Here is a 115,343-nt window from a genome sequence, read left to right as displayed (position 1 = left end):
TGGTGAAAAATGGTGATGCGATCGCTGCTAATGGAGTTTTAGCAGAAACCAAATTAGCCAGTTTACACGGCGGTGTGGTGCGCTTGCCAGAAGCTACACCAGGTAAGAGTACCAGAGAAATTGAGATTATCACTGCTTCTGTGGTTTTAGACCAGGCAACAGTGACAGTCCAAAGTTCTCAAGGTCGTAATAACTACTTAGTATCTACTGGCAACAACCAGGTATTTAACCTCCGAGCTACACCAGGCACAAAAGTGCAAAATGGTCAAGTAGTAGCTGAGTTAATTGATGACCGCTATCGTACAACCACTGGTGGATTCCTGAAATTTGCTGGTGTCGAAGTCCAGAAAAAAGGTAAAGCCAAGCTGGGTTATGAAGTCGTGCAGGGCGGTACCTTGTTGTGGATTCCTGAAGAAAGCCACGAAGTTAATAAAGATATCTCCTTACTGTTGGTGGAAGACGGTCAGTTTGTGGAAGCTGGCACCGAAGTGGTGAAGGATATCTTCTGCCAAAACAGTGGTGTGGTAGAAGTGACCCAGAAAAACGACATCCTGCGGGAAGTTGTGGTGAAGCCAGGCGAACTGCTGATGGTGGACGATCCAGAATCAGTCATCGGGCGAGATAACACCTTCATCCAACCAGGTGAGGAATTCCAAGGTAATGTTGCCACGGAATTGCGTTATATCCAGTATGTGGAGACACCAGAAGGCCCTGCCCTGTTGAGTCGTCCAGTAGTCGAGTTTGCTGTACCAGATAATCCAGATGTGCCATCCACTACATCGGTAAGTCAACAAACCGGGCGATCTATTCAATTAAGAGCGGTGCAGAGACTACCTTACAAAGATTCAGAACGTGTCAAATCTGTTGAAGGTGTAGAACTACTGCGAACCCAGCTAGTGCTGGAAATTGAGCAAGAAGGGGAACAAGACCATAATGCTTCACCCCTGGCAGCAGATATTGAATTAGTAGAGGATACTGAAGACCCAGAAGTTCAACGTTTACAACTGGTAATTTTGGAATCCTTGGTAATTCGTCGAGACATTACCGCCGATGCCACCCAAGGTAGCACCCAGACCACACTTGAGGTATACGATGGGTTAACCATCGCCCCAGGTTCTGTAGTCGCACGTACCCAAATCTTGTGTAAAGAAGGTGGGGAAGTACGAGGTGTCCGCAAAGGAACCGAAAACGTGCGTCGCTGCTTAGTGTTGCGTGACGCTGACAGGCTCACCATTAATACTAGTACTCAGCCAAAGGTGAAAGTGGGTGACTTGCTAGTAGAAGGTACAGAACTTGCTCCTGGAGTTTTTGCTCCAGAATCAGGGCAAGTAGTGGATATCAAAAGTGCCGCTGCTGCATCTGGTGGGGAATCAGCTCTGAGTACTAAAAACTACGTTGTTACTACCCGTATCGGTCGCCCTTATCGAGTCAGCCCTGGTGCTGTGTTGCAGATAGAAGACGGCGATTTGGTACAACGGGGTGATAACTTGGTGTTGCTGGTGTTTGAACGCGCCAAAACCGGAGATATCATTCAAGGTTTGCCTCGGATTGAGGAACTACTTGAAGCTCGTAAACCGAAAGAAGCCTGTATTTTGTGTCGGCGGGGCGGAGAAGTTAAGGTAGTTTACGCTGAAAGTGGTGATGAAGCGATCGCTATTAAGGTCGTAGAATCAAATGGCGTGGTGACAGATTATCCTCTGGGCCCTGGACAAAACTTGATTGTGCCAGATGGATCAATAGTATTAGCGGGACAACCGTTAACTGATGGGCCATCTAATCCCCACGAAATTTTGGAAATCTTCTTTAGCCTTGGTTCCGAAGACGGAATCTATGCTTGTGCTAGCCTTGCCTTGCAGAAGGTACAGACATTCTTAGTGAATGAAGTGCAAATGGTGTATCAGTCTCAAGGGATTGATATTTCCGATAAGCACATTGAAGTAATTGTTCGCCAGATGACCAACAAGGTCAGGATTGATGATGGTGGTGACACCACCATGCTTCCCGGCGAATTGGTAGAACTGCGCCAAGTTGAGCAGGTGAACGAAGCTATGGCAATTACAGGCGGTGCGAGGGCACAGTATACCCCAGTATTGTTAGGTATCACCAAAGCATCGTTGAACACTGATAGCTTTATCTCCGCCGCATCATTCCAAGAGACAACACGGGTACTTACCGAAGCAGCTATCGAAGGCAAATCTGACTGGCTGCGCGGATTAAAGGAAAACGTGATTATCGGCCGATTGATTCCGGCTGGTACTGGATACAATACCTATGAAGAACCCGGTGCGATCGATGATTATGCTGCTGAGATTAGCAGTAGTGTCTTGGATGAAGTTGATGATCCTCTGGATATGGTCTTAGATGACCGCACAGCTCGTACCTATAATTTAGATTCTCCTACTCTTGGGGAATCTGGTTTTGGTAGCAGACGTGCAGAGAGGTCAGTTCTGGATGATGAAGATGAATTAATCGCCGATGAAGTCGTAGATGACGACGATTTCGAGGAAGAAGAGGAAGACGACGAGGATGATTTCGACGACGAATAGAGACTTGAAATTTCGCGTCTCTATTAAAATGTAAAAAGTAAAAAGGCAAAAGAAATTTTCTTTTGCCTTTTTATTTTGCTTTATAAAAACACATTTTTAAATCCTCAAAGTTCTGGTTTCTGGCTTTTAAGCTAGAGTCAGTCAATCACAGCGATTCAAAAGTAACATCCTCATAGAAATCTGCAACAGCACACCGAAAATCCACACTTGCCAGATGAATTATATCTTCTTTTTCATAAGGATAAAGTACCCATTGGCTCTCTGGGTTACGGCGAAAACACTCAACATTTAATCGAGTTTGACTTATAAGTACATATTCCTCAAGTGATTCCATCTGTCGGTAGTCAGCAAATTTATCACCTCGGTCAAAGGCTTCTGTTGTCGGAGATAGCACTTCTACAATTAAGCAGGGATAACACAGAAAGTTGTTAAAAGCTCTATCTCGTTGGTCACAACTTACCATCACATCGGGGTAGTAATAGATATTAATCGACTCAATATGTGCTTTAGTATCTGAGATATAAGCCTGACAACCACTCCCGCGCAAATGATTTCTTAGGATAGCAAACACATTTCCGCTAATAATTACATGGGTATTACTTGCTTCTGCCATTGCATAAACCTGTCCCTGTCTATATTCATGCTTCATAGGACTAGTTTCTTCTCCTTTGAGATAGTCTTCTGGAGAAATATAGCTAGAATTTGGAGTTGCAACCATCTGTAATGACCTTGTGTGATGTCTTATATCTAGTTTAAAAGAAGCTTGACGGCTAAATTATTGAGTCACAGTTGCCAGAAATTGCCAAGGTAATTGGTAATTAGAGAAAAGCTATACCAATTACCCATCATTTATTACCGACTTTGTGTCTGAGTTGACACTGTTAATACTTGCGGTGGTGTGGCATCTGGTGGATAGAGAAAGTCTACTTCTACTAAGGAGCGATCGCCAGCTTTCATATTTAATAAAACTAAGGGTTCCCCTGGTTGACCTCTCTTTTGTACTAAATGCACAAACTTAGTTTGCGGCTGATTTTGCTCATCTTTGTAACGTACCCGCACTGTCCCTCGGAAAAATACTTCACGGGCTGGTGTACTCAGAAAGCGTAACCCTGGTTTGACTAGCTGATTCTCCTTCAGTGGGGTTTGTATGGATACACTCACAGTTTGAGGACTTTGAGTATTGTTGTATAGCGGCAACTTGAGATTATATTGAATTCCATAGTTGCCATGAGCGCGATATGCGGTGTCAGGATAGCGCACCAGCATAGTAGCACTTTGTATTTGACCAGTTCCTAACATACCGCCATGTAGGGTACTCAGGGCGTAAGAAAACACTTGACCAGGCTGGGGAATAGTTAAATACCTAGCTTTAGGCTTATCTACTAATAAGGCTCTCCATCGTGAACCAGCAGCCACTCCAGCAACACGCCCATAAATTCTTGGTTTACCTGTTTCCTCTAAGGGAGTGGGTGCTTTATCCCGTGGCCCAGCTAAATCACCATTATTTAGTAAATTCTGCCACTCTTCTAAAGTAGGCGATCGCTCACTGCCATCAGGATTCACCCGTGCAAACATCGCTAGGCTAGCTGCATAGACAGTGCCATTACTTTGCAATCGGAGCAATGTTGACCGACCATTCAGAGGTGGTGTCAATCCCTGTACAGGAATTGGTAAATTTAGTAACATCCGACTTTGCTTTGCTGGAATCTCAATTTGGGCGGGGAAAATCTCTTGTCGTCGTCCCCGCAGCACATCAGACATGACGCGATCGCCTGGGCCAGCAAAAATTGTCCCTAAAGGATTTTCGCTAAAAGATGGTAATTGAATAAATGGTGCATCCGGTTGACTCAAATAACTCGCTGCCTGCCAAATATTCACCTTTACTGCTTCCGAACTAGGGTTATGCAAAATTATCCCTAAATAGAGCGATGTCTCCGACGGGCTACGCCTACGCAAATTCTCTGATGGTTCAGCTCTAGCAACGTGATGGGCAAAAATATCAAATCGTCCCCGAAAGGGAAAATTTAGATGCGCTGTTGGCACTTTTTTGCCATCTGGTGGAAAAGTGGAGAGTAAAATTCCTTCTTTCAACACCAATTCTGGACTATTACTGTTAAAAGTTGGCACTGTATCCAATTGACCTGGTAAAGGACGTACTTCTTGTGTTTGTACGACTTCTTCAGGTGGTTGTGTCGCAGGAGTTGATTGAGCAATTGGGAAAATTAGTAACAATGGCAACATATACTTAGATATTTCTTTCACCATACAGACATTAACAACTTGATGAAAGTGCCTGTTTGTTAATAATTAATACGAAATCTGCAATAACTCCCATCAAATTTTCTTGATTTAGAACCGGAATGTGGGTAAAAAGACAACGGCTTGTAAGTTGATTTTGGTCTAAGTATTCCAAGCCTAAATAGTAAAAACAAATTGACCGCAGTCGTGGCTAATCTGAATTGATGCTTCTTTCGCCACTAATTTTTCTATATCAACTTCTAATTTCTCCACAGCTAGTAAATGCTTCCACACTTAATTGTGTAAGGATTGCAGCCTGCTCACAACAGATAATGTCTTCAGGTTGAATTGCATTGATTTTTTCCATTACCTGAGTATTGGCAAGTTGGACATCTACGGGTAACTGGCGTAAAAAACTCAAGTCATCTGGTATCAGATCGAGTTTGGTAACTTCAAGTAATAAATCATCAGAAGAATTTTGACTGTTGATCTTTTAGGCAAATGTCAAAAGAAGTTAATAGAATTCTTTTCTTCATAACAAATATTATTTAGAATAGAAAAACCCTCCATTAATAAATTTACAAGGAGCAGGTAAATGCCAGTAATTGCGGTCGTAGACTACGAGATGGGAAATTTGCACTCAGTCTGTAAGGGGTTGGAAAAAGCTGGGGCAACTCCTAATGTTACTTATTCTCCAAAGGAATTAGAGCAGGCAGATGCAATAGTTCTGCCGGGAGTGGGAGCATTTGATCCAGCAGTACAACACCTGCGAGCGCGTGGTTTGGAACAACCTATTAAAGATGCGATCGCATCTGGTAAACCTTTTTTAGGAATTTGTTTAGGATTGCAAATTCTCTTTGAATCAAGTGCAGAAGGTACCCAACCAGGACTAGGAATTATCAAAGGAAAAGTGCGCCGATTTCGTCCAGAACCTGACATCACTATTCCTCACATGGGTTGGAATCAGCTGGAAATGACTCAGGCAAAAAGTATTTTGTGGGAGCATTTGCCGTCCGATCCTTGGGTATATTTTGTCCATTCTTACTATGTTGACCCAATAGACCCGCTAATCCGTGCAGCAACCATCACCCACGGTACTCAAACCGTCACAGCTGCGATCGCTCACGAAAATCTGATGGCAGTTCAATTTCACCCCGAAAAATCATCTAATATTGGATTGCAAATCTTGTCTAATTTTGTTGCTCAAGTCCGTGAAAAAATTCCTGCCTAATCTATTTTTGTCATTTGTTCTTTGTCCTTTGTCTAAAATTAATGACCAATGACTAATGACTAATGACCAATGACTAATAACCAATGAGCCTGAGAATTTACGGTAATCGCCAGCTAAAAACTTTACCAGGGAAAGAAACTAGACCTACCAGTGCGCGGGTAAGGGAGGCAGTCTTTAATATTTGGCAGGGAGAAATTGCAGGTTGTCGCTGGCTAGATTTGTGCGCCGGTACTGGTTCAATGGGCGCAGAAGCTTTGTGTAGAGGAGCTAGCCTAGCAGTGGGAATTGAACAATCAAGCCGAGCCTGTGCCACTATCCAACAAAATTGGCAGCAGGTAGCTAATGCCGACGAGCAAGAATTTCGGGTATTGCGGGGAGATATTACGCAGCAGTTAAAGACTTTATCAGGCAAGCAATTCGATAGAATTTACTTTGATCCACCTTATGCCAGTGGATTGTTCCAACCAGTATTAGAAGCGATCGCTCACTATCAACTTTTAGATCCTAGTGGCGAAATCGCAGTTGAACACGCCTCACAAGGTTGGACACCGCCAGAGATTCCCTCTTGGGAAATTTGCCGCGAGAAGGTTTACGGCAACACATCACTTACTTTCTACAGAATTGTGCAATGAGACGATAAGGGAGTGGAAAAGATAAGGGAGAGAGGGGAGAAAAATTGCTTCTTTGTCCTTCATAGTCCCCTTGTCTCCCCTACTCAGCACGGGCTAAACCCTAGCTATCCGCTAACAGCACAGGCTAAATGCCCCGCTACAGCTAATAAAACTCCCTCAACCGCCCAACTGATTGGGGCGCTTGTATTGCTTATAGGCAGCGTAAAACAGTCCGGCGAGGGTGACGAAAACTAGACCAAGGACAATACCTGATAGCAGGGGTTCAACCACTGGAAATCTCCTCTTTGTAATGATTAAATATTCGTTGCCTGTTTTTGATTTTACCAAATTTAGTATGAATCCTGCGTCCTATAGACTTTTTGAAGGGCAACTGCTCAGAAAAAAATAGTCTTCTGTGCTTGCAGACACGATCAAGAACTTTTAAGCTATGTGTAGGAAAAGAAAACTTTTTAGCACACCTAGACTTTCACCGCAAACCTTTTGGATAACCAGATTACCAAACCTGAAATTTTGATTCAGCGCATCGTTTTATTGACGCTGGCCATACTGCTATCAGTCCCTTTGGGCTTTTTTGGTGTTCAGTTGGTTCAAGCCTCCGATCCTTATGTCAAGAGTGTTTTATCTCTAACAGGAAACCCAGTTCAAGGACACGCGATCTTTCAAATTAACTGTGCTGGTTGTCATGGTTTGGAAGCAGACGGGCGAGTAGGGCCAAGTTTGCAGGCTGTTTCCAAGCATAAGTCTCAATATGGATTGATTCACCAGGTAATCAGTGGCGAAACCCCGCCAATGCCAAAATTCCAGCCTAGCACCCAAGAAATGGCCGATCTTTTGAGCTATTTAGAGTCGTTGTAAACGTTAAATTTTTCGGGTTGCGGGATACGTGTAGCAGATTTCAAGTTGGGTATTGTATACAAGCTAAGTTTCAAAGCCAGGAATAAAGCGTGTTTAACTTCCGTTAGCGTAGCCCATTCTGAATTATGACTCTTAAATTCTGTTGTAAATCCCTTATGGAAAAAGGCAATACATCAAAATGTTACCTTTTTCGATCTGAGAACTTACGCAAAACTACACGCGGCAGGGGCAATACCCTGCGGGTTCGCTGAAAGCGTTCTCGTAAGAGTAGCCGCTTCTCTACGAGACGCTCCGCGAATGCGTCTACATGAATTGCCCCTACCGGAGAATAAAGATTTGGACCAATACTTTTCGGGTTTTGGGGAAAAGGGGAAAGGGAAAGGGTTTGAATTTCCCTTTCCCCATTGCCCTTTAACCTTTCCCAGACCAAAAGAGAGATTATTGGGTTTAACCGAAAAGTATTGAGGTTTGGGCTATTTTTTACCTAAGTCCTGAATTTCTGGAAACTTGTAATAAATATTATTGATCTATATTTCCAGAAGCGATCGCATCTAATTTCTTAGGATCGAGTATGATAATCTTCCCACCACGACGATAGTCAATTACTGACTTGAGACTTTTAATTAACCGCACACATTCTTCGTAAGTAATCCCGCTACTGCGAGCCATGCGATAATAAGACAATTTGACTTTTAAACACTCGCCTTGTGGACTTAATTCAGTTCCAGATTCGGCAGCAAAATATTGAATTAATCTGGCAAGGCGAACAATAGCTCTTTCAGAAACTAATCCGTGTACTGTCTCATGCAATTGCTGAATCCGACTGTTAAACACCATCAGCATTCGTAATGCAATTTCAGGGTTTTGTCCAATCGCTTTTAATAAAGCATCTCTCTCTATAGTGAGAATTTCACAATCAGATTCAGCAGTTACGGTGGCTGGAGAAATTCCATTGCCTAATAAAGCAGGAGCCGCAAAAATTTCCCCAGTCGCTAAGGTGCGGAGAATCGTTTCTTTCCCCGTCATTGCTATTTTGGTAACTTGAATTGCTCCACTGGCAACAGCATAGAGTTTTGTTGGTAAAACATCACCCTCATGGAGAATAATCTCTCCTTTGCGATGGCGTTGCACCTGAGTGTAAGGTTGCAAATTTACTTTGTCTGCTGTTTCTAAACCTGCAAACACAATAATTTGCGAAAGTTGTTCCAGGGATGCCTGCATGATTAGCCTGATATCGCAAAGGCTGGACGATGATGAATCCAAGGGTTCGCCGCTTCTAATTGTGCTGCTAGGTTGATGAGGGTAGCTTCAGCCGCAGGTTTACCAATTAGTTGCACACTTATGGGTAAACCCTTACTATCAAAGCCTACAGGAATTGCGATCGCAGGTTGTCCAGTTGCATTCGCAGGTGGACAAGGGGCAATCCACTCAATAATATTTTGGAATGTCTCTTCTGGACTCAGCGAAGCCCATTCTCCAACGCGGATAGGTGAATGGAGATAAACTGGCAATACCAGCACATCCACGGTATCGAAAAAGGCTACAATCTGTCGTGCCACAATCTGCATTTGGGAAACTGCTTGGAGGTACTGGGCAACAGAACCTGTGCGTGCAAATAGCCAACGATTTAATGGTTGCATGGCTTCAACAGGAAGTCCTGACGCAGCTACCCCAGCTTGCCAAACGATTTGAAATGGTTCAACTAAACCGCTAAAATCTGGGGATTTCTGTTCAAGGTGGTGGCCGAGTTGTTCTAATAACTGGACTGTTTGACGGACACCTTGCTGACAGTTAGCATCAGCTTCTCCCAAAGGAGAAATATTAGTATCAAAGGCAATTCGCAAAGCACCCAATTTTGTCTGAGTAGCAGCGAGAAATGATGGCTCCGGATCTGGCAACCAGTAAGGATCGCCTGTGACATAGCCAGATATAGTATCCAATAGGGCAGCAGCATCAGCCACAGTCCGGGCGATGGGGCCGTTGACGGCAATTCCAGCGAGGCGTTCGCCTACAGGTGCTTTACTCACCCTACCCCTGGATGGTTTAAGTCCCACCAAACCACAACAAGCCGCAGGGCCACGAATTGAACCACCACCATCAGAACCTTGAGCGATCGCACACAATCCTGCTGCTACCGCCGCCGCCGCGCCACCACTGGAACCGCCTGGGGTGTATTCTAAATTCCACGGATTTCTCGCTGGAGGAAAACCCGTAGGCTCACTGTATGGTAATGAACCTAATTCAGAAGTGGCTGTTTTACCAAGAATAGTAAACCCAGCTTGCTTAATCCGTGTTACAACTCCATCATCATAGTTAGGGATATTGTTTAGTAATACTGGATTTCCATAAGTACAGGTAACATCAGCTACAGCGTTGAGGTCTTTAATGGAAATTGGCACACCAAAAAATGGTGGTAGTTCTGAGGTAGTTGTCAATAATTCTGTTTTGGCTTTGGCATCTGCGATCGCTAATTCTGCCGTCACCGTAAAATAACTTCCTAATTGGGGATTTAATTGCCCAATCCGTTCTAAATATATTTCTACCAACTCTAGAGGGGATACTTCCCGGCGACGAATTAATTGCGCCAACTCTAGTGCTGGGGTAAATGCTAAATCAACTTCATTCATAGGTTAGTGAATGGGTAATTTTGTCTTTTTCTGGGATTTTTAAACTGAAATTGTTACTTTACCAGGATTTACGGGAATTATACATTTTATAGATCCTAAGATTTATCACTCAACTAGGATGCTTAGATGTGTGGTTATGTTCTGACTCCAGCTATTTTAATTGTTTCGTATAAACTTTCGACAAATCCCTAAGAGGTATTTATGGCTAACCTAGAAATACTTGTTAGCGAATTGCCAACACTAATTCAGAATCTCAAACTGACTATTGGCGATTCTAATAAAATCATGGAACAAATTATCTCGATTAATAATGCTCAAGAACAACTACGAAATATTAAAAAATTAATTGCCCAGGAATTGAGATTGGAGAACGTCAAAAATTCTGCGATCGCTACACTTCCTCGAATAGGCACTGTAGCTAGTTTGTTTCTACCTAGTGTTGGATTAGTAGATCAAGCGATCGCAGACAAATTTGGACATTCAAAAACTAAAATTTCATTAACTGATTTACAATCCAAAATCGATGACTGGATAGAATGGGGTTATTTTTTGCAAGCAATAGCTGCTGATATTCTCAGTGATGATAGTTTAGTCAATCAACTAAATTCTGATATTAATCATCTCAGTTTATTTGCACAATTTCAGATAATTTTCGAAGATTTAAAAATTAACTTAGTCTTTGATAAGTCTCATATTTTAGAGGATCAAATCCAAAAAATTAATAATTACCAAAATGAATTATTACAATTAAGACAGAAGTTAAATTATGTTTTTGATACTATTAAAAATAGTCGTAGCTTATTAAATATTTTATTAGGAGTGTCTGCTTTTTGTGGGAAGTCTGGCTTTGCCTTAGAATGGTTAGATGATGACCACGAATTAATTATATCGAGTGGTAGTAAATTTCAAGAATTGACCGATATTCTTAATGATTGCGATCATCTCCAAGAACAAATTGCTGTTTTAATTATTCAGAGTGACACTTTAAGGGAACAGGCAGAAAAAGCCCTAAAAAAGATAGAAAAAGAAAATCATAATAAAGCAACTATTAGCCAGCATATACAAATATTACCAAATTTTTCGACACCCAAGATAGTACGTTCGGTTTTGATCATAGTCTCAAGTTTATTAGTCTTGGGTTTTGGTAGCTGGAAAATTAAAGAACAAAGTCTCCAATGGCAGCAGATGAATCTAAGTTTAACTCAAGAAGAAAATGCAAATGCTAAGTTTAAATCTGCTCAAAAATTCGGTATGGAGGCTGCTGCTCTAGTTCAAAAACCACCACATCCTCTAAAAGTCTGGCAACAAGCAGAAACTAAATGGCATCAGGCAATTATCTTATTAGATAGTATTCCTCATCAAACATCAGTTTATGACAGGGCAAAGAAGAAATTAGCTTACTATCAGATTAACTATAAATCTATCAGTCAAAGAATCTTAGTAGAAAAGCAAGCTTTAGCAAACTTAGAATCAGCCCAAAAACTAGCAATAGAAGCTAATTTATTTGTAAATAGTTCACCTCATTCGCTACTAGTTCGGCAACAAGCACAATACAAATGGGTGCAAGCAATTAATTTATTACAAGCTATTCCAGAGAGTACATCTGTCTCTGTACAAGCTAAAGAAATTCTTACTGTTTATAAAAATAATTATGCCGCTATTAGTCAAATATAGTAGTCCTAACTAAATGATTCGTGAAAAACTAGATACCGTAAGTTTTCACATATAAGATTGACTCATCTTTGCATCAATCTTATATGTGAGAACGAACCTAGCGTAAAAAATAAAGAGGCAAATTGTCATCTGGTGACACTTTCCCTCTCTTAACAACAGATAATTAAAACTAACAATTACACCTTAGAACGGTCAGTCAAAATCTCATAACCCGTGTCTGTAACTAACACTGTATGCTCAAACTGAGCCGACAAAGAATTATCCACAGTGACTGCTGTCCAACGGTCAGATAATGTCCGGGTGTGTCTAGAACCCGCATTTAAAATTGGCTCAATTGCCAGCGTCATCCCCGCACGGAGTTTAACATTTGGCATCTCGCGGGTACGGTAGTTGAATACTGAAGGTTCTTCGTGCAAGTTACGACCAACGCCGTGTCCAGTGAATTCTTCGACTATACTAAAGCCGTTCGCTTTCACATGGTCTTCAATTGCTCCAGCTAAGTCAAGTAGGTATACACCAGCCTTTACTTGTTCAATGCCCTTAAATAAAGCTTCTTCTGCTACGCGAATTAATTTAGCAGCTTCTTCTGTCACTTCACCGACAGCAATTGAAATGCAAGAATCACCATGAAAGCCTTGGTAATAAGCGCCAGTATCTACTTTTAATACATCTCCCACACGAATCACTTTTTTGGGGCTAGGAATGCCATGCACTGCTTCATTATTAATGCTGGAGCAGATAGAACCAGGAAAACCGTGATATCCTTTAAAACTCGGTGTTGCCCCCATTTCGCGGATGCGCTTTTCTGCGTGAGCATCCAAATCAGCCGTTGTCATTCCTGGCTTTACTAGCTCGGAAATTTCTTTTAAGACAGTTGCCACAATTGCCGATGATTGCCGCATGATTTCAATTTCACGCGGCGATTTAATTTCAATTCCTCGGCGTTGTTTTTTCGCAGGTGCAGGCTGAGTTGCTTGAGAAAGTAAGTTACTGAAAATGTTCATGGGAAATTAATAATTACTGTTGGCTTTGTCGATGAAGTATGAATGCTTTCTCTAGATTACTTGAGAAATAATATCTATAATTTAAGTTATTTCAATCCCTGATAAGGATTATTGCAGTTTAGTCACTAATGTATACAGAATAACATATTCACTTACTCCTGATATTTTAGACTTCAGACAAAATCGCCCTAACTTATTTTTCGCTCCCAACTAAACCTCATTTATGTTGAAACCTAGAGTTTTTTAAAAGATATATTTATGTAGGTTAGGTGGAGTGAAACGCAACCCAACATTACCACCAAAGTTTATGTTGGGTTATGCTATTGTTGCACCCAACCTACAAAACTACGGTTCTCAAGGTAGACGAGGTTTATACGATTTAGCTTAATTATCTTTAATTGAAACACTAGACGGCTATTAAATACTGAGTCGAACAATTTTTAGTTGTTGATGGCAATTTCTCCAGTCATGCCTGCTTCCGTATGTCCTGGTATTGAACAACGTAAGCCATAAGTTCCAGATTTTAAGGGCACAAATACCCATTCCGCCGCAGCACCCGGCTTGAGTTCCAGTTCGTGAATAGCTCCTTTAATTTCTACTTTGCCTGCTTGGACTTTTTGTGTCCAGATGCTATCGGCAAAGTCTTTAGCAGTAAAATAGTGCTTCAGTTGGCTGGGATTGGTAAGCCGAAGTTGATAGCGTTTGCCAGCCTCGAATTCCAGATGATTTGGCTCAAATTTGAGTTCGTTAGCCGAATTACCCAAGCTAATTGTAATTTCTGTAGCTGGTTGCTTAAGCAAATCACCAGACAAATTTGCCGCCATTACTGGAGTCGCAGTGATGAAATTTAAGCTTATTAACAACGTTAATATTACGTAGCTACGACGTAATATTTGCAGCCAATCAGTATTTGGAAAAGTCAGAGATGCAATTAAAATTTGGTATAAATGGTTGTAAATTTTCATTGGTAGTTCTCAAAAGGCAATGCTGATGAGCAGGAACAATTCATAGGTAGCGGGGAAAACCGCTTTACCTATTCTTTATTATCCATGCCCAGCGCCCATCTCTACCTAATGCTTTTCTCTGCTAACACAGATGGCCCAGCAGTAACAACTACGATTTGATCTGGGTGGAGTAATTCACGAGCTGCTTGATTAACTTGCTCAAAGGTGACTTTCTGAAGTTTGTCAGTAAAGGTATGCAATTCTACTTTATCTAGTCCATACACCTCATTCATCAGAATTCTATCTGTTAATTCTTCTGGGTTTGCCAGGGAAACGTTGTAGTTGCTGATGAGCGTGCGTTTAGCTGTTTCTACTTCTAGCGCAGTCACACCTTGTTGATGGATTTGCTGTAGTATTTGGCGAGTACTAGCGATCGCTTGACTAGTATCAGCTGGACTAGTTTGCATTTCTATCAAAAATGTGCCTGCATTCTTCCCGGCTTGGAAGTAGCTATAAATTCCATAGCTCAAACCTTGGCGATCGCGTACTTCTGCACCAAGTCTACTAGATAAAGTATCGCCTCCCAAAATCTGGTTCAATACTAAGGCTGCGTGAAACCGAGGATCGTAACGCTTAATACCTGTGTAACCCATATATGTCACTGCTTGGGCTTTGCCTGGTAAAACTGGGTTGACACTCACTATTTTCTCCGGCATTGATACCGGAGGATATTTTAATGTGGGTGCTTGGCCGCTAGCTTCCCAGTTACCAAACTCATTTTTAATGAGCGATCGCATTTTGTCTATATCAAAATCTCCCACCAGCGCTAACACTGTCGTATCTGGACGATAATGTTTAGCTTTGAAATCGATCACATCCTGGCGTTGAATCTGCTGTAAACTCTCCTCTGTGGGAAAAGTGTGTAAAGGATGTTTTTTCGGATAAATTGACTGCACAAATATTCTTCTGGCTACTTCTGCTGGCTCATCTAATTCCAGTTGCAGATCGGTTAAAGTTTGTTGGCGATGTAATTCCAATTCTTGTGCGGGAAAGGTACTATTTTTAACAACATCTGCCAATATTTCTAGAATTACTGGCAAATCCCCTGCTAAACTATCACCCTCGATATGTACACCTTCACGATGTACTTCAAAGTTGAGACTCGCCCCTCGTTCTGCCAATATTTTGGCAATAGTTAAGACATCTTTGCTCTTAGTACCATTTAGCAAATTATCTGCCACAAAAGCAGCTAATCCTGCTCGATCGTCTGGATCAAATTCTGTACCGGCTTGAATATAGCCGCTTAGAGTAACGGTGGGAGTACTATGATCGGGTAACAGTAATATCCGCAGCCCGTTAGTAAGTTTAAATTCCTGTGGTAGAACTTGGGCAATCGTATCTGTAGCTAAATCCACAGGCGGTAAGTATTTCACCACCTCAGAAGGAAGCACAGGCACGCCAGGAGAGAAATTTTCTGTCGTTTGGGCTGAGTCTGGTTTGTCGCCAACCCCTGTTATCTGCTTTTGAGTTGGTTCAAAAAAGCCTACTGTCCTGGCTTCTTTAGTAAGGTATTTGTTAATAACAGCGACAACATCCGTCGGCTTCACCAGACGAACGGCAGCCAAATAGCGGTCAGTGTAGCGATAATCACCACCAGTCGTCTCATCATTGCCCAATCGCATTGCTTGAGAGGTGATATCACGGTTACTCAAAATCACATCTGCTGTTAATTGGGTTTTGGCTCGTTCTACTTCCTCAGTTGTCACGCCTTTTTCTGCTACATTTGCGATCGCGCGACTCAACACTGAGTCAATTTTTTTCAAATCTTTTTTAGATCCAGCCGTCACCAAAACCTCATACCAGCCAGATTCTCGCAAACTGGTAACAGATGCTGTAACTTCACTAGCTAAACCTGATTCCACCAATGCCTGATAAAGTCTAGAATTGCGTCCTTCTGTAAAGATGTAATCCATCACATCCAACGCCGGCACATCTGGTTGATTTGCATCCGGTAGCGGATACACAACTTGTAACAGTCGCCCTGCTCCCGGTTCTCGCAACACTATAGGGGATGAAGAAGATGACGAAGAAATAACTCCTACCTCCTGCCTCCTGCCCCCTGCCCCCTCCCTCCTTGGTAGTTTGCCAAATACTTCTTTAATTGTTTCGAGAGTATTCGCGGTTTGAAAATCTCCAACAATCACTAAGACAGCATTATCAGGGCTGTAAAAATTACGGTAATATTTCTGTACTTGCTCAACTTCAAATTTCTCAACATCAGCTTTAGTGCCACCTACAGGCAACCCATAAGCATGATTAGGAAACACTGCCTGCATGACGGCGCGGTTGAGGCGATATTCTGGACTATTTTCGTAACCTTGCAACTCAGAAATTACTACTCGTTTTTCACTCGCTAGTTGTTCTGGCTCAATCTGGGAATTTTGCATTCTGTCTGCTTCCAGCACTAAGAGCGCTTTTAGCTTGTTACGCTCCACAGTACCGTAATATGCGGTTTGGTCATAGCTGGTAAAAGCATTGGAATCACTACCTAAAGCACTAAACAAACGGCCAAATTGAATCGGACGATTTTTCGTGCCTTTAAACATCAGGTGTTCCAACTGGTGGGCAATGCCATTCACCCCTGGTTCTTCGTTGCGTGAGCCAACCTTGTACCACACCTGCACCGTCACCACTGGCGCAGTATGCACTTCCTTTGTTAGGACAGTTAGACCATTTTCTAGCACTGTCTTATGGACGTTTTCTGTCAGTGTTGAGGGCATTATTCTTTTTGCTAGCAAGGTTGACTGGGATTTTTCTTTGTTAGATATGGCTGTATGTTGACTATTAGCAGGTCGATCGCTCAACAAAAAAACCGCTACTAGCCATAAGCTTAAAATTAATAACGGCAAGGAATATTTATAAAATCTAGACAATCCATACATGTACTTAGAAAATATATCTGTAAATTAATTTACATAATTATTTTGGTGAGTGACCAGAGTTTAATATGGCCAAAAAATCTGTTACCTCGGCAACAATACAGAAAAACAATATATTAGCAATAAAGGTAATAAAAAAGCTAAATTATGGCAGTTTTGCTAAAACCCGAATGAATTCCAGAGGTAAGCCATCAGTGTCGGCGATGAAAGCTACTTCGTAAATGCGATCGCCTATTTGCTGTTGTGTCGGTTCTAAAAGTACCTTTAACGGTTGTAATTCTTTGGTTTGACTCTCAGCAGCAAGCAATACACGTTTCTGTAAATTTGTCAACCAGCTAGGTAAATCTGGTGTAATCTCAGTTAAATCGAACGAGAGATGATAGTACCCGACATAATGCTCGTCAGCAAAGGCATCCGGGGCTGGCTTGGGTTCGGGAATTTGGATCAGTTCAATTCTGCCACCCAACCCTTCCATCCAGCAAGCTAGCGTGTAGCCTGTAGTAAAGCGTTCCGAAATTGTAAATCCTAAATGTTCGTAGAAAGCGATCGCTCGATGAATATTCGCAGTCCGAATAGAAGCGTGGTGCATATTAATCCTTAGTCCTTAGTCCTTAGTCATTTGTCTTTTGTTATTCACTAATGACAAATGACTAATGACTAATGACCATTATTCAAACAACCTGAAATAAGGGTAGCGTACAGGGACACCAGGCTCTTTTTCCAAGTCAAAATTAATCACTTCCCAACAGGGATCTTCTGAGGTATCGGGGCTAAACTCTACGGGTAAGCCGTATAGCCGAGCAGCGGTAACTTCTGGTTGTCCAGAACGCCAAGGTGTACTGCGTTCTAAATAGCCACTCATCAATTCCTGATAGCGGTGAGCAATAATCACTTTTGTGGCTCGATAACCTTGGGTATAGAGCTTATCTAATGCTTCGTGAATTTCAAACCGAATACCATCGGGATGAGTATGCTGCCTATACCATTCATTATTCCACCTCCGCCAATGACGGCCTGATTGCAAATGGATTAACTCTCCATTTTGAGGATTAGCTTCAAAAGCGCCATGACGCGGACACAAATAGGTATCTGTTAATGTCAGCGCCGGAATAGTCTGGCGACAATGAGGACACTGTATTTCCGGCCCAAACATCGGGTACTGAAAGCCTGGATTCATCATGAAGTGCGTACAAACATAATTTTGTCTTCACCAGCACTAGTGGATTGGATTATACACTTCGGCTCTACCACTTTGGGTTACTTGTTGACTGCTGCACAGACACAGAGTTGCGGCAGTAACATTGTTCACTAGTGTTTTCCTCAGCGTAGAGGCTTGACGCTGTGATATCCTGGTCGTGCAACCAGCCTCAAAGGTTGGAGTTTCTCCAGTGTTCCTTGGTACCATTATTCATATTCTATCGTGTCTACCGCTTCTTACTGGACATCTCCTGATTTTTCTCAAGCTGCCTTCATTGCAGCCAATGCTGTTGTTATGGGTTCGGTAAATATAGCAGCAGGGGTGAGCATTTGGTATGGAGCAGTAGTTAGAGCAGATGTAGAACGCATTGAAATTGGCGAATGCACAAATATTCAAGATGGTGCAATTCTACATGGCGATCCTGGTTTTCCGACAATTTTAGAAGATCATGTTACCGTAGGGCATCGCGCTGTGGTACATTCCGCTTACATTGAGCGTGGAAGTTTGATTGGCATTGGCGCGGTTATTTTAGACGGGGTACGAGTGGGTGCTGGTAGCATTATTGGTGCTGGCGCAGTCGTAACTAAAAATATACCGCCTTTGTCACTAGTTGTAGGTGTTCCAGGCAAAGTGTTACGACAATTAACGGAGGCTGAAGCCGCAGAACTAATTGAACACGCTAAACGTTACCAAAAGTTAGCTTTAGTTCATGCTGGTAAAGGTACAGACATTGGCTTTAGCAAGCCTTAGAGGGAAGAGGGCAGTGCAAGGGGGAGAATAAAAATTACCTCTTTCCCCTCTGATCCCTGCTCTCTTCCCCTATGCCTCTTGTACCCAATGCCCCATACTCAATTTTCAATAATTTAAACATTCTTTACATATATGTTGGGAAAAGTTACCCACTTCAGCTAAAAATAAAAATGAGGGCAGTTGACAAAACTTTAATTTCTACTTAAGAGAGGGGTTCTAGATATGGATATCGATTACCGTATAGCGATCGTTTTAGCACCAGTTGTCATTGCTGCTAGTTGGGCAGTGTTTAATATTGGCGCTGCGGCTTTAAGACAAATTCAAGGCTTTTTGGATCGCGAAGCCTAAATTCGGCTTAATATCATCACTTTTGAACCGTCTGTTTCTACTTACGGAGACAGTCGGTTTTATCACGATTAATGGTGCATTGGGTACAAGAGGCAGAGGGGAAGAGAGCAGGGAGCAGAGGGGAAAGTTACCCTTGCCCCCTTGCCCCCTTGCCCCCTTGCCCCCTTGCCCCCTTGCCCCCTTGCCCCCTTGCCCCCAGTCCTCCTTCCTTGGATATTGATTCTGTAATACAACCCCTTCAACGCTTTGGTGTCCATCTGGGACTCGATCGCATTGTCAACTTATTGGCAAATCTCGGCAATCCTCATCACCAAGTCCCGGTAATTCATGTTGCTGGCACTAATGGTAAAGGTTCCGTCTGTGCCTATCTTTCCTCGGTACTTACTGAGGCTGGTTATCGCACAGGACGCTACACTTCCCCCCATTTAGTCGATTGGACGGAACGTATTTGTTTGAATGAACAGCCAATTTCTTCTGAAGAACTGAGCCAATTATTAGAAAAAGTCCAAGCAGTTATTCAGGCTGGTGACGAGGAGATCCCCCCAACCCCCCTTCAAAAGGGGGGCTATGTTTCCCACTTGGAGGAGGATAGGGGGGATAAAACTTTTTCACAACAGTATGGGAACCCCACTCAGTTTGAAGTAATCACGGCGGCTGCTTGGTTATATTTTGCCCAGCAGCAAGTAGATGTGGCTGTGGTAGAAGTCGGACTAGGAGGGCGTTTAGATGCAACCAATGTCTGTTTGGAACCCATAGTTACTATCATCACTTCCATCAGCCGGGAACATTGGCAACAACTTGGCCCCACCGTCGCGGATATTGCTAGAGAAAAAGCAGGTATTCTCAAACCTGGATGTCCCGTCGTGGTTGGGCAATTGCCACCGGATGCAGAAGAAGTTGTGCGATCGCGTGCTTTAGAATTAAAATGTCCAATTTTTACGCCTCAACCTGCCCGTCAAATCGCTACAGGATGGGCAGAATATCAAACACTTCAAAATTCTCAATTAATTAAATATCCTTTGCCATTAGCGGGACAAATTCAATTAGCAAATTCAGCTTTGGCAATAGCAGCTTTAGAAATTCTCCAACAACAGGGTTGGCATATTTCTGAAGAATCCATAATTAAGGGGATGGCAAAAACTCAATGGCCAGGAAGGATGCAATGGACTACCTGGAACAACCACAAAATATTACTTGATGGGGCTCATAATACTGCCGCTGCCCAAGTTCTTCGTCAGTATGTTGATAGCTTAGACGCAGTTAATCCCAAGCCCATCATTTGGGTTATGGGAATGTTTGCCGATAAGGATCATGCTGATATTTTTGCCGCCCTACTGCGCCCCGGCGATCGCCTTTTTTTAGTACCAATACCAGTAGAATCCTGGCCAGGTAGAACTTCTGCCGATCTAGACTCCTTATCAAACCTAGCTTATAGCCTCTGTACCCAATTAAGCGATCGCCAAATCCATCCAGATTTATTCACAGCACTAGAAGCCGCAATCTCAACCACCACCACAGACAATTTAATCGTTTTATGTGGTTCCCTTTATCTAGTAGGCGATTTTTTAACAACCACCAATATAATTCGTAAATCATAATTACGAATTACGAATTACGAATTACGAATTACGAATTACGAATTTATCTATTGTTCCACTCTTGTGCCGCATCTTCTACGGCTTTATCTACAGTTTTTTGATCTAACATTGCTGCTTGTAAATTCTCATAAATTGCCTTTTGCAGTTTGTTAAAATCCTTCAAAGTAGGGGTTAATATTTCTGCTTGTTGCAGTTGTTTAGCAGTGATAACTCGCGCTTTTTCTACTGTAGAAGCATTAGCTGGAACATCTTTAAAGTAACTATCAGATAATGCTTTGATTGTAGAAGGTAGAACATTTGCAGCTTTCGCAAAAGCTAACTGATTTTCGTCATTGGTGACAAATAAAGCAAACTTCACAGCGCCATCTGGTTGTTTGCTATCACGGGGAATAACTATGTTCATCACCGCGACATTTTTCTTACCTGTGTCACCAGTGAGTTGAGGTGCTATTGCTGAAGCTTGGGCGATTTTCGGGGCATTATTAGCGATCGTTTTCAGAAACTCTGGCCCAGAAGCTAGAAACACAGTTTCTCCAGATTGATATAAATCGATCGCATGGCGATGTCCTTGCGTTAAAGCCTCTTTAGGCAGAAGCCCTTTTTTATACAAGTCTACCCAGTATTGAAACGCTGCCTTACCTTGTGCTGAATTAAACGCTGCTTTCCCCTCAGCATCTACTAGGGTGACTCCCATTTGCACGAAAGATTCCAGCACTTCACCGGAATCTTGCGGCACGAAAGTTACAAAAAAGGCATATTTGCCAGTCTTATCTTTAATTTGTTGTGCTGCTTGTGCTAATTCCGCGTAGGTTGCGGGTACCTTATTGATACCTGCCTGTTTTAATAAATCAGTGTTATAAATGGTTAACCTTGTGGTGAGATACCAGGGAAACCCAAAACTCTTGCCATTAAGCGTACTGGCTTTCCAGATATTCGGTAGATAGGAGGAACGTATATCGTTTGAGACTTTCGCATCTAAATCTAACCAGGCATTTCGACCCGCCAGTTGGGAAGCGAAACCCGGATTGAGGTTAACTACATCAGGTGGCGTTTTTGCTGAGACAGCTGTTAAAATTTTGTTCTCCATAGCTGCCCAAGGCACATCAACCCAGTTAATCTTTATACCTGGATTTTGTGATTCAAAATTTGCAATTAGGTTTTTGAAGTAGTCGGTAAATTGAGGTTGGAGTTGCATTGTCCAAAACTCAATAGTTGCCCCTCCTGAATTAGCTTGTTTTGTATTTGTACTAACATTACCTGTGCTGCAACTTACAATCCAACTGGTTAATAAGCCAAGCAGTGCCAAAGCAAGAAGTTGTTTAAATTTTCGCAATTGAATCATTTTCCCAGTATTTTTACGCTTGATCAGTGTGAAAAGCTTAGACAGAATTGTCGAGATTATAGGCTAAATAAATTACGTGTAGAGACGTAATATATTACGTTTCTATCCACAACAAATTTAAATTTTCAATTTAGCAGTCCATCGGGCACAACTGTGGTACAAAAATTCAATCGTCTGTTTGGCAAATCGAATAAAGGGGTCGGCATTGAACTTGCTCCCGAACGGGTAAATGTAGTTCAGCTACGCAAACAGCGTCAAGGCTTGAAACTAGAAACCTTTACATCGGTAGCAGTTCCAGAAGGCGTAGTTACCGATGGTCAAATCACCGATCCCGCAGCAATGGCGCAATTAATCCAGCAGGCGCTAGCTGAAAGCAAAATTAAAACTACTCGTGTTGCCACTGGTGTACCAGGGCGAGATTCCATCGTTCGGATTATACCTGTACCAACGGAGTTAGATGACAAAGAACTGCGAGAAATGGTGCTAAACCATGAAGCAGGTTTGTATTTACCCTATCCTCGTGAAGAAGCTGATGTAGATTATCAGAAACTTGACTACTTTGTAGATGAAGATGGCATTGAAAAAGTACATGTACTTCTAGTAGCCACTCGCAAGGAAATAACGGATACCTATATAAGTACATTCGAACAGGCAGGACTACAAATTGATGTTTTAGAAATTAACAGTTTTGCCCTGATTCGGACTATTCGTGAGCAACTGCGACAATTTGGGCCGCAAGAAGCAGCAGTCCTAGTTGATATAGAGTTCGACAGTACAGAAATCGCCATCATTGTTAACGGAGTACCGCAATTTTCGCGCACAGTGCCCATAGGCACTTATCAAATGCAAACTGCGTTAGCAAGGGCAATGAGCTTACCCACATCACGAGATATGGAACTGTTACACGGAATGATTATTCCCCCAACTCCCCTAGATGGTGGGAAAACCGGTGTTACCGAAATCGATCCTGGTATGGCAGCCATATTAAGAGTATTGGGAGAACTGACGGATGAACTGCGCCGTTCAATCGATTTTTACCTTAATCAAAGTGAAAATTTGGAGGTAGCGCAGATTTTATTAGCTGGGCCAGGAGGTGGACTCCAACAGCTAGATGAATTCTTTACCCAACGATTGAGCTTGCCAACTACCCAAATAGATCCAATTGGGTCTTTGTCGTTAGAAGTTGACACTGATAAATATCCACAGGTACAACGCTCTGGCTTGGCGATTGTACTTGGTTTAGGTATGCGGGAGGTGTAATACCGATTTTAGATTTTGGATTTTGGATTGTCTGTTTTGATAGTTACGCTGTTTGAGAATTCTCAAACCATAAATATTTGTTTCTAATTGGTGTGAGAAAATGTACAGTTTGGATGTTAATTTTCTTAAAGATCGCCCAGCATACCAGCAAAAGCCTGACAGAAAGGGAGGAATATCCCTAAGCTTCCCTACAGGTAATATGACACCAGTGTATGTGGGGGTTGCAGTAGGTATAGGTCTTCCAGCTTTATTGGGAGTTAGTTGGTGGTTGTTGCAAGGGAAGATTGTTGAATTAGATGCTCAGATAGCACAATTCGAACAGGAAAGCAAGAGATTAGATACTGAAATAGGAAATCTGAACAAAATCAAAGCCGAGACGAGTGCAGTTAAAGCGGAAACTCAAGCTTTAGTCACTGTATTTGACCAGATTCGACCTTGGTCAGCAATGCTGCAAGATTTGCGCGATCGCATCCCAACAGCAGTCCAAATCGAAACCATCAAGCAAACCCCACCTATTGCAGTAGTAGCAGGGCAGCCCCCAAACAATCCGGCCGGTGGATTAGAAATTACCGGCTTGGCTCGTTCTTTTAACGATGTCAATGATTTTTTATTGAGTTTACAACAGTCTCGGTTCTTGAAGTCCACAGAAAGCAGAATTGTGACGGCAGCATTAGTAGATGCTCCCTTACCACCAGGTGCAGCACAACCTTCTAGTGGTGTAATAATTAAGCCGCCCCAAGTAGTTAAATACACTATTCAATCGAGCATGAGCGATATTCCAGCTTCGGAATTAATCCGGGAGTTGGAAAAAAAAGGCACGGTGGGGTTAGTAACTCGAATTCGTAGTATGCAACAAACAGGAGTCATTCCAAAATGACGCTGAGTGATGATTTAAATTTTGCCGAACATGGTGGCGAATTCAATTCGGAAACGCCAGCCCACCCCGTGATATTTGGTATTGCCTTTACACCAAAAATCATTGGCATCTTGGTAGGGGTAATTGGTTTAGCGGGAGCAGGTTATATCTTGTTAAACCTGCTAATGCCAGCTTGGGAAAGCTATCAGCAGCAGCAAGCCAAAAGTTCTGAACTGCAAGCGCAAATTGAGCAAAAAAAAGCCAGTATCAAACAGATTGGCAAAATTAAAGAAGAGCTAGCGCAGGCAAAACAGCAAAAAGTTCAGGTTTTAGGTTTATTTGCTAACGAAAAAACCTTAGATACATTGCTGTTAGATTTGAACCGTTTGATTGAGTCTGGCAATACTCCAACTTCTATTAATGCAGTCAGAGCCAAACTGAAGAGATTCGTACCAGTTTCCCAAAAGCCAGAACCAATTACTGATGGTTCTTTAGGACTACTGGTTGACGGCAAGCTGCAACGCAGCACTATCAATGCCGAAGTTACAGGAACTTATGAGCAAACACAATCGATAATTCGTAACATTGAGCGATTACAGCCTTTGTTAATAGTTAAAGATTATCAAGCAAATTTGGCTCCAGTAGAGTCAAGATCCCCATTAGACAAAACATCAGTACAGGTTGGGCCAGCAGCGATTAACACATCATTCCAGTTACAGGTCTTGATGCCACTTAGTCCTGAAGAAATAGCCGCAGCAGCAGCTAAAGCTGCTCCGAAAAAGTAGTTTTTAATTAGTAGTTATGAATTGTGAATTGTGAGTTAGGAGTTATCATTCCTAACTATTCACTCATAACTTCTTACTTTTAACGAACTGCTCAATGTTTGTAAACAAGGTTTTATTAGGTGAGGAATGAACTGTGAAACAGCTTCACGGTAATAGTTTTATATTAGGTACTGGCGCTTTTGTATTTTTGGCAGCTCAACCAGTTTGGGCACAAATTAGTCAAGTTACTAATGTCCAGTTAAATCCAGTTAATGGTGGAATTAGTGTTGCTTTGAAAACTTCTTCAGGCTCGCGCCCCCAAGTTTTCACGACAAAAAGAGGTAAGGCTTTAGTTGCAGATATTATCAATACTCAATTACGATTACCACAAGGTAATAGTTTTCGTCAAGATAGCCCAGCACCAGGAATTGCATCTGTCGAGGTTAGCCAGCTTGATGCCAACAGCATTCGGGTAACGGTAACTGGCAGCAGCAACGTACCTAGCAGTCAACCCGTGGTGCGATCGCAAAATGGAATTACACTCAGCTTTAGTCCATCGGCAGGCACCATAGCATCAGCGCCAACGCCAACAGCGCCAACACCTACAGCACCGCCAGCTATAACTCCAGCCCAATCTGGTCAAAAACCAGATGTTCTCGTTCCCAACCCGGAAGTCACTATTGACGGACAACCTGCACAAGCCGCAGGGCCTGGCCAACCTCTAAGCCAGGCTCCACCTTTTTTACCCAGAGCCGTTGCTCCACCGGTAGGAGATATTGCTGTTTCCGCCACTGATGCTTCTCCTAGCACCATTGACTTAGGAACTCAGGAACGTGTACCCCGCCTAGTACTACGAGATGCGCCAGTACGTGAGGTTTTATCATTACTTGCCCGTGCTGCTAATTTGAACCTGGCTTATATCGGAGGTGAGCAAGGTGGTGGAGGTCAACAAGGTGCTGCTGCACAACCAAGCTCTCAAACCATCTCTCTAGATATAGAAAATGAGCCAGTGCAAGATGTGTTTAACTACGTCTTGCGCTTGAGTGGTTTAGAAGCTAATCGCAGTAATCGCACAGTTTTCGTGGGGCCTAAACTACCTAATTCAACCCGTGACATGGTTATGCGTAACCTGCGACTCAATCAGGTGACAGTGGGAGTCGCTCTGAACTTTTTGGTCGGCTTGGGGGCAGAAAGTGCTGTCAGCCGCGAACGACAAGTTACCAGTGTTAATGCCGTACCTGTGGGGGCTGGAGTTGCGCCTATCACTCAAACTCAGACGACGACGGAAACCCAAGTTCAACCTCTACGTGTTGATTACAAAGACTCTAGTCCATTACTTAGAGGTTTACAGGCATTAGGAGATGAGCGCACCAACTCCGTTACCTTAATAGGCCCTCCTAGACTCATTGCAATTGCAATGGCTCAACTAACTCAGCTTGATATTCGTCGTCGTCAAGTTGCAGTTAACGTCAAGATTATTGATGTTAACCTCAATAAAATCGATGACTTTAATACCAGCTTTTCCTTTGGTGTTGACAACACTTATTTTTCCAATAGTAACGGTTCAGCAAGTTTAAACTTTAATGGTTTAAGCTCTTTCCCCAGACGTTTTATTGCTAATTTGACGGCTCAGGTGCAAAATCGCAATGCCAAGATTTTGACTGACCCAACCTTAATTGTCCAAGAAGGTCAAACAGCTAATGTCAAGCTGACCCAAGAGGTAATAGGAAATATTAAGAACGAAATAACTCGTGGTAATGATATTGCTACACAAACAATTACTACCGAGAAAGCGGAGGTGGGATTAACTTTGGGTGTCAAAATTGAGCGGATTGATGACAATGGTTTTGTTTCTCTCTCTGTGGCACCTGTTATCAAAGCACCGCAGTCTTCAGAACAAATTGCTGTAGGAGACAGCAGCCAAACAATATTTCTAGTATCAGAACGCTCTCTAAATTCTGGTGTGGTTCGTCTGCGAGATGGTCAAACACTTATTCTTAGCGGCATCATTCAAGATGAAGACCGAACAACTGTTACCAAGATCCCTATTTTGGGAGATCTTCCACTGATTGGAGCATTATTTAGAAGAACAAATAAAGATAATCAGCGCAAAGAAGTGATTGTGTTGCTGACACCTCAGATTATGGATGACACAGAGAATTCTGCCTACGGCTATAACTATGCGCCCAGCCCAGAAGTGCGGCAAATCCTTGAACGTCGTGGGTTGAAGCTTCCTGGTAGGCAATAAAGATCATCAGTATGTAAGTCACCTCTGGCTCAAATCTTCGCACCTCTCCCTGCCTTGAACTAAAGTTCAACTCTGTCCCTCTCCGACTCGGAGAGGGACGGTTTTTCGTAGTAAAACCAGGGAGAGGTCTTTTGATTGGGCTAACTAGACAGACACTAGATAAAGTATTGAATTCGCTTAAACAGAAGAAACAATAATTAAAAAAACTGACATTTTTTAGTAGTGTAAAACAGCAAATAGGGTTGTGGCTATGTTGGTAGACCTCCAGCTTGAAAAATCTGTTCGGCTGTTAAATTAAATTCTGGTAAAGTAGGCGAGACGATGCGATTGCTGCCTCTAAATTGAGTAACTTGGTATTCACCATCGATTAATTGATAAATAGATATAGTAGGTTGTTTGGGGTTGCCAGTGAACTTTTTAGCGCCTAGACCGAGATAATCTACAACCCAGTATTCAGGAATTCCAATACCCTCATACTTACCCTGTTTGTGTAGTACTCATCATCCCAGTTTGTACGAACTATCTCAACTACCAAGGGAATTGATGCTGCAAGACTTACAGTTGATTCTTTTTTCCATAGCGGCTCATTGATCAAATTAGGGCGATTGAGTAATAGCACATCTGGGGAATAGGCAGATTCCGACTTAGTTGGTTTAACAAGCACAGTTTTGGGGATTGTATAAGGTAAATTTAATCGGTCAAATTCTACTGTTAGTTTTCTTGCTACAAAACTAACGACATCTTCATGGTCTCCCGATGGTTGTGCCATTTCAACAATCACGCCGTCATGTAATTCATATCTTCCACCTTCGGGCCGCCATGCTGCAAAATCTTCAAAAGTTACTAGTTTGGATATGGCTTGAGTCATAATTTATCGCCCCTAGTAGTCGTTTTGATCATACCGCTTCCTTACCTTGGCTCAATTCTGCAAAAAATAAAGAATCCCAAATTCCAAGGTACATGGAGACGGTAGAGATGTTTTTTACTGGAAGTCCCTAAAGGTTTTGTTAAGTGCCTGGTTTGTCGTACTCATCGGTCGAAGCAAGCTAGGCGTAACGGAGATACCAGAAGAAGTTATCGCAGCGATCGCTAACAAATATTAAGAAAGATGTGACTTATGGATAGCTTTGTAGGGGAGAGGCTTTAATTTTTCCCACCTTCCCTACTAAAGAAGCTTGCTAGATGGTTAAATTTCGTGTTGGATTTTCTAGATGACATGAAAAGTGAGCAAAATCCCCGACTTTTTAGAGAAATCAGGAACCTGAGCCTTCGATTTCCATAAAAATTGGTTAATCTCAGCAATAACTCTTCAACATCGGTAATTAATCCCAACAATCCTGACGATCTTCTACCTCCCTACTCCTTTGTTTTCTTGGCGATTGCGGTATTTACTAGGTATTTTTTCCTACTTTTGGGGTGGTTTTTAGTGAAACAAGTACCCTAAAATGACAAAAAATCCTGAAATCTATATAAATTAATGGTTTCATCTATCCACATCAGGCTACAACGCTTTAGAATGATTCATTGAAAAGTCGAGCCGATGGGATGTACAGCCGTTTTGAGTAAAAATACTCCCAAAGGATGATTTTTGTATTCCCGCTAACAAAGATTTTAATACAGATGTACCAGGGTGCATCCGTAAAGAATCTCAAGTAAACCTTCAGGAGTTTGATATGAACAAAGGTGAATTAGTTGATGCCGTAGCTGAAAAGGCTAGTGTTACCAAGAAACAAGCGGATGCAGTCTTAACTGCCGCTTTGGAAACGATTATTGAAGCGGTTTCCTCTGGTGATAAGGTGACATTGGTGGGATTTGGCTCATTTGAATCACGCGAACGTAAAGCCCGCGAAGGTCGCAACCCGAAAACAAATGAGAAAATGGAAATTCCCGCAACGAGAGTTCCTGCTTTCTCCGCAGGAAAACTGTTTAGAGAAAAGGTAGCACCCCCAAAAGCATAGGTTCTGTCTTCGGGAACCCTTTTTTAATGCGGCAACCTGCACACGGGGGAAATTTAGCCTGGGCAGCAGCACTGGCTGGCTGTCCCCCTGATGCTATTCTGGATTTCTCTGCTAGCATCAGCCCGTTGGGGCCTCCAAACAGCGCGATCGCTGCTATACTGTCCCAACTTGGTAATCTTAAGCACTATCCAGATCCAAACTATAGTGAACTGAGACTAGCTCTCAGTCACTTCCATCAACTTCCTCCTGAGTGGATTCTGCCGGGTAACGGCTCCGCAGAATTACTCACTTTAATAGGTAGGGAATTGGCTCAATTAGCCGCGACAACTTTAATCACTCCAGCCTTTGGTGACTATTACCGAACCTTGGCAGCGTATAACGCTAATGTGCTGGAGTCTCCCTTGTCATTAGTCACTGGTCATTGGTCATTATTCCTTGACAAAGGACAAAGGACAAATGACAAAGGACTATTGTTGAATAATCCCCACAACCCAACCGGTAAGATATTTTCACGGGACTCTATTTTGCCCTACCTGGAGCAATTTGCTTTGGTTGTGGTGGATGAAGCATTTATGGATTTTGTGCCGCCTAATGAGGAACAAAGCCTAATTCCGGTGGTGCAGGAATATGCAAATTTAGTAGTATTGCGATCGCTAACCAAATTTTACAGTCTCCCAGGATTGCGATTAGGATATGCGATCGCACACCCCGACTGCCTAGCTAAATGGCAGCTATGGCGTGACCCCTGGCCCGTAAACACTCTAGCGGCGGCGGCGGCAATTGCAGCCCTCCAAGATACAGAGTTTCAGCAGCAAACCTGGGCATGGCTACCACCTGCACGAAACCAACTCTTTCAAGGTTTGGCTGAAATACCGGGATTGCAACCCCAAGCAAGTGCTGCTAACTTTTTACTGGTTGAGTCTCAAGAGTCGACTTCGCAGTTACAGCACCAATTACTCAAGTATCACCAGATTTTAATCCGTGATTGCCTTAGTTTTAAAGAATTAGGCGATCGCTTTTTCCGGGTTGCTGTACGTGAAGAGTTCGATAACCAACGCTTATTAACAGCGCTAAACTCAGTGTTGAGTGGGGAGTAGGAAGTTGGGGAGCAGGGGGCAGGGGGCAGGGGGAGCAGGGGGAGCAGGGGAGGCAGGGGAAGCAGGGGAAGCAGAGGGAAGAAGAACTATTGATTCTTCTGCTATGCCCAATGACCAATGACCAATGACCAATTCCCCATTCCCCATTCCCCATTCCCCATTCCCCATTCCCCATTCCCCATTCCCCATGCCCAATGACAAATGACAATTGACTACGATGTTGTAATTATTGGCGGCAGTCTTGCTGGATACTACGCTGCTCTTGCTGCAACCCAACTACGTGCTACGGTTGCCTTGGTGGAACCTAAAGTAGAATATGGGTTTACTCATCACCATGCTCTTACCGAAATCGGTAAACTGGCGCAGAAGTTGAATGATGCCGCTAGTTTTGGTGTTCATACCACAAACACTGATATTTCAGAAGAATGCCACATATCTATGGCATGGCAAGAAGCAATGCTGTATGCTCAATGCGTCGCCGCAAATCTCAAAGAACAGCATTCTCCTGCCGTCCTAGCCGCGCTAGGGGTAGATGTCATTGTTGGCAGTGGTCAATTTCAATCTTCGCCCCAACTGGCTTTTGCCGTTAACAATCGCCTACTACACGCCCGTACTTATTTGCTAGCCAGTGGTTCGCGTCCAGAAATTCCAGAGATTGAGGGATTGCAAGGCACTGGCTATCTAACCCTTTCTAATATTTGGCAATCTTTACAGGGAGGAACATTACCCAAAAATTGGGTAATTATCGGTGGAACTCCCCAAAGCATTGAAATCGCTCAAACTTTAGCCCGATTTGGTTGCAGTGTGACGCTAGTAGTCAAGCATCCTTATGTTCTCTCCCATATTGACCCTGAAATAGCCATATTGCTTCAGGCACAGTTGGAAGTCGAAGGTGTGCGCGTCCTCACCGATAAACTAGTAACTCAGGTGAGGCTAATTGAGGATAAAAAGTGGATTCAAGCAGGAGATAAAGCCATTGAAACTGATGAAATTTTAGTGGCGACTGGACAACAGCCGAATATTGAATCCCTAAATTTGGCAACGGTAGGCGTGAAATGGCATCGGCGTAGTTTAGTAGTGAATGATAAACTACAAACCACTAACCACCGCATTTACGCTTGTGGTGATGTAATTGGTGGTTACGACTTTGCCAATATCGCTAATTATGAAGCAAAAATTGCCCTAAACAATGCACTCTTTTTCCCTAGATTACGAGTAAATTATCGCTCCATTCCTTGGGCAATGTTTTCTGTGCCGATGGTGGCGCAAGTGGGTTTGACAGAGGCACAGGCAAAACGTCTATTTAGTCGAGATGAAGTTTTAGTTTTGCGTCAATATTTTAAAACAGTGGCAGCAGCCCAACTTCGGGACGAAACCACTGGTATGTGTAAATTAATTGTGCTACGTAATGGCGAAATTTTGGGAGCTTCGATATTAGGGGCAGAAGCTGGAGAATTGATTAATTTGATTGCCTTAGCAATGTCCCAAAAAATTAAAGTCAAAGATTTAGCAAATCTATCTCCTGTCTATCCCAGTTTCTCAGAAATTTTGGAACAAGCTGCAAGAGAATGGAGTAGGCAGAAGTTAAATAGCGATATTGCTTGGCAAGAGTTTTTAGAAGGTTTCTTCCATTTCCGCCGCAATTGGAATTTATGAGTGCAAAGTGGCGCTGTCAAGGTGAGTTTTGTATTCATTACTAGCTCTGAACTCGGAAGTTGCACCTCTGAACTCGGAAGTTGAGCCTTTGAACACGGAAGTTGAGCCTCTGAACTCGGAAGTTGCACCTCTGAACTCGGAAGTTGCACCTTTGAACTCGGAAGTTGCACCTCTGAACTCGGAAGTTGAGCCTTTGAACTCGGAAGTTGAGCCTCTGAACTCGGAAGTTGCACCTTTGAACTCGGAAGTTGCACCTTTGAACATGGAAGTTGCACCTTTGAACACGGAATTTTGAAAATTCTAAGAGAACAGGTGAAGATTTTGTTTTATTACCCACACTACGCCAGCCGTGACTAAAGGCACACTGAGGTTATCTGTGCCGTGGGGTGAGACTGCCTCTACTAGGGTGGCGAAAGTAGCAGCTACCACCGCCGTCAACAATGCCAACCCTAAAGTTAAAGGTGTTCCTAGAGGACTCAGCAATGAACCAGGTAGCAGCAACAACACCAAGAAAATTACTACTGTACTCACCACAAACATTGCTGCCGAACCTTCCCAGGAACGCACTGAATTTCCTACTTGGTATTTATGCTGCCCGAAGCGTCTACCTATTAATGCTGCTAGTGCATCACCCCAGGTCATCGTCATTATCCCAGCAACAGCGATCGCAACGCTATCTACTGGCCCGTCTGGTCGCCACAGTAGCCCGAAAAGCAATGTCACTGAGAGAGCGAAATAAACTGTACCAGGTGAGCTATCCTGAGTATCCATTGCCCCGATGAATCGGTAGCGGTAGAACAGGTAGTTAAGTCCTATAAAAGTGGCAAAAGGTATAATTCCGATTTCCCAGTGATTAAACAATCGCAGGACACCGAAAACCCACATCCCGGCACCAATATGGATTATTTTGCGGGTCAAATCCGGCTTTACACCAAACAGCCTACGCAGTCCCTCGCCAATAACAAGTAGACTAATTGCGTAAATATAAGAAATTGCTAGCCCGATAAAGTCATTTGTCATTGGTCATTTGTCATTGGTCATTTGTCATTTGTCATGGGGAATGGATCATTGGGCATGGCAGAAGAATCAATAGTTCTTCTTCCCTTGCTCCCTCTGCTTCCCCTGCTCCCCGTGCCCCCTGTTCCCTCACTTGGTGCGATCGCTATTTCGTCTCAGATTCTTTTCTAGTAACGAAACGCTACCAATACCTTGAAGAATACCACGACCGATTAAACCTAAACCACGACCAATTATTTGGGTAAGGATAAATACTATACCACTACCTAAAAAAGATAATAGTGATTTTAAACGCGGTGTGATCGCATCACTAAATTCTAAAAGTAAAGTCACTATTAAAGGAATATTAGAAAGTTTTGCTAATTCCTGATTCCGAGGAGCATAAACTGAAGTTTTGGCAATACCACGAGGAGCAATGACAAATAGATCGTAGCGACTTTCAAAAACTGCTTTTGGCTCCTCTATATAATTAATTAGACGATACTTCCACGATAAATCATTTCTAAAACGTTCAATCTCTCTGGTGGAAATAAATTGTCTGCCATATAAATTTTCCTTCATAATTTCCACATCTGCTAAAGAATTTAACAGTGGTTGTACTACTCCATTCGCTACCTGAATCAACAAGTTCTCTAAAATCATCAATGCTTGGGACTTGGCTTCATTGCCTAATACAGGATATGACGTATTATCAATTCTCAATTCTGTTTGAAAAATTAAATAAGAATACAACTCAATAACTAGCGGAATCTTGTTGAGAATATCTCTTTGCACAACTTCTATATTTTGCAGCAAAAAATTAACAATTCCTATATTCTGATTTCCTATTTTGATTTGAGAAAATTTTCCAAAAAAATCTGTAATTGCTACTTCCCATAAATCGCGCAATAAGATATTTTTTACTTCATATAATTGATTCATGTCGAGTTGAGAAGCACGCAGTTCATCCAACTGCTCAGTCAATTTTTGCAGGATAAGATAAAGCAATTCCCGCTTTTTTTCTTCACGAAAGATGTCAATTTCTAAAGGTAAATCTGTGACATTTCGTAAAGGGAATTGAAGTTTAGTAACGCAAGATGCAAACAAGTTAAATTGTACTGTTCCCAGACTAAGTAAAGGCAAAACAGTTTGCCGTGGCTGAATGGCACTACTCAATGAAGGGGTAAAAGGTGGCTCATCAGCAATCGGAATATCTTCCTCTTGCCTTTCTTGTGATGAAATTAACAACCGATTTAGCAACCAACGAGCTGCTAGCAGTTCTCGCCTCTGTCCAGCTAAAACTGCCCGATCTAATATTGGTAATCCAGGAACTTGTAATTGTGCTGTGACTGCGGCTAGGGTAACGTCAATGTAAGTAATTCCTGACAAACGTAAATTATTTCGCTGTCTATAAAAAGGGAGTGGGGAGTGGGGAGAGACGCGATTAATCGCGTCTGTATAAGAGTTAGGAGTTGCGTTCGCTTCCGTATCTCGAAACCAATATTCACCACCATCTGCAACTTCTTGCATGGCAGCGACTAACTCAGGAAGTGGTGTACCCTTGGGGCAGTAGCCATTTACACCAATAGATTTGGCCGCTAATAGTAGTCCTTGTTCTTGTACAGAACTAAGAAGCAGAATTGGCAGGTTGGGATATAAGGCTTTGAGTTGCCGACAGAATTGTAAACCTAGCTGCTGGCTGGTGATGGAGCGACCATTACCGAATTCTAAAACGACCAAATTCACCTGTTTAGGGTCTTCTTGGGCAATTTCTGCTAAAATCTGCAAGGCAGTGGTATCAGTTTCTACTACTCCTGTTACTTCCAGGTTCGGAATTGCTTCCAAAGCTACCCGTAATCCCAAACGAAAAATTGGGTCTTGGTCGAATAACAATAATTTTAAAGGGCGATCGCTCATAGTCTACTCAATTACACAAGCACTGTTTTTTACCAATCAGAAAACAGCTTTGATACAAAACTTTGTCTCCACCTATTGTTACCTGTTTTCGCAAACTGAATAAATGGATCATAATTGCCATAAGCAGCCGTCACTGTGTAATTAAATGAACTTGAGTATTCGGCACTGGTTAGCAGAACGCTATATCGCAATCAATCAAATCAGAGGATTTTCGGCGGGGCAATTGGCAGGTATTGCCTACCGGATTGTTCAGGATATGGAAGTCAAAAGCCTCATGCCTTTTGATATCTGTACCTTGGTAGAGGTTTTAGAACTGCCTTTAGGGATTGTTTGGGAAGAAATCAGTCTGATTTCGCAGTTAACACAAAACCTGTTGCGTAGCCTCAGCCAGAAAAAACCGTTAAAACGTAACGAGGGCACATGGCTAGCGTTCCAAATTGCCTATCTCCAGGCTTTGCAAGCAATTCTAGAGCAGGAAGCAAGCCTAAAAAGACCGTGGTTAGATCGGGCAAGTATACCAATCCAAGCGCAAGTACTTAAACAAGACTTTGGTAAACTCATCCTCCAAGATTCGCAACTGCAAGGATTGTTGAAAACTCTCAGCCCAGGTAAATTAACTGATACACAAGCGGAACAAGCACTGTCTCTGATTGCAGATTCTTTACTGGTGCAACAAATAAATCATGCTGTCATCGCTTGGTTTGTTGCCAATGGTGCAGAAGAATATGAAGCTAAACTCTTAACACAGCGTTTAGTTCACTCACTTCCTGGTGACATACTCGTAGTGGTTACTGAAAATGCTGCTCCTTTAGCCCAACTGCAAAAGTTTTTCCGTTTGGGAATTTCATTAGCCCCCAGTTTTATCGCTCCAGAAGCTGGTTCTACAGTTGGTGAGAAAATTGACTTGCACCGAGAACATTACCGTGCAAGTTTGATTAAAAACCTCAGTATGCCTTTACTTATAGAATCCTTTACCCTCAAGGATATCTATGTGCCACAAAAAGGCTTACCAATAGAGGAAAGTATTTCTGATGTGGATAAAAAAGCTGTTAAGTCAGTTGATTTAAAAACATGGGCGCAGCAACAGTTAGCCGATCTAGAAACGATCGCTGTCATTGAGTCGGAACCTGGTTTTGGAAAAACCAGTTTTTGCCAACTTTGGGCAGCAGAGATAGCGCAAGAAGTTTACCCTATTTGGATGCCTATAGTAATTAGGTTAAAAGATGTAACTTATGGCAAGACTTTAATCGAAACTCTAAATTCTGCTTTTGATGTTAATCTTTCAACCTGGTTAGAGCAAGAAAATATTCCTTGTCTGTTGCTGCTGGATGGTTTGGATGAGCTGCCTCCTTCTGCTTATGGTGTAAGGGCAAAAGCAATTTTTGTTCAGCAACTACTGAACTTCCAATCTCAACATAGACACAAAATTGTATTAACGAGCCGCTCAACAACATTACAGGAAATCGCCCCAGAAATCCCCCTACCATTGAAGCGAATTATCATTCAACCGTTGGATGTGGACGAATTCAAGCAATGGTTTCAGCAGTGGGCAAAAGTACAATCGTTGGCGATCGCTCAAAATTTCTTTACATTCTTAAAACAGTCAGGTTTATTTGCCAGCCAATCAAGGTTTTCAGAATTATCTACCCTTGTTCGTCAACCCCTAATGTTGCATTTATTGGGGATTTTACACCGCGAAGGACTGCTAAATGATGAAGTATTACAACTAGCTGTTAATACCCCAAAGTCTTCTGTAGTATGGGAAATTTATCATCGCCTAAGTCGATGGTTGTTGGGCTATCCGCTAACTGGTGGGATTAAAACGATGCTGCTGCGCTCAGGATCGGCTCATATCCACCGGACTCCAGAAGCGATCGCTAATTTACTTGCTAATCGTCATCCCCAAGATTTACTCGATCAAATGCAAGCGATCGCTCTGAAAATTTTACACTCGCAACGTCATCAAATTAATTTGGCTGGTGAATTTAACACTCTACCAGGATTTTATTTTAAAATTCGGGACTTAGAAAGCTCAGAAAAAACTAGTTTAATTGAGTTTTCGCATATTAAGTTAGGAGAATTTCTTTGTGCTAAGGCTGTAACTGCTGAGTTGAAGTTATTAACTCAGTGCCAAAATGAGGCTTATGGTTCCCTCACTTTTGTAGTTGATTCTCCCAATAGCGTTGCCCAGCATATTTACAATTTACTCGGTTATGGGATAATGAGCCAGGAAATTGAAGAATTAGCGATCGCAATTTTACGCCGCGAACAAAAGCACAAGTTTTCTTTTGAAGTTTTGTTTCAACGTCTTTTGTCTTTCTGGCGTGCTTACTGTCAAGGCTATTGGTTAGACGAAGGGATCGCCCACAAAGCTTGGACTCATTTCCACGCACTACAAAACCCGGTGAATGTTGAGCAAGTCAATGCTGCGGTGGGATTGAATGTATTTTTATTGCTTTGTGCTTGCTATCGAGAAACCAAAATCCCTTTTTGGCCTTGTGGGAATCCGCTCAATTTAACAGAATTCAATCCAGAAGCTTTAAGTGCGCTAATTGCTAGAACAAGCGTTCTCCACAAAAGTGCCTTTGCAACCCGAATCAAGTCTCTGGCTGGACTCAATTTATCGGGAGCCTCTTTGTTGCAAGTAATGTTAACTGGGATAAATCTTGAGCAGACAAACTTATCCAATGCGGAGTTAATTGGGACTAATTTGGCTGGAGCCAATTTGCAACAGGCTAATCTGACAGGCGCAAACCTTCAACAAGCTAACCTTACAGACGTAAATCTCGAACAGGCAAACCTGACAGGCGCAAATCTTCAACAAGCTAACCTTACGGGAGCAAATCTTAATTCAGCCGATCTCACCAAAGCCTGTTTCTTTGATGCCATCCTTACTGAGGCTGGCAAAAAATTAGCTGCTGATAATGGTGCCTTTTTCTCTAAAGAGTCGTTTCAAAGACTGAAAAATTTGCGTTCATCGCAGCAACCCTTCTTAAACACTATCCAAGTTAAGCCAAACACAGATAAAAATTGGAATAAACCCCCTGCGAGCGGACTAATTGAAAGCTCCGAAGGTACAATTTTACCCGTAGGTTTCTATGATGATGATGTCGATGATGAAACAGTTTTTGGCAATAACTCTATTGAGGAATAGGGCTTTAGGTAAAACAGTTCTGAGTGCTGTTAGCAGTAGCGGGGCGTTTAGCCCATGCTGAGTGCTGAGTGAAGAGTTAGGAGTTACGAATTCTCGCCCTGCCTCCTCTGCTCCCCTGCTCCCCTGCTCCCCTGCCTCCCCTGCTCCCTACCCTTCTTCAGGGTTACGGTAGCCAACAAAGTTAATACTGTAGTCAGTAATTCGCACTCCTGTTTCTTCTTCAATTTTGCGGAGCAAATCTTCTGGTAGTTCCACATGAACATCAAGAATTTGATTTGTATCCACACAGTTAATATGACTGTGAGAGTCACTTATATTGCCATATAAACGCCCATCACAGCGCTCAATACATTCAATAATGCCTTGACTAGATAATGCTTCTAAATTTTGATAAACAGAGGTATGGCCGATCTCTTTACCTTCTTGATTCAAGCGATCATAAATCTCTCTAGCAGAAAGATGTTCATTTGCTTGCCAAAGTAATTCCAGAATAAAGCGACGCTGACGACTGACGCGCATACCCAGGATTTGACACCTATCTAGCGCATCTTCTAGAGAACGAATTGGTTTTGTTGAAATTGTTTGTTTTTGCATATTACAGCTTCTTAACTGTTGGGGGAATTTTCCCACTTCAATTTTTATTGGTTATTTAATATATGCAATAATATTGCACACCATTGTTCTACCTGTACTTATGTTTTGGCTTGTGATGCTGCGGAAGTAACAGGTGAGGATAAATAATGAAATGACCTATTTCTTGCTTGTTGATGGCTACTTTGTCAGACCTTAATCTAAAACAAACTCATTACAACTTTAACTTAAAATTGCTATAAATGTCCACTTTGGGGTAGGCATTGCCTTTCCTAAGTAGTGTGATGCTCATGGCATACTATGTAAATCTGATAAAGAGTAAGTATAAAATGCAAATTTAGAGAGAATTAGTATCACTAAATACTAATTGCTTAGTAAAAAAGACTTTGTGCTAGTAAGGGTGAATCTAGCGTCAATCCCTGAAAGCTGCTACTGTAGATTGTCGATCCTAAAGTTGAGCAAAAAGAAAGTGGCTGCTGAGTCAAAGACAATTGCGATCGCACTCAATAATGACTTCATTAACAATCTGGATCTGTCGCCTGCCTCAACGGTGATTGAACAAATGCTGCAAGATGGGGCCGCATCCCATGAACAGCAGCTACGCTTTGATATCAATTACGATCTCGAACCTGGCGATCCACGGGAACTCTCAGAAATTCCAGAAATACGGCTGTGGTTTGTGCGCCTAGATGCCAAATACCCCTGGTTAGCATTTTTACTAGATTGGAAAGCTGGAGAATTTGCTCGTTATGCCGCCATGCTAGTACCACACCAGTTCAGTTCCCAAGATGGCATTCAGTACAATCCCGAAGCCTTAGAAATATTTTTGATGCACAAAATCTTTGTTTTAGGTGATTGGCTCAAACAGCAGGATATACCCAGCCTCTCGCGGTTAAAGTCTATGGCTCAAATGCTGGGTTATGAATTAGATGATGCTTTTTTTGAGATATTTTGAGATATTTTAATAAAAATTCAGGAGTCAGGAGCCAGAATTCAGAACAGGGTTAAGCGACTGGTGGATAGCGTAGCATCTCATAGAGAACGTCTTGATTCTGACTTCTGTATTCTTCTTCAATACTGAAATAACCGCAAAATCTAGCTGTCACAACCAGGTTTTGCGGTCATTCAACAAACGCATGACTACATTTAGATATCCAATAGACTAATTGCAGAAGTTGGGACAAACTGCTGGTTTAACCACCCCAGATTTTCTCTAAAACTGCGTTTGGTGAAACATCCGCTGTTTTTCCCGTGGGGGATGCAATAGCTAAGAATTTATCGTTTTTCGGCAACAACTTAGCTGGATCGGTGGGCCCAAATAGGGCGATGGTATAGGTTTGGACTGCAACACTCAGTTGTAGTGCTGGACTATCAGTAGACAACATCAAATTTGCCCCGGCAATCATCGCAGTTAACTTGCCAATATCATCTGGGGCAGTCACCTTGATATCTGGAGAAGACCCCAGAAGCGATCGCACAAACTGTTCATCGCCAATTCCCTTAACAACCACCACAGGCAGGTCAGGCTGCTTGTCTTGGAAACCTTGAATAATTTGATGCCAACTTTCGACAGGGTAGATTTTATCCAGTTCTTTAGCCTGAGATAACTGGCCAGAACCGCCATGAATCAAGATATAGCCTGTTTCATGCACCCCTAAGCGTTTCTGTTCTTTTTGTGCCCACTCAATATCTGGTTTGGGCACATTTACTGCTAACTCTGGGACAGGACTATTTATTTCCAATGGTTGCAGCAAATCGTGATATACTGCCGCCGCATACTGAGATGCTTTAAATGGCACAGCGTGGGTCAGAAAAACCGAACCATTGCCTTTGTAGCCAATACGTATGGGAATTCCCGTCAACCAGAGCAAAAGACTAAGCAACCAAATTTGCTTAACAACAATGACAACATCGTATTCGCGATCGCGAATTGTCCCCACCAAGTTACCCCAATCTGCCAGACTATTACGGTCGTTAAAATCAAAGTTCAGCACCTCGTGAACTGACTTGCTCACTCGGTAGGCAGCCTTTGACCGGGGTTCAACAACGACATCTATCTGAGCGTCAGGGTAATTGCGCTTCAGGTCATCTAGAGTCGGAAAGAAGAGAATTTGGTCGCCAATTCCGCCAGGTACAAGGGCTACTACTCGCATAATATTTATTGACGCTTACTCGCTCCCTATTTTAGGGGAAAATATATAGCTTAAAGATTGAGGAATTCTGTGTATTTACTAATTCCAGCTGCGGGAATCGGAAAAAGAATGGGTAGTAACCGCAATAAACTCCTGCTGAAAGTGCGATCGCAACCAATTATTGCTTGGACTCTATTAGCCGCAGAAGCTGCCAATACAATCAGTTGGATCGGGATTATTTCTCAGCCTACCGATTGGCCAGACTTCAGAGCAATTCTCGCCGATCTCAAGCTCACTAAACCAGTGGAATTTATTCAAGGCGGCTCCACGCGTCAAGAATCTGTTTACAATGGCTTGCAGGCTTTGCCAGTAGCCGCAGAGCAAGTGTTAATTCACGATGGCGCTAGATGTCTCGCCACACCAGATTTATTTAACTCTTGTGCCCAAGCCATTCGCCACTGCCCCGGTTTAATTGCTGGTGTACCCGTCAAAGACACAATCAAAGTTGTCGATCAACAAGGCATAATTCAAGAAACACCCGACAGACAAAAATTGTGGGCGGCACAAACTCCCCAAGGATTTGATGTCAAGTTGTTGAAACAGTGCCACGCCGAAGGTGTCCGTCAAGGTTGGGAAGTAACTGACGATGCCGCTTTATTTGAAAAGTGCGGCATCGAAGTCCGAATTGTCGAGGGAGAGGAGACAAATTTAAAAGTGACGACTCCCCAAGATTTAGCGATCGCAGAATTTATTCTCACAACTAGAGGCTTTTGAGAAGGGAATAGGTAATAGGGTACAGGGTACAGATTATTTTCTGTAACCTGTCACCTCTCCCCTAATCTCCATGCCCAATTTGAGAGTATCAAACAATATTTTGACAATTTACGATATAATGCCACACACTTGTTGATTGTTAGTTGTCATGTACTAATGACCAATGACTTAATGACTAATGACCAATGACTAATGACAAATGACTAAATGATTACAGCCACAGCGACGAAGATAGAAGCAATTCTCTATTTAAAGGGTAAACCCTTGTCGCTCGGCGAAATCGCCGAGTATGCAGCGTGCGATCGCGCCTCTGTCAAAGAAGGCATAATTGAACTCATGGACAATTATGCCCACCGAGATAGCGCCCTAGAGGTAATAGAAACCCCTGATGGTTACAGTTTGCAACTACGGTCTGATTTTCAGGATTTAGTGCAAACTATGATACCAGTAGAATTGGGTGTAGGTGCATTGCGGACTTTAGCTGCGATCGCCCTCAATAGTCCTATACTCCAGAGCGACTTGATTAACTTGCGCGGTTCAGGAGTATATCAACACGTTCCCGAACTCGTAGAACTTGGTTTTATCCGCAAACGCCGAGACAGCGATTCTCGTTCCTACTCACTCCAAGTAACCCCAAAATTTCATCAGTATTTCCAAATCGAACAACTCCCACAAATACTTTCCAACAGTCAAAAGGAAGAACAACTAGAACTAGAACTAGAACTAAAGGGAGTGGGGAGTGGGGAATAGGGGATGGGGAATGGGGAATGGTGAAGATGAGGGAGACAAGGAGGACAAGGGGGAGTTATTGAAATAAGTCTCTTCCTTGTCTCTTCTTCATGCCAATCCCCAATCCCCAATCCCCAATCCCCAATTCACAATGCCCAATGCCCAATGCCCAATGCCCAATGCCCAATTCCCAATACCAATGACTTATACCCGTGGTGAATGCGCTAGCCTTGTACTATGGTTTAGAGTAGAGTTAGCAATTAAGCTAAATAAAACTGCCAATGGTGTTTAATCCTGACTTTTTAAATGACAACTCCGAGGAACACCCCAATCAACTTCTTTCCGACCACGCTGAGGAATACCCCAATCAGTTACTCAAATATCTACAACATCAGTCTCCTGATGTTCTAGCGAGGATTGCTCAATCCGCCAGCCCTGAAATTAAACAAATCATCTCGCAAAATGTCCAAGGGCTAGTGGGAATGCTCCCGGCAGAAAATTTCAACGTGCAAATTACAACAGATCGGGATAACTTAGCTGGGCTTCTAGCGTCGGCCATGATGACGGGGTATTTTCTGCGCCAGATGGAACAAAGAATGCAGTTAGAGCATTTGTCTAATGGTCAATAGTCAATAGTCAAACATTCTGGGACTATTGACTACTTCCTTTCAGGATAAGCTCCTGATTGTACTTTGAAGGTTTGAATTTTCCCGCTACGATTGACCTCGATAGCTATTATGTCCCCAACTTTGCTGGACTCTACCAGCTTTTGAACTTGGGCCGAGGTTTTGACTGGTTTACCATTAACTTTTTGAATCACGTCTCCAGGAAGCAATCCTCCGCGCTTGGCTGGGGAATCGCCTGTAACTCCTTTAATCACAATCCCAACATCCTGCTGAATGTTGAGTTGATTTTCTTGATTAATCTGCTGTTTTTTGATGGGAGAAAGGTCTGCCATTTCAACACCCAAAAAGGGATGTTCTACACGCCCTTTGGTAAAAAGTTCATTGGCAATGCGGGCGGCGGTTTCAATGGGGATCGCAAAACCGAGTCCTTGAGCATCAGCGCGGATGGCAGTATTAACACCAATCACTTCGCCTTGAGCGTTTAATAAGGGACCACCGGAATTACCAGGGTTAATTGCGGCATCAGTTTGGATAAAGCTGACTCGCTTATCTGGTACACCAACTTGAGTGCTGGTGCGATCGGTAGCGCTGATAATGCCGATAGTGACAGTATTATCTAAACCCAGAGGGTTGCCAATTGCGATCGCCCACTGTCCTGGTATTAAGTTTTGCGAATTGCCCAGTTTTACAGTTGGTAAATGATTCGCTTTTATTTTCACCACTGCCACATCTGTCACAGAATCAACTCCTACCACCTTCCCCTCTAAACTTCGACCATCCTTGAGAGTGACTTGTACTGTGTCTGTATCTGCTACTACATGAGCGTTAGTGAGTAATTCCCCATCCTCGCTCAAAATAAATCCCGATCCTGTACCGCGCTCAATCCGTTCTTCAGGCATTGGTTGCTCATCCTCTCCAAAAAATCGCCGTAAGAGTGGATTTTTTAAGGCATCAGAGATGGGATTAGCAACTTTGCGAGTGGCATTAATTCGCACTACAGCCGGGCCAACTTTTTGCACTGCCGTCGCAATAAAATTCACATTATCGCCTCCAGTAGCTCCAATTACTCCGCTAGGAGAATTTGGCACTACAGATTCTGGAGGCGAAGCCATTGTCACATTTCTTAACTGTTGGAATGAGGAATTTTGTAGCAGGAGATAGCGACTGCCAAGCAAACCTGCACCACAGCCAAATACCAGTAAGAACAAATAAACACCTAGTTGCTTTAAAGATAACTTCATAATAATTCTGCTTAAGGACAACAATGCAGTTGCTAATTTCTAAGTGTAGTCAAGCTAACGGCAAGTGGACAGATCAATTTACGAGGAATTAAGCATTGGGCATTGGGAATTGGGAATTGGGAATGGGAAAGAGGACTTGGGGACAAGGAGAATTGGGGACAACGGGAAAGACTTGTTGTAAGTTCTAAACTTTTGTCACCTTGTCACCTTGTCTCCAAGTCCTCTTGCCCTCTGCTTCCCTTGCTCCCTTTGCTCCCTTTGCTTCCCCTGCTCCCCGATCTCCCCACTTCCCACACTCTCCATCTAAAATTTAAAGTTAATGCGCTCTTGATCTGTATACATGACTTTACCTTTTCGTCAACTGTTTCTCTGTAGCCTAGTTAGCGCCTTGGGCCTAGTAAGCATACTGCCAAACTTGAACAGTGCTAACGCTGCTGTAGGTGGTTGCCCGATTCCAGCCCTATCTCGCTTCCAACGCCATAAAGTTGTTCGTGGCGAAACTTTGGAGAGCATAGCGCAGCGCTACAATCTCATACCTACAACTATTATTGGCATGAATCCAGCTTTGCAGAATGGCGCGATGCCTGCGGCGGGTTCCACCTACGCACCCGTTGGTAGTGTGCTTCAAATTCCTCCCTACAATGGGATTGTAGTTGAAGTACCTCGCGGTCAAACTTGGCGACAAGTGGCAGCACAATACAAAGTTCGTGCTGATAGCCTTTTTGAGGTGAATGGCTGCCAACAAGACCCCAGAATTGTGTTTGTTCCGGGGGTAAATTGGTCGCCCAATGGTGTTGTAACTAAGTCCCCTTTACCTACTGATGCAGGTACGCCAAACCGTGCATCCCTTTCTGGATATCCCTTGGCACAAGTGGCAAATGTAGGATTAGCTTATGGATGGCAAATTAATCCGGCGACAGGTGAAGTTTTTTTCCACAGTGGTGTTGACTTATTAGCACCAGTTGGGAGTAATGTATTAGCGATCGCTCCTGGAACCGTAGCCTTTGCTAATGACCAAGGTTCTTATGGCAAGTTAGTCATCATTAACCACAGTGGCGGGCTTCAAAGCCGCTACGCCCAACTTGACAGTATTAAGGTTACTGTTGGTCAGCAAGTAAAAAAAGGAGACTTACTAGGAACAGTAGGCACTAGTGGCAAACCAACTTCCACTCAATCACATCTCCATTTTGAAGTGCGTTCTACCTCATCTTTGGGTTGGGTAGCACAAGATCCCAAAGGTTATTTGAAGAAATGAGGTTTGTTTTTAAACGCAGAGGAACGCCGAAGGAAGCGCAAAGGTTTCGCAAAGGAAATCTCTGTGTTCCTCTGCGGAACCTTTGCGATCCTTTGCGTTAAATAAAGGATGCTATATTTTCGCTAGATTTTATGATGTGCATTCCTGCCTCTGCAAACCTTGCAAATGCTGCATCTGCCTGTTCTGTGTAGTCCACAATATTTGGAACAACAACGGGAGAAGTGCAATCTTCTAATAGATAGATTTTTTGAGCAAGGGTAGCATCTACCTCTTTAATTTCTGTTAATAAATCGTCAATTGTCCAGGCGACGCAATGACTTTTAGCTTGTCCTCCAATAATAACAGTATCAAATTCTAAAAGTTGCTTAATCAAACGAGTGTTCTTTTGACCAAGTGGACGTTGTTCAAAATCTTCCAACACCTCTGGACGTAAGATCGAATAATTTTCCGTTAAAGGATTTTCACCCTTAATTTCAAATTGTGTTTGGCTTTGACGAGCAATACTGTGGAAAAATATTGCTTCCTCCACCGATGAAACTAAAGCATGACCAATACCGCCCAACATAGAATGATAAGGCCAAATTGTTAGGGGATATTTTCCATCTTGGCTGAGTTTTCTAACGTAATGATAAGCGTGTTTTTCTAATAATTCATAATCCCCATTAGTAATACTATCAGCAACCGTTGGGTTAACCTTCCAGATACCTTGTTCGATGTCTGCTAAAGTGATGTTAGTCGCTGCTGGAGTAGGATGTTCTCCGGCAGCATTCACCCAAAAGATGGGATGGAAGATTTGCGTTGCTGTATGGGTATCTAGAGTAGGTATAATTTTTGTAATTACTCCCAAGTTGCGATAGATAAACTCACACAACCTGACGTTATCATTCACCGCTTCATTCCCCGATTGTCCACCTACAAATAGTTCAAAGTTGGGGATGCAAAAAGTATTTTGAACATCAATTAACAATAAGCAAATACGATTTTTGTCTGAAGATGCTGGTTTGATATCATGTTGTTTTATCCAAGTTTCAGCTGTTGCAGCAATTTGTTGGTAAGGTACACGCCAGACCTCTCCTACTTTATTGGGGTTAAAGTGTGGGGGAATTGGTAGTTTGGTTGTTGTTTGGGTGTTCATAATTTCAGCTTTTCGATTTTATATTATGATTTACCGACATTCATCGAATTCTTCTTTGAGCAAAGCACGATTTCGGGTGTCATAGGTTGAACAGTAATACTCTACTCAACCCTAACCTCCAATTATTGATACAGCAAATAAATAAAAATATTCTTAGTTCCAGAACAAGATGATAAGTAAGTGGGCGTAAATAATTGTCGTTGTGATAAGGCAATAGGCAACAGGCAATATATATGAGAGTTTTAGCCTAGTTCGTTTTTCTTTACATAGTTTAATTTTATTGTGCCAACTTATTTAAGTAGGGATGATACTTATGACATAAATCTTCTGATAGAGAGACGAGAACAAGATGAAATTGTATTCTGTTAACAATGTTATTTTGAGGTAAATATTTATAAAGTAAAAATGATTTTTACTAAGAATTTAAGCCAGAAGAATTACTGAATATTATTACTCAACAAAAGCAGAATGGAGTAAAAAGATGAAGTTTCGCCTAAGACGGCGTAGATTGGGCCAATTGATGCTCGTCAGTACAGTAGCGGCTACGATCAGTAATTTTGCAGAGAAAACTGTGGGACAAACTCCGATAAAAAGAACTACCCCCATGCTGAAAAGTTCGATATCTGAAACTATGAAGGTAACATTACAGGTGAACGGAACAAGACATAGTTTGCAAATTGAACCGCGTGTTACCTTACTTGATGCACTTCGTGAATACATAGGGCTAACTGGCAGTAAAAAAGGTTGTGACCACGGTCAATGCGGCGCTTGTACGGTGCTGGTTGATGGACAGCGAATTAACTCCTGCCTGACTTTTGCCATCATGCACACAGATGCTGCCATTACAACTATTGAAGGTCTGGCGCAAGGAGACAATCTGCACCCGATGCAAGCCGCATTTCTTGCCCGCGACGCATTTCAGTGCGGTTATTGCACACCGGGACAAATTTGTTCGGCGGTGAGTTTAGTCAACGAAGGACACGCTAAGTCAGATGACGACATTCGGGAATTAATGAGTGGCAATATCTGCCGTTGCGGTGCTTATCAAAATATCGTGGCTGCTGTCCGCGATGTCTTAGAAGGAAAAAAAGATGCAGCCGTTTAACTATCAAAAAGCGCGACAAGCGGAAAATGCCGTGGCTTTGGTGGCTCCAGATGCCGAAGCCTCGTATCTTGCCGGTGGTACTAGCCTAATCGATTTGATGAAGTTGAATGTGCAAACGCCAAGAGAGTTGGTTGATATTAACCCACTCCCACTAAGCAAGATAGAAATGCAAAGTAACAATCTACGGATTGGAGCAATGGCACGCAATAGCGACGTTGCTTATGATGCAATAATTCAACAGCGTTACCCTGTGCTGTCAGAAGCGTTGTTGTCTGGGGCATCACCGCAACTGCGAAACATGGCAACGGTGGGCGGAAATTTGCTACAACGTACCCGGTGTTACTACTTCCGTGATACTTCCATGCCCTGCAATAAGCGCGTTCCTGGTTCCGGCTGTGCGGCAATTGAGGGTTACAACCGGATTCACGCAATTCTCGGCGGTAGCGATCGCTGTATTGCCACTCATCCTTCTGATATGGCGGTGGCAATGGTGGCACTTGATGCGGTTGTGCAAACACGTGGGCCGAATGGAGAGCGGAGTATTCCACTTGTAGATTTTCATCTTGTCCCTGGCGAGACACCAGAACGGGAAACAGTTTTACAACACGGAGAGTTAATTATTGCCGTTGACTTACCTGCTTCACCATTTGCAGCCCGATCGCACTATTTAAAAGTTCGCGATCGCGCTTCTTATGCTTTTGCAATGGCATCAGTGGCGGCGGTGCTAGATATTCAAAATGGGATCATTCGCTCGGCTCGCATTGCCCTTGGTGGGGTAGGGACAAAGCCTTGGCGTGCCTACGATGCAGAAAAAGCCCTCGTGAATCAGCCAGCAAACCAGGCAGCATTTCAAGCAGCAGCAAATGCAGCCGTTGCTGAAGCTAAACCTCAAAAATACAACGGGTTTAAGGTCGAACTGGCTAAACGCACCATTGTTAAGGCGCTGACAACAGTAGGAGGGATGGCATGAATGCAGGGGATACAAATATAGTTGTCGGCAAACCACTCAACCGAGTTGATGGCCATCTGAAGGTGACGGGTGAAGCACGCTATGCAGCAGAGTTTCCAGTCGCAAAAATGACTTATGGAGTCACAATTCAAAGTGCGATCGCTAAAGGTAAAATTGCCCAAATCGACACCAAGGCGGCGGAGCAAGTACCGGGTGTATTAGCAGTAATTACCCACCTCAACGCGCCCAAAGCTGATGGAGAAAAGGGCGGCGGTCATAAGGTGCAAGTGTTACAAGATAACACTGTACTGTATAGCGGTCAGCATATTGGTGTCGTCGTTGCCGATACCTTTGAACGAGCGATGTATGCTGCCTCACTCGTACAAGTTCGTTATGACGAAGAGAAACCTGCCATCAATATGCGGGAGAATCTCGCTAAGGCATACTTGCCAAAAGAATCGCCCGATTCATCTCACGGCAATGTCAAACAGGGACTAGCGAATGCTGCTGTGCGCGTCGAGCAGACTTATACCACTCCAGTGGAAAATCACAATCCGATGGAGCCTCATGCGACAACAGCAGTTTGGCAAGGCAATCAATTGCTGTTGTATGACGCAACTCAGGGAATTTTTTCGACTCAACAAAAAGTTGCGGAGGTATTAGGAATTGAGCCTGAGAAAGTCCGCATTATGTCTTACTTTGTGGGCGGTGGCTTTGGTTGCAAAGGGTCGGCTTGGTCGCATGTACCGCTAGCAGCGATCGCAGCACGGCAGGTTAATCGCCCAGTGAAATTAGTTTTGGGACGCATACAGATGTATGGGCCTGTGGGCTTTCGACCAGAGACAATTCAACAGGTTTCTTTGGGTGCAACCCGCGATGGCAAATTGACCGCTCTCCGACACACCGGCACTTCACAGACTTCAACTTTCGATGAATTTATCGAACCTGTTGGTAAAAGCGCTCAGATGATTTACGCTTGCCCGAATATCGAAACTAGCTATCGTCTGGTTCAGCTAGATCAGGGAACACCAACCTATATGCGGGCCCCAGGTGAAGCTTCTGGATCGTTCGCCTTAGAATCGGCAATGGACGAACTCGCTTATGCGCTCAATATTGATCCGGTGGAACTGCGCCTGCGTAACCACGCTGATGTCGATCCTAGTAAAGGACTGCCTTGGTCGAGCAAGTCACTCATTCAGTGCTACAAGACAGGAGCAGAAAAATTTGGCTGGCAAAAGCGCAATCCTCAACCCCGTTCGATGCGAGACGGCAATTATTTGATTGGTTGGGGTATGGCAACAGCAACTTATCCTACCAATCGTTCTCCGGCATCTGCGATCGCTCAGATTATGGCAGACGGTACAGCCTTAGTGCAAAGCGGTTCTCAAGATATTGGTACGGGTACTTATACTGTCATGACTCAAGTTGCAGCTGATGCGCTTGGTGTACAAGTTGAGAAAGTTCGCTTTGAACTAGGCGATACTAAGATGCCAGAAACTCCCATTTCCGGTGGTTCGCAAACAGCAGCTAGTGTAAGTTCGGCTGTACATTTAGCGGGCAATCAAGCTCGTAGTAAACTTTTACAACTAGCACTTGCCGATCAAAAATCGCCGCTTTATAGTTCAAACGCTGAAGATGTGATTGCCCAAAATGGTAGCTTTTTCTTAAAAAATAAATCGTCTGTAAGCGAAACATATCAAGCAATCTTGGCACGACATGGAATGAAAATGATCGAAGCACGTGCAGATGCCAAGCTGGGAGACGAACAAAAGAAGTTCTCAATGCACGCATTTGGATCACAATTTGCCGAAGTCCGCGTTAATCCTGATTCCGGTGAAGTGCGAGTAACGCGCTGGGTGGGAAGCTTTGGTGTTGGACGCATCCTCAACGCTAAAACAGCCAACAGTCAACTCATCGGTGGGATTGTCTACGGTATCGGTATGGCACTGATGGAACATACGATTATAGACCCGAATCTAGGACGCGTTGTCAACCATGATTTAGCTGAATATCACGTACCAGTAAATGCAGACGTTCCTGATATTGAGGTGTTTTTTGTTGATGAACACGATCCACATATCAACCCCCTTGGTGTCAAAGGGATTGGGGAAATTGGCATTACTGGTGTTGCTGCGGCGATCGCTAACGCTGTTTATCATGCCACAGGTAAGCGCGTTCGTGATTTGCCAATTACATTAGATAAATTGCTGTAGTCATTGTCATTTGTCATTGGTCATTTGTCATTGGGCATGGGTAAGAGGATTTGGGGACAAGGGGAAAGACTTGTTTCAAGTTCTCACCTCTTGTCCCCTTGTCTCCCCTGCCTCCCCTGCTCCCCCTGCCCTCCAGCGTGCGGTTACGCGATCGCAACTGCCTTTTTACGAGAAGGACGTTTAGTTTTAAATCTAGCAAGCTTAAACAAAAGGTAAGCATTGTGAATGCATCGACTTGCATTGTGAATGTATCGACTTGTATTGTGAATGTATCGACTTGCATTATGAATGTATCGACTTGCATTATGAATGTATCGACTTGCATTGTGAATGTATCGGCTTGCATTCATAATGCATCGACTTGCACTCACAGTTGAAAAAGGACGCAAATGGCGCGTACCCTTATGGGGAAGCAAGCTACGCGTAGCGTCTCGCAGAAAAGGAAGAGAAAAGAAGGAGCGATCGCTGTTTGAAGTTAGAATTTAGGGACGATCGCTATTCCCCTGCTTGTTGTTTGAGTAAATTGACCAAACTATCAGATAACCACAAACCAGCGTCACGCAAAGCTTGAATTCCAGGAGATATGCTTGGGATTATTCCACGTCTTTTTGCTAATATCAGCAAGCCTCCTGTTCCAATAGTAGTAATACCTAAAGCTTGACCACAACGCCGTGCTGCCCTATCGTCAACAATAGCGGCACAGTCTGAAGTTTTTAGTGCCAAACTCAATACTTGTGATTCCCCCTTTCCCAAATCCCAAGCTGCTACAACAGGCGCAATAGCATTAACTTCTACTGTTTGTATCCAAGAAATACTGGGTAATTGTGTTGATGCGACATCATCTTTTGTTGTGACTTCTTCAAAAACACCGAATGGAACTAAAACTTCTGTGAATAATTGGGGAATTAATTTTGCTTGCTGACTTTTCAAAAGAACAATCAAAGGTGAAGAGTTAATAATTACACGATTAATCGACATTTGCCAGTTCCTGGGCTAATTCTTGAGCAGTATATTGCATAAAATCTACTTGGTAGCGTGATAAGGCATTAATAAATTCAGCACGAGTTAGTCCAGCAATTTCTGCTGCTTTGGCTTGTGAAATGTCACCTAATTCATACCATTTAACTGCTGCGGCAATTCGCATTTCTTGGATAAATTCTTCTGGATTTTTACGAAGTGCTGAAAATACTGTTTCTGGTAATTGGATTGGTACTGTTCGCATAAATTTATCCTCAGAACCTCAAATTTGGCGTTTGGAACTCGAAATAAGTAAGCGCTCGCTCTATGTTTCAGTTTAATTTAGAGATGAATGAGCGATCGCCCTTTGCTAATGAGCATGAGAATCGAACCGCAAAGGACGCAAAGGGCGCGAAGGAAGAGAGAAGAAGGAGCGATCGCTATTTGAAGTTACAATTGATGGCGATCGCTGCTAAAATTTCAACTACAACTGTTGTGTGGTATCAGTTTGGTGTGATTTTGGGATAAAGGGTGCGATCGCGTAGCGTGCCGGAGGCAATCGTTAGCGATATGGTTTTCTTAAAAAGATTGCATAATTTTCCCGAACTCTTATCGTATCGGGATGACCTACACCTAAAGTCTGCTCACAAATTGCCAAAGCTTGCTGAAACAAGGCTTTGGCTTCGCTGTAGCGTCCTGTAGAATTGTAGAGTAATGCGAGATTGTTTAAGCTATCGGCGACATTGGGATGGTTGTCTCCCAGTAAGCGTTTGCTTAGTTCTAAAGCTTGCTGATATAGGGGTTCAGCTTTGCTGTAGCGTCCTGTAGAATCGTAAAGTGCTGCGAGATTATTCAGGCTAGAGGCAACATGGGGATGGTTGTCTCCTAATAAGCGTTTTCTCAGTGCCAAGGCTTGCTGATACAGAGGTTCGGCTTCGCTGTAGCGTCCTGTAGAATAGTAGAGTACTGCCAGATTATTCAGGCTAGAGGCAACATGGGGATGGTTGTCTCCCAATAAGCGTTTTATTAGTTCCAAAGCTTGCTGATACAGGGGTTCTGCTTTGCTGTACCGTCCTGTAGAACAGTAGAGTGCTGCAAGATTGTTCAGGCTAGTAGGGACAGTGGGATGCTTGTCACCCAGTAAGCGTTTTCTCAGTTCCAAAGCTTGCAGATACAGAGGTTCCGCTTCGCTATAGCGTCCTGTAGATTCGTAGAGTCCTGCGAGATTGTTCAGGCTAGTAGCGACATCGGGATGGTTGTCTCCTTGTAGGCGTTTTGTTAGTTCCAAAGCTTGCAGATACAAAGGTTCCGCTTCGCTGTAGCGTCCTGTAGATTCGTAGAGTCCTGCGAGATTGTTCAGGCTAGTGGCGACATCGGGATGGTTGTCTCCTTGTAGGCGTTTTGTCAGTTCCAAAGCTTGCAGATACAGAGGTTCCGCTTCGCTGTAGCGTCCTGTAGATTTGTAGAGTCCTGCTAGATTGTTCAGGGTAGCGCCGACATTGGGATGTTCTAAACCAAGACGATTTTCAGCGACCTCTACACATAGTTTGTACCAAGGTTCTGCTTGCTGATAAAGTCCTTGACCTTTATAAAACCAGCCTAAGCGTGTGAAAGGCCAAATTAAATCCTCGTTGCTGAGATAGTCGGATAAGTGGGTTGCAACTTCTGCAATGTGAGAGATAAAGGGAGTGAGATTTAAAATATCTTCACGGTTAGGCTGTTGCGGAATTTGCTTTGCCACCTCTACCATCTGCACTGTAAAGTTTGTTTTCACCTCATCTGCATTACTTAACTCATCCAACTTCATTTGGAAAAATTGCCGAATCAGTGGATGTAGACGATATATTCCTTTGCTTTGTCGTTGTAGTAAATGCAGTTTCCGCAAATTAGCTATAGCTTTCTCCCATAATTCTTGTGCATCGTCATCTTCTATCCCCTCAACAGAAAAAGGAATATCAGCCAAAGCATACAAACTCAGCCAACAGCCAACACCTTGTGCTTTCTCATCCAACTGTTCCCAACTCAATGCAAAAGCTTCAGCAACACCATATTCATAACGCATAAATGGGTTAGCCTTGGCTACTGCTTCGTATTCTAGTCGCTTTTTCTCTAGCCGCTTCAGCAGTGTCTCCAAAGACAAATCTGGCATTGTATCCAGATATCGGCCAACTAACTCTAACGCCAAAGGCAAATATCCCAAGAATTTACAAATTTCTCTCGCAACCCAAGGTTCGCTTTTAAGTCGTTCTTTATCAACCAGCGATTTTAATAATTTCATCGCCGCCAATGGTTTGAGAACACCCAAAGATAATTGCGGCAAAGTTCTGTCAAATTTCTCGCGCGTTGTCAGCAATACTTTAAACCGGGGTGATTCTGGGGGTAAATAAGGTTGAACCTGTTTTTTGTAGTCGGTGACATTATCAAACACCAGCAGTACTTCACCTTGTTGCCAATTCTGCCAACAGTCTCTCAACCTATCTGCTAATTCCCAATCATCCCGTGTAATGAGTTTAAATTTTAATTCCGCAAATCTGAGAATCTGAATTCCGACATCTATTCCCTGTGCTGATAACCAGCAAACCCCACCTTGATATTTCTGCAAATGCTGTTTGGCGTATTGGGTAGCGAGTTCAGTTTTACCAACTCCACCCATACCTGCCACAGCTACAATTGCAACTTGCCGAGATGTTTGTAATTGCTGGTGCAGCTTTTGTAGTTCCGCCTCTCGTCCCACAAATTTTTCAAATGGGACAGCAGGGGGAATATTTTGATGAATTTCTTTAATTGTGGGGCGAACATCTTGCCCGCCATTATTATATTTCGCTGTCAGGCAAGCCCGTAACTTTTCCAGCTTACCCCGACTGTTAGAAGTGGCTAATTCAGGATAACTCTTGGCGAACTTGTCATACACCTCAGCCATCCGCTTTTTAACAGCAGCAACACCAATGTTCAACTCGCTGGCAACTTTTGCCTCACTATTGCTTGATTTTTCAGTCTTCAACCGCTCTATAAAAGCTGTCTTTTCCTCCAAGGACAAGTCATGATTTGCGGCTTCTTGTTCTAAAAAATCACGCCATTGCATAGACAGCTTGTAAGATTTCTACTTAATTCTACTTAAGTTTCTACTTTTAGGGAATCTCCTCTTCTTCTGGCAGAAATACCATTTGCATAGAAACATTTAGAAGAGGTTTAGCCATGAAAACTGCCTTAACAACTCCTGTCAACTCCAATCAAACCACCCAAACTTCGCAATTAATCCCCGCCTCGCCAACATCGGTAGAAAATCCATCTACTTGGATGCGAGATGGATATAGCCCTACTGAAATTATTCTGGCGGCAGCAATTTTAACTTCATTGTCGATTGGGGGAATTGCCTCTGTGATTGTGGCGATTACAGGTTTAGTTAAAACTTTAGTGCCTGTGATGGTAAGCCCGACAAGGGAAAAAAAGAAGTAGTCAACTTAGAGCCAAGCGAATGGAATGTTACAGTATCGCTGAAGCGCGGGTATGAAGCAGCATCGATTCGCTCTAATTATTGCTGTAAGACAACTTGGTAGAGAAATATGAAAGGCAAGCAAAGGCGATCGCAATTGCGATTGCAGGTTAACAAGCCCGTTGTAGCAGACGAACGCAAGCGCCCGGTACGGAGTTAAAAGATATTTGCTGCCGTGGATCTTTAACGTTAGCCCGATCGCATCTTTCATAAACTGCAACGCCGAATACTGCAAATGCATAGGCGTAGCCAGCCGTAGGCATCGCCGAAACTATGAAAGCTCAATCACACGAGCGGCGATCGCCAATTTTCAATCTTAATCAAGTTGATTAACTTGGCGATCGCTTCCATCGGACGGTTATGCCATCGCAACTGCCTTTTTACGAGAAGGACGTTTACGGTCTGATTTTTTCTTCAATCCCACCGCTTGGGCTTGATCGCTATCTGAGCCATATTGCCCGCGCACGACTTCTTTCATCGCTAATACAGCATTATGAAATTCCCATTCTGCTAATCTGGCAGCATCAGCAGCAGCCCGGTATAAAGCTAGTTTCTCAGTGCATTGTGAATGTATCAACTTGCATTATTAACACATCGGCTTGCATTGTAAATGCATCAACTTGCATTATCAACACATCGGCTTGCATTGTGAATGCGTCTTACGGAGTAAGTTTCAAAACACACCTTAGTTAGATTCTCTATGCCAAATTGTCATGATACTATTCGGCTTATTCCTGTTATTGCTTGTAGGAGGCAATTATAGAGATCGGTAAACGCAGTTTTTAATAAACTGCTTCCGCTTTGGGATTAAAGCAAAACGACACTACAGCAATGAATCCAGATTATCTGGGGTAAATATTAGATTTTAACTCGTCATTAAATTAGCGATCGCACCTAACTATCCGATCGCGACAGTTTTGCGTTTCAAAATACACTTTTATTCAAGGAAAGCTTTGATTATGTCCAACTTCAAAATATTTTCTACTGGTTTAGCAGCGATCGCTTTATCTGTCGCAACTGGTTGCACACCAACTACTCCCCGTGACCAGAATACATCGGAAGTCCCATCTGCTCAGTCTGTGCAAGCAACTGAAAGTCCATCTCCAAGTGCTTCTCCAACTGCTTCCCCAACTGTTTCACCAACTGCATCAGGGCAAAATAACCTCAGTTCTTCAGATAGACAATTTATTACTGAAGCGGCTCAAGATGGTTTAGCAGAAGTCCAATTAGGACAACTTGCATCACAACGTGGAAGGAGCAATGTAGTCAAACAATATGGACAGCGTATGGTTCAAGATCATACTCAGGTCAACGCACAACTCAAACAGTTGGCAGCTCAAAAAGGTGTCACACTGCCAACTAGTATCGGCAGCAATAATCAGCAAATCAAGCAACGTTTATCTAAGCTTTCTGGCACTAACTTTGATCGCCAATATCTGAATCAGATGCTTCAAGCTCATGAAAAGGATGTCGCGGCATTTCAAACTGAAGCTCAACAGGGACAAGATTTAGATGTGAAAGCATTTGCGGCTCAAGCGCTACCAACCCTCCAAAAACATTTGGAAGAGGTTCGTTCCATTGTTAATCCTGGTGGAACTTCAAATAGTACCCCAACTAGCAGCCCAACTAGCACTCCAACTAGTAGCCCAACTAGCACCCCAACTCCAACCAGCACCCCCTAAGTCCAAAATTTCATCATTAAAAAACTACAATGTCTGAATTGTTTAAAGGATAGTTTTCTGGTCGTCAGATTCTAACAACTGCTAGATTAGGAGCCATTTCAGCCGCCGCACTTGGTAGTATGAACGAAGAGATTGCAGCCCAACAACCGACTGGGCAAGCTACCCCACGTGGAGGTTCCTTACAGACCAAAAACTTATAACCTTGATTTACGAAGCCGCACAAACAGGCAAAACAATCTCTCTACCTCGTCTATAATCAGGACTGGATGCCACTCGTAGCTAGGCTCCTAGACTGCTTCATTAAAATTGAAGCGTTTTTTTAAATGCAGAAGGACGCATTAACATTGCAGAGGAACGCATTAGCATTGCAGAGGAACGTATTGGCATTGCAGAGAAACGCATTAGCATTACAGTGGAACGCATTGGCATTGCAAAGCGGCGCATTGGCATTGCAAAGAGACGCATTGGCATTGCAGGGGAACGCATTAATTTAACTTAGTACAACATTTCATTAATTTGTAGCGAATTTCCTGCGCTTACCTTTGCGCTCCTCTGCATTTAAATAAAATTAAATCTTCAAGCAGTTCGTTAAAAAAATTGACTTTCACAAATAGTTATAGCTCAATAAAGTTCAGTTAGCGTCAAAAACTACCGAAAATGTTGGGTTTCGTTCCTCAACCTCAACCTACGATTATCCTTAAATGAAGTGTATTGATTTATAGCCTTAACTAAACTCTATTAGTTTTCATTGTCACTATCATATCCTCAAGCTTCAAAACTACTATAAATAGAAAAATAAACAATCAAATGAATGAATTACAAGCAATTTTAGAAGGCTTTGAATCCAGTCAAGAAAGTGGTGAAATCACTTTTCTTGCCACTGTAGTTAAAACTCAAGGTTCAACCTATCGCCGACCTGGTGCTAAAATGTTTATGACAAATACAGGTCGGATGATCGGAACAATCAGCGCTGGTTGCTTAGAGAATGACGTATTTGAGTATACTCAGCAACGAATGTCAGACGGCAAACCAATTCTTGTGACTTACGATCGCACCGCCTCGGAAGATATTCTTTGGGGTTTTGGTTTAGGATGCAATGGCGTAGTACAAGTTCTCATCGAACGGCTTGAGAGAAAAAGCATACCCAATGCGATCGCTTTTACACAAGAGTGCTTTCATAAAAAACATTTGGGTATCATTGCTACAGTCTTTGCTTTTGAAGGCGAGGTAGATGTAAAACTTGGGTCGCGCTTGCTGCTGTATCCAAATGGTAAAATTGTCACTGACATTAAAGATCCAAATTTAATTGAATCTCTGAGTGCAGATGTTCAAGCGGCCTTTGTTAATCAAAAGTCAAGCGTCAACAACTATCAGTTACCTTTAGGCAGTGCAGAAGTTTTCATCGAAGTCATTCAACCACCCACACCTTTAGTAATCTTTGGTGCAGGTTATGGCGCTGTACCCGTAGCAAAGTTTGCTCAAGCATTAGGTTGGGATGTTACTGTAGTTGATTGTCGAGCTAATGAGACAACTAGAGCGCGATTTCCTCTAGGTTGTGATGTGATCCTTAGCAATCGAGATATTTTACATAAACAGATTTTTATAGATGTTCAAACAATAGCTGTAGTGATGACGCATAATTATCTTGACGATCTAGAAATTTTAAAGATGATGCTACCATCTCCTGCACGTTATATTGGCGTTTTAGGAACAAAGCATCGCACAGAAAGATTGCTGCAAGATTTATCCATCAAAGGGATAGTTCCTACTAGTGAACAATTAAATAGATTGTATAGTCCTGTTGGTATTGATATTGGTGCAGAGACACCAGAAGAAATAGCGATCGCCATCATTGCAGAAATTCAAGCAGTGCTGACAAACCGTAAGAGTAATTTTTTAAAAAATCGTAATCAACCAATTCATAAAAGTTATCAAAACAATTTTAATTAGTAACTGGGGACATAGTGCTTATCTGTTATGATATTGACCCATAAGCAATATAGAAACTGAAACATCAAGCATAGCTATTATTCTTGTGACGGGTACAGCAAAAAACCTGTTGCTTGATTAAGGATGTCGTTTTTTGCGTCACATTGCAGAAATTGCGATCGCTTCAGTTTGTAACCTGTGGTAATCGAATGTCCTTGAAGTTAATTTTTCGATTGCTTGATGTTCATCATTATGTATTTACTGCTTATAAAGCCAATTTGGTCTACATTTTTGTTTAAGTCCCAATAGGATTTCTATATGCAAAAAAAGGTAGTGTTGCGATGAGAATCTTGCTGATTGAAGATGACGAAGTTTTAGCAAGTGTTTTGTTGCAGTCTCTTACCCAACAACACTATGCTGTTGAAATAGCAGAAGATGGACAAATTGGCTGGGAATATGCCCAAGCTACGAACTACGACCTGATATTAACAGATGTGGTATTGCCGAAGCTGGATGGTATTACTTTATGCCAGCGCTTACGTTCTAGTGGCTGTTCCACTCCTATTTTATTGATCACAGCAAAAGATGAAACTAGCGATCGCATTCGCGGACTCGATGCTGGAGCAGATGATTATCTAATTAAACCTTTAAATTTGAGAGAACTGCAAGCAAGAGTACGCGCTTTGCTACGTCGCGGCGATACTCCCCGTCCTCCAGTGCTAGAAGTTGGAGCATTGCGTTTAGATCCAAGTATTTGCGAAGTAACATACGACAATCAAGTTCTGGATTTGACACCTAAAGAATATAGTCTGCTGGAGATATTACTGCGGAATCCATTGCGGGTTTTTAGTCGGGGAGATATTATCGAACATCTCTGGACTTTTGACGATCCACCCCAAGAAGAAACTGTGAAGTCTCATATTAAGGGGTTACGACACAAGTTGAAAGTAGTTGGAGCCGTAGACTGGATTGAAAACGTTTATGGTTTGGGATATCGCTTAAAATCCCAAAAAACTACTAGTAGTGAAAATATCAAAAAAGAAATAACTCAAAAAAATCTAGTTGAAAATTCTTTCACACCCGATACCTCTCCATCTGTTGAACAGCAGTTTAAGCAAGCAATGAATGGGCTGTGGAGTCAATACCAGGGGTTAATGACACAGCGAATGGAGGTATTGCAACAAGCAGCAGCAGAACTCTCTAGCGGCACACTAACTATAAAATTACGTAATTCGGCTGAACGGGAAGCGCATAAGCTAGCTGGTGTTTTGGGAATGTTTGAGCAAGAGACAGGAACTCAAATAGCACGGAAAATTGAACAGATTTTAGCCAAAGATGGAGAGTTATTAGCAGCCCAAAAACGCCGACTGATATCGCTGATACAAGAGTTAGGCGAATTGTTAAACTTAATGGCACAAAAGCTAGTAGATCAAACTGCTACCTCGATTGAGGAAGAGATAAGTTCTAAGTTACTGCTCATTGACCCTGATTTACAACTGGGTTCACAGTTGCAACAAGTGGCATATTCTATGGGAATGCGTTGGCAGCAAATAACAACGTTAGAAGGTGCAAAAAACTTCTTGCAAACCACATCACCAGATTTAGTAGTGCTAAATGTAGATGAGATAGGGCAGCGAGAGGAAAGTTTAGCATTAATGTTGGACTTAGCAACATACACCCCTCCTATACCTGTTCTGGCACTTGCTGTCACCGATCGACTAGTGGATCGTGTAACTTTGGCTCAGTCTGGGGCACGGGGTTTTCTCCTCAAGCCTGTCGCTGCAAGTCAAGTTTGGGAAACTGCCTCACAAATCTTACAGTTTACCCGTTCTTTAAAAGTAAATGTATTAGTAGTTGATGATGACCCGCTTATTTTAGCAGCACTAGGCCCAATGTTAGAACCTTGGGGAATGCGAATCACCGGATTGGACGATCCCCGACGTTTCTGGGAAGTATTACAATCTACTGCACCAGATTTGTTGATTTTGGACGTGGAAATGCCCCAAATTAGTGGTATAGAACTTTGCCAGGCAGTTCGCACAGATCCCCAATGGCAGGAATTGCCAATTGTCTTTCTGACGGCTCACCGAGAGATGGAAACGGTGCAGCAGGTGTTTGCTGCTGGGGGAGATGATTATGTGGTTAAACCTGTTGTAGGGGCAGAATTGCTGGCCAGGATTACCCATCGCTTAGAACGCAGCCGCTTACTCCAGTCGCTCTCTACCAAAGATCCCTTAACGGGACTGGCAAATCAATTTCAGTCTAGCCGCGACTTACAACGCCTAATTGCTCAAGCCGAAAAAAATCAGCGATCGCTTTGCTTGATGATCTTGAATATCAGCGATTTACGCCAAATTAATATCCAGTACGGCCATGAGGCTGGTAATCAAGTATTGCAACGATGGAGTCGGCTATTTCAATCAGCATTTTGCAGTGGCGAAATATTAGGCTATTGGGGTAATGGAGAATTTGTGGTAGGAGTTTCTGGTTTTACTGAAACAGAAGTAAGTGTAAACACAGAGCAACTTGTCGTCAAACATCGCCTCAATGAAATTTTAATTAAGCTTCGCCAGCAAGTATTTACAGCTTCAAATGGCGATCGCTTTCAGGTAACTTGTAACTTTGCTGTGGTTGAGTATCCTAATGATGGACTAAACTTACAATCTCTATACCAAGTTGCTAATTCTATGTTTAAGCAGAGCTAAAAGGCAATAGGAAAGAAGGCTTTTTGAGTATTGGGTAAAGGATGTATTCAAAACCTTTCCCCATTTCCCTTTCCCCTTTAACCCTTTAACCCTCAATGATGCTGATAACCGTATTGCTGCTGTAACATTTAAAGGCAGTATGTAGTTTTGCTATAGTTAAATACCTTAATGATCAACTATAGATACAATCACTATACCAAGTTGTTCTATCTATACCAGGAGACATTAAGGAGTGGGTGATGAGCGCTAAACAATTGGAGCAGGTGAAGCAATTGCAAGCTACCCTCACCAAGATGGAAGTAACATTAGGTGCGATCGCTGATGCTGTAGTCTGGGTAGGAGAAGACCGACGCATTCAATGGTGCAATTCTCATTTTGAATCTCTTCTGGTAAATCAACCCCACGGCAATATCTGCGGCGCAAAATTAACTGACTTGCTACCCTTAGCACAAGCAGGACAGCCAGCCTATCCTGATGTGCAGATACTCAATGGGGAGTATGAAACAGCAAATTATCAGTACCAGCAGGGTGAGCGAACTTTAACACTACAAATTTCTGGTACCTGTACCGAACTGACTGATGATCGATGTGCAATACTGGTGATTCGCGATATCACGCTAACGAAACAAACTCAAGAATCTTTGCAAGAGATTGAAGAGCGATTGCAGACATTAATTAATGCTACACCCGATATTATTTGCTTAAAGGACGGCGAGGGAAAATGGTTGCTGTCAAACCAGGCTAACCTAGAATTTTTAGAGATACAAGGGGTTGATTATCAAGGTAAAACAGACTCCGAACTGGCAGAATTTAGCAATTTTTATCACGATGCTTTACTCAACTGCAACGAAACAGATGAACAAGCCTGGCAGTTGGGATGTGTGCATCGGGTAGAAGAAATTATACCTCGACCTGATGGGACAGTCAGCAGTGTCGATATGATTAAAGCTCCCCTATTTCACCACGATGGTAGACGCAAGGCTCTGGTGGTTTTAGGAAGGGATTTGAGCGATCGCAAACAAACTCAAGTAGCCTTAGAAAACTCTTTGTCTCTGTTAAGCGCGATCTTTGAATCGATTCAAGACGGTATCTTAGTAGTTGATAGTTTAACTAATATCACTACTCATAACCAAAAGTTCTTAGAAATGTGGTCAATCACACCAGAGCTTTTGACAGAACCAGATCATCCTCAGCGACTGGCGTATTTGGCAAACCAGCTAAAAGACCCCGATGGGTTTTTGCAACGAGTCCGAGAATTGTATTCACAGCCGGAAGTAGTTAGTTATGATTGCTTAGAACTACAAGATGGTAGGATATTTGAGCGATATTCCTGTCCTCAGCGCATTGGCGAACAGATTATTGGTAGAGTATGGACTTTCCGCGACATCACCCAACGCCAAAGGTCAGAAGAAGCACTAAGGCAAAGTGAGTTGCAATATCGCACTATTTTTGAAGCAATCAATGATGGACTATTTATTACTGATATAGAGGACGAAAAAGTCGCTGAAGTTAATCCTGCGGCTTGTCAAATGCACGGTTATTCTTATGAAGAATTTCTCACTTTACATCCATCTGTCTATATTCACCCAAACTCACATTCAGTTTTTCTAAAATTTCTTGAAACAACGCGATCTGGTGAGCAATTTTATGGGCAAGCAGTTGATATCTGTAAAGATGGTACTTTAATAGATGTGGAAGTCAAAGGAACGACTTGCATTTACAACGGTAAGCCACACATCTTGGCAGTCGTGCGCGATATTAGCGATCGCAAGCGCACCGAAGAAGCCTTACGACAAAGCGAAGTCCAGTATCGAGATTTGGTGCAAACAGCCAACTGTATTATTCTGCGTTGGGACGGCAACGGTGACATTATATTTTTAAATGACTACGGTCAAAGGCTTTTTGGCTTCGATTTAAATGAAATTATCGGGCATAATGTCATCGGCACAATTGTTCCAGAAACCGAGACTTCTGGGCGCGACTTACAGACATTAATGGTTGATATTTGTCAACACCCAGAAAACTATCTATTCAACGAAAATGAGAACTTATGCAAAAATGGCGATCGCGTCTGGATAGTCTGGGCAAATAAACCCATATTAGATGCACAAGGAAACTTAATCGAAATTCTTTCAGTAGGCACTGATGCCACAGAACGCAAACGCGCTCAAGCAGCCCTCCAGCAAAGCGAGTTAAAGTTCCGTAGCATCGTTGAAAATGCTAATGACCTGATATTCGTCCTTAACCTAGATGGAATCTTTACCTATCATTCGCCTAATGTTACCTCAATTATGGGATACAGCCTAGAGGAAATAGAAGGTCATTCTGTGGTGGAGTTTACCAAACCGGAAGATTTAGCAACTAGCGCCGCAGCATTACAAAGGGCTGCTACTGGAGAAAAACTGACTGATATTGAGGTGCGATTAAGACACAAAAATGGCAATTGGCGATGGTTCAACTTTAATACTTCGACAATTAATCCTGAGAGTGGCACAGTTGCTATTTTGGGTGTAGGACGTGACATTACAGAACGCAAGCAAGCAGAAGAAGCTTTGCGGCGTAGTGAAATGAAATACCGCAACATCTTTGAAAATTCTCAAGTGGGTATTTTCCGCACTCGGCAACAAGATGGATTAATTATCGAGGCTAATCAACGCGGTGCCGATATTTTAGGTTTTGCCTCTGCTGCTGACTTGATTGGCAAGTTTTTCACAACTGACTTATATGCTAATCCAGACGATCGCACACGGATGTTAGCAGAGTTAGAAAAAGATGGTGAAGTTCGTAATTTTGAAGTAGCACTACAGCGACTCGATGGTTCGGTTGTTTGGTTACTGTTGTCACTCCGTCTCAACGCTGAAGAATCCTGTTTAGATTCCGTTTTTACAGATATTAGCGATCGCAAACGGCAAGAACAGGCTTTACGCTTAATTGTTGAGGGTACAGCAGCAAAAACAGGTAATGAATTCTTCAATTCCTGCGTTCGTTATCTGGCTGAAGTATTGCAAGTTCAATATGCCCTAGTCACTGAGTTTCATGATGAGCGGAAAACTAAAGTCCGCACTTTGGCATTTTGGTCTTGCGGGGCGATTAACGAAAATTTGGAATACAATTTGCACGGCACTCCTTGTCAACATACCTTGGAAGGCAATCTGTGCCACTACCCCCAAAGAGTGCAAGCTGCTTTCCCTGAAGATGCAGATTTAGTGAGGATGAATGCCGAGAGTTTTTTTGGCGTTCCTCTCACCAGTTCCTCTGGGGAAATCATTGGACATCTAGCAGTGATAGATGTCAAACCTATGAAGCACGATCCGGGACGGGAACTGATTATCAAAATCTTTGCAGCCCGTGCCGGTGCCGAATTAGAACGCAAACAAGCAGAAGCAGCCCTACAAGAAAGCGAGTTAAAGTTTCGCACTATCGTTGAAAAGGTCAATGATGTGCTGTTCGCGATCAGTGCTGATGGGGTTTTCAACTATATTTCTCCTAATATTTTGAATACTACCGGATTTGCCCCCAGCGAAATGGAGGGTAATTCTTTGGCATTATTTACTCATCCCGATGATGTGCAAAAATGTCAAGAAGTCGCCCAAACTATCCTCGCAACCGGTGAAGGAATTTCTGGTACTGAGTACCGCGCTAAACATCGCACTAGGGGCTGGGTTTGGCTAACCTCTAATGCAGTCCGCACACAAGATGCCCAGGGTAATTTCCAGATTGTAGGTGTAGCTCGTGATATTAGCGATCGCAAACAAGCAGAAGCCGCCCTGCAACGTCGGACTCAAGCAGAAAGTTTACTCAGTAGCATTTCTCGCCAATTTATTGACCAAAATTTAGAAACAGCAATTAATTTTACACTCCAAGCGATCGCTGAGTTTATTAGTGCCGAACACAGTTGCATCTTTGAATGCTCCCAAGATCAACGTGAATTCCACCTCATCCATGAATGGTGTGGTGAAGATGTTGCACCATTGATTGATATTGCAAAAGGCTCGCCTGTAGAAGTTTTCCCCTATTTCTACGAACCGATTCTCCGTGGTAGGCATCGACAAATCTCTTGTGTGGAAAATTTACCACCCCATCTACCTGAGCGAAAAGTTTTTGAAAGTATGTCGTTTCAGTCTTTACTAGCAGTGCCAATGGTTCATGCTGGCAATGTAGTGGGATTTGTTGGTGCAGCGATGATTCACTGCTCGAAAACCTGGAGTCAAGAAGATATTAATCTATTGAAGCTGGTAGGTGAAATAATTGCGATCGGTCGAGCCAGACATCAAGCAGAAGAAGCGCTGAGAATTGCCAAAGAAGCAGCCGAAACTGCCAACCAAGCTAAAAGTGCTTTCCTCGCTAATATGAGCCACGAACTCCGCACGCCTCTCAATGCCATCCTGGGTTTTTCTCAGTTAATGGAACGAGATACTAGCCTCAACTCAAACCAACGCGAATCTTTAGCTACCATTAACCGCAGTGGCGAACACTTGCTCAATCTGATTAACGATGTCCTGGAAATGTCCAAAATTGAGGCTGGACAAATCATTTTCACCCCTGAAGACTTCGACCTTTATCTGCTGTTGCAAACATTACAAGAAATGTTTCAGGTAAAGGCACAAACAAAGCAATTATTCCTCAGATTTGAAATTGCTCCCAATCTTCCCCGTTATATCCAGACAGATGAAGGGAAACTCCGCCAAGTTCTCATTAACCTTTTGGGTAACGCCGTTAAGTTTACTCAAACAGGCGGAGTAACGTTGCGGGTAAGCTTGGGGACTGGGGACTGGGGCCTGGGGACTGAAGATAAGGGAATAAGTGGACAAGATGATCGGGTAACTAGAAAAATAACTAATACCCAATACCCAATGCCCAATACCCAATCCCCAATCCCCAATGCCCAATACCCAATCCCCAATCCCCAATCCCCAATCCCCAATGCTCCATTCCTTCACTTTGAAGTCGAAGATACTGGACGGGGAATAGCACCAGAAGAAATGAATAACTTGTTTCAGCCTTTTGTCCAGACAACAAGTGGTATTCAAACCAAAGAAGGAACTGGACTAGGATTGACAATCAGCCGCCAATTTGTGCGGTTGCTGGGTGGCGATATTTACTTAACGAGTACCCCAAGACAAGGATCTACTTTTAGCTTTGACATCCAAGTAAATTTAGCCGCAGCATTGAAAGTTTCACCAAGGTTGAATAAGGGACGTGTGATCGAGCTAGCAGCAGGCCAACCCTCTTACCGGATTCTGGTAGTGGATGACCGTAAAGAAAACCGCGATTTAATTGTGCAACTTCTTAGTAGCATTGGTTTTGAAATTAAGGCTGCAAATAATGGACAAGAAGCGATCGCAATGTGGCAAACTTGGCAGCCTCATCTTATTTGGATGGATATGCGGATGCCTGTAATGAACGGCTACGATGCAACTAAAGAGATTAGAGCCAGGGAAAGAAATACAAATACAAATCACCGCACTGTAATTATTGCCCTAACTGCCAGTGCTTTTGAAGAACAACAGGCGAGTATCTTAGCCGCAGGTTGCAACGACTTGGTTCGTAAGCCATTTCGAGAGCAGGTGATTTTTGAAAAGATAGCTGAATATTTGCAGGTGCGTTATATCTGTACAGAAGAAAGTAGTGAAGATTCAACAGACAATAACCTAAAGAATATTCAATTTTCCATTTTGGATCTTCGCTCTGCAATTACCATTATGCCTGCTCAATGGGTAACAGAACTTAATCAGGCAGCCGTTGAAGTCGATGCCGAAAGGATTTTTCAACTAATTGAGCAAATTCCACCAACACATTCTACTTTGGCAGAAAAATTGACAAATTTAGTCCGAAGTTTCTGCTTCGATGAAATTATTGATGTTACTGATCTTTAGTGTAGTTTTGCGTAAGTTTTTTAACTTAGACGCGGAGCGGTGAGGGGGTCGCAGTTTTGGCGGTTCCCGTCGATTGCGAACCCCCGAACCCGGACGGCTTACCGCAGGCTACCACAGAGACGCATAGGAAACAGAAAAAACGAAAAAATACTTAACCTAAGCGTATTGTAAAATACCCAACTTTTTTGATGAGTCGGGTATCTTGTAATTGCAATTCTCACAAATCAAGAGGGATTCCTATATATTTATCAAGTTGTTGCTAAAGCAGGTTCTGCCACAAAATATTTTAGATTTTCTTGCTGAGTGGCGAATTTCAAATATTGAGATGCCATTTCTGGTGTTAGCAATTCAATCATTAATCTGTTTTCTACCCAAAACTCAATCACATCAAAGAAAGAATCGCGGTTACAGCGCACTACACGCCAATCTTCACGGACACCGATTTGTTCAATTTCTTTTTGGCTGATGGGTACAGAAATAGCTGCATGAATATCTGTATACATAGAAGTAATTGCAGTACGGACAAATATGCATTCTTCATCATTTTCACCAGGTTCAATTTGAGAGCCTAAAGGATAGAGTTCAATGGCTGTACCGTATTCATCAAAAGGTATAACCATATAGCTTCCTGGGTTAGGAGGAAATGGAACAGCTTGTGCTTTTAAAATTTCCGCCAGAACTTGAGCAACGTGGCTGGGGTTTTTAACAGCAATTGAAATATGGTGAATCATGGGATAACCTCAGTTCGATATTTTATAGATTACAAAGCAATCGGGGAGAACTAGGGGAGAGAAAAAATGGATAATCCAAGATGTATTGCAATAGGGTTCGGTTAAGGCAAGAGACGCGATAAATTGCCGAATAATCAGTCCTTTGTAGAGACGGCGATTTATCGCGTCTTTATGATCTAGGGCGTGTCATCAAAAGAACCGTATTGCAAGATGTATTGGGTTTATTGTAGAGACGCGAAATTCTACTCGCTTTCGCATCTCCACATTCTTTTTAACCAGATATCTATTGAGGTCGCCCATAGTGAGCTAGACCCTTGCCATCGGGGGTTGCAAGTAGTAGAACTTGCTGCCCGGATTCATTCGTCTCAATCGACCACTCGTAAGTCTCAGCCTTTGCCGAATTGCGGCTGGAGTAGGTGCGCCCGCTATTGCAGATTTGCCCTTTGGATGTGCTGTCGCTAGGTTGGAAAGTCAGACGTTGACCTTCAATCTTAACTTTGCCTTTTTCTTCTATGAAGAGATTAGATGCACAGTTATAAGTGGTGATTTGAAGCAGCCGATTTCGCTGGTAGTTACCGTTAGATGCGAGTTGAAATTGATCGCTTGAACCATTTGGGGCTGCTGGACGACCTGTGTAGCTGTCTTGGTATTGGATAGACGAGATTCGACCGTACCGCCACTCGCCCTGAAGTTCGGCAGGTACTCCAGCATCATTTTTACCCGCTTGACTTGCGCTTGGGTAAAAAACAAGGCTAGCGATGATTCCCAAACTCAACGCACTAGTAGTTAAAAGGTGAGCAGCTTTTGATTTTGTTATTGAGTACATATTGCTTTCTAGAAATAGATTTATTTATCAACAAATGCAAATTCTGCGTGTTTATGTATAGCTTTTCCCCGTAAGGGCGTACAGCTAGCTGTAAGACCTACATCCAAACGAAAGATTCACGCTAGAAACTGCAATCCATATTTGTTCAAAATAGGCTGCACTTTTTCCATGTTTGGTGATGGGCTATCTGCAACTTGACCCATTTCTTCATAAAAGTTTTTCGCGCCTTGAGGTGAGATTAAAACCAAAAATTTAGCAGTAGCAGAACGAATCTTGAAGGCGTGTGGTGCATTGTGAGGAATATTAACAAAAGAGCCGGTTGATGCCAAAATAGTTTCTGTACCAACTTGGATGTCTAGTTCTCCTTCGAGAATATAAAATGCCTCTTCCCAAGGGTGAGTGTGTAGTGGTGGCCCATTTTCTTCTGTGTCTGTAATTTCATAAATTTTCCAAGCTTGATTTGTTTCTTCACCAGTTGCTTTGGTTGTAAATTGTCCACCCATAATTGAGAATTGATTACCTTCTCCTGGTGCAAGAATAATTGGTTTACGCATGGTTGAAGTTTGCATACAAGTTACTCCGGACTTTGCAATTTGGTAGGTGTGAGCTATAAATTTGATTTGATGCTTTTAAGATTAGGAATTAATCGGGGAGAACTAGGGTAGATAAATGAGTAATTGGGATTTATTTTGTAAACGATTATTAAGACCTAGGACTAAGGTTACAATTTCTAGAAATCATTAGTAGCCTATTCTGGCTAAAGTCGATATTGCAATGCCTAAAGAGCCGCTCAACTTTCCCAAAGCAGACATACTGGTGATTGATGACACGCCAGAAAACCTGAACCTTTTATCTGCCATGTTGACGGAACAGGGATATAAAGTTCGGAGTGTCACTAAGGGTTCTACGGGTTTACGAGGGGCAAATGCAGTTCCTCCCGACCTGATTTTGCTGGATGTGAATATGCCGGAGATGAATGGGTATGAAGTCTGCGAACATTTGAAGGCAAGCGATCGCACTCGTGAAATTCCGGTAATTTTTATCAGCGCTTTGGGTGATGTGCTAGATAAGGTGAAAGCCTTTGCAGTTGGGGGAGTGGACTATATCACTAAGCCTTTTCAACTAGAAGAGGTTTTAGCTCGAATTGAAAATCACTTAACGATTTGGAAACTGCAACAACAACTCCAAGCCCAAAATGAGCGGTTGCAGCAGGAAATTCACGAGCGCGCCAAAGCAGAAGAGAAGTTTGCTAAAGTTTTTCGCTCTAGTCCTAATCCGATCGCGATCGCTACAGTCTCAGATGCTTGTTTTATTGATGTCAATCCCAGTTTTTTGAAGATGAGCGGCTACTCTCTAGACGAAGTGATTGGCAATACTGCCACTGAACTTAATTTGGGTAAAAACACAGTCGCAATCGCTCAAACAATTCAACTTCTGCCAGAAACTGGGTCACTATACAATCTAGAATTTGAATTTTCAACTAAGTATGCAGAACTAAAAACCATACTAATATCTCTCGAATTGATTGACTTAGCTGGAGTACCATGTGCTTTATTAATTGCCAATGACATCACCGAACGCAAACGCCTAGAAAACGAATTTATCTCTTTAGTCAGTCATGAATTGCGTACACCTTTAACTTCCACAATGGGAGCATTAGATTTATTGGGTTCAGAACAACTGGGAACTCTAAATGAACAAGGCCAAAAAGTTCTGAGCATTGCCACCACTAATACTGAACGCCTAATTCGTTTAGTGAACGATATTCTCGATTTAGAGCGGATGAAATCGGGCAAAATCTTCACGCGGAAGATGAAGTACAACGCCGCAGACTTGCTAACTACTGCCACAGAAGCGATGCAAGCAATGGCAGATCAATTCCAAGTCAAATTGATCATAAATCCTGTAGAAGTTGAACTTTGGGCAGATCCCGATCGCCTGCTGCAAACCCTGACTAATTTACTAAGCAACGCTATTAAGTTTTCTGAACCAGGAGACACGGTGTATATCAGTGCCACTCTCTCAGAATCCCAAGGCATTGAGCCTCAAGAAAATGAGCCTTTATTACCCAAATACCTTTTGATTACTATCCAAGATCAAGGGCGAGGAATTCCTGAAGATAAATTACAAATAATTTTCGAGCGCTTTCAACAGGTGGATGCATCCGACTCCCGCAACAAAGGAGGAACAGGTTTAGGACTGGCTATTTGCCGAGATATCATCCAGCAACATGATGGCAAAATCTGGGTTCAAAGCACTTTAGGTGAAGGTAGCACCTTTTATGTACTGCTACCTTTACCAGGTTTGCAATAAACTGCTTCTAACAGCTTAATTCTTCCCTACTTTTCCCCGATCTGGCTTTAGAATAGCTCAAGAGCGATCAAGCAAATCATCACATACATTTTGCAAGAGTGCCATTATGAACAGAAATATCTTGATTGTTGATGATGAAGAAGATGTGCGGGCGATCGCCAAGTTGGGATTAGAAATGGCTGCTGGCTGGAATGTATTGACAGCAAGTTCTGGTCAGGAAGCTTTGAAGGTAGCTGCTACCTATAAACCAGATGTCATCCTACTAGATATGATGATGCCTGATATGGATGGGCGTGCAACTCTGCAACAACTGAAAGCTAACCCCGCCACTAAGAAAATTCCAGTAATTTTATTAACAGCTAAACTTCAGCAATCAGATCGAGAGAGTTTTACTGATATGGATGTCGCTGCTATTTTTGCCAAGCCTTTCCGTCCATTGAAACTAGCAGAGCAAATCAATGAAGTACTGGTTGCCCTTTAGTTTTAGATTCAGAATCCTGTTTCAACTCGTCAAGAGGCTCTAGCTTTGGGTGAAATCCCTATACATAAATCTATTTGCGAGGGTGCAGTAGTCATCATAAATAAATTTGCTTGAAATTTACTTGCTCTCAAACCTAGCCAGGCAGAGGTAATTCCACTATCTTTTCCCCTGCCCCCTGCCCCTTGCTCCCCTTTTAACCAAAAAATTTTTCTGCTATTGCAACTATCTCCCCTACTTCTCCCCGATTCTTCTCTAAATTCAAATCAGAAGAGCAGAGAACACCGCACAAAACAAGTGTAGAATCTCTGCGGTTTAGATAAGTCAACAAAAACGGAGGATAGACGGATGTTACACCAAATTAAAGAATTACTTCAAAACGCACAATTACAACAGCAAGTAAAAGCAGCAACTAATCAAGCAGAAGCTATTAAAGTGTTAGCGATCGCGAGTGCAGAGAAAGGTTATAACTTCACAGTCGAAGCCATTTCTCAAATGCTGGCAGAACTAACCTTTGTGGATTCCAACGAACTGAGCGAAGAAGAATTACTCAGTGTTAGTGGTGGATTGATGGCTGATAGTGCACCTAAGCTATGTCATACAGAAGGCTGTGGTGGCGGACACTGCTAAAAAATATATGTAGCTTCTCTTTCTCTCTGGCATTGTAGCCTCCAAGGTCAGGTTGTTTTTCTAAAACAGCTTTTTATATCCAACTTTCGCAATATTTTAATTTGGATAATTTCCATACTTGGTACTGAGGTTCAACGCGAAAGAGATGCTGCATAACAGTTCCCTCTTTACTTTTTTAATCAAGAAAAAGAGGGAATTCCATGAACAATTACTATCACCAAATTTGAGAAAATACAATTATGTTGTCACAAATTCAAAGCCTACTCCAAAATAGCCAACTGCGCGAGAATATACAAGCAGCAGTTACCCAAACAGAAGCCATCAAACTGTTGCTAATTGCCAGTGCAGAAAAAGGTTATACCTTCACAGCCGAAAGCGTAGCTCAAATGCTGGCAGAACTGACCTTTGTGGACTCAAACGAACTGAGTGAAGAAGAATTACTCAGTGTTAGTGGCGGTGCAATGGCTGATAGTGCGCCCAAACTATGTCACACAGCCGGCTGTGGTGGCGGACACTGCTATCTCTCGTAATTCGTAATTTTTGGTGAAATATAGGACTCTGACTTGATTTTTGAAAACATACTGAAACTGAAAAGACAGTTTTATAAGGGTTTTATCTGAAATCTTATTCAAAAATCATAATATATGAGTCCTATAATCCACCAAATAGTCAAGTTTTTAGTCTTTATTTGTTGGGGACTTGTACGCCAACTAATTCAATTAAGAATTACAAGTTATTTTAATTATGCCTATCTAATTAGTACTTAATTTAAAACTTATTTCAGACGAACGCTATTGTTCTTAATGCCAACTATTAAAACGTAGACCAGAATTGATACTTACCTTTTAACTCCATCATGAGAAATCCAGCTATGGTTCAACAACTTGTTCGCTTATCCCAACAGAAAACATCAGACGATTTAAGAGCGATCGCAGCCAATGCTAGCTTTCTCTGGGAACGGCTTGATGAAAGCAGGTTTGCAATTGATGTCGATCGAGTCAACGAACAAGAAATTAACCGTCGGCGCGATCGCTGGTGCGAAGTTGCAGCAGAAGGTAAATGGGATACGTTACACAAACGCTTACAGTGGGATGGGCTAGACCTCGATACTGTTAGTTGCAAATTGGGAACCATTGAGTTACTTTCCGATCAACCTTTGCCTGAGTGGGCAGAAACCTTGCAGCAAATCATCCAAACCGCTACAGGATTCAATTCTGCAACTGAAGTATTTTTACCAATCGATTCACAAAATCCAATTACCTTTGAAGATATCCTTTTGCCTGCTATCTTGGTAGCCAGACAGCAATTACTGACTCGCTGCGACAGTCAATTCACCCAAGATTGTCTTCCCTTATCGATTCTTTCCCACGACGCTTACAGTTCTTTAGAACGTGGTCTACTGAAACGATTAGCAGGACTTTGCACGAAGACATTAGATTTTGAATTTTCCCAGGTACGTCCCTTTGGTCAAAGCTTGCTCGGCTTACTAGGACTGGAGACAAAAAATAATAACACTCACTACACCAAGTTCGTCAATCAGCTCCTAGAAGATGGAATGCTGGCGTTCTTCCAAAAGTATCCAGTTCTCGGTCGGTTAGTCGCAACAGCAGTCAATTTTTGGGTTGAGTTCACTGCTGAATTTCTCGAACGTTTAGTTGCAGATAGGACAGATATTCAACGAATTTTTGATGAAAGAATTATCCCATTTTCTCAAAACAAAGTTGCCGAAATTCAAACATCCATTTCCGATTCACATAAGCGCGGACGAACGGTGATTTCGCTTACCTTTGAGTCTGGACTTAAACTTGTTTATAAACCCAAAGATTTAGGATTAGAGGTTGTCTTTAACCAATTTTTGAATTGGTGCAATCAACACAGCAATCTTTTAGATTTTAAAGTCATTCAGGTGCTAGAACGCAACGGTTACGGTTGGGTGGAACATGTTGAACAGTTGCCTTGTGTGGATGAAGCAGCTGCGAAACGATTCTATCAGCGTTCTGGGATGTTGTTGTGTGTGCTTTACGCTTTGCGGGGAACAGATTGCCATTACGAAAACTTAATTGCCAATGGCGAACATCTGGTGCTGATTGACATGGAAACGCTGCTGCACCATGAACCAAATCTCATTGAAGACTCACCGCTTACCCAAGATTTAGAAACAACCGCCACACGACAATTTTGGGATTCCGTACTCCGCACCGGACTTTTACCGCGTTGGGACTTTAGTGGCGATCGCAGTGTCGCTTATGATATTAGCGGACTAGGCAGCACAGATCCCCGATTATCTCCCCGTAAAGTGCCACGTTGGCAGAACATTAATACAGATAATATGCACCTGTTGTCTGAGCCTGTAACCTTGCCGATTGGGAAAAATGTGCCGTTTTTAGGTGAAGTTGTTCTGTCTCCAAACGATTATCAACTAGAAATCACCGCTGGGTTTGAGCAGATGTATCGCTTTTTGATGGCGCACAAAGATTTCTTAATTTCACGCCAAAGTTTGCTATCTGCTATGCAAAATCAGCAGGTACGCTTTATCTTCCGCAACACCCGCATTTATGGCATTATCCTCCAAAAAGCTTTGGCACCCGATTACCTCAAACACGGTGTAGATTACAGTATTCAACTCGATGTTCTCAGTCGTGCTTTTCTAGTTGCTCAGGATAAACCGAATGCCTTTCCCGTTTTGAGCGCTGAACTCCGAGCGATGGAACAATTGGATATTCCCTTCTTCACGGCTAGCGCGGTGGTTGATGAACTGAGTTTAAATGGTTCTTCTTCCATTCCCAACTACTTCAAGCAATCCAGTTATCAAGACCTTCTCAACCAGTTGCAATCTCTGGATGAAACCGACCTAGCTCGACAAGTAGCGATTATTCAAGGCTCCTTCGATGCTAAGATTGCAACCACCTCCAGCCGCCAAGGTGGGCAATGGCAAGGCGAATCGTTACCGTTGCTGAATTCGGAACAATTGATTGCTGAAGCCAAAGAAATCGCCACTCAACTGGAAACCAGAGCCATTTCTGACCCTGATGGCAGCGTTAACTGGATTGGTTTAGACTTCGTGCCTCGTGCCGAACGATATCAACTGCAAGTATTGAATAATTGTCTTAGTGACGGACGCTCTGGAGTTGCTTTGTTTTTAGCTGCACTAAGTCAAGTAACTGGTGATTCCCGTTACCGTGATTTAGCATTGAGGACAGTGCAATCTCTGCGTCGCCAAATCCACACCGTTGAACCTGAAACTTGGGAACGCATGGCTCGTTTCATGGGCGTTGGGGGTGCAACAGGTTTAGGATCGATGATCTATAGCCTGGTGAAAATTAGCCAATTCCTCAACGATGCAACGCTGTTGCCAGACGCTCAAAGATTGGCCAATTTGATGACACCAGAACTAATTGCTGCCGACGAACACTTGGATATTATGAGTGGAGCAGCTGGGGCAATTTTAGGGTTATTATCCCTGCATCAAGCCACAGGAGAAGCAACCGTTTTAGAAAAAGCGATCGCCTGTGGGCAACATTTAATCAACCGTCAAGTTAGCCACAACGGTGCGCCCAAAGCTTGGCATACTTATTGGGATAAGCCCTTAACTGGCTTCTCTCATGGAGCTGCGGGTATCTCTTATGCCTTGCTCAGACTTTATGCCGCCACCTCAGAACACAAATTCTTAGAAGCAGGTTTAGCAGGAATTGAGTATGAGCGTAGCGTCTTTTGCCAGTCCACAGCCAACTGGCCAGACTTCCGCAGAATGGGACAACCAGGGCAACCTGACTTTGCAAATAAGTGGTGTCATGGTGCAGCCGGCATTGGTTTGGGACGCTTAGGCAGCTTGAGAATCGTGGAAACGCCGGAAATTCAACAAGAAATTGAAATCGCTCTCCAAACTACTCAGAGTTTTGGCTTACAAGCGATCGATCACTTGTGCTGTGGCAACTTCGGTCGAGCGGAAGTGCTGTTAGTCGGTGCAAAAATCTGTTCCCGTTCTGATTGGCATCAAATTGCTCACCAAAATGTAACAAATGTTGTGGCTAGAGCCAAGCGAACTGGAGCTTATCAGCTGTTCCCCAACTTACCCAATTCTGTATTTAATCCTGGCTTTTTACCCGGCATATCTGGAATTGGTTATCAATTGCTGCGTTTGGCTAACAATAATTTGCCTTCAATATTGTTGTGGGATTGAGCTTGTTATTCATACCCAAAAACAGCTTTTTATCAAGTTAAAAATAATTTATTTTTTAACTTTTCTAATAAGTTTTTCTCATAAAAGTTTAAAAGCAGATGGTTAGTGCCATCTGCTTTTAAACTACTTAATTATGTTACCAAGCTCATTTACCCCCCGCTATATCTACGCCAACTTTAATCAAAATGCACGTTGCGTAACAACTCCAGGATTTTATTAATACCTTCGTTAACCTTTAAAATTTCCTCATGTCCTGGATATGTAGCCGCATCGCTAAGTTGAAAACCGTGATCTCCTATTTCGGTTTTTAGCGACTTGTTTTTCTGCCAATGCTTGTGATATGTCAAGCTTCCGTATGGAACTATTCCATCTCCTGAATGTGTTGATCCATCTATCAGTTGTGTTGTAGTACCCTCTATTTCAAATCTTATTCCTTCTTTTACAAGAAAGTTTCCGCCTGTGTCGTTCAGGTCTGCTGCTACTCTCAGTGATTTTGTTTGTTCTCCGTCTATCTCTTCTAGAGAAGAAATGTAGTATGCACCGACATGTGTAGGTGTGCCATATGCATAGATAACATCTAATTTCTGAACAGGTGGGCACTCTACCAGCTTACCCCCGTCGCCGTCCACAATACTACGTATCAAATTATCGTTTTGATAATGCTCCTGCTGATATTTCAGTGTAGTTTGTTCGGCTCCTCCATCTGTTAATATATCTTGGATTGTTTTTGGCTGAAAGTTATTGATTGTTGATGGAGCTTTGCTGTTCTCTTTGACAAACGCAAAATGTTCAGTGTTCAAAAATGCCTGTGGCGCTTTTGTTATGGGCAATAGCCAAGGAACACTCGAATAGCTTTGTATTACTGATTTAAGATCCTTTATTGCTGCCTTTCCTAATACTATTGGATCATCTGATCCTAGAAAACGAATTGCTAAAGGGCCGCCAAGCCACGGTGGACTAACTGCTATATATCGTTCTATATTTTCATGTATCCACTCTTCCCCTAACTCTTTTTTATTTTTAACCCACTGAAGAAAATACTGCGTAACTCGATTTCCCATACTATGAGCTATTATCACTACACGTTTTTGGTTATATTCGCGTTGCTTTTGTATTTCGTTTTTGAGCTTATTAAAGTAGTCATACTTTTCGTTCAGACCTTTTGGTGATACTCGCCAATCATATGGAAAAGCTACCAAGTTACCTTGATTATTATTTTCATTCTTCACATATCCTTGTTCTACTAACTTCTCAATTAAAGCGGCAAAATATCGATTGTCTTTGCCAGTCTCAGGATCAAAATCAGGCTCTATGTCTGGAGCTATCCTCTCAATTGCTTTAAATCCCTCTACAGGATGATTATCCTCGTCATTGAAGGCGGTTATACCATCAACCCCTAATGTCATTTGTGTTTTCCACCACGGAGCCGGAGTAATCGGGACAGTCCTAGAAGAAATTGTAGCATCTGGTAGATTCCATCCAAGTGTTTTTAAAGTTACTTTTTCAGGGTTGCTGTTAATTTCTGCATCATCATTTGGTATCGGTCGTGCTGGTACTGTACTCATCAATAGATTCAGCCAAATTGGATGTTCTTCTTCTACTTTCGAGATTGGTGGCGGTTGTATTGGAAATACTGTTTGTTTTGAGATGAGCCTAGATCCTGATATTCCATGTATTAAGATAACCGGATAAAGTTCTTGGTTAGGTGTTGCCATTTGTTATTACCTTGGTTTTGGGAATTTCTATGTTTAAGACTTGAAATTAGAGCGTAACTTTCTGCACAGTTGCTCATTTCACCCCGAAACTTAGCATGGCTGAAAAAGTGACACAAGGACAGTTAAGACAGATAAGACACTTAAGTAAAAAATCTGTCAGAGGAGGTAAGTGAAAACTCGGTTCTCGGATAGGTATAGTTTTATTCTTAACCTAAATCGGATATTTTCTAATAAATGAAACATGGTGAATGGTGAATCACCTAAAGCTGATTAGTGCAATAGTGGTGTATTACTTTCCCGATACCTGGGTATTTTATATACCAAATGAAAGTCAATCCGAACCTCTGACACCAGAAAAATAATACTTTCGTTTAAAACAACTGGTTAAACAGAAGATATCTTGACAACAGATTTTTGAAAATAACGGCTAGGCACTGCAATTGTTGAGTAAGAGTAATGTAAACCTGGCTCAATACTGCTCGGTTAAAGGGAAAAGGAGTGGAAGGTATTGGTGATGTTTGTGCTTTGTTGAAGCAGTAGAAGCGATCGCTTCCCTTATTTCTCCCCTAGTTCTCCCCGATCGCACTTTAATCTTAAAAGTCTAGAAGTATTTAAGGTTCTGGGTGCTTTCAGCAAGAAGGAGAACAATGCAACTAAAACACAGCCACATCTTTCGCCAAGAAGCTCTGGAACGCTTATCTTCACCAGAACAACTGGATCAAGCGATAAATGTAGTCAAGCCTCAAGCTTGGTTGACTTTATCTACTTTGAGTTTTGTGGTTGCTGTAGCTGGCCTTTGGAGTGTGTTCGGCAGAATTCCCCTGACTGTCACAGGTCAAGGTATCTTGATTAAACCGCACCATGTTGTAGAATTTCAAGCACCCAGTTCTGGCCCGTTACTAACTCTGAAGGTAAAGGCGGGAGATGTTATTAAACAAGGTGATGTGCTGGGTATTATCGACCAATCAGCGCTAAAGCAGCAGTTACAGCAAGAGCAAGTAAAGTTGCAACAATTGCAAACCCAAAATCAAGAGACTGACAGGTTACAAAAGCTGCTGATTGACCAACAAATCATTACTCTTGGGCAGCAGAGAATGGATTTGGAAAATAATCTGCGTCGAGAGCAAGATGCACCCAAGTTACGCGATCAAACATTGAGAGCGATCGCTCAAAAACGTCAAAGCATTAACTCTCGCAAACAACAAATTAATTATTTACTTAAAACTCTTAAAGGACGAGTTGATAATCGTCGTCACCTTTTTGAGCAGCATGTCATCAGCCAAGATATGTTGGTACAAGCTGAACAGGAATATTTTAACACTCAAAGCGAACTGTCAGATATTGACGTGCAACTAAAGGATCTGGAAATTCAAGAAACCACCACACAACGAGAATATCTGGAAAATCTTAATAGAATTGACGAAATTAAAACGAAAATTAAAGACCTGAATACTCAAAATACTAAATTACACGAGCAAGACCTGAAGCAATCAATTGACAAAACAAATAAAATTCGGGAAGTAAAGCGCCGTATAGCCCAATTGGAACTGCAACTATCTCAAGAAAGTAGAATCATCAGCAAATACAATGGTCATATTCTGGAAGTGAGTGCTGTCCCCGGTCAAATGATGAATCCGGGTACTCGTCTAGGGTCAATCGAAGCTGAAGAAGTAAATTCAAAACTTATGAGCCTTGTTTACTTTGCTAATAAAGATGGTAAGCAAATCAAGCCAGGGATGGCTGTACAGGTAACTCCCAGTTTTGCCAAGCGTGAACGCGAAGGTGGTATTGTCGGAACGATCGCAGATATTTCTTCATTTCCGGTAAGTACACAAGATATTACAGCGATCGTTGGTAACAAAGAAATGGCTGCCAGTCTTGCGGGTAAAGGCGAAGGTCAGGTGCAAGCTTTTGTCCAACTCCAAGAAAATCCGACATCAGTCAGTGGCTACAAATGGTCATCCTCTGATGGCCCTGCTTTAAAAATATCTTCTGGGACAACTACATCAGTTCAAGTGAAAGTTGGGGAAAAAGCACCAATTTCTTATATTATTCCTATGCTGCGATCTTGGACGGGGATTTATTAATTTGGGGATGAGAGAATAGAATGTCACTAGGATAAGGGGAAAGGGAAAGGGGAAAGGGGAAAGGAATGGCAAGGAAAAAAATTGAAACTTTTGAGGATTTAAGAGTATGGCAAAAAAGTATTGACCTAGTTAAGCAAATATACTTAATAACTAAGGACGGTGAACTCAATAGAGACTTTGGTTGAAGGGATCAATTAAGACGTGCTAGTGTATCAATACCTACAAATATTGCTGTTCGCGGAGCGTCCCGTAGGGAAGGATTTGAACGATATTCTCGCAAAGAATACTTAAACTTTCTAAATATTGCCAAAGGATCTGCCGGGGAAGTTCGCAGTCTTTTAAGAGTAGCCTTAGAAGTGGGCTATTTAGACCAACCAACTTATACACAACTTCATAATCAAGCTATGGAGTTGAGCCGTATGCTATCTAATCAAATTCAATCCATAAATCAGTCATTAAAATAATAAAATCTTCCCCCTTCCCCTTTCCCCTTTCCCCCTTGCCCCTTGCCCTTCCCCATGCCCAATGCCCCATTCCCAATTCCCAAATTTAAACCAAATCGTGTTCGTACTTCTACACTTTTGCAAATGGAAGCGGTCGAATGTGGTGCGGCTGCTTTAGGAATAATTCTGAGCTATCACGGGCGGATTGTGCCACTGGCTAAACTGCGTGAAGAATGCGGTGTCTCGCGGGATGGGAGTAAAGCTTTTAATATTCTCAAAGCTGCCAAAAACTATGGGCTCAATGCTAAAGGTTTAAAACTGTCTCTAGAAAAAGTGACAGCTACCCGTCTTCCCTACATTGCCTTTTGGAATTTTAACCATTTTCTCGTGGTAGAAGGATATAGCAAAAAACGCGTCTACCTCAATGATCCTGCCAATGGTCGGAGAACAGTGAGTTGGGAAGAGTTCGATCGCGCATACACTGGTGTTGTGCTGACAATGGAACCAGGAGCAGACTTCCAGAAGGGTGGCAAAAAAAATCACATAATTTCGGCTTTAACTACCCGTTTACAAAACTCACGAGTTACTATCTTGTTTTGTTTACTGGCTGGGTTGTTGTTAACATTGCCTCGATTAGCGGTGCCAGCCTTTGCTCAAGTGTTTATCGATGAGATTTTAGTCCAAGACCGGCAAGATTGGTTACGACCTTTATTGTTAGGGATGTTGTTAACTACTATATTGCGGGCATTCCTTGCGAGACTGCGGCTGACTTATCTGCGGCGATTGATGGTTAAGTTGTCAGTCAGCACATCAGGACAGTTTCTCTGGCATATCCTGAGATTGCCTATTGGGTTTTATGACCAACGTTTTGCTGGGGAAATCAGTAGTCGAGTGCAACTGAATGACGGAGTGGCGGAAGTACTCTCAGGGCCTTTGGCAACCACATTAATTGATGCAGTAATGATGGTTTTTTACCTGCTGATAATGATTCAGTATGACCAATTATTGAGTGCGATCGCAGTTGGTTTTGCTGCAATCAATATTTTCGCCCTCCTATTTTTATCGCAAACTCGTGTAGATACAAATATGCGCCTAGCTCAGGAATATGGCAAGGTCGGTGGAGTAACGATTAGCGGCATCCAAACGATAGAAACCATCAAAGCTTCTGGGCTAGAGTCAGATTTATTTGCTCGGTTTGCGGGTTATTACGCTAAAGCGCTCAACGCCCAACAACAATTAGGCTTACAAACTCAAATTCTCACCACATTACCCACAATTTTGACAGCCCTAACCACAGCTTCTATTTTGCTGGTTGGCGGCTTTCAGGTAATGAATGGCAATCTCAGTATTGGGATGCTGGTTGCCTACCAAAGTTTAACACTGAGCTTCTTAGAGCCAGTTAATAGCCTCGTTAATTTTGGCAGCACGCTGCAAGATTTAGAAGCTGATTTAAATCGCCTTGATGATGTGCTGCAAAATCCCGTTGATTTGGAAGTGGAGGAGAGGCAGGAGGCAGGGGGCAGGGGGCAGGGGGCAGGGGAGGCAGGGGGAGAAATTACTTTTTCATCTCTGTGGCAATTACAGGGACATATTGAATTACGAAATATCAGTTTTGGCTACAGTCGCGTGGAACCTGCCTTAATTGAGAATTTTAGCTTAACTGTTCAACCTGGACAACGCATAGCGCTTGTGGGGGGAAGTGGTTCAGGGAAATCTACGATTGCTAAATTAATTTGTGGTCTTTATCAGCCTTGGGTAGGGGAAATCTGTTTTGATGGTGTAGAGCGATCGCAAATTAAGCGTTCTGTGTTGGCTAACTCATTGGCAATGGTTGAGCAAGATATCTTTTTATTTGCGGGGACTGTGCGAGATAATATCACTCTTTGGGATTCAACTGTGCCAGAAGCTGATTTGGTGCAAGCTTGTCAGGATGCAGCCATTCATGATGCGATCGCTTCTATGCCTGCCAAATATGACTTTGAATTGATTGAAGGCGGTATGAATATCAGTGGTGGGCAACGCCAACGTCTAGAAATCGCCCGCGCTTTGGTGAGAAATCCCACAATATTAGTACTGGATGAAGCAACCAGCGCCCTCGATGTAGAAACCGAATTGATGATTAACCGTAACTTGCGACAGCGTGGTTGCTCATGTATTGTAGTAGCCCACCGCCTGAGTACAATTCGTGATTGCCATAAAATTATTGTTCTAGACCAAGGTAAAATTGTCCAAAGTGGTACCCATGAGGAATTATGGCAGCAAGGCGGAACTTATGTTCGCCTACTCCACGCAGCAGAGGCATAGTTGAGCAATGAGTGGCCCGCAGGTGAATCCTTCTTCTAAACTGTACTCCTTTCAGGCGAATGAACCAGTATTGTTAAATGACTCAGAAACGCTATGGATAGTGCAGTCTGGAACATTAGCTGTTTTTGCGACTGGAGTTGTTGAGGGAGGCAGGAGGCAGGATAGCGCAGCGTTAGCGAGTCCGCGAGCGTCGGCAGGAGGCAGGAGGCAGGAAGAAGACTGCCCTGTGCGCCCAGCGTTCCTTGATAACAGTTTACTAAAGGAGCAGCGCCGCTATCTGTTTCATGTCAACGCTGGAGAAGCATTGTTTAGTGCGGCTTTGTTACCGAAAGAAAGCAAGTGGAGTTTTGTAGCGATCGCAATTGAACCTACCCAATTATGCCAGATGTCAATGGTTGATTTGGTTCAGGGAATTGGGGCGGCTGATTCTCAAGCCATAAAGCTTTTAGAAGGTTGGGTAAATCATTTAAGTCAGTCTCTTAGTGCCCAGCAAACAGTCGTGACAACGCCATTAAACATTGTGCAGACATCGGGAGAGGATTTTTCATTGTCGGCTGGTGAGGCACTACATCTGTGGCAACAAACACTTGTGTGGGTGAAGTTGCAGCAAGGTAATGTTAGCTGGATGGGAGTTGAAGAACTAACGTTGAATCCTGCCTCGCCAGCTTTTCCCCTCACGAGTGCGATGTGGCTGGAGGCAGAAAATGCAGTTATTGGACAAGTATTAACAACCGCAGATTTACCAAGTTATGAAGAAATACGTAGCGGTTTAGTCTGTTCACATACTTATTTTTTTCACTACTTGAGTTTGCTAGTAAACAAACAAGCAGAAGCAGAATTTCGGCAGTTTCAGCAAAGAGAGCAACTTAATCAGCAAGTAATTGAGGGCGCACTCTCTGAATTAGCAACAGTATTGCAACCACAGCAAGAAGCTGTATCTCAAGAGGGACCGCCTCTCTTGGTAGCAATGGGAGCAATTGGACGAACATTGGGAATTGAGATTCGTCCAGCAGCAGATAATTTTAATTCAATTAAAGACCCTGTGGCAGCGATCGCCCAATCATCGCAAATTCGTATCCGGCGTGTGACTTTGGCAAGTGGCTGGTGGCGGCAAGATCAAGGGCCGATGTTAGCTTATACTCAATTAGAAAAGCGCCCAGTAGCTTTGTTACCCACAGATAAGCGGGATTATGTAATCTTTGACCCAGTTACGCGAACTCGCATCCCCGTAAATGAGGCAGTAGCAAAAACACTGACAACATCTGCCTACGTTCTGTATCGACCGTTGCCCCAAGTTGCACTCAAAGCCATCGATTTACTTCGGTTTGGGGTTAAAGGTTATGAAAAAGATATCGCTAGTATTTTAGTAGTGGGGCTACTGGGGACGATATTGGGAATGGTTGCACCACAAGCAACAGCAATTTTAATCAATAATGCCATTCCAGATAGCGATCGCGCTTTACTGTGGCAGATAGGATTGGTAATGTTTGCAGTTGCCTTTGGGCAGCTAGCTTTTCAAATTGCCCAAAGTATTATTACCCTCCGAGTTGAAAGCGCCACTGATAGCGTATTGCAACCAGCTATTTGGGATCGGCTGCTGAGATTAAGTCCGAGATTTTTTCGTCAGTATACTGCCGGAGACTTAGTTAACCGTGTCATGGCGGTGAGGGAAATTCATCAAAAACTGAGCGGTGCTACCCAAAAAACGTTGTTGAGTGGGGTTTTTGCCTTACTCAATTTAGTGTTGATGTTTATTTACAGCTGGCAATTAGCGTTGGTGGGAGTGGGTTTAGCAATCTTTGCTGCTGCGATTACGACAGTTGCAAGTTTCCTCTTGGTGAAGAAATCCCGCAAACAGCAAGAACTCAATGGCGCGATTCAGGGACTCACTGTCCAACTAATCAACGGTGTTGCCAAACTGCGGGTAGCAATGGCAGAAGAACGGGCATTTGCTGCTTGGGCAAAAAAGTATAGCCAGCAAATTCGACTAAAGGCGAATTGGCAACAGATTAAAGATGGTATGTCTGTATTCAATGAAGCACTACCCTTAGTCAGTTCTATATTGCTTTTCGGATTGGCGATGCTGTTGATACAGCCACGCCTCACACTTGGTATATTTGTTGCTTTTAACTATGCTTTGACAATTTTCATTAAAGGGATAATTGACCTGAGCAATACTGTATCTGAGATTTGGGGGATTGTACCAATATGGGAACGGGCAAAACCGATTTGGCGATCGCAGCCTGAAGATGGCTCAACCAAAGTTAACCCTGGTCAATTAAGTGGTCGCATTGCCCTAGAAAATGTGAGTTTTCGCTACTCGGAACATGGCAACTTAATTCTCAATAATGTCAGTTTCCATGCTGATCCAGGAGAGTTTGTGGCGATTATTGGCCCTTCTGGAAGTGGTAAATCAACGATATTCCGGTTGTTACTGGGATTTGAGACTCCACTAACAGGCAGTGTCTACTATGATGGCCAAGACTTAGCAGATTTGGAACTTCAGGCTGTACGCAGGCAGTTGGGAGTAGTATTGCAAAATGGCAAATTCGGGACTGGCTCAATTTTTGATAATATCACCGCCGGAGCCTTGGTTTCTCTAGAAGAAGCTTGGGAAGCTGCACAGATGGCAGGCTTTGCTGATGATATCAAGCAAATGCCGATGGGAATGCATACTATAATCGCTGAGGGTGGTACTAATCTTTCTGGGGGACAACGGCAAAGATTATTGATTGCGCGATCGCTAGTTGCAAAGCCCAAAATTATTTTAATGGATGAGGCAACCAGCGCTCTGGATAATCGCACCCAGGCAATTGTAACTGAAAGTTTAGCCAAATTAAATGCTACCAGAGTGGTGATTGCCCATCGCCTCAGTACAATTCGTCATGCAGACCGCATTTATGTTCTTGATGCAGGTAATGTAGTGCAGATGGGTAATTTCTCAAAATTAATTGCAGAAGAAGGGCTATTTGCCCGACTTGTAGTCCGGCAGTCATAACACCTTTTATTCTTAAGACAATACAATCATTGCTATGCTGATTGATTGCCGCCAATTGCCCAATGCCTATCTAATGCCGAATTGGAATTTTAATTACAAACTCTGTTCCTTGACCTGGTGTTGAGTAACACTCCAATTTGCCACCATGTTTTTCGGTAATAATTTGATAACTAATAGACATTCCCATACCTGTTCCCTTACCCACAGGCTTGGTGGTAAAAAATGGATTAAAAACCTGCTTTTCAACTCCTTCTGGCATCCCTAAACCATTGTCGGCAATCGCGATTTTAACCCAATGAGAATCTATTAACGTACTATGTATGGTAATTTTGGGTAGAGAAACTTCATTGTCTGTTTTTTGTTCTAAGGCATCAATAGCATTTGCAAAAATATTCATAAACACCTGATTCAGTTGTCCAGCGTAGCATTCTACTAAAGGTAAGCTACCGTAGTTTTTGATTACATTAATTTCGGGAAATTCTGGTTTTTCTTTGAGGCGATGTTGCAAAATCATTAAGGTACTGTCTATGCCTTCGTGAATATCTACAGCTTTAAACTCGGCTTCATCCATGCGCGAGAAAGTACGCAGTGACAGGACAATCTGACGGATGCGTTGAGTTCCCACTTTCATTGAATTCAAGATTTTTGGTAAATCTTTCTGAATGTATTCCAGGTCAATTTCTTGGCATAAAGTCAACAGTGGGTTGAGTTGCTCTGCTAACGCGTAGCTTGCTTCTCCAGAGTAGCAATTACCGTTCTGAAATTCAGGCGGGTTAATGATTTGATATGAGTTAATTAACCGTAATAAATCTTGGGTATGTTCTTCAAGATGGCTGAGATTACCGTGGATAAAATTGACAGGGTTATTGATTTCATGGGCGACTCCGGCCACGAGTTGACCCAAACTAGACATTTTTTCTGCCTGAATCATTTGTGCTTGGGTACGTTGGAGTTCTTGAAGAGTTTGGGCTAAATCTTCTGCATGTTGTCTAAGCTGGGCTTCGATTTGTTTGCGATCGCGGATATCACGGGCAATAGTTGAGAAGAATTCTATTTCGCCTTGTTCATTTTTGTGGGCAATCAGCACTTGGGAAACTGGAAACTCTTCACCATTGCGACAGCGAAATATAGATTCTCCAGACCAAATCCCTTCTCGAACTACGGTAGGTATTATTTCATTCTGGAATTTTTCTAATATTGATAGTCCTATAACCTCGCTAATATGAAATTTGTTAGTTTCTGAGGCTGGAATTTGTAAAATCTTCTGCCCTGCTTTGTTTAGGTAGTAACTATTTCCATCTGCATCAGCCATACCGACGATATCAGTTGTGGCTTCTAAAATAGTTAGCAGTCTTCTTTGCTCTTGTTCAGCAAGTTTACGCTCGCTAATATCTCGCACTACCGAAAGTGCATGAAGTTTGCCATTGTAGTTCAATAGTTTGCCTGTAACTTCTATATCAAAATAAGTGCCATCTTTGCGAATATTTACAGCCTGAGTGTGAAATTCACCTCCTATCTTGATTGTGTTGATGAATTTCTCGAATTGCTGAAAAGAATCGGGATGAATAAAATCTGTAGGACTTAAGTGGAAAAATTCTGCTTGAGAATAGCCATGCATCTGACAAAAAGCGGGATTGGCAGCGACAATCTTACCTGTATCTAAATCAACAACATTGATGCCATCATTCACAGTCTCAAAAATGCTGCGATACTGAGCTTCTTGTTGACTTAAGGTTGCCTCAGCTGCTTTGCGTAGACGAAGCTCGTTGTAAACATTACTAATATCCCTAGCTACACAAACAACAGTATCCTCACTCATTGGCGCAATACTCGCCTCAAACCAAACTTCTTGATCGCCAATGGGCAAGCTATATTCGATTTTGAAAGTTTTCTTGGTTTTTAGTGCCTGTTGAATGCAGTTGAGAAAAGAGTCTGCAAAAGCAGAAGGTAAAACCTCGTGCATGGTTTTACCTATTAGTTCCGCAGGTGGTTGGTATAGTAAAGGCGCACCGCTAGGAGCAATTTTGAGGTAGCGTCCTTCGGCATTAAGGATGAGAATCACATCTGGTATGGCGTTAAACAATGCTAGTAATTCTGCTTGAGAAGCCTTGAAGGTTAGTTCTGCTTGACAATTACTTTCTAATAGTTGTTTTGATTCTCTAAGTTTCTGTTCTAATTGGGCGATTTCTGCACTGAATTCTGTGGTGGATTTTGCCAGTTGTTGCTGTAACTGAGCGTTTTGCTGACGAAGAAAAAGTATTTCTTGCTCGAATTCTGTGTTATGCATTACTTGTTTCTCCTGCTTACTGTTGAACTGGAATTAATATCTCAAATTCCGTACCTTGCCCTGGAGAAGAGTTGCATTGGATCGAACCACTATGTTTTTCCACTATAATTTTTCGAGAGATCGCTAAAAACTCTTGTAAATACCCGACATATCGCCTCCGATCAAAACCAAAATCATCTTTGAGGGAAAAGTCAGTTTCTCGATACTCTCGATAAACTAGGGTTCTCGAACCATTGGAGATTTCTTCAGTTACGTGGTATCCAGGAATACTAACCATGCTACAAATCTTGAAGGCTTTCATATTTAGTCTTCCCAAATGCTTAACGCCAGTTCTATCTCAGGTAGTAATCATTATTTTGGCAGGGTGCAGGAGGCAGAAACTCTTTCTGATGCGTGAGTTCTGCATTTTCTACCTCGCTTATTTGCAAACTGCTGTATCTGTACAATAATCGCTATCATTTAGCAAAATGACTTACATTACTATTTGGATAGCGCTTTTATCGAGTTAACTAAACTAGCAAAGGCAGAATTACACCATCACGCTTAGGAGAGAATTATGGCATCAAGAATGATGGTCGGAGGTAAATGGATAACCGCAGTATGACCGAGATTAATCCAAATCGAATTGTACCCAAGGGGCCAATCATCGATTTTGACGAACTGCACGATCGCGATCGCTTCGGTAAGCCGTAGTTGCGATATGCCAAAGGCATTAAGCTTACAAGGTTCAAAATCACTTATCTCGATAAAGTATCAAACGTATTGGTACATCGCTACACAACTATCACAACAGCGAAAATATACCAGACAAATAATTACAGCTATTGCTAGTAGTACTTATCACTCAGTAATAGAGCGATCGCGTCGTTAAACCTCACTAACACTGCTCAGTTAGAAAAGTTTTTAATTCTTTGCCGACTCAATTCTCCAATTTTTTCTACATAATCGTCCAAAAGAGCCACTAGCTGTGGCAATCTGGGAAACAGAGATTTATCAAATCTGATATTTTTAGCTACTGCAAATTTACCCGATCAGGTTATGCAAACTCTGCCCATAGTAGATACTTCAAATACTGCATCAAGTCAACCTATCTTTGATACGACTATCAAGCGGCGTAAAACCCGTCCCGTAAAGGTAGGAAATGTCACCATTGGCGGTGGCTACCCCGTTGTAGTGCAGTCAATGATTAACGAAGACACCCTTGATATTGATGGTTCCGTAGCTGGTATTCGTCGTCTGCACGAAATTGGCTGCGAAATTGTCCGTGTTACAGTGCCGAGTATGGCTCATGCTAAAGCTTTAGCAGAAATTAAACAAAAATTAATAAAAACTTACCAAGACGTGCCAGTTGTGGCTGATGTCCATCATAATGGGCTAAAAATCGCACTGGAAGTCTCCAAGCACATAGAAAAAGTGCGGATTAATCCGGGGTTGTATGTCTTTGAAAAGCCCAACGTCAATCGAACCGAGTACACTCAATCCGAATTTGACGAAATTGGCGATAAAATCCGCGAAACTCTAGAACCTCTAGTAGTTTCTTTGCGAGATCAAGGTAAATCAATGCGAATTGGAGTAAATCACGGTTCTCTCGCCGAGAGGATGCTATTTACCTACGGTGACACCCCAGAAGGAATGGTGGAATCTGCCATAGAATTCATTCGCATCTGTGAATCCTTGGATTTCCGCAACTTGGTAATTTCCATGAAAGCTTCACGAGTACCTGTGATGCTAGCCGCCTATCGCCTGATCGCCAAGCGCATGGATGAACTGGGTATGGATTATCCGCTACATTTAGGCGTTACCGAAGCTGGTGATGGCGAATATGGGCGAATTAAATCCACGGCTGGTATTGCTACCCTACTTGCTGATGGCATTGGCGATACAATTCGCGTCTCACTCACAGAAGCACCAGAAAAAGAGATTCCCGTCTGTTACAGCATTCTCCAAGCTTTGGGATTGCGAAAAACAATGGTGGAATACGTTGCTTGTCCTTCTTGTGGGCGCACTTTGTTTAACCTAGAAGAAGTGTTACACAAAGTCCGGGAAGCCACTAAACACCTGACTGGGTTAGACATAGCGGTTATGGGTTGCATTGTCAACGGCCCCGGCGAAATGGCAGATGCCGACTATGGTTATGTTGGCAAAACACCTGGTTACATTTCCTTATATCGTGGTCGAGAAGAAATTAAAAAAGTCCCGGAAGAAAAAGGTGTAGAGGAATTAATTAACCTCATCAAGGCAGATGAACGCTGGGTAGAACCTTAAGGAGAGAGGGAGCAGGGGGACAATGGGGAATTATTAAACAAGTCTCTCCGTCTCCCACTCTTCCTTGTATCCTTTGTCTCTTCTTCATACCCAATACCCAATGCCCAATTCCCATTCCCCATTCCCAATGCCCAATTCCCAATGCCCAATTCTCAATTCCGAATCTTAAAACTTTTGTATTGATAACGACCAAGGTCGCCGGATTGTCAAGTATTTTGTTTAAATTAAGAATACATACTCGGTCTGTACAGTGAAAGCCTGTGTTAGATTGAGCATACTGACTATATATTTTCCCTCTGACGCAGCTGTCATTATGGTGATTACAAAAAGTAGGCTTGTTTTGGGTGCTACGGCGGTGACACTCTCCACGATCGCAGTTACTAGCCTTGGCATTCACTCGCGAGGTCAGGCTTTATTTAAAGCAAGTCCCAAAGAAATAGTAGATGAAGTTTGGCAAATTGTTCAGCGCCAATATGTAGATGGTACTTTCAATCAGGTAGATTGGCAGGCTGTTCGTAAGGAGTACTTAAGCAAGTCCTACAGTAATCCCCAAGAGGCGTATAAGTCTATTCGGGAAATGCTGAAAAAGCTGGAAGATCCATACACCCGTTTTATGGACCCAGCAGAATTCAAAAATATGCAAGTGGACACTTCTGGCGAATTGATCGGGATTGGGATCACTATCAGTCAAGATGAAAAAACTAAGCAGCTGGTTGTAATCGCGCCAATCGAAGACACACCAGCATTTAAAGCTGGCGTTTTGGCAAAAGATGTCATCCTCAAAATCGACAACAAAAGCACCAAGGGGATGGATACTAATCAAGCAGTAGCCCTGATTCGAGGTGAAGCCGGAACGCAAGTTAGCCTAACGATTCAGCGCGACGGTCAGATAAAACAATTAGACATCAAACGGGCGCGGATTGAAATTCATCCAGTTAAATATTCCCAAAAGCAAACTCCAGCAGGTAATCTTGGCTACATTCGCCTGAACCAGTTCAGCGCTAATGCTGGTAAAGAAATGCAAACAGCTATCAAGGATTTAGAAAGCAAAAAGGTAGCTGGATATATTCTGGATCTACGTGGTAATCCTGGTGGCTTACTGTTCTCCAGTGTAGACATTGCCCGGATGTGGATAAATAAAGGTAAGATTGTCTCCACCGTTGAACGCCAAGGAGAGGCAGAAAAAGAAGAGGCAAACGGACGCGCCTTAACGGATAAACCTTTGGTGGTGCTAGTAGATAAAGGTTCAGCTAGTGCGAGTGAAATCCTTTCAGGGGCTTTGAAGGACAACAAGCGTGCTACTTTGGTTGGTACTCAAACCTTTGGTAAAGGACTAGTGCAATCGGTACGTCCCTTAGAAGATGGCTCAGGATTGGCGGTAACAATTGCTCATTACTATACTCCTAATGGTACGGATATTAATCACAAAGGTATTAATCCAGATGTGAAGGTAGAGTTGACCAAAGAGCAGATGCAGGAATTATGGCTCCATGAACGCGATAAACTCGCTACCTTACAAGATCCCCAATTCGCTAAAGCAGTGGAAGTAATAGGTAAAAAGATTGCTGCTAAGGGCACAACCACAGCAGAAAAATGAAGAGTTAAGAATAAAGTTAGGAGTTAGGAGTGAGTAGTAAAGATTTAGGAATAAAAACCATCATTTCTAACTCCTAACTTAAACTGGTTGGCACTTTCCAGCTCTAATAAGTCCGACACGCCGAGCGATCGCTTCTCCTTGCGAACTAAAAGGCCCCCACTGTTCTATAATCTCTAAATCATCGTCGCCCATTTTGTCGCTGGGGACTATTTCGCAATTACCAGCAGAATGCTTGACAATATACCAAGTTTGTGATTCATCCATGCTTGAAACAAAAAATCTGTTTTTTACAGTAAAGATTTTACAGCATAAAAGATTTTACAGCATAGAGAAAAGATTTTCGTACATCTGCGATCGCACCGATTTTCATAAAACTAAGTTACAAGCAATAAATGCGATTGTAAGCGATCGCTGTGGGAAGAATAAATTTGTTATTGTTATTTGATCTTGGCTAACCACTGATGGATTTTAATCAAAAGATAAAGTGTATTTAAACAAGTAGATGAATTAATGTATATAACACTTTTAAAATTAAGTGAATTGATATGCGTTTACCTATCATTATCAGTGCCGGATTATTGCTATCTTTCGGTCTTAACCTACCAGTAATGTCAAAATCTCCCATAGAGATAGCACAATCGCCAACAAAAAATAATAACTTGGATTTAAGGCGATTAAAATTTAATCGCTATTTGTGGAATCAGCAAAATATTTCCAACTATCGCTATACATTTAGTAATGGATGCTTTTGTATACCCGACGCTAGGGGGCCAGTAGTTATTGAAGTCCGTAATGGTCAAACAACTTCCATCACTTCTGTAGCTACAGGTCAAGCAGTTAATCCAGAATTCTTTCAAAACTATAAAACAATTCCTAAGCTGTTTAATGTGATTCAAGATGCTATCAACCGTCAAGCCTACAGCCTGAATGTGAGTTACAGCCCTAAATTCGGCTATCCAACCAAAATTGAGATAGATTACAATAGTCAGATAGCTGATGAAGAAATATATCTCACAATTGAGAATTTTCAGGAAATTAAATAGTCGCAGTTGCAACCATAAAATTAGATATTGAGGCGATCCAGTGCGTAGCTTTCCACTACAGGCATCGCCCTAATTTATCGTGTGAATCAAATTTCTTTAAGAAAAAAGATTGGCATTGCTAATTAAGAGATGCAAAATTTTAAGCCATCACTCATCACAAAAGTGGGTTTTTTGATTGTAAACTCTTATCTAATAAAGATTTTAGGCTATTGTGTCACGACATATTTATCATTAAAAAATATTTTTTTTTGTATCACTGAATACTTGATATTGAAACGAAGAACTTGGACACTGTTTTGGTAATCAAAAGCACAAAAACGTGAAAAAAATCAAGATTTTCAAGTTTCTACTGCCATTTGTAACGGTGGCTTTATTTATAATTGGGTTAGCACAAATTGTACCAGCCCAGTCATCAGTAAGTGTTCACCTAACTCTTGGCAACCCCAGTAATGCTGGAACTTCTAGCCAAAATAACTACTTGTTGGTAAAACCACAATATGTAATTGGTTACAACTGCTCAATAGGTAGACCAAATTGGGTATCTTGGCAGTTAAATAATAGTTGGTTAGGTAGCACACCGAGGCAAGATACTTTTCGGGCTGATACAACACTTCCTTCTGGGTGTTATCAAGTTCAATCCACTGATTTTAGCGGAAGTGGGTTTGATCGCGGTCACATGACACCTAGCGCTGACAGAACTAGTAGTGTTACTAATAATTCTGCAACCTTTTTGATGAGCAATATGATTGCTCAAGCCCCAGATAACAATCAGGGAATTTGGGCAAACTTAGAGGATTATGCCAGAACTTTAGTCGGACAGGGCAAAGAACTCTACATCATATCTGGTGGATATGGGATGGGTGGTACTGGCTCTAACGGAACATTCTATACAATAGCTAATGGACGGGTTCAAGTCCCAAACAGAACCTGGAAAATTATTGTTGTATTGAATACTCCTGGTTCAGGTCTTGCGGGTGTGACAACCAGCACGAGAGTCATTGCTGTCAATATTCCCAACGCCCAAGGGGTACGAACAGCAAATTGGAGAAACTATCGGGTTAGCGTTGACTCATTAGAATCTCTAACTGGATACAATTTTCTCTCGCAAGTTTCAACATCTATTCAGTCTGTCATAGAAGCGCAAGTAGATAATTTATAAGTTTGGATGATTTCATAAATGAGAAAGCCTAGCTGCACAGATGGCTAGGCTTTTATTTGAAGAAATTTCCAACCTGCTTACTAGGTTTCAACCAGTTTTGTTACGACTCCAGCTAAGTCACCGTCTTTAGTTTGTCCGATGATATAAGCGTCAATATTTATTTGTCCAACACGATAAACGCTGATGTCACTAAGATTATCTTTTAGTGCCTGCATAAGTGTTTGAAATCTTTTAACATCTTTTTTCAGTAATTCATTGTGCCACTCTTGCTCAAATGCACAATTACGAAAAAAATAGTCCAACTCTACTACTTCGACTGGCAGGTTTTGAGAACCTGTTAGCTGTAATATCTTCTCCTGGGTTGCAGGTGCTACACCTTTCCATTGAACAACCTCAAAAGGGTAATCTGACTCGCTCATCATTAACAAGCCAGTACTAGCTTCCTTGAGTTTTTCGACAATCTCGCCGCTCATAGTCATCAGTTTCTAGCAACGCTCATACTGTATCATTCAGCCAGCAGCAAAGTGGAAAGCCGAGAGAGAGATACACTAACTATTTATTTTATTTCTAGTAGAAGGAAGCAACACCACAGCGATCGCTAATCAGAAAATTTTAGGGTCTTGAAGTTCCTGCTTCTGGCTGGATCAGAATAGGCGCTCCACCTTTTTCAGAACCAATAATTACAATTTTAGAATTATTTGATTGAGCTAGCTTTTCTGTGGCTTCAATCGCTCGTAATTGTAGCACTTGGTTGGTAAGTCCAACGGAGATAATTTTTTGAGAATCAGCTATACCTTGAGCTTCAATACGCTTTCGTTCTGCCTCTTGACGCTCTCTCTCTAAAACAAATTTCATTTGCTGGTTTTCTTGCTCTGTCTTGAGTTTGTTTTGAATTGCAACTTGTAGAATATCAGGCATTTTGACGTTTCGTAAAAGAGCTTCCTCAACGATGAAACCCAAAGTGGGTATCTCTTGGGTGAGTTGTTGGTCAATTTTTTGGGCGATTTCTTGACGTTTGGTAGAGTAAATAGCACTAGCTGGGTAGTTTGCCGTGATAGCGCGAACAGTAGAGCGGAATCTGGAAATTAACAGTTGTGTTTCATCAGTTCCAATGGTTTTATATACTGTGGCTGCTTTTTGGGGATCGAGCTTGTACTGAAGACTGACATCAAGATTTAGACTCAAACCTTCTTGGGTTGTTACATCTATGTTTTCCTTCAGATCCTTAATGCGAGTGGAAAAATTCAACACTTTGTTAAAGGGGTTCAACAAGTGGACACCAGGATTAAGAGTAGTTTCGGAAACCTCACCAAATAAGTTGACGACACCAATATTGCCTGGTGGGACAATCACCACAAGTCTAGAAATAGAATTCAGTATTGCAATACTGCTAATCAATATCGTAATTGTGCGTATTGCTAAACGCGACTTTTCGCCAGAGATCCTACCTGTATTGAGATAAACGAGGATTCCAATCAGGCTAGTTAGAAGAGAGATTATAAAGCCCATGAGTTTTTCTGTGTGGTTAAGAGGGATATACTTAATCACATAATTCCCAGATGCTTTTATAAAACTTCTCCTCAAGGGCAGCAAGCTATAATTTTGCAGAATTAATTCCTAAAACTCAGTACTGAGTGCTTGACGCTTCGGCTGAAGTAAAAAAAGGATTGTGTACTGTTGCACTGAGGTATTTGCCCCATTTATTGGGGGCGGAACTCTTTGGTCATTGGAAGGTTGATACCCCTTTTAACTCATTACTCTAATCTTCATGGCAGCCCAGATTGTTAGGATAAACAGTAAGAATATTGTTTGCCAAGCTTATGCCTTCACCGTTTCCAGGGATGAACCCCTACTTAGAAAATCCCGAATTCTGGGCTGAAGTTCACAGTCGGTTGATAATTGCGATCGCAGATGTAATTGCTCCTCAACTACGACCTAAATATCGAGTAGCGGTTGAGAAACGAGTATATCAAATGACAGATGAAAATTCTATTCTAGTTGGTATTCCTGATGTGGTTGTCGGACGTTCTTTAACAAACACAGAAAAAGAACCGTCTAATATTGCGATCGCTGCACCACTTACAAAACCAATAACAGTCAATCTTCCTATTCTAGAAGAAGTGCGAGAAGGATACCTAGAAGTTCGGGAAGTAGCAACTGGAGAAGTTGTCACAGTGATTGAAATTTTGTCACCAAAAAATAAGCGAACTGGTGAAGGAAGAAAGGCATACGAAAGTAAACGTCAGCAAATATTAGGTAGCTTGACTCATCTAATAGAAATAGACTTGTTGCGTGGCGGCGAACCCATGCCAATTTTAGGTAATCAAATTAAGTCAGACTATCGTATTTTGGTAAGTCGGAGTGAATATCGCCCTAAAGCAGAATTATATCCATTTGGACTACAAGAGCAGATTCCCACTTTTTTGTTACCCCTATGTCAGGGTGATACAGAACCATTACTAGACTTACAAGCATTAATACACGGCGTATACGATCGCGCCGGATTTGATTTGGTTATAGATTATAGTGGTGAACCAATTCCACCCCTTGGAGAAGTTTATTCAGCTTGGGTGAGTGAGTTGTTAAAAGAGCAGTCGTTACGTTAAGTTTGAGTAATTTCCTTTTTTACCCATTGCCTAAATACTCTGAGCGTTAGACTTCTACCTAAGTGCGGCTCAGTTTGACACTTTTTATTAATAAGTGCAAAAACAAGTTTTGTTATTGTAACGAGATTTTAGGGAAAACTAAATCGGTAGCTTCTCTATTACAACAAGATTGAGATATAGTTTATGGATTTCAATGGATCAATTTGGACTAAAAACGTAAAACCTTTAAATGGTGAAGATTGGGCTTATCAAAGCATACTTACTATACATCCAGAATTAAAGATTTTTGCTTTACATTGGAGAAATTTAAAAAATAAAGATGAAATAAATGCCAAGACTCCGCAAGAAGATGAACTGATGATTTTAAGACAACGTAGTAAAGTAACGCACGTTGTTAAAATGCTGAATAAGCAACTTTATCCTGATGGAAATGTGGGAGAGGAATTTAATATTTATCGTCTTGTCCAAGTAGTTTGGATGACGAATGATTGGGAGCATCCTCCAGATAAGAGTAAAGTATTTGATTGTGCGATTAACTTCCCTCCCAATGGAAAAGCAATAAGATTGGAAAACATACAAGCATTCCAAGAACGGTGGAGTACAGAAGGATTAGCGTTTCAACAGCACGTCCAAAGCGTATTAAATATTCATTAATAAAAAGCCCCGCATATTTAAGTGCAGGGCTTTGATTTCAGACAAATCCAAAATTACTTGCCGTTGCCGTTACTACCATTACCATTGCTGTGAATGACACGTTCAGCAAGTTTTTCTGGCACTTCCTGGAGATGGTCATATTCCCAGTGGAAGGAACCAACGCCGAGAGTGAGCGATCGCAGTTCTACAATAAAGTTTTGCATCTCTGCTTGTGGCAAGTATGCCGAAACATTATCCCAGCCTTGCCAATCGTTTCTACCTTCATAGCCTAAAATTTGCCCCCGTCTACCACTCAACAATTGCAGCACCTTGGAGGTAAATTCGCTCGGTGTAGTCACTTCTACCCGCAGAATTGGTTCTAATAGGGTAGGTTCCGCTTGGGGTATCCCCGTTTGCATTGCCAATCGCGCAGCTTGTTTAAAGGCTTGTTCGGAACTGTCAACGTTGTGATATGAACCATTAGTCAAAGTTACTGCCAAATCCACTATTGGGAAGCCCAAAGGCCCATGTGTGAGAAATTCCCGCACACCCATTTCCACCCCAGGAATGTACTGTTTGGGAACCACACCGCCGACAATGGTTTCATTAAAGTTGAAACCTGTACCGCGTGGTAAAGGCTTGATATCGAGAAAAACATCACCAAACTGTCCGTGACCACCGCTTTGATGTTTGTAGCGACCATGAACTGAAGCCACTGTTTTACGGATGGTTTCTTTGTAAGGTACTTGCGGCAAGTGGGTTGTCATTGGCAAGTTATATTTGCGGCGCAGTCTGTCTAGGGCGACTTGTATATGAATTTCGCCTTGACCCCACAGGATTACTTCGTGGGTATCGCCGTGTTGTTCCCAAGCAAGTGAGCAGTCTTCTTCTAATAACTTGGTGATGGCACCACTGAGTTTAACTTCATCGTTGCGCTTTTCTGGTGTAATGGCGAGGGCATACACTGGTTCCAACTCTACAGCTTTGGGTAATTTTATTGCCGACTGCTGTTCTGTGGAGATTGTATCGCCTGTCTTGATTCCTTCTAAACGGCTCAATGCAACAATTTCACCAGCACTAACTTGGTTAACTGATTGCTGTTGTTGTCCCATGAGGCGGTAAATTCCACCAGTGCGAATGCCATTGAGGACAATGCCATCAGTTAATTTGCCTCGCCAAACACGCACGAGAGAGAGTTTGCCGCCTTGGGGAGTGTAGTAAGTTTTTAATACCTGTGCTAGAGGTGTATCACCTTTTAAGTTTTTTAAGCGACGTTCTGCTGTAGTTTCTGGTTCGGGTGCTTCCCTTAACAAGGCTTCTAATAGAGGTCTAACACCATAATCTTGTTCTGCCACACCAAAGAAAACGGGGACTACTAAATCTGCCCCTAATTCCATTTTTAAATCTTTAAGGATTTCCTCTTGGGGTGGTTCGATGTCTTCTAAAAGTTCTTCGAGTAAATGATCGTCAAAATTTGCTAGGGCTTCGAGCATTTCTGCCCGTGCTTCATGTTCTTCTTCTTTTAAACTTTCGGGGAAGGGAATGGGGTCAGCAGGTGCGCCTGGATGATATTGATACGCCTGTTCGCTCACCATATCAATAAAGCCGGTGAGCTGTTCCCCGTTCATGATGGGATATTGATGCGCTACCAGGGGGCGGCTAGATACTGCTTTCAGGGCGTGTAACGTTTCTAGAACGTGAATATTTGCCCGATCCATTTTGTTGACGAAGACGAGATGGGGAATTTCCCAATCGTCGAGGAATTTAAATAGAGGGGCGAGGGTGAGGACGCGATCGCGGATGGGTTCGCAAACTACAATTGCCGCATCAACTCCCATTAAAGCATTGTACGTTTCTTGGGCAAATTCTACACTTCCCGGACAGTCAATAAAAGTAAAGCGAATGCCGTTATACTCAGTGCTAGCGGCGCTGACTTCTACACTCATGTGGCGATCGCGCGACTCGGCAGCACTATCTCCCACTGTATTGCTATCTTTAACGCTGCCTTTACGAGAAATTGCCCCTGTGACAAATAACAAGCTTTCTAGTAAAGTGGTTTTTCCACTTAAATAAGGCCCGACAATTGCAACATTCCGCGAACCCGATTTTACTTTTTCGTTCATAAAATCCTCCTTGCGGTAAGTCTTTTATAACCGCATGATTCTTTATATATCAAGGGTTGAAGAAGAATCCAGCTATTCTGAATGGGCTAAACGCCCCGCTAGCGCTAACAGGATTCGGAATCAAGACAGTAGCGAGTCCGCGAGCGTCTTAAACCGATTGATTCATCCACCAGCGATGCACTGAGCTTGTCGAAGTTTCGTACAGTATTCACCCTGAATTCTGGCTCCTGACTCCTGAATTCTATATTGATCAAAAAATGGTTCTCTGGAGTCAAAATTACCCCTTCTTTAATTTGTTATTATCCTTCTTTTAATCGAAAGTTAAAAAAATTGTAGCCTGTCGTAAGATTTAGCTTAATAAAAGTTAATCTTAGTCAAGATTAATAGCGAATCTAAAATTTTTGTAAATAACTTTTTATGAAGTAAATTTAACTGAAAGTGTTGCGAATCAGGAAATCAATGAGATTATCATTTTCTAAATATCCCATAGCAGGGTTAGTCAGTTTGACTTTGTTGGTTGTTAGCATTCCCTCCCCTTCTCTTTCTCTCTCTGAGTCTGTCCCTTCAAAGCTGGCACAATCTAATGGGAAAACAGCCATAGACTGGCTAAACCAAGGTTTACAGGCAATTCAGGCGGGCAAAGTAAAAGATGCGATCGCAGCCTTTAAACAAGCAGCCAAGTTAGATCCAACATTAGCACCAGCGTACTATAATTTAGGGCTGGCATACCGACAAACAGGACAATTACAACCCTCCGCGGACGCATTTTATCGAGCAACGCAAGCCGATCCTAAGTTTGCTCCAGCTTTTGCTAATTTAGGTGGTGCGCTATTAGAAGGCAATAATTTACAGTTAGCTAACGATTATTTGCAACGAGCGTTAGAACTCGATCCAAAATTGGGATTTGCCCACTATAATTTTGGGTTAGTAAGAGAGCAACAAGGAGATTGTGAGAAAGCGATCGCATCTTTTAAAAAAGCCATAGAATATAGCAAAAATGCACCGGAGCCTCCTTACCATATAGGGATGTGTTATCTTCAACAAGGCAAACTCGATCAAGCAAGGGATGCCTTTAATCAGGCTGTAAAAATTAATCCGAAATATCCAGAAGCTTACTACAATCTCGGTTCAATTTGGTTTCAGCAAAACAAGTTACAAGAAGCATTAGAGGCTTTTAGAAAATCAGCCGAAGCTAACTCTAACTATCCCAATGCTTATTATGGTGCAGGGTTAGTTTTTATGCAGTTACAGCAATATGGGGATGCAGTACAAGTATTGCAATTTGCTAGAGATTTATATAATGCTCAGAAGAATCCTCAGTGGGCGAAAAATGCCGAGCAATTGTTGCAACAAGCACAAAATTTAAATTACAAACCTCGCTGAGGCGCAAACGCTTAATATTGCATAACATAAAACTATTGGGCTGACTCGCTGGTGTTGTCTGAACTTGTCCCGATTGGAAAATGTACATGCAAAAGCGCCAGAAAAGTCGATTTTTATTTAGCGATCGCTGGCTTGATCGGCACTCAATTGTTCGCAACATGGAAGCCTTTCAAGACTTGATTGTGATTGTCTTGTGTTTAGGTTTATTCGCCGTCATGCTGATCCAATTGTGGGGAATAGCTATCGCCCTCACGCAGCCACTAGACTATAAACACGTGACTGCAAAAATACTATTTGTGTTAATTTTAGTCGAGTTATTTCGACTATTAATGGTCTACTTGCAAGAACATAGTATCTCTGTGGGAGTAGCAGTTGAGGTAACAATTGTATCCCTACTACGAGAAATAGTAGTTCATGGAGCGCTGGAAATTTCTTGGGTTAATACGCTTGCAATTTGTGGTTTGTTATTTGTTCTAGGTGGACTACTGGTAGTCTGTGCCAAAACTCCACACATGGATTGTATGAGCGCTAACACTAAGTTTTGTCCGGTTGTGTATAGAGGAGGTAGAGAACGGCAAAATGATTTGGAATTCCAGTATTCACGTCAATGTGATGAAAATAAACCGCTTGGCTAAATTCTAATGAAAATAGGGAGTGGGGAGATGAGGTAGAATTTTCTTCCTTGTCTGTCCTATTTCCTGATTTATCTATAGGACTACTATTTGATTTTTGAAAAAATTCAGTACAACTCAAACAGGCTTATTGATTTTTACTTATTGCCTGTTGCCTCATTAATTTAAAGGGTTCCATCAGTAAAGGAAAAACGAGATTGGATAAGGCTGAGGTAATTGGAAAGCGATGTCTACGACGGGCTACGCCTACGCACTGGATACTATAATCTACACTCGCAAGGTACTTCCGACGTATTGAAATATACTCTTTTTGGAAGATGAATCGCTCTTTAAGGATGAGTATAAAGTTAATTAGAAATTCTAAAAGAGGATCAAGCAATGGCTACAAATACAGGTAACGGACAGTCTCAAACAGCGATTAGCGACTTGGAGTATGATTTTGTCACTGTGTTGCACAACAAAGCTGAAGCCGTTAAAGCTTACGATACCTACATCAAAGATGCAGAGCAAGTAGGTTCTCAGCCTTGTGTAGAGTTGTTCCAAAAATTGCGCCAATCTGATATTGAACACGCAAAAGAGATTCGCCAACATCTACAACAAGTGCTGCAACACGGTAAGATGTAACCCAGGTTTTAAACTGCGTAAGCGTAGCCCATCGTAGACATCGCTCTACTTTAGTGAACCTAAATAGGACTTACGCAAAATTATATGTGGTAGGGGCAATTCATAAATTGTCCCTGCCAGAAAATCATGTTTAGGCTATTTTTTGCGTAAATCCTGCTAAATAAAAAAGAGGCGATGTCTACGACGGCCTACGCCTACGCACTTTACGTAAAAAACTTTATTAACTGATATATTGCACACTTTGCTTAAGCAATATACAGCAAAGTGTTTTCCAAGATGAACGTCCACTATCAACTAGACTGATTCTGGGCTACCTGCTGTACTTGTGCCACCGTTAAATCGAGAGCCACCGCTACTTGTTCCACACTCAACCCCAATGCCAATAATCGGGGAATAGCTTCTAACTTAGCTTCCTGTTTACCTTCCTGTCTACCTTCCTGTCGACCTTCCTCCAAGCCATCTTGCTTGATAGATTGATACATCCTTGTTTTTTTGAATTCGTCGTCTATACCCAACATTTCTGCTAACTCCTCTCGGCTTAACCGGGTAAATTTGTACAACAGGATAGTCTCTATCAATTCTACAATTTGCTTCCTGGTTGCTTCATCCGCTAGTTGTTGCCTTGCTTGTAAAATCAATTCTCTACCTTTGTCAACGGCTGTCTCTTCTCTTTCGATAATTAATTTAACGATCGCAACTTGAAGTGAGTTATCCGTCGTATCCAATTCATCTAGATAAATGCGTTGCACTTGGGAACTGTTTAGCAGCAATTGATACGGTAGTTGATCGCTTGGATCTAAACTTCGTTGTGGATAGATGACGACAGCACGCCAAAAATTGACTGATTCGTTTTGACGCAAGTAAAGAAAGATTTCGGCAAAGAAGCGTCTATAAAAAGTCGGGTCTAATTGAAACTGGACTTCAACAAAGTAGAGTGGTTGATTTGTAGTTTCAGTTGTGGGCATAAATACCCCATCAATCCTAAAAGCCGTTTCTTTTAGTTCGACTGAAACAAATTGATATGCGTTGACGTTGACAGTATTATCGCCAATTATTGCAAAAAATATACTAGGGAAAGATTGAAATAAGCTATAAAATATTTTGTCAGTTTGCACTTGGATTTAGTCAAGCGTAAATTGGATATTCAAAGTTTATCAAAAATTGTGTATACGCATCTGATTACGCATTAAAAAAAGCAGATAGTAACCATCATCTGCTTTAATTAAAAAACCCATTATCTCATTTATTTGGATACCAATTGATTAACTGGAGCAATCCCAGCCAAATCTAAAATTGGTGTGATCGCATCTTCCCGCTTTACTGCCATCAGATGGACACCTTGACACAATTGCCGTGCTATCTGCACTTGTTCGGCTGCAATTTTTATCCCTTCCTCAAAAGGCTCTTTGGCTTTTGCCAATCTATCAATAATATGTTGGGGAATATTGACACCCGGAACACATCTATTAATAAACTGAGCATTTTTTGCCGATTTCAACAAAAAAATTCCTGCCAAAATCGGTTTTTTATAGCCAGAGGCAATGGTATCCATAAACTTTTCTAGGCGTTCAAAATCGGTAATCAACTGACTTTGAAAAAATTGCGCTCCGGCTTCGATTTTGCGTTCAAATCGACTTTGTAAACCCGACCAACTTTTACATTGCGGATCTACTGCTGCACCAACAAATAAATCTAGCGTTCCATCAGTCAAGGGTTTTTCGTTGCAATCAACGCCTTGATTCATCTTTCGAATTAGTTGCAGCAGTCGCACCGCTTCTAAGTCAAACACTGCTTTGGCATCTGGATGATCGCCTGCTTTTACTGGGTCGCCAGTCAAAGCTAAAATATTACGGATACCTAAAGCATGAGCGCCCATTAAATCAGCTTGTAAAGCAATGCGGTTGCGATCGCGGCAAGCAACTTGACAGATCGGCTCTATACCATTTTGTGACAAAATCACCGACGCGAGTAACGAAGACATCCGTAACACTGCGCGGCTACCATCAGTAACATTGACAGCATGAACCCTTCCCTTAAGAGTCGCCGCCATTTGAATCATGTGCGCTGGATTTCCCCCTTTCGGGGGTGCTACCTCGGCGGTAACTAGAAATTCACCTGCTTGTACAGCTCTACGGAAGGCTGTGGGGCTATGGGTGTGATACATAAAATTAAGAATTTCAATTTCTTAAATGGTATAGCAAATCACACCTAAAAGCGAAAACTTAGAGAGGAAGCGAGTAGCCTAAAGCAGCTTTTACTTGTGATAAAGTTTGATTTGCGATCGCTCTAGCTTTTTCCCCTCCATCGCGCAATACAGACTCCAAATAACTTTTATCTGCCGTTACTGAGTGATATTTTTCTTGGATTGGTTTCAAGGACTCAATAATTGTGTCTGTCAACAATGGTTTGAATTGTCCCCAGCCCATATCCTGGCACTCAACTGCTACATCTTCCTTTCTCTTCCCAGAAAGCAATGTATACAGCGTCAACAAATTATTACACTCTGGACGTGCTGGATCGTCGAAAGTCAGCCCACGAATCGGATCGGTTTTACAACGCTTAATCTTGTATTGAATCTGTTCGGGTGAATCGAGCAAACTGATTCGGCTTAACTCTGAAGGATCGGACTTCGACATTTTGCGTGTACCATCCGCTAAACTCATCACCCTTGCCCCTTCCTTACGAATCAAAGGGTCTGGTAACTTTAGAACTGGCTGATCTGGTTTACCAAATTGGTGATTTAACCGAGCTGCAATATCCCTTGTCAATTCCAAGTGTTGCTTTTGGTCTTCACCCACTGGTACTTTATCCGCTTGGTAAAGCAAAATATCAGCCGCCATCAAGACTGGGTAATCCAACAAACCTGCACTCACATTTTCTCCCTGTTTAACAGCTTTTTCCTTAAACTGGATCATGTCTTGCAGCCAGTTTAGAGGTGTAATGCAGTTGAGCAACCAGGTGAGTTCACTGTGGGCTGAAACGTGAGATTGTACAAAGATAGTGGAGTGATTTAAATCAAGACCACAAGCTAGATAGAGAGCAGCAAGAGTGTAGGTATCAGCTGCCAACTGTTTGGGGTCGTGTGGTACTGTAATCGCGTGCAAATCAGCCACAAAGAGGTAATTTTCGTATTCACTCTGACCTTCTACCCAGTTGCGAATGGCTCCTAAGTAGTTACCTAGATGGTAATTGCCCGTTGGTTGAACTCCAGAAAGAACACGTTGCTTGCCCATAAATTTCAACTAAGTTATCTCAAATCTGCGCTAATAAAGTCGCTTCTCTACGAGACGCTGCGCGAATGCGCCTACGCAAAACTCATTTAATTTTGACATTTTCCAGGTCAACTCGCTGTTACGGGATTAGAGATTTTAACTCAAATCCGATTGCTATAGAAACTCTTCACTGGTTTTTTGCCACTGCTTGTGTTTGAAACTGCTTTTCATATTCCAAGCGAATTGTGCCAAGATATGCGTGTAGGTACTAACGCTGACAAGGGTGGGAGTTCTGCTGTCCGCAAGCTTGACTGCGGCGAAGATGTGGTGCATTTTTATTTTGAAGCTTAAGGACGTTAGAAGACTAATGAAGCAGTACTCTCATCTCACGATTATTTCTTACATATTAGGCCCTACTTTGATCGTCGTGAGTCATTTAGGATCATTACTGATTATTGTTACTGGCTTATCTTGGGGTGCTGTTTTGTGGGCCGTGTTGTTATATGTAATACGAATGCTTGCAACTACTGGCATCTATCATAGGCTACTCACCCACAAGAGCTACCAGGCTCCAACCTCAGTTCTATGCGTTGGAAGCATCGTGGCTGCTTCAGCTGGACAGATGGGGCCAAGTTGGTGGAAAGCTCACCACATGGAGCATCATCAATGCTCAGATCAGGAAAAAGATCCTCATTCTCCCTATATGCCTTTCAAGGGGATCAAAGGATTCTGGTGGTCTCAAGCTGGATGGCTATTCTCCCCACAGTTTTTTCCCTCGAAACTTCCCACTGATGTTGAGAGTAATGTGGTTTTGAAGATTGTTGATCGTTTGCACTTCATTCCCACCTTTGCTCTTGGTGCGTTCTCATACTACATTGGTGGAGTTGAATATCTCGGCGCTTTTTTCCTCAGCACGACTGTCCTCTTCCACTGCGTCGCCACCGTCAATTCACTCAGCCACATACTGGGCGAGCAACCGTTCATAACCAATGATTATAGTCGGAACCATTGGCTCGTAGCATTTCTAACCTTGGGTGAAGGCTGGCATAATCTTCATCACGCATTCCAGTGGTCAGCCCGGCATGGCATAACCGTGCGAGGAGGCCAGGTTGCCTATCTTCCAGACCCAACATTTTGGTTCATTAAAATCCTTGAGTTCCTGAAGCTAGCGTCAAAGATTAGAGTGCCTTCTGAATCAGAACTTATTGCTCGCGCCAGAAACCGCAACTTTCAAAACTCAGTGTTCAAAGCAAAAGAAAAGACATCCGTCTGATATTTTGGTTGACAGATGGTTTAGGAAAAAAGTCTGTTCCTTGCCGTCTCAGTCAAGAATCTAAGGATTTAACTGGCTGAAGATGTTTTTGTGAAAAAAGCATCTTCAGCTAGTTAAATAAGGAAAGGCAGGATGTTCATCCCCGATGAGGGAAAACACTAGCTTTGTCCAGTTAAGCATGAACCATTAAAAATTGACCATTACCATTATATTCTCCATCACAACTAGCAAAATTACGAATAAACCATATCAAATAAAACCTCCATATCCGGCGAAACTTGGCATAGTCTATGCCATAGTTTAATGTTTTTATTGTTGCCTGATTGTCGTCAAAATTTTGTAACCAGTTAGCTAGTGTTTTAGAGTAATTAGAGCCATTAAGATACCATCTTTGAATTGTTTTGAGGTCTTCTTGATGACTTGGAACTGCATCGTAATTCCAGTAACGACCGTGCGGAAAAATATATTTGTGGGTGTAAACGCTAGACATATTGTTAGGGATGCGGACTGTAATAATGTGAATTAAAACTTTGCCATCATCCTTCAAAAACGAAGCTAATTTTTTAAAGGCTGCCGTTAAGTTACCAACATGACAAAAAACACCAATCGAGAGAATTTTATCAAACTTTATCTCGAAATTTGCATTATTCAAATCACCTTCATATAGGGTAAACCGATCTGAACTGAGATAACTCTCAGGATCTTGCATTTTGCGGCGGATATATTCGCATTGCTCGTGGCTCAAATTAAGACCCGTAAATTTGACATTGGGGAACTTAGAAAGAATGTAATTAGGAACACATCCCCACCCGCACCCAAAGTCTAAGATATTGTCTCCGTCCTTGATGTCTAGTTTTTCAATCACATCATCAATCATCTGCATCTGGGATTGCTCAAGGTTTAATGCTCCTTTTTCCCACAATCCCATGCTGTACTTAGGATAAATGAGTTTCCCGTCCCCCAACATAGTATTCAGCATGGCTTGAGGCAAGTCGTACTGAATTTTCATTAATTCCTGCGATCCTTCGGCGAGATGGTCAGTTTCTTTTAATACCCATTCATACGGTGCTAGTAGGGATGGGAAATACTGAAAGAAAATTGGCATACAGGTATCGAAAAGCGATTCTAGAACGGAATCAGGAACTTCTAATCCGTTGATATAAGCTTCTGCTACTGCCATCTGAACTGTGTTAACTACCTCAACCGCCCCACGAGTTACTTGGTATGCAAATGGACTCTTAATATTTATATCTCCCACAATAGGGATATGCTTTTCTATTTCTTCCAGCAGTGTACTAGCAGTCATACTCATACTCCTAACAAGCATTAAAATAATGCTACATGAGTATAATAATTAGATTTTTTTAGCTTTTTAACACCAAAACGTAAGAAGTTGTAACATGCATTTAGGAATATTTATCTCCAACACACCTGATGCGACTTTAACTTGATAAAAGGTAAGCGTAGCAAAGGCAAACGTCCTATAACTTGGCGTTAACTGCGTTTATTTCTCATAATTGTTTGAGATCAGGGTGTTATTCGCTCAACTCATTTCCGTTTCTAGTAGCAGTTGGTTGCGATCGCTATTCTGATATATGTTGGGTTACGCAAAGCCTTCACCCCACCTATTTTAAACAGAAATGATATAAAGTCACCCATTCAGGTGAAGGCATACAGAGATGTAACGCTTATCATGAAGTAATATTAAGCAACTATAAAGCTAATTATGCGTCTAGTTGTTAGCTTTTTAATAAAGATTTAATCGAAAAATTTTAACAATTCCCCATTCCTGTACTCGCCCTTTAACTACAGGCTACTCCCATAAAGCAAGATTAATTAGGCTTTTAGATATGGCTACGCACATAGAAATTCCTGTTATTGGCAAAGTTAAGTATCCATTTCGCTGGTTGATGGGGCTGATAACAGGGGGTGTTTTGGTTGTTGGTACGATCACAACCTACACCCTGATGAATCAAGGGAAAAAAGAAGATATTGCTCAATTAACTGTGCCAGTGGCAGCGAAAAACGTCACATTGAGAATTACAGCTAGCGGTAAAGTCGTACCAGTTCAGAGCGTAAATATTAGTCCGAAGAACCCCGGAGTGCTATCGCAATTATATGTACAACAAGGCGATCGCATTCAACAAGGGCAAATTCTTGCGCGCATGGATAGTGCGAGTATTGAGGCTCAAAGGAGTCAGTACCGTGCTAACTTAGCCCAAAGTCAAGCACAATTAGCTGAAGCTATTGCTGGTAGTCGTCCTCAAGAGATCGCTCAAGCAAAAGCGCGGTTAGCACAAGCTCAAGCCCAGCTAGCCCAAGCTAGGGCTGGTAATCGTCCCCAAGAGATTGCTCAATCTCAATCCCAAGTGGATGCGGCTCAAGCAAAGGTGAATTACACCAGCGAACAAGTAAAGCGCTACCAATACTTATATAAAGAGGGAGCAGAGAAAAAACAATTACTCGATCAAGCCATCAGCGAAGACAAAAGTGCTAGAGCCAGTTTAGAAGAAGCTAAAAAACGATTGTCGTTAGTCCAAAGTGGGACTCGGACTGAGGAAATCGACCAACGTCAAGCAGCTGTTAATGAAGCACGGGCAGCATTGGTACTGTTAGAAGATGGTACTCGTTCTGAAGAAATTGTCCAGCGCCAAGCGGCTGTAGCCAGTGCTGAAGCTCAATTAAAGGGTGTGCAAGTGCAGTTGGAAGATACAATTATTCGCGCTCCGCTTTCGGGAATTGTGACGCAAAAATATGCAGAACCGGGTGCTTTTGTGACACCCACCACTTCTGCTTCTACTAGTGCGTCGGCAACTTCTAGTTCAATTGTCGCCGTAGCACGCGGTTTAGAAATATTAGCTCAAGTTCCTGAAGCTGATATTGGCAGAATTAAACCGGGACAGCAGGTGGAAATTGTCGCTGATGCTTATCCCGATCAAGTCTTTAAAGGTCATGTGCGCCTGATTGCTCCAGAAGCAGTGGTGGAACAAGGTGTGACATCCTTCCAGGTGCGGGTTGCTCTTGATACTGGTACAGATAAACTGCGTTCTGGCTTAAATGTGGATCTGACTTTTTTAGGCGATCGCGTCAATAATGCCTTGGTGCTACCAACGGTGTCAATTGTCACCGAAAATGGTCAAACTGGTGTACTTGTACCTGATGCAAATAATAAACCACAGTTCCGCGAAATTACAGTTGGGGCACAGATTCAAAACCAAACTCAGATATTAGGGGGAGTTAAAGAAGGCGATCGCGTTTTTGTTAATCCACCCAAAGACTACAAAATCGAGAAGGCGAAAGAAAAGAATAATTCGTAATTATTAAGACATGAATTTTTTAGAAAGTGTCCAAATGGCGGGTAAAACCCTGCTGTCAAATAAGCTGCGTAGTGCCCTGACGATGTTGGGTATCGTTATTGGCAACGCCTCAGTAATTGCCATGATTGGCATTGGCGAAGGTGGTCAAAAATATGTGAATAAACAGCTAGAGTCATTAGGGCCAAATGTGCTGTTTATACTGCCAGGTAATCGAGAAACTCAGCGTATCTCCTTTGAAGTGCCAAAAACTCTGGTGTTACAAGATGCCGATGCGATCGCTTCTCAAGTACCAACAGTAGTAGGAGTTGCGCCAGAGTTAAACAGGAGACAGGTAGTTACATATAGCAACCGAAACACTGATGTCAACATCATTGGTACAACTCCCAGCTTCTTATCAGTGCGGGATTTTGAAACTGCTAAAGGCAGATTTTTTAGCGAGGTAGACATTAAGCGAAATAACCAAGTCGTTGTCTTAGGCGGAGACTTGGCAGAAAAACTATTCGGTAATAGTAACTCTATTGGTCAGCAATTGCGAATTGGAAATACTAGCTTTCAAGTGATTGGGACATTAATAGCCAAAGGTTCCAGCGTCGGAGCAGATTATGATGATGCTGCGCTCATACCAATCACAACCTCAGCAAACCGACTTGTGGGAAAGAATTCTCCTTATGGTATTGCTTTAGATTATCTCGTTGCTGCCGCTCGTGATTCCGAGAGCGTGGATGCAGCAGAATTTCAAATTGCTAATTTGCTGCGTCTGCGGCACAAAATTAATGGTGAAGATGACTTTACTGTCCGCTCTCAAAAGGATGCTTTACAAACTGTCGGTCAGATCACAGGTGCATTGACAATTATGTTAGCAGCGATCGCAGGGATATCATTGTTTGTCGGCGGTATAGGCATTATGAATATTATGCTTGTCTCCGTCACCGAACGTACCCAAGAAATCGGATTGAGGAAAGCGATTGGGGCAACTGAGCAAGATATTTTGCTACAGTTCATTATTGAAGCAGTAATAGTTTCCGCCGCTGGTGGTTTAGTTGGGACTGCGGTTGGTATCAGTGGCATTCTATTAGTAGGAGCCTTGACTCCCTTAGAAGCAAGTCTTTCGCCTGTAGCAATTACTATGGCAGTTGGTGTCTCTGGTGGTATTGGTTTATTCTTTGGTGTTGTTCCTGCACGTCGCGCTGCTAAACTCGACCCGATTGTGGCTTTGAGAAGTGCTTAGTAATACAGTAGGTTTTTGTAAAACTAGTAGTTCGGGGCAAAATTTTTCTGCTACATCTCCTTGTACTTGATTTCTAATCATAGAAACAAATTTGTCAAGGTCGAATGGTTTAAGTAAATATTCTTCAAACTCTACATTGGGAATGAGGTCGTGAGTACCTGTGGTAGATGTTGAAGTCACAATGATTGGAATATGATTTCCATTATCTGCTTCCATCGCAGTCAATGTATTTAGTAATGTATAAATACTTTCACCCAAGAACCTAATTTCACAGACAAGGATGTTGGGTGTAAACCAACTCAAGATTTCTAAAGCTTCTTTTACTGAACCAGCAGTAATCACATTTGCACTCTGATCTTCGAGTAAAAATGCGTACAAATCTCTACTATCGCGATCGTTGTCTACAACGAGTACTTGTACACCCTTGAGTATCCCAGCCGCCAAGCAAAAGCCATTGATTAAATTCATAACAACACCTGCGATGAGGGATTTAAGTGCAAAGTGGACTGAAAAATCCGTAGTAGAGACGCGAAATTGCACTGGGCTACGCTAACCCCTGGCTAGCCTAACGCGTCTCTACTGTATTAGGTCAAAAGGTGCATTTGTTGAAAATGGGGCATTGGTCATTGCAAGAGAGATTTTCCCGATTTCTGCAAGAAGTCTATTGAAAACAGCTAAAAGCAGATTTTGGCTCAATATAAGAGTATTCAACAAAGAAAAGTACCGAAAGAAGGATTTTTGCTATAAATCAAACCGAAAAACTTTCTTTTTGTAATATCGCAAAGCATTGTTTGATTTTCTAAGTTAGTTGATTAACTACGATATAAAACGTAATAAATCTCACCCTCAATCCCTCTCCTTAGCAAGAAGAAGGAGATTATTTACCTTACTCAAATATGGGGTGATGCTCAGACTGTATTGCATCGAAGTGAGAACCATCATAAAATTAACTAAAAGTATTAAGTATTATTGCCATTCCCTGTCCTCAAGTTCCTTTTGAGGTAGCAATAACGTGGCTTCAATTTCTCGCCTGATAGCAGCCGTCACTTCACAATTACTATGCAGACAATCGAGTAGTAATTTATTGGCATCGTAGTATCGTTGCAAAACTTGCTGTTGTTCATCGCTAAACTGCCACTGGTGATTAATATTGCGATAATTAATGACCGTCATCTTTAATTGTTTAGCCCAGGCTGAATAGTTTGTCTGTCCCCATAGCCTAAGCCGTTCTTGATTTTGACGAGAACTTGGTAATTGGTCAGAGAGTTGTTGCAGAGATTTATAAAGTCCAACATCCAAAACTATACCCAAAATGTTTGAGAGAGCATCTCCACAGGCGTGGATGTGGGCAAAGTCCTGGCTCCCATCAATTGCACATTCGACCAGCAGGTCATCTAAAGCCGTATCCAGAAACATTCCCTGGTCGAGGCTGCTGGCTAGGGCAAAGTGAGAAGCTATGTGAGGAGTCCGACTTAAGGCAAGATAAAAGGCTCGAGTTGTCGCCTCTTTTGGTTGGCTGGGAATAGTGCGAGATTTTTGGCTGGCCCAGGTCAAAAATTCTTGTAAATAAGGGTCTTGGCCAACTAGTGCATCAATCTGTTGCTTCATCAACTGTACTAAAGAGTCTGCACTGCGGAGCATGGTAGCTGTTAACAAGAAAATTTCGTGCCAGTGCGGGTCTGTAATGTGACTAACTAATCCTTCTAAAGCTTCCCCAAATGCCTCTAGATTATGACTGGCAACGATTTTTCTTGCTGTGAAGTATTCTTGAAACGCCAGATAGGAGAAGGAAAAAATTCCCCGCGCCCGTTCTGCTAGTAGCCCATGTTGAGCCTCGATCGCTTTCAGTGCTGCTTCACTTTCTATTTGCAGTTCTTCGGCATCCATTGGTGCTTTGGTCAGATTCTGAATATACTCACCAATGTATTGCTCAACGATGCGTTGCTCAAAAAAGTACTGACCTTGCTCAAATGTCGCTGCTGCAATCTGACTCAATAACTTGAGCTTTTGTGGTAATAAAAACCCTCGGTAAACTTCATCCCGTTCAATGCCTTTGGCTTCATCCCATTTGCCCAATAGAAGGTCTAAACCTTGCTTATAAAAGTCAGTCCGCTTAGTCGGAAATTTTTCTTGAGCGTGAAACACCCAGCAAGCAAGATGCAGAAATAGGGGTGTAACTACGAGTTGGCGAAATTGCCAGTTTTCATCTAAGTCCAACTTCTCAATAAACTGAACGGACAGCGCTTGACCGTCTTGAATGTTAGTTTTGGTAAAGGCCACAAACCATTTTTGGGCAAAGGCGATGATTTGTTCTGAGGTAAACGGGGCAATCTCAACATCCGTAAAGCCTCGGAGTCTGAGTTTTTGAGATGCTGTTCGACAGGCTGCCACAAACTGATTTTTGTGATACTTTTCTGAAAACCTGCGAATTTCGCTTAAGACAGTATTGCTTTGTTGGTTAAGAATTTCATCCATACCGTCAAGCAAAATTAAGACTCTGCCTGCATTAAGCAAAGTTTCTATGGCTGAGGAATCGGAAATTCCAGATGTGAGGAACTCCTGGCGGATGTATTTTAATAGGCTGAACTCGTTGGTGATTTTAGATTCTTCAGCAAAATTTCTCAGGGTGATGAAGATCGGAACTAAGTTCCCTGCAAATGTGCCTTGGTTACATTGAATGGCGAGATATTGTAAAAAGGTGGTTTTACCTACCCCAGGTTTGCCTAGTACCCTGAGCTTAGAGTATGTTTCAACTGCCTGTGTACCAGGTATCTGGTTTTGATCGGCATCACCTAAGCCAAAACGGTCAAATAGTTTGGGATCTAGGTTTTGCAGCGCAGTGATTTCTAACCACTGTTGACTGGCAATTTCCTCCAAAATATTCACATCTATAATATATGTCATCGATCGCAACGGGACGGCTGATATCCAATAACTGCAAAATCCCACACTGGTATTGAATTTTGTCGAAGCGTTGCGATCGCACTTTTTCCACCAAGCCATCAATATCCAGCACAGGTGTCCGGCCGTATTCTTCTATTTCCATGAATTCTGCCGGTGGATTGCTAACAATCTCCCGCCAATTCAGTTCTAATACAGAACAAATTTCAATAAAAGTATGACGCTCAACTGGACGACCACTAAAAAATCGCCAAATCGGTTGTCTAGTCTTGAGGTTAACTTCGGCTGACAAATTGTCTTGAGTCCACCCCTTGAGAGCAAATGCTCTTTTAGCCTGTTCAATACCGATGAGTGACGCTTGGAGCGATCGCTTGACCATAGGACAAAAACCTGCTCCTCAAATCATTAACTTTAATTTTTATTAACATCTGCAATCTTATCGCTTTTGTTGTGATACTAGCATTTTACTCCTTTAAAGTTATACAAAATCCTAGAGTATGCTCTCAAATTTTTAAATTTCTGTGTCAAATTCAAACGTTATGCACCTATCTTATACATTTCAACCTTTTGGCAATACCTAAATTCAAACACTTGTCTGTAATGCTGAAGTATGTTTTATAGGATTACTTGCTAATCATTTGCTTGATTTCAAATCATAGTTGCATTACATAGATATCATCTATATATTTTTGTATTTAGAAAGTGGCGTTGCTGAATTCAGATATGAAAATGATTTTGCGTGATTTCAAAACCCTTGTAGAGAGGTTGAATTGCAACGTCTCTACACCAAGATTCATATATCTAATCAGCACGCTTAGAAACTTGTGGTTATACAACTGGCTAAGTTATCTCTATTCTTAGATTTGCATTATTGGACTCAAGTACAAAACCTCATCTATGTTGAAACCTAGAGTTTTTTAAAAGATATATTTATGTAGGTTGGGTGGAGTGAAACGCAACCCAACATTACCACTAAATTTTATGTTGGGTTACGCTATCGCTGCACCCAACCTTGTATCTTAGAAATAGTAGTAGACCGTCCCAACCTTGGTCATCATAGACCGCTTCGTAGCATGGGTCACTACAAAAATCTCTTTGACAGAACTCGAACAGTCGCCAGGGTCAAAGCTT

Annotated in this window: 95 protein-coding genes and 3 pseudogenes (1 of these 98 running past the window's edge); 57 read left to right on the top strand and 41 right to left on the bottom strand. The window is 42.3% G+C overall.

The features are described from left to right. Positions 1–2,546 carry the 3' portion of a DNA-directed RNA polymerase subunit beta'' gene (locus IQ274_RS02990; RefSeq protein WP_163928963.1) on the top strand. The gene continues 1,504 nt to the left of window position 1, outside the view, so the window shows 2,546 of its 4,050 coding nt (coding positions 1,505–4,050); its start codon lies beyond the left edge, outside the window; its stop codon occupies positions 2,544–2,546. A 145-nt stretch (positions 2,547–2,691) separates the two neighbouring features. Here the strand turns inward: IQ274_RS02990 and IQ274_RS02985 are convergent, their stop codons facing one another. From IQ274_RS02985 to IQ274_RS37675, 3 genes are all read right to left on the bottom strand, one after another. Next, complete coding sequence (locus tag IQ274_RS02985; RefSeq protein WP_193867319.1) at positions 2,692–3,264, bottom strand: Uma2 family endonuclease; 573 nt, start codon at positions 3,262–3,264, stop codon at positions 2,692–2,694. Between the two features lie 134 nt (positions 3,265–3,398). Next, positions 3,399–4,787 carry a DUF3370 domain-containing protein gene (locus IQ274_RS02980; RefSeq protein ID WP_163928987.1) on the bottom strand — a complete coding sequence of 463 codons (1,389 nt, stop codon included), beginning with the start codon at positions 4,785–4,787 and terminating at the stop codon, positions 3,399–3,401. A 250-nt stretch (positions 4,788–5,037) separates the two neighbouring features. Further along, complete coding sequence (locus tag IQ274_RS37675) at positions 5,038–5,205, bottom strand: hypothetical protein (RefSeq protein WP_322745173.1); 168 nt, start codon at positions 5,203–5,205, stop codon at positions 5,038–5,040. Between the two features lie 174 nt (positions 5,206–5,379). On the opposite strand from IQ274_RS37675, the gene hisH reads away from it, so the two are divergent. Both hisH and rsmD read left to right on the top strand, forming a co-directional pair. Then, positions 5,380–6,015, top strand: a complete 636-nt coding sequence (hisH, locus tag IQ274_RS02970; RefSeq protein ID WP_012411289.1) for an imidazole glycerol phosphate synthase subunit HisH — start codon at positions 5,380–5,382, stop codon at positions 6,013–6,015. Between the two features lie 83 nt (positions 6,016–6,098). Beyond that, the gene (gene rsmD, locus IQ274_RS02965) at positions 6,099–6,647 is read left to right on the top strand and encodes a 16S rRNA (guanine(966)-N(2))-methyltransferase RsmD (protein WP_012411290.1); all 549 of its coding nucleotides are present in this window, start codon (positions 6,099–6,101) and stop codon (positions 6,645–6,647) included. A 156-nt stretch (positions 6,648–6,803) separates the two neighbouring features. Here rsmD and petG read toward each other — a convergent pair whose 3' ends face one another. Continuing rightward, positions 6,804–6,917, bottom strand: a complete 114-nt coding sequence (petG, locus tag IQ274_RS02960) for a cytochrome b6-f complex subunit V (protein WP_063721252.1) — start codon at positions 6,915–6,917, stop codon at positions 6,804–6,806. A 210-nt stretch (positions 6,918–7,127) separates the two neighbouring features. Between petG and IQ274_RS02955 the strand changes: the two genes are divergently transcribed. Next, positions 7,128–7,502 carry a c-type cytochrome gene (locus tag IQ274_RS02955; RefSeq protein ID WP_163928961.1) on the top strand — a complete coding sequence of 125 codons (375 nt, stop codon included), beginning with the start codon at positions 7,128–7,130 and terminating at the stop codon, positions 7,500–7,502. Positions 7,503–8,021: 519 nt separating this feature from the next. Here IQ274_RS02955 and IQ274_RS02950 read toward each other — a convergent pair. Then, a complete protein-coding gene (locus IQ274_RS02950; RefSeq protein WP_193867318.1) occupies positions 8,022–8,723 on the bottom strand; it encodes a Crp/Fnr family transcriptional regulator in 702 nt (233 codons plus the stop codon). Between the two features lie 2 nt (positions 8,724–8,725). After that, the gene (locus IQ274_RS02945) at positions 8,726–10,129 is read right to left on the bottom strand and encodes an amidase (protein ID WP_193867317.1); all 1,404 of its coding nucleotides are present in this window, start codon (positions 10,127–10,129) and stop codon (positions 8,726–8,728) included. Between the two features lie 201 nt (positions 10,130–10,330). On the opposite strand from IQ274_RS02945, the gene IQ274_RS02940 reads away from it, so the two are divergent. Continuing rightward, positions 10,331–11,803: a hypothetical protein gene (locus IQ274_RS02940; RefSeq protein ID WP_193867316.1), complete on the top strand. Its 1,473-nt coding sequence runs from the start codon at positions 10,331–10,333 to the stop codon at positions 11,801–11,803. A 176-nt stretch (positions 11,804–11,979) separates the two neighbouring features. Here IQ274_RS02940 and map read toward each other — a convergent pair whose 3' ends face one another. The 6 genes from map to IQ274_RS02910 form a co-directional block, all read right to left on the bottom strand. Continuing rightward, positions 11,980–12,807, bottom strand: a complete 828-nt coding sequence (map, locus tag IQ274_RS02935) for a type I methionyl aminopeptidase (protein WP_163928957.1) — start codon at positions 12,805–12,807, stop codon at positions 11,980–11,982. Positions 12,808–13,247: 440 nt separating this feature from the next. Next, positions 13,248–13,772, bottom strand: coding sequence for a plastocyanin/azurin family copper-binding protein (locus tag IQ274_RS02930; RefSeq protein WP_228058009.1), 525 nt, complete (start codon positions 13,770–13,772; stop codon positions 13,248–13,250). Between the two features lie 101 nt (positions 13,773–13,873). Further along, positions 13,874–16,693 carry a M16 family metallopeptidase gene (locus tag IQ274_RS02925; RefSeq protein WP_193867315.1) on the bottom strand — a complete coding sequence of 940 codons (2,820 nt, stop codon included), beginning with the start codon at positions 16,691–16,693 and terminating at the stop codon, positions 13,874–13,876. Between the two features lie 142 nt (positions 16,694–16,835). Beyond that, on the bottom strand, positions 16,836–17,279 hold the full coding sequence (locus IQ274_RS02920) for a VOC family protein (RefSeq protein ID WP_163939440.1): 444 nt from the start codon (positions 17,277–17,279) through the stop codon (positions 16,836–16,838). Positions 17,280–17,357: 78 nt separating this feature from the next. After that, on the bottom strand, positions 17,358–17,870 hold the full coding sequence (locus IQ274_RS02915) for a TIGR02652 family protein (protein ID WP_163939442.1): 513 nt from the start codon (positions 17,868–17,870) through the stop codon (positions 17,358–17,360). 36 nt (positions 17,871–17,906) lie between these two features. Next, the gene (locus IQ274_RS02910; protein WP_228058008.1) at positions 17,907–18,095 is read right to left on the bottom strand and encodes a hypothetical protein; all 189 of its coding nucleotides are present in this window, start codon (positions 18,093–18,095) and stop codon (positions 17,907–17,909) included. 15 nt (positions 18,096–18,110) lie between these two features. On the opposite strand from IQ274_RS02910, the gene IQ274_RS02905 reads away from it, so the two are divergent. The 3 genes from IQ274_RS02905 (at position 18,111) to IQ274_RS02895 (ending at position 20,584) form a co-directional block, all read left to right on the top strand. Then, on the top strand, positions 18,111–18,638 hold the full coding sequence (locus IQ274_RS02905; RefSeq protein WP_163939444.1) for a gamma carbonic anhydrase family protein: 528 nt from the start codon (positions 18,111–18,113) through the stop codon (positions 18,636–18,638). Positions 18,639–18,860: 222 nt separating this feature from the next. Further along, a complete protein-coding gene (locus IQ274_RS02900; protein WP_012411301.1) occupies positions 18,861–18,986 on the top strand; it encodes a photosystem II protein Y in 126 nt (41 codons plus the stop codon). Between the two features lie 209 nt (positions 18,987–19,195). Next, the gene (locus tag IQ274_RS02895) at positions 19,196–20,584 is read left to right on the top strand and encodes a bifunctional folylpolyglutamate synthase/dihydrofolate synthase (protein WP_163937180.1); all 1,389 of its coding nucleotides are present in this window, start codon (positions 19,196–19,198) and stop codon (positions 20,582–20,584) included. Between the two features lie 43 nt (positions 20,585–20,627). On the opposite strand, the gene IQ274_RS02890 is transcribed toward IQ274_RS02895, so the two are convergent. Next, a complete protein-coding gene (locus IQ274_RS02890; RefSeq protein ID WP_163937177.1) occupies positions 20,628–21,926 on the bottom strand; it encodes an ABC transporter substrate-binding protein in 1,299 nt (432 codons plus the stop codon). Between the two features lie 153 nt (positions 21,927–22,079). Here IQ274_RS02890 and pilM point away from each other — a divergent pair, with 153 nt between their 5' ends. The 4 genes from pilM to IQ274_RS02870 all read left to right on the top strand — a co-directional run bounded on the left by pilM (position 22,080) and on the right by IQ274_RS02870 (position 27,054). Further along, positions 22,080–23,186 (top strand): type IV pilus assembly protein PilM, encoded by a 1,107-nt coding sequence (gene pilM, locus IQ274_RS02885; RefSeq protein ID WP_114085264.1) that lies wholly within the window; start codon positions 22,080–22,082, stop codon positions 23,184–23,186. 100 nt (positions 23,187–23,286) lie between these two features. Then, complete coding sequence (locus tag IQ274_RS02880; RefSeq protein WP_193867314.1) at positions 23,287–24,063, top strand: PilN domain-containing protein; 777 nt, start codon at positions 23,287–23,289, stop codon at positions 24,061–24,063. Next, positions 24,060–24,827 carry a pilus assembly protein PilO gene (locus IQ274_RS02875; protein WP_163937171.1) on the top strand — a complete coding sequence of 256 codons (768 nt, stop codon included), beginning with the start codon at positions 24,060–24,062 and terminating at the stop codon, positions 24,825–24,827. The genes IQ274_RS02880 and IQ274_RS02875 overlap by 4 nt, the downstream gene beginning before the upstream one ends. Positions 24,828–24,960: 133 nt before the next feature. Continuing rightward, the gene (locus IQ274_RS02870) at positions 24,961–27,054 is read left to right on the top strand and encodes an AMIN domain-containing protein (protein WP_163937168.1); all 2,094 of its coding nucleotides are present in this window, start codon (positions 24,961–24,963) and stop codon (positions 27,052–27,054) included. A 248-nt stretch (positions 27,055–27,302) separates the two neighbouring features. Here IQ274_RS02870 and IQ274_RS02865 read toward each other — a convergent pair. Further along, positions 27,303–27,922, bottom strand: a pseudogene (locus IQ274_RS02865) (Uma2 family endonuclease). Between the two features lie 805 nt (positions 27,923–28,727). Between IQ274_RS02865 and IQ274_RS02860 the strand changes: the two are divergent. The 4 genes from IQ274_RS02860 (at position 28,728) to IQ274_RS02845 (ending at position 32,060) form a co-directional block, all read left to right on the top strand. Continuing rightward, entirely contained in the window at positions 28,728–29,012 is a 285-nt protein-coding gene (locus tag IQ274_RS02860) for an HU family DNA-binding protein (protein WP_010998076.1), read from the top strand. 26 nt (positions 29,013–29,038) lie between these two features. Beyond that, the gene (gene cobD, locus IQ274_RS02855; protein WP_193867313.1) at positions 29,039–30,109 is read left to right on the top strand and encodes a threonine-phosphate decarboxylase CobD; all 1,071 of its coding nucleotides are present in this window, start codon (positions 29,039–29,041) and stop codon (positions 30,107–30,109) included. Between the two features lie 201 nt (positions 30,110–30,310). Next, positions 30,311–31,765, top strand: a complete 1,455-nt coding sequence (locus tag IQ274_RS02850) for a dihydrolipoyl dehydrogenase family protein (protein WP_163939541.1) — start codon at positions 30,311–30,313, stop codon at positions 31,763–31,765. 28 nt (positions 31,766–31,793) lie between these two features. Further along, entirely contained in the window at positions 31,794–32,060 is a 267-nt protein-coding gene (locus IQ274_RS02845; protein ID WP_193867312.1) for a hypothetical protein, read from the top strand. 5 nt (positions 32,061–32,065) lie between these two features. On the opposite strand, the gene IQ274_RS02840 is transcribed toward IQ274_RS02845, so the two are convergent. Further along, complete coding sequence (locus IQ274_RS02840; RefSeq protein WP_193867311.1) at positions 32,066–32,785, bottom strand: diacylglycerol/polyprenol kinase family protein; 720 nt, start codon at positions 32,783–32,785, stop codon at positions 32,066–32,068. Between the two features lie 126 nt (positions 32,786–32,911). After that, a complete protein-coding gene (locus IQ274_RS02835; protein ID WP_193867310.1) occupies positions 32,912–34,678 on the bottom strand; it encodes a DUF3685 domain-containing protein in 1,767 nt (588 codons plus the stop codon). A gap of 145 nt (positions 34,679–34,823) precedes the next feature. Here IQ274_RS02835 and IQ274_RS02830 point away from each other — a divergent pair, with 145 nt between their 5' ends. Next, the gene (locus IQ274_RS02830; protein ID WP_193867309.1) at positions 34,824–37,832 is read left to right on the top strand and encodes a pentapeptide repeat-containing protein; all 3,009 of its coding nucleotides are present in this window, start codon (positions 34,824–34,826) and stop codon (positions 37,830–37,832) included. Positions 37,833–37,979: 147 nt separating this feature from the next. Here the strand turns inward: IQ274_RS02830 and IQ274_RS02825 are convergent, their stop codons facing one another. Continuing rightward, positions 37,980–38,426 (bottom strand): Fur family transcriptional regulator, encoded by a 447-nt coding sequence (locus IQ274_RS02825; RefSeq protein ID WP_114082541.1) that lies wholly within the window; start codon positions 38,424–38,426, stop codon positions 37,980–37,982. Positions 38,427–38,892: 466 nt separating this feature from the next. On the opposite strand from IQ274_RS02825, the gene IQ274_RS02820 reads away from it, so the two are divergent. Next, complete coding sequence (locus IQ274_RS02820) at positions 38,893–39,378, top strand: CRR6 family NdhI maturation factor (protein WP_114082542.1); 486 nt, start codon at positions 38,893–38,895, stop codon at positions 39,376–39,378. A 238-nt stretch (positions 39,379–39,616) separates the two neighbouring features. Here the strand turns inward: IQ274_RS02820 and IQ274_RS02815 are convergent, their stop codons facing one another. Further along, positions 39,617–40,576: a glycosyltransferase family 9 protein gene (locus IQ274_RS02815; RefSeq protein WP_163935321.1), complete on the bottom strand. Its 960-nt coding sequence runs from the start codon at positions 40,574–40,576 to the stop codon at positions 39,617–39,619. Between the two features lie 69 nt (positions 40,577–40,645). On the opposite strand from IQ274_RS02815, the gene ispD reads away from it, so the two are divergent. The 4 genes from ispD to IQ274_RS02795 all read left to right on the top strand — a co-directional run bounded on the left by ispD (position 40,646) and on the right by IQ274_RS02795 (position 42,687). Further along, positions 40,646–41,329, top strand: a complete 684-nt coding sequence (gene ispD / locus IQ274_RS02810; RefSeq protein ID WP_193867308.1) for a 2-C-methyl-D-erythritol 4-phosphate cytidylyltransferase — start codon at positions 40,646–40,648, stop codon at positions 41,327–41,329. A gap of 207 nt (positions 41,330–41,536) precedes the next feature. Next, complete coding sequence (gene scpB / locus IQ274_RS02805; protein ID WP_193867307.1) at positions 41,537–42,079, top strand: SMC-Scp complex subunit ScpB; 543 nt, start codon at positions 41,537–41,539, stop codon at positions 42,077–42,079. Positions 42,080–42,209: 130 nt separating this feature from the next. Beyond that, positions 42,210–42,350, top strand: coding sequence for a hypothetical protein (locus IQ274_RS02800; RefSeq protein ID WP_193867306.1), 141 nt, complete (start codon positions 42,210–42,212; stop codon positions 42,348–42,350). Beyond that, positions 42,340–42,687, top strand: coding sequence for a DUF760 domain-containing protein (locus IQ274_RS02795; RefSeq protein WP_012411319.1), 348 nt, complete (start codon positions 42,340–42,342; stop codon positions 42,685–42,687). The genes IQ274_RS02800 and IQ274_RS02795 overlap by 11 nt, the downstream gene beginning before the upstream one ends. Positions 42,688–42,716: 29 nt before the next feature. Here IQ274_RS02795 and IQ274_RS02790 read toward each other — a convergent pair whose 3' ends face one another. Continuing rightward, positions 42,717–43,925, bottom strand: coding sequence for an HhoA/HhoB/HtrA family serine endopeptidase (locus tag IQ274_RS02790; protein WP_163939597.1), 1,209 nt, complete (start codon positions 43,923–43,925; stop codon positions 42,717–42,719). Positions 43,926–44,265: 340 nt separating this feature from the next. Between IQ274_RS02790 and IQ274_RS02785 the strand changes: the two genes are divergently transcribed. Then, a complete protein-coding gene (locus IQ274_RS02785) occupies positions 44,266–45,180 on the top strand; it encodes a LysM peptidoglycan-binding domain-containing M23 family metallopeptidase (RefSeq protein ID WP_163934682.1) in 915 nt (304 codons plus the stop codon). A gap of 97 nt (positions 45,181–45,277) precedes the next feature. Here IQ274_RS02785 and IQ274_RS02780 read toward each other — a convergent pair whose 3' ends face one another. After that, entirely contained in the window at positions 45,278–46,315 is a 1,038-nt protein-coding gene (locus tag IQ274_RS02780) for a cysteine hydrolase family protein (protein ID WP_193867305.1), read from the bottom strand. Between the two features lie 481 nt (positions 46,316–46,796). Between IQ274_RS02780 and IQ274_RS02775 the strand changes: the two genes are divergently transcribed. The 4 genes from IQ274_RS02775 (at position 46,797) to IQ274_RS37205 (ending at position 51,068) form a co-directional block, all read left to right on the top strand. Continuing rightward, a complete protein-coding gene (locus tag IQ274_RS02775; protein ID WP_193867304.1) occupies positions 46,797–47,420 on the top strand; it encodes a (2Fe-2S)-binding protein in 624 nt (207 codons plus the stop codon). Further along, positions 47,407–48,390 (top strand): FAD binding domain-containing protein, encoded by a 984-nt coding sequence (locus IQ274_RS02770; protein ID WP_193867303.1) that lies wholly within the window; start codon positions 47,407–47,409, stop codon positions 48,388–48,390. The genes IQ274_RS02775 and IQ274_RS02770 overlap by 14 nt, the downstream gene beginning before the upstream one ends. Continuing rightward, complete coding sequence (locus IQ274_RS02765) at positions 48,387–50,582, top strand: xanthine dehydrogenase family protein molybdopterin-binding subunit (RefSeq protein WP_193867302.1); 2,196 nt, start codon at positions 48,387–48,389, stop codon at positions 50,580–50,582. The genes IQ274_RS02770 and IQ274_RS02765 overlap by 4 nt, the downstream gene beginning before the upstream one ends. 351 nt (positions 50,583–50,933) lie before the next feature. Beyond that, on the top strand, positions 50,934–51,068 hold the full coding sequence (locus IQ274_RS37205) for a hypothetical protein (protein WP_265578507.1): 135 nt from the start codon (positions 50,934–50,936) through the stop codon (positions 51,066–51,068). Positions 51,069–51,077: 9 nt separating this feature from the next. Here IQ274_RS37205 and IQ274_RS02760 read toward each other — a convergent pair whose 3' ends face one another. Together IQ274_RS02760 and IQ274_RS02755 are read right to left on the bottom strand one after the other, a co-directional pair. After that, on the bottom strand, positions 51,078–51,560 hold the full coding sequence (locus IQ274_RS02760) for a DUF3368 domain-containing protein (protein ID WP_193867301.1): 483 nt from the start codon (positions 51,558–51,560) through the stop codon (positions 51,078–51,080). Beyond that, positions 51,550–51,804, bottom strand: a complete 255-nt coding sequence (locus IQ274_RS02755) for a UPF0175 family protein (RefSeq protein WP_193200542.1) — start codon at positions 51,802–51,804, stop codon at positions 51,550–51,552. Before IQ274_RS02755 ends, IQ274_RS02760 begins: the two co-directional genes overlap by 11 nt. A 62-nt stretch (positions 51,805–51,866) precedes the next feature. Between IQ274_RS02755 and IQ274_RS02750 the strand changes: the two genes are divergently transcribed. Next, entirely contained in the window at positions 51,867–52,067 is a 201-nt protein-coding gene (locus IQ274_RS02750; RefSeq protein ID WP_193867300.1) for a hypothetical protein, read from the top strand. 34 nt (positions 52,068–52,101) lie between these two features. On the opposite strand, the gene IQ274_RS02745 is transcribed toward IQ274_RS02750, so the two are convergent. Then, a complete protein-coding gene (locus IQ274_RS02745; RefSeq protein WP_193867299.1) occupies positions 52,102–54,621 on the bottom strand; it encodes a tetratricopeptide repeat protein in 2,520 nt (839 codons plus the stop codon). Between the two features lie 113 nt (positions 54,622–54,734). Between IQ274_RS02745 and IQ274_RS02740 the strand changes: the two genes are divergently transcribed. After that, positions 54,735–54,995: a hypothetical protein gene (locus tag IQ274_RS02740; protein ID WP_193867298.1), complete on the top strand. Its 261-nt coding sequence runs from the start codon at positions 54,735–54,737 to the stop codon at positions 54,993–54,995. Positions 54,996–55,390: 395 nt separating this feature from the next. On the opposite strand, the pseudogene IQ274_RS02735 reads toward IQ274_RS02740, so the two are convergent. Continuing rightward, positions 55,391–55,591 (bottom strand): annotated as a pseudogene (locus IQ274_RS02735) (hypothetical protein); the annotation flags it as partial. A gap of 400 nt (positions 55,592–55,991) precedes the next feature. Here IQ274_RS02735 and IQ274_RS02730 point away from each other — a divergent pair. The 5 genes from IQ274_RS02730 (at position 55,992) to IQ274_RS02710 (ending at position 67,224) form a co-directional block, all read left to right on the top strand. Continuing rightward, positions 55,992–56,714, top strand: coding sequence for a DUF4142 domain-containing protein (locus tag IQ274_RS02730; protein ID WP_193867297.1), 723 nt, complete (start codon positions 55,992–55,994; stop codon positions 56,712–56,714). 344 nt (positions 56,715–57,058) lie between these two features. Next, positions 57,059–57,208, top strand: coding sequence for a hypothetical protein (locus tag IQ274_RS02725; protein ID WP_193867296.1), 150 nt, complete (start codon positions 57,059–57,061; stop codon positions 57,206–57,208). A 313-nt stretch (positions 57,209–57,521) separates the two neighbouring features. Continuing rightward, a complete protein-coding gene (locus tag IQ274_RS02720) occupies positions 57,522–58,664 on the top strand; it encodes an XdhC family protein (RefSeq protein WP_193867295.1) in 1,143 nt (380 codons plus the stop codon). Between the two features lie 320 nt (positions 58,665–58,984). Then, entirely contained in the window at positions 58,985–61,348 is a 2,364-nt protein-coding gene (locus IQ274_RS02715) for a response regulator (RefSeq protein ID WP_193867294.1), read from the top strand. A gap of 239 nt (positions 61,349–61,587) precedes the next feature. Further along, positions 61,588–67,224, top strand: coding sequence for a PAS domain S-box protein (locus tag IQ274_RS02710; protein WP_193867293.1), 5,637 nt, complete (start codon positions 61,588–61,590; stop codon positions 67,222–67,224). Positions 67,225–67,472: 248 nt separating this feature from the next. On the opposite strand, the gene IQ274_RS02705 is transcribed toward IQ274_RS02710, so the two are convergent. The 3 genes from IQ274_RS02705 to IQ274_RS02695 all read right to left on the bottom strand — a co-directional run bounded on the left by IQ274_RS02705 (position 67,473) and on the right by IQ274_RS02695 (position 69,350). Beyond that, the gene (locus tag IQ274_RS02705; RefSeq protein WP_193867292.1) at positions 67,473–67,955 is read right to left on the bottom strand and encodes a hypothetical protein; all 483 of its coding nucleotides are present in this window, start codon (positions 67,953–67,955) and stop codon (positions 67,473–67,475) included. A 283-nt stretch (positions 67,956–68,238) separates the two neighbouring features. Beyond that, positions 68,239–68,781 (bottom strand): hypothetical protein, encoded by a 543-nt coding sequence (locus tag IQ274_RS02700; protein ID WP_193867291.1) that lies wholly within the window; start codon positions 68,779–68,781, stop codon positions 68,239–68,241. Positions 68,782–68,897: 116 nt separating this feature from the next. After that, positions 68,898–69,350 (bottom strand): cupin domain-containing protein, encoded by a 453-nt coding sequence (locus IQ274_RS02695; RefSeq protein WP_193867290.1) that lies wholly within the window; start codon positions 69,348–69,350, stop codon positions 68,898–68,900. A gap of 205 nt (positions 69,351–69,555) precedes the next feature. On the opposite strand from IQ274_RS02695, the gene IQ274_RS02690 reads away from it, so the two are divergent. From IQ274_RS02690 to IQ274_RS02670, 5 genes are all read left to right on the top strand, one after another. Further along, on the top strand, positions 69,556–71,094 hold the full coding sequence (locus tag IQ274_RS02690; protein WP_193867289.1) for an ATP-binding protein: 1,539 nt from the start codon (positions 69,556–69,558) through the stop codon (positions 71,092–71,094). 106 nt (positions 71,095–71,200) lie between these two features. Next, on the top strand, positions 71,201–71,575 hold the full coding sequence (locus tag IQ274_RS02685) for a response regulator (protein ID WP_163935991.1): 375 nt from the start codon (positions 71,201–71,203) through the stop codon (positions 71,573–71,575). Positions 71,576–71,920: 345 nt separating this feature from the next. Continuing rightward, on the top strand, positions 71,921–72,202 hold the full coding sequence (locus IQ274_RS02680; RefSeq protein WP_163935988.1) for a Nif11-like leader peptide family RiPP precursor: 282 nt from the start codon (positions 71,921–71,923) through the stop codon (positions 72,200–72,202). 239 nt (positions 72,203–72,441) lie between these two features. After that, the gene (locus tag IQ274_RS02675) at positions 72,442–72,732 is read left to right on the top strand and encodes a Nif11-like leader peptide family natural product precursor (protein WP_114082563.1); all 291 of its coding nucleotides are present in this window, start codon (positions 72,442–72,444) and stop codon (positions 72,730–72,732) included. A gap of 341 nt (positions 72,733–73,073) precedes the next feature. After that, positions 73,074–76,382: a type 2 lanthipeptide synthetase LanM family protein gene (locus IQ274_RS02670; RefSeq protein ID WP_228058007.1), complete on the top strand. Its 3,309-nt coding sequence runs from the start codon at positions 73,074–73,076 to the stop codon at positions 76,380–76,382. 176 nt (positions 76,383–76,558) lie between these two features. Here IQ274_RS02670 and IQ274_RS02665 read toward each other — a convergent pair whose 3' ends face one another. Further along, positions 76,559–78,097: a lipase/acyltransferase domain-containing protein gene (locus tag IQ274_RS02665; RefSeq protein WP_193867287.1), complete on the bottom strand. Its 1,539-nt coding sequence runs from the start codon at positions 78,095–78,097 to the stop codon at positions 76,559–76,561. 647 nt (positions 78,098–78,744) lie between these two features. Here IQ274_RS02665 and IQ274_RS02660 point away from each other — a divergent pair. The 4 genes and pseudogenes from IQ274_RS02660 to IQ274_RS02645 all read left to right on the top strand — a co-directional run bounded on the left by IQ274_RS02660 (position 78,745) and on the right by IQ274_RS02645 (position 85,929). After that, a complete protein-coding gene (locus IQ274_RS02660) occupies positions 78,745–80,184 on the top strand; it encodes an NHLP bacteriocin system secretion protein (RefSeq protein WP_193867286.1) in 1,440 nt (479 codons plus the stop codon). A 65-nt stretch (positions 80,185–80,249) separates the two neighbouring features. Next, a pseudogene (locus IQ274_RS37945) lies at positions 80,250–80,648 on the top strand (four helix bundle protein). 54 nt (positions 80,649–80,702) lie between these two features. After that, positions 80,703–82,931, top strand: coding sequence for an NHLP family bacteriocin export ABC transporter peptidase/permease/ATPase subunit (locus IQ274_RS02650; RefSeq protein ID WP_193867285.1), 2,229 nt, complete (start codon positions 80,703–80,705; stop codon positions 82,929–82,931). A gap of 7 nt (positions 82,932–82,938) precedes the next feature. After that, positions 82,939–85,929, top strand: a complete 2,991-nt coding sequence (locus IQ274_RS02645) for an NHLP bacteriocin export ABC transporter permease/ATPase subunit (RefSeq protein ID WP_193867284.1) — start codon at positions 82,939–82,941, stop codon at positions 85,927–85,929. 70 nt (positions 85,930–85,999) lie between these two features. Here the strand turns inward: IQ274_RS02645 and IQ274_RS02640 are convergent, their stop codons facing one another. Next, entirely contained in the window at positions 86,000–88,216 is a 2,217-nt protein-coding gene (locus tag IQ274_RS02640) for a PAS domain-containing sensor histidine kinase (protein ID WP_193867283.1), read from the bottom strand. A gap of 16 nt (positions 88,217–88,232) precedes the next feature. Beyond that, positions 88,233–88,517 carry a HAMP domain-containing histidine kinase gene (locus IQ274_RS02635; protein WP_193867282.1) on the bottom strand — a complete coding sequence of 95 codons (285 nt, stop codon included), beginning with the start codon at positions 88,515–88,517 and terminating at the stop codon, positions 88,233–88,235. Positions 88,518–88,868: 351 nt separating this feature from the next. On the opposite strand from IQ274_RS02635, the gene IQ274_RS02630 reads away from it, so the two are divergent. From IQ274_RS02630 to ctpC, 3 genes are all read left to right on the top strand, one after another. Next, positions 88,869–89,087: a hypothetical protein gene (locus IQ274_RS02630; protein ID WP_193867281.1), complete on the top strand. Its 219-nt coding sequence runs from the start codon at positions 88,869–88,871 to the stop codon at positions 89,085–89,087. A gap of 167 nt (positions 89,088–89,254) precedes the next feature. Further along, complete coding sequence (ispG, locus tag IQ274_RS02625) at positions 89,255–90,481, top strand: (E)-4-hydroxy-3-methylbut-2-enyl-diphosphate synthase (protein ID WP_163937909.1); 1,227 nt, start codon at positions 89,255–89,257, stop codon at positions 90,479–90,481. Between the two features lie 313 nt (positions 90,482–90,794). Then, complete coding sequence (gene ctpC, locus IQ274_RS02620) at positions 90,795–92,078, top strand: carboxyl-terminal processing protease CtpC (protein ID WP_163933518.1); 1,284 nt, start codon at positions 90,795–90,797, stop codon at positions 92,076–92,078. A gap of 78 nt (positions 92,079–92,156) precedes the next feature. Here ctpC and IQ274_RS02615 read toward each other — a convergent pair whose 3' ends face one another. After that, positions 92,157–92,342: a transposase gene (locus tag IQ274_RS02615; protein ID WP_163933522.1), complete on the bottom strand. Its 186-nt coding sequence runs from the start codon at positions 92,340–92,342 to the stop codon at positions 92,157–92,159. Positions 92,343–92,623: 281 nt separating this feature from the next. Here IQ274_RS02615 and IQ274_RS02610 point away from each other — a divergent pair, with 281 nt between their 5' ends. Both IQ274_RS02610 and IQ274_RS02605 read left to right on the top strand, forming a co-directional pair. Further along, positions 92,624–93,121: a DUF6174 domain-containing protein gene (locus tag IQ274_RS02610; RefSeq protein WP_163933525.1), complete on the top strand. Its 498-nt coding sequence runs from the start codon at positions 92,624–92,626 to the stop codon at positions 93,119–93,121. Positions 93,122–93,440: 319 nt separating this feature from the next. Next, entirely contained in the window at positions 93,441–94,280 is an 840-nt protein-coding gene (locus IQ274_RS02605; RefSeq protein WP_163933528.1) for a DNA/RNA non-specific endonuclease, read from the top strand. A gap of 80 nt (positions 94,281–94,360) precedes the next feature. On the opposite strand, the gene IQ274_RS02600 is transcribed toward IQ274_RS02605, so the two are convergent. Both IQ274_RS02600 and IQ274_RS02595 read right to left on the bottom strand, forming a co-directional pair. Beyond that, entirely contained in the window at positions 94,361–94,753 is a 393-nt protein-coding gene (locus IQ274_RS02600; RefSeq protein ID WP_167306217.1) for a nuclease A inhibitor family protein, read from the bottom strand. Between the two features lie 139 nt (positions 94,754–94,892). Then, the gene (locus IQ274_RS02595; RefSeq protein ID WP_193867280.1) at positions 94,893–95,789 is read right to left on the bottom strand and encodes a prohibitin family protein; all 897 of its coding nucleotides are present in this window, start codon (positions 95,787–95,789) and stop codon (positions 94,893–94,895) included. 311 nt (positions 95,790–96,100) lie between these two features. On the opposite strand from IQ274_RS02595, the gene IQ274_RS02590 reads away from it, so the two are divergent. Then, positions 96,101–96,886: a DUF4058 family protein gene (locus tag IQ274_RS02590; protein ID WP_193867279.1), complete on the top strand. Its 786-nt coding sequence runs from the start codon at positions 96,101–96,103 to the stop codon at positions 96,884–96,886. A 183-nt stretch (positions 96,887–97,069) separates the two neighbouring features. Next, positions 97,070–97,540, top strand: coding sequence for a hypothetical protein (locus IQ274_RS02585; RefSeq protein ID WP_193867278.1), 471 nt, complete (start codon positions 97,070–97,072; stop codon positions 97,538–97,540). A gap of 53 nt (positions 97,541–97,593) precedes the next feature. On the opposite strand, the gene IQ274_RS02580 is transcribed toward IQ274_RS02585, so the two are convergent. Continuing rightward, a complete protein-coding gene (locus tag IQ274_RS02580; RefSeq protein WP_193867277.1) occupies positions 97,594–99,642 on the bottom strand; it encodes an elongation factor G in 2,049 nt (682 codons plus the stop codon). A 459-nt stretch (positions 99,643–100,101) separates the two neighbouring features. Here IQ274_RS02580 and IQ274_RS02575 point away from each other — a divergent pair, with 459 nt between their 5' ends. The 3 genes from IQ274_RS02575 (at position 100,102) to IQ274_RS02565 (ending at position 102,281) form a co-directional block, all read left to right on the top strand. Beyond that, positions 100,102–101,025, top strand: a complete 924-nt coding sequence (locus IQ274_RS02575) for a tetratricopeptide repeat protein (protein ID WP_193867276.1) — start codon at positions 100,102–100,104, stop codon at positions 101,023–101,025. An 86-nt stretch (positions 101,026–101,111) separates the two neighbouring features. Next, positions 101,112–101,660 carry a phosphate-starvation-inducible PsiE family protein gene (locus tag IQ274_RS02570; RefSeq protein ID WP_163933551.1) on the top strand — a complete coding sequence of 183 codons (549 nt, stop codon included), beginning with the start codon at positions 101,112–101,114 and terminating at the stop codon, positions 101,658–101,660. A 375-nt stretch (positions 101,661–102,035) separates the two neighbouring features. Further along, entirely contained in the window at positions 102,036–102,281 is a 246-nt protein-coding gene (locus IQ274_RS02565; protein ID WP_193867275.1) for a hypothetical protein, read from the top strand. 290 nt (positions 102,282–102,571) lie between these two features. Here IQ274_RS02565 and IQ274_RS02560 read toward each other — a convergent pair whose 3' ends face one another. The 3 genes from IQ274_RS02560 to trpS form a co-directional block, all read right to left on the bottom strand. After that, a complete protein-coding gene (locus tag IQ274_RS02560; RefSeq protein ID WP_193867274.1) occupies positions 102,572–103,396 on the bottom strand; it encodes an Rpn family recombination-promoting nuclease/putative transposase in 825 nt (274 codons plus the stop codon). Positions 103,397–103,524: 128 nt separating this feature from the next. Then, positions 103,525–104,445, bottom strand: coding sequence for a methylenetetrahydrofolate reductase (locus IQ274_RS02555; RefSeq protein ID WP_193867273.1), 921 nt, complete (start codon positions 104,443–104,445; stop codon positions 103,525–103,527). 58 nt (positions 104,446–104,503) lie between these two features. Continuing rightward, on the bottom strand, positions 104,504–105,514 hold the full coding sequence (trpS, locus tag IQ274_RS02550) for a tryptophan--tRNA ligase (protein WP_163933563.1): 1,011 nt from the start codon (positions 105,512–105,514) through the stop codon (positions 104,504–104,506). Positions 105,515–105,691: 177 nt separating this feature from the next. On the opposite strand from trpS, the gene IQ274_RS02545 reads away from it, so the two are divergent. Further along, complete coding sequence (locus IQ274_RS02545) at positions 105,692–105,844, top strand: hypothetical protein (protein ID WP_193867272.1); 153 nt, start codon at positions 105,692–105,694, stop codon at positions 105,842–105,844. Between the two features lie 16 nt (positions 105,845–105,860). Beyond that, positions 105,861–106,766, top strand: coding sequence for an acyl-CoA desaturase (locus tag IQ274_RS02540; protein WP_193867271.1), 906 nt, complete (start codon positions 105,861–105,863; stop codon positions 106,764–106,766). Positions 106,767–106,938: 172 nt separating this feature from the next. Here the strand turns inward: IQ274_RS02540 and IQ274_RS02535 are convergent, their stop codons facing one another. Further along, positions 106,939–108,072 (bottom strand): SAM-dependent methyltransferase, encoded by a 1,134-nt coding sequence (locus IQ274_RS02535; protein ID WP_193867270.1) that lies wholly within the window; start codon positions 108,070–108,072, stop codon positions 106,939–106,941. Positions 108,073–108,616: 544 nt separating this feature from the next. Here IQ274_RS02535 and IQ274_RS02530 point away from each other — a divergent pair. Together IQ274_RS02530 and IQ274_RS02525 are read left to right on the top strand one after the other, a co-directional pair. Then, positions 108,617–110,083: an efflux RND transporter periplasmic adaptor subunit gene (locus IQ274_RS02530; protein WP_193867269.1), complete on the top strand. Its 1,467-nt coding sequence runs from the start codon at positions 108,617–108,619 to the stop codon at positions 110,081–110,083. A gap of 10 nt (positions 110,084–110,093) precedes the next feature. Then, complete coding sequence (locus IQ274_RS02525; RefSeq protein WP_193867268.1) at positions 110,094–111,311, top strand: ABC transporter permease; 1,218 nt, start codon at positions 110,094–110,096, stop codon at positions 111,309–111,311. Here the strand turns inward: IQ274_RS02525 and IQ274_RS02520 are convergent. The 3 genes from IQ274_RS02520 to IQ274_RS36270 all read right to left on the bottom strand — a co-directional run bounded on the left by IQ274_RS02520 (position 111,240) and on the right by IQ274_RS36270 (position 114,591). Next, entirely contained in the window at positions 111,240–111,779 is a 540-nt protein-coding gene (locus IQ274_RS02520) for a response regulator (RefSeq protein WP_163933579.1), read from the bottom strand. The two genes, IQ274_RS02525 and IQ274_RS02520, sit on opposite strands and share 72 nt — an antisense overlap. 498 nt (positions 111,780–112,277) lie before the next feature. After that, positions 112,278–114,215 (bottom strand): NACHT domain-containing protein, encoded by a 1,938-nt coding sequence (locus IQ274_RS02515; RefSeq protein ID WP_228058006.1) that lies wholly within the window; start codon positions 114,213–114,215, stop codon positions 112,278–112,280. Next, positions 114,118–114,591, bottom strand: coding sequence for a hypothetical protein (locus IQ274_RS36270; protein WP_228058005.1), 474 nt, complete (start codon positions 114,589–114,591; stop codon positions 114,118–114,120). The genes IQ274_RS02515 and IQ274_RS36270 overlap by 98 nt, the downstream gene beginning before the upstream one ends. Positions 114,592–115,343 lie beyond the last annotated feature (752 nt).

It is taken from the genome of Nostoc sp. LEGE 12447, from assembly GCF_015206985.1.
GTDB lineage: Bacteria > Cyanobacteriota > Cyanobacteriia > Cyanobacteriales > Nostocaceae > Nostoc.
This window is presented reverse-complemented; position numbering and strand designations above follow the sequence as displayed.

What these genes read in the sequence shown, in the direction of transcription:
- IQ274_RS02985 (WP_193867319.1), bottom strand. Translation starts at nt 3,264, where the DNA reads ATGGTTGCAACTCCAAATTCTAGCTATATTTCTCCAGAAGACTATCTC.
- IQ274_RS02980 (WP_163928987.1), bottom strand. Translation starts at nt 4,787, where the DNA reads ATGTTGCCATTGTTACTAATTTTCCCAATTGCTCAATCAACTCCTGCG.
- hisH (WP_012411289.1), top strand. Translation starts at nt 5,380, where the DNA reads ATGCCAGTAATTGCGGTCGTAGACTACGAGATGGGAAATTTGCACTCA.
- rsmD (WP_012411290.1), top strand. Translation starts at nt 6,099, where the DNA reads ATGAGCCTGAGAATTTACGGTAATCGCCAGCTAAAAACTTTACCAGGG.
- IQ274_RS02950 (WP_193867318.1), bottom strand. Translation starts at nt 8,723, where the DNA reads ATGCAGGCATCCCTGGAACAACTTTCGCAAATTATTGTGTTTGCAGGT.
- IQ274_RS02945 (WP_193867317.1), bottom strand. Translation starts at nt 10,129, where the DNA reads ATGAATGAAGTTGATTTAGCATTTACCCCAGCACTAGAGTTGGCGCAA.
- IQ274_RS02940 (WP_193867316.1), top strand. Translation starts at nt 10,331, where the DNA reads ATGGCTAACCTAGAAATACTTGTTAGCGAATTGCCAACACTAATTCAG.
- map (WP_163928957.1), bottom strand. Translation starts at nt 12,807, where the DNA reads ATGAACATTTTCAGTAACTTACTTTCTCAAGCAACTCAGCCTGCACCT.
- IQ274_RS02930 (WP_228058009.1), bottom strand. Translation starts at nt 13,772, where the DNA reads ATGAAAATTTACAACCATTTATACCAAATTTTAATTGCATCTCTGACT.
- IQ274_RS02925 (WP_193867315.1), bottom strand. Translation starts at nt 16,693, where the DNA reads ATGTATGGATTGTCTAGATTTTATAAATATTCCTTGCCGTTATTAATT.
- IQ274_RS02920 (WP_163939440.1), bottom strand. Translation starts at nt 17,279, where the DNA reads ATGCACCACGCTTCTATTCGGACTGCGAATATTCATCGAGCGATCGCT.
- IQ274_RS02915 (WP_163939442.1), bottom strand. Translation starts at nt 17,870, where the DNA reads ATGATGAATCCAGGCTTTCAGTACCCGATGTTTGGGCCGGAAATACAG.
- IQ274_RS02910 (WP_228058008.1), bottom strand. Translation starts at nt 18,095, where the DNA reads ATGGTACCAAGGAACACTGGAGAAACTCCAACCTTTGAGGCTGGTTGC.
- IQ274_RS02900 (WP_012411301.1), top strand. Translation starts at nt 18,861, where the DNA reads ATGGATATCGATTACCGTATAGCGATCGTTTTAGCACCAGTTGTCATT.
- IQ274_RS02890 (WP_163937177.1), bottom strand. Translation starts at nt 21,926, where the DNA reads ATGATTCAATTGCGAAAATTTAAACAACTTCTTGCTTTGGCACTGCTT.
- IQ274_RS02880 (WP_193867314.1), top strand. Translation starts at nt 23,287, where the DNA reads ATGTACAGTTTGGATGTTAATTTTCTTAAAGATCGCCCAGCATACCAG.
- IQ274_RS02875 (WP_163937171.1), top strand. Translation starts at nt 24,060, where the DNA reads ATGACGCTGAGTGATGATTTAAATTTTGCCGAACATGGTGGCGAATTC.
- IQ274_RS02860 (WP_010998076.1), top strand. Translation starts at nt 28,728, where the DNA reads ATGAACAAAGGTGAATTAGTTGATGCCGTAGCTGAAAAGGCTAGTGTT.
- cobD (WP_193867313.1), top strand. Translation starts at nt 29,039, where the DNA reads ATGCGGCAACCTGCACACGGGGGAAATTTAGCCTGGGCAGCAGCACTG.
- IQ274_RS02850 (WP_163939541.1), top strand. Translation starts at nt 30,311, where the DNA reads ATGACAATTGACTACGATGTTGTAATTATTGGCGGCAGTCTTGCTGGA.
- IQ274_RS02840 (WP_193867311.1), bottom strand. Translation starts at nt 32,785, where the DNA reads ATGACAAATGACTTTATCGGGCTAGCAATTTCTTATATTTACGCAATT.
- IQ274_RS02835 (WP_193867310.1), bottom strand. Translation starts at nt 34,678, where the DNA reads ATGAGCGATCGCCCTTTAAAATTATTGTTATTCGACCAAGACCCAATT.
- IQ274_RS02830 (WP_193867309.1), top strand. Translation starts at nt 34,824, where the DNA reads ATGAACTTGAGTATTCGGCACTGGTTAGCAGAACGCTATATCGCAATC.
- IQ274_RS02825 (WP_114082541.1), bottom strand. Translation starts at nt 38,426, where the DNA reads ATGCAAAAACAAACAATTTCAACAAAACCAATTCGTTCTCTAGAAGAT.
- IQ274_RS02815 (WP_163935321.1), bottom strand. Translation starts at nt 40,576, where the DNA reads ATGCGAGTAGTAGCCCTTGTACCTGGCGGAATTGGCGACCAAATTCTC.
- scpB (WP_193867307.1), top strand. Translation starts at nt 41,537, where the DNA reads ATGATTACAGCCACAGCGACGAAGATAGAAGCAATTCTCTATTTAAAG.
- IQ274_RS02800 (WP_193867306.1), top strand. Translation starts at nt 42,210, where the DNA reads ATGCCCAATGCCCAATGCCCAATGCCCAATGCCCAATTCCCAATACCA.
- IQ274_RS02795 (WP_012411319.1), top strand. Translation starts at nt 42,340, where the DNA reads ATGGTGTTTAATCCTGACTTTTTAAATGACAACTCCGAGGAACACCCC.
- IQ274_RS02790 (WP_163939597.1), bottom strand. Translation starts at nt 43,925, where the DNA reads ATGAAGTTATCTTTAAAGCAACTAGGTGTTTATTTGTTCTTACTGGTA.
- IQ274_RS02785 (WP_163934682.1), top strand. Translation starts at nt 44,266, where the DNA reads ATGACTTTACCTTTTCGTCAACTGTTTCTCTGTAGCCTAGTTAGCGCC.
- IQ274_RS02780 (WP_193867305.1), bottom strand. Translation starts at nt 46,315, where the DNA reads ATGAACACCCAAACAACAACCAAACTACCAATTCCCCCACACTTTAAC.
- IQ274_RS02775 (WP_193867304.1), top strand. Translation starts at nt 46,797, where the DNA reads ATGAAGTTTCGCCTAAGACGGCGTAGATTGGGCCAATTGATGCTCGTC.
- IQ274_RS02770 (WP_193867303.1), top strand. Translation starts at nt 47,407, where the DNA reads ATGCAGCCGTTTAACTATCAAAAAGCGCGACAAGCGGAAAATGCCGTG.
- IQ274_RS02765 (WP_193867302.1), top strand. Translation starts at nt 48,387, where the DNA reads ATGAATGCAGGGGATACAAATATAGTTGTCGGCAAACCACTCAACCGA.
- IQ274_RS37205 (WP_265578507.1), top strand. Translation starts at nt 50,934, where the DNA reads ATGCATCGACTTGCACTCACAGTTGAAAAAGGACGCAAATGGCGCGTA.
- IQ274_RS02760 (WP_193867301.1), bottom strand. Translation starts at nt 51,560, where the DNA reads ATGTCGATTAATCGTGTAATTATTAACTCTTCACCTTTGATTGTTCTT.
- IQ274_RS02755 (WP_193200542.1), bottom strand. Translation starts at nt 51,804, where the DNA reads ATGCGAACAGTACCAATCCAATTACCAGAAACAGTATTTTCAGCACTT.
- IQ274_RS02750 (WP_193867300.1), top strand. Translation starts at nt 51,867, where the DNA reads ATGTTTCAGTTTAATTTAGAGATGAATGAGCGATCGCCCTTTGCTAAT.
- IQ274_RS02745 (WP_193867299.1), bottom strand. Translation starts at nt 54,621, where the DNA reads ATGCAATGGCGTGATTTTTTAGAACAAGAAGCCGCAAATCATGACTTG.
- IQ274_RS02740 (WP_193867298.1), top strand. Translation starts at nt 54,735, where the DNA reads ATGAAAACTGCCTTAACAACTCCTGTCAACTCCAATCAAACCACCCAA.
- IQ274_RS02730 (WP_193867297.1), top strand. Translation starts at nt 55,992, where the DNA reads ATGTCCAACTTCAAAATATTTTCTACTGGTTTAGCAGCGATCGCTTTA.
- IQ274_RS02720 (WP_193867295.1), top strand. Translation starts at nt 57,522, where the DNA reads ATGAATGAATTACAAGCAATTTTAGAAGGCTTTGAATCCAGTCAAGAA.
- IQ274_RS02715 (WP_193867294.1), top strand. Translation starts at nt 58,985, where the DNA reads ATGAGAATCTTGCTGATTGAAGATGACGAAGTTTTAGCAAGTGTTTTG.
- IQ274_RS02710 (WP_193867293.1), top strand. Translation starts at nt 61,588, where the DNA reads ATGAGCGCTAAACAATTGGAGCAGGTGAAGCAATTGCAAGCTACCCTC.
- IQ274_RS02705 (WP_193867292.1), bottom strand. Translation starts at nt 67,955, where the DNA reads ATGATTCACCATATTTCAATTGCTGTTAAAAACCCCAGCCACGTTGCT.
- IQ274_RS02700 (WP_193867291.1), bottom strand. Translation starts at nt 68,781, where the DNA reads ATGTACTCAATAACAAAATCAAAAGCTGCTCACCTTTTAACTACTAGT.
- IQ274_RS02695 (WP_193867290.1), bottom strand. Translation starts at nt 69,350, where the DNA reads ATGCAAACTTCAACCATGCGTAAACCAATTATTCTTGCACCAGGAGAA.
- IQ274_RS02690 (WP_193867289.1), top strand. Translation starts at nt 69,556, where the DNA reads ATGCCTAAAGAGCCGCTCAACTTTCCCAAAGCAGACATACTGGTGATT.
- IQ274_RS02685 (WP_163935991.1), top strand. Translation starts at nt 71,201, where the DNA reads ATGAACAGAAATATCTTGATTGTTGATGATGAAGAAGATGTGCGGGCG.
- IQ274_RS02680 (WP_163935988.1), top strand. Translation starts at nt 71,921, where the DNA reads ATGTTACACCAAATTAAAGAATTACTTCAAAACGCACAATTACAACAG.
- IQ274_RS02675 (WP_114082563.1), top strand. Translation starts at nt 72,442, where the DNA reads ATGTTGTCACAAATTCAAAGCCTACTCCAAAATAGCCAACTGCGCGAG.
- IQ274_RS02670 (WP_228058007.1), top strand. Translation starts at nt 73,074, where the DNA reads ATGGTTCAACAACTTGTTCGCTTATCCCAACAGAAAACATCAGACGAT.
- IQ274_RS02665 (WP_193867287.1), bottom strand. Translation starts at nt 78,097, where the DNA reads ATGGCAACACCTAACCAAGAACTTTATCCGGTTATCTTAATACATGGA.
- IQ274_RS02660 (WP_193867286.1), top strand. Translation starts at nt 78,745, where the DNA reads ATGCAACTAAAACACAGCCACATCTTTCGCCAAGAAGCTCTGGAACGC.
- IQ274_RS02650 (WP_193867285.1), top strand. Translation starts at nt 80,703, where the DNA reads ATGCCCAATGCCCCATTCCCAATTCCCAAATTTAAACCAAATCGTGTT.
- IQ274_RS02645 (WP_193867284.1), top strand. Translation starts at nt 82,939, where the DNA reads ATGAGTGGCCCGCAGGTGAATCCTTCTTCTAAACTGTACTCCTTTCAG.
- IQ274_RS02640 (WP_193867283.1), bottom strand. Translation starts at nt 88,216, where the DNA reads ATGCATAACACAGAATTCGAGCAAGAAATACTTTTTCTTCGTCAGCAA.
- IQ274_RS02635 (WP_193867282.1), bottom strand. Translation starts at nt 88,517, where the DNA reads ATGAAAGCCTTCAAGATTTGTAGCATGGTTAGTATTCCTGGATACCAC.
- ispG (WP_163937909.1), top strand. Translation starts at nt 89,255, where the DNA reads ATGCAAACTCTGCCCATAGTAGATACTTCAAATACTGCATCAAGTCAA.
- ctpC (WP_163933518.1), top strand. Translation starts at nt 90,795, where the DNA reads ATGGTGATTACAAAAAGTAGGCTTGTTTTGGGTGCTACGGCGGTGACA.
- IQ274_RS02615 (WP_163933522.1), bottom strand. Translation starts at nt 92,342, where the DNA reads ATGGATGAATCACAAACTTGGTATATTGTCAAGCATTCTGCTGGTAAT.
- IQ274_RS02610 (WP_163933525.1), top strand. Translation starts at nt 92,624, where the DNA reads ATGCGTTTACCTATCATTATCAGTGCCGGATTATTGCTATCTTTCGGT.
- IQ274_RS02600 (WP_167306217.1), bottom strand. Translation starts at nt 94,753, where the DNA reads ATGAGCGGCGAGATTGTCGAAAAACTCAAGGAAGCTAGTACTGGCTTG.
- IQ274_RS02595 (WP_193867280.1), bottom strand. Translation starts at nt 95,789, where the DNA reads ATGGGCTTTATAATCTCTCTTCTAACTAGCCTGATTGGAATCCTCGTT.
- IQ274_RS02590 (WP_193867279.1), top strand. Translation starts at nt 96,101, where the DNA reads ATGCCTTCACCGTTTCCAGGGATGAACCCCTACTTAGAAAATCCCGAA.
- IQ274_RS02585 (WP_193867278.1), top strand. Translation starts at nt 97,070, where the DNA reads ATGGATTTCAATGGATCAATTTGGACTAAAAACGTAAAACCTTTAAAT.
- IQ274_RS02580 (WP_193867277.1), bottom strand. Translation starts at nt 99,642, where the DNA reads ATGAACGAAAAAGTAAAATCGGGTTCGCGGAATGTTGCAATTGTCGGG.
- IQ274_RS02575 (WP_193867276.1), top strand. Translation starts at nt 100,102, where the DNA reads ATGAGATTATCATTTTCTAAATATCCCATAGCAGGGTTAGTCAGTTTG.
- IQ274_RS02570 (WP_163933551.1), top strand. Translation starts at nt 101,112, where the DNA reads ATGCAAAAGCGCCAGAAAAGTCGATTTTTATTTAGCGATCGCTGGCTT.
- IQ274_RS02565 (WP_193867275.1), top strand. Translation starts at nt 102,036, where the DNA reads ATGGCTACAAATACAGGTAACGGACAGTCTCAAACAGCGATTAGCGAC.
- IQ274_RS02555 (WP_193867273.1), bottom strand. Translation starts at nt 104,445, where the DNA reads ATGTATCACACCCATAGCCCCACAGCCTTCCGTAGAGCTGTACAAGCA.
- trpS (WP_163933563.1), bottom strand. Translation starts at nt 105,514, where the DNA reads ATGGGCAAGCAACGTGTTCTTTCTGGAGTTCAACCAACGGGCAATTAC.
- IQ274_RS02540 (WP_193867271.1), top strand. Translation starts at nt 105,861, where the DNA reads ATGAAGCAGTACTCTCATCTCACGATTATTTCTTACATATTAGGCCCT.
- IQ274_RS02535 (WP_193867270.1), bottom strand. Translation starts at nt 108,072, where the DNA reads ATGACTGCTAGTACACTGCTGGAAGAAATAGAAAAGCATATCCCTATT.
- IQ274_RS02530 (WP_193867269.1), top strand. Translation starts at nt 108,617, where the DNA reads ATGGCTACGCACATAGAAATTCCTGTTATTGGCAAAGTTAAGTATCCA.
- IQ274_RS02525 (WP_193867268.1), top strand. Translation starts at nt 110,094, where the DNA reads ATGAATTTTTTAGAAAGTGTCCAAATGGCGGGTAAAACCCTGCTGTCA.
- IQ274_RS02520 (WP_163933579.1), bottom strand. Translation starts at nt 111,779, where the DNA reads ATGAATTTAATCAATGGCTTTTGCTTGGCGGCTGGGATACTCAAGGGT.
- IQ274_RS02515 (WP_228058006.1), bottom strand. Translation starts at nt 114,215, where the DNA reads ATGACATATATTATAGATGTGAATATTTTGGAGGAAATTGCCAGTCAA.
- IQ274_RS36270 (WP_228058005.1), bottom strand. Translation starts at nt 114,591, where the DNA reads ATGGTCAAGCGATCGCTCCAAGCGTCACTCATCGGTATTGAACAGGCT.